96 protein-coding genes, 24 pseudogenes and 1 riboswitch are annotated in these 115,343 nt (G+C 59.0%); of the genes and pseudogenes, 57 read left to right on the forward strand and 63 right to left on the reverse strand.

What is annotated here, in order from left to right; all coding sequences use genetic code 11:
* Positions 1–656: 656 nt before the first annotated feature.
* Both A9K66_RS29190 and metE read left to right on the forward strand, forming a co-directional pair.
* Positions 657–852: pseudogene (locus A9K66_RS29190) on the forward strand (cytochrome); the annotation flags it as partial.
* Between the two features lie 270 nt (positions 853–1,122).
* Positions 1,123–1,323, forward strand: a riboswitch (cobalamin riboswitch).
* Between the two features lie 88 nt (positions 1,324–1,411).
* A pseudogene (gene metE / locus A9K66_RS08035) lies at positions 1,412–3,765 on the forward strand (5-methyltetrahydropteroyltriglutamate--homocysteine S-methyltransferase).
* Positions 3,766–4,494: 729 nt separating this feature from the next.
* Here metE and A9K66_RS08040 read toward each other — a convergent pair.
* Both A9K66_RS08040 and A9K66_RS08045 read right to left on the reverse strand, forming a co-directional pair.
* The gene (locus A9K66_RS08040; RefSeq protein ID WP_066995338.1) at positions 4,495–4,743 is read right to left on the reverse strand and encodes a DUF982 domain-containing protein; all 249 of its coding nucleotides are present in this window, start codon (positions 4,741–4,743) and stop codon (positions 4,495–4,497) included.
* A gap of 274 nt (positions 4,744–5,017) precedes the next feature.
* Positions 5,018–5,320 carry a DUF982 domain-containing protein gene (locus tag A9K66_RS08045; RefSeq protein WP_067322052.1) on the reverse strand — a complete coding sequence of 101 codons (303 nt, stop codon included), beginning with the start codon at positions 5,318–5,320 and terminating at the stop codon, positions 5,018–5,020.
* A gap of 246 nt (positions 5,321–5,566) precedes the next feature.
* Between A9K66_RS08045 and A9K66_RS08050 the strand changes: the two genes are divergently transcribed.
* Positions 5,567–6,031, forward strand: a complete 465-nt coding sequence (locus tag A9K66_RS08050; protein ID WP_067322055.1) for a MucR family transcriptional regulator — start codon at positions 5,567–5,569, stop codon at positions 6,029–6,031.
* A gap of 255 nt (positions 6,032–6,286) precedes the next feature.
* Here A9K66_RS08050 and A9K66_RS31030 read toward each other — a convergent pair whose 3' ends face one another.
* Positions 6,287–6,868, reverse strand: coding sequence for a cold-shock protein (locus tag A9K66_RS31030; protein WP_245307433.1), 582 nt, complete (start codon positions 6,866–6,868; stop codon positions 6,287–6,289).
* Here A9K66_RS31030 and A9K66_RS08060 point away from each other — a divergent pair.
* From A9K66_RS08060 to A9K66_RS08080, 6 genes and pseudogenes are all read left to right on the forward strand, one after another.
* Positions 6,824–7,336: a hypothetical protein gene (locus A9K66_RS08060; RefSeq protein WP_245307435.1), complete on the forward strand. Its 513-nt coding sequence runs from the start codon at positions 6,824–6,826 to the stop codon at positions 7,334–7,336. The two genes, A9K66_RS31030 and A9K66_RS08060, sit on opposite strands and share 45 nt — an antisense overlap.
* A 491-nt stretch (positions 7,337–7,827) precedes the next feature.
* Positions 7,828–8,418, forward strand: a complete 591-nt coding sequence (locus A9K66_RS08065; protein WP_067322062.1) for a NodA family N-acyltransferase — start codon at positions 7,828–7,830, stop codon at positions 8,416–8,418.
* A 230-nt stretch (positions 8,419–8,648) separates the two neighbouring features.
* Positions 8,649–8,927 (forward strand): acyl carrier protein, encoded by a 279-nt coding sequence (locus tag A9K66_RS08070; RefSeq protein ID WP_067322065.1) that lies wholly within the window; start codon positions 8,649–8,651, stop codon positions 8,925–8,927.
* Positions 8,928–10,136, forward strand: coding sequence for a beta-ketoacyl-[acyl-carrier-protein] synthase family protein (locus A9K66_RS08075; RefSeq protein WP_067322068.1), 1,209 nt, complete (start codon positions 8,928–8,930; stop codon positions 10,134–10,136).
* Between the two features lie 125 nt (positions 10,137–10,261).
* Positions 10,262–10,469: pseudogene (locus A9K66_RS30135) on the forward strand (transposase); the annotation flags it as partial.
* Between the two features lie 91 nt (positions 10,470–10,560).
* Positions 10,561–11,217 carry a glutathione S-transferase family protein gene (locus A9K66_RS08080; protein WP_082953764.1) on the forward strand — a complete coding sequence of 219 codons (657 nt, stop codon included), beginning with the start codon at positions 10,561–10,563 and terminating at the stop codon, positions 11,215–11,217.
* Positions 11,218–11,471: 254 nt separating this feature from the next.
* Here A9K66_RS08080 and A9K66_RS29195 read toward each other — a convergent pair.
* From A9K66_RS29195 to glyA, 4 genes and pseudogenes are all read right to left on the reverse strand, one after another.
* Positions 11,472–11,661 (reverse strand): annotated as a pseudogene (locus A9K66_RS29195) (IS110 family transposase); the annotation flags it as partial.
* Between the two features lie 213 nt (positions 11,662–11,874).
* The gene (locus A9K66_RS08090) at positions 11,875–12,918 is read right to left on the reverse strand and encodes an adenosine kinase (protein WP_067322075.1); all 1,044 of its coding nucleotides are present in this window, start codon (positions 12,916–12,918) and stop codon (positions 11,875–11,877) included.
* Positions 12,919–13,018: 100 nt separating this feature from the next.
* Positions 13,019–14,215, reverse strand: coding sequence for a methionine adenosyltransferase (metK, locus tag A9K66_RS08095; RefSeq protein WP_067322077.1), 1,197 nt, complete (start codon positions 14,213–14,215; stop codon positions 13,019–13,021).
* A gap of 58 nt (positions 14,216–14,273) precedes the next feature.
* Positions 14,274–15,611 carry a serine hydroxymethyltransferase gene (gene glyA, locus A9K66_RS08100; RefSeq protein WP_067322298.1) on the reverse strand — a complete coding sequence of 446 codons (1,338 nt, stop codon included), beginning with the start codon at positions 15,609–15,611 and terminating at the stop codon, positions 14,274–14,276.
* 199 nt (positions 15,612–15,810) lie between these two features.
* On the opposite strand from glyA, the gene A9K66_RS30140 reads away from it, so the two are divergent.
* Positions 15,811–15,975 carry a hypothetical protein gene (locus A9K66_RS30140; RefSeq protein WP_156315363.1) on the forward strand — a complete coding sequence of 55 codons (165 nt, stop codon included), beginning with the start codon at positions 15,811–15,813 and terminating at the stop codon, positions 15,973–15,975.
* A 1,325-nt stretch (positions 15,976–17,300) separates the two neighbouring features.
* Here the strand turns inward: A9K66_RS30140 and A9K66_RS08105 are convergent.
* Entirely contained in the window at positions 17,301–17,816 is a 516-nt protein-coding gene (locus A9K66_RS08105; RefSeq protein WP_245307437.1) for a DUF2285 domain-containing protein, read from the reverse strand.
* 1,299 nt (positions 17,817–19,115) lie between these two features.
* Positions 19,116–19,349 carry a helix-turn-helix transcriptional regulator gene (locus A9K66_RS08110; RefSeq protein WP_067322085.1) on the reverse strand — a complete coding sequence of 78 codons (234 nt, stop codon included), beginning with the start codon at positions 19,347–19,349 and terminating at the stop codon, positions 19,116–19,118.
* A 116-nt stretch (positions 19,350–19,465) separates the two neighbouring features.
* On the opposite strand from A9K66_RS08110, the gene A9K66_RS08115 reads away from it, so the two are divergent.
* Entirely contained in the window at positions 19,466–19,747 is a 282-nt protein-coding gene (locus tag A9K66_RS08115) for a DUF2285 domain-containing protein (RefSeq protein ID WP_067322088.1), read from the forward strand.
* A gap of 311 nt (positions 19,748–20,058) precedes the next feature.
* Here A9K66_RS08115 and A9K66_RS08120 read toward each other — a convergent pair whose 3' ends face one another.
* Complete coding sequence (locus A9K66_RS08120; RefSeq protein ID WP_067322091.1) at positions 20,059–20,781, reverse strand: LuxR family transcriptional regulator; 723 nt, start codon at positions 20,779–20,781, stop codon at positions 20,059–20,061.
* Positions 20,782–21,597: 816 nt separating this feature from the next.
* Here A9K66_RS08120 and A9K66_RS30145 point away from each other — a divergent pair.
* Positions 21,598–21,747, forward strand: coding sequence for a hypothetical protein (locus tag A9K66_RS30145; protein WP_156315362.1), 150 nt, complete (start codon positions 21,598–21,600; stop codon positions 21,745–21,747).
* A gap of 102 nt (positions 21,748–21,849) precedes the next feature.
* Here the strand turns inward: A9K66_RS30145 and A9K66_RS31570 are convergent, their stop codons facing one another.
* The 8 genes and pseudogenes from A9K66_RS31570 to A9K66_RS08135 all read right to left on the reverse strand — a co-directional run bounded on the left by A9K66_RS31570 (position 21,850) and on the right by A9K66_RS08135 (position 26,062).
* Positions 21,850–21,948 (reverse strand): transposase domain-containing protein, encoded by a 99-nt coding sequence (locus A9K66_RS31570; RefSeq protein WP_245307456.1) that lies wholly within the window; start codon positions 21,946–21,948, stop codon positions 21,850–21,852.
* Positions 21,941–22,480: pseudogene (locus tag A9K66_RS31575) on the reverse strand (transposase); the annotation flags it as partial. The pseudogene A9K66_RS31575 and the gene A9K66_RS31570, both read right to left, overlap by 8 nt.
* Positions 22,377–22,616: a hypothetical protein gene (locus A9K66_RS31580; protein WP_348626426.1), complete on the reverse strand. Its 240-nt coding sequence runs from the start codon at positions 22,614–22,616 to the stop codon at positions 22,377–22,379. The gene A9K66_RS31580 and the pseudogene A9K66_RS31575, both read right to left, overlap by 104 nt.
* Before the next feature lie 27 nt (positions 22,617–22,643).
* Positions 22,644–22,865: a transposase gene (locus A9K66_RS31585; protein WP_348626427.1), complete on the reverse strand. Its 222-nt coding sequence runs from the start codon at positions 22,863–22,865 to the stop codon at positions 22,644–22,646.
* 21 nt (positions 22,866–22,886) lie between these two features.
* Complete coding sequence (locus A9K66_RS31590) at positions 22,887–23,381, reverse strand: IS66 family transposase zinc-finger binding domain-containing protein (protein WP_348626428.1); 495 nt, start codon at positions 23,379–23,381, stop codon at positions 22,887–22,889.
* Positions 23,382–23,422: 41 nt separating this feature from the next.
* Positions 23,423–23,635 (reverse strand): annotated as a pseudogene (locus A9K66_RS29210) (ISNCY family transposase); the annotation flags it as partial.
* 104 nt (positions 23,636–23,739) lie between these two features.
* Complete coding sequence (gene menC, locus A9K66_RS08130) at positions 23,740–24,879, reverse strand: o-succinylbenzoate synthase (protein WP_067322095.1); 1,140 nt, start codon at positions 24,877–24,879, stop codon at positions 23,740–23,742.
* Positions 24,880–25,309: 430 nt separating this feature from the next.
* Positions 25,310–26,062, reverse strand: coding sequence for a reverse transcriptase domain-containing protein (locus tag A9K66_RS08135; RefSeq protein WP_067322098.1), 753 nt, complete (start codon positions 26,060–26,062; stop codon positions 25,310–25,312).
* Positions 26,063–26,176: 114 nt separating this feature from the next.
* On the opposite strand from A9K66_RS08135, the gene A9K66_RS29215 reads away from it, so the two are divergent.
* Positions 26,177–26,464: a DUF5372 family protein gene (locus A9K66_RS29215; protein ID WP_082953766.1), complete on the forward strand. Its 288-nt coding sequence runs from the start codon at positions 26,177–26,179 to the stop codon at positions 26,462–26,464.
* A gap of 229 nt (positions 26,465–26,693) precedes the next feature.
* On the opposite strand, the gene A9K66_RS30150 is transcribed toward A9K66_RS29215, so the two are convergent.
* Positions 26,694–26,987, reverse strand: a complete 294-nt coding sequence (locus tag A9K66_RS30150; protein ID WP_067322104.1) for a hypothetical protein — start codon at positions 26,985–26,987, stop codon at positions 26,694–26,696.
* On the opposite strand from A9K66_RS30150, the gene A9K66_RS30690 reads away from it, so the two are divergent.
* Entirely contained in the window at positions 26,971–27,327 is a 357-nt protein-coding gene (locus A9K66_RS30690; RefSeq protein ID WP_197093089.1) for a hypothetical protein, read from the forward strand. The two genes, A9K66_RS30150 and A9K66_RS30690, sit on opposite strands and share 17 nt — an antisense overlap.
* Before the next feature lie 235 nt (positions 27,328–27,562).
* Positions 27,563–28,291, forward strand: a complete 729-nt coding sequence (locus A9K66_RS30695) for a recombinase family protein (protein ID WP_197093088.1) — start codon at positions 27,563–27,565, stop codon at positions 28,289–28,291.
* 513 nt (positions 28,292–28,804) lie between these two features.
* On the opposite strand, the gene A9K66_RS31050 is transcribed toward A9K66_RS30695, so the two are convergent.
* Positions 28,805–29,080, reverse strand: a complete 276-nt coding sequence (locus A9K66_RS31050) for a tyrosine-type recombinase/integrase (RefSeq protein ID WP_245307459.1) — start codon at positions 29,078–29,080, stop codon at positions 28,805–28,807.
* Positions 29,081–30,319: 1,239 nt separating this feature from the next.
* Positions 30,320–31,018, reverse strand: coding sequence for a hypothetical protein (locus A9K66_RS08175; RefSeq protein WP_067322117.1), 699 nt, complete (start codon positions 31,016–31,018; stop codon positions 30,320–30,322).
* Between the two features lie 803 nt (positions 31,019–31,821).
* Between A9K66_RS08175 and A9K66_RS08180 the strand changes: the two genes are divergently transcribed.
* The 3 genes and pseudogenes from A9K66_RS08180 (at position 31,822) to A9K66_RS08195 (ending at position 35,419) form a co-directional block, all read left to right on the forward strand.
* Complete coding sequence (locus A9K66_RS08180; RefSeq protein ID WP_067322301.1) at positions 31,822–32,850, forward strand: IS110 family transposase; 1,029 nt, start codon at positions 31,822–31,824, stop codon at positions 32,848–32,850.
* 273 nt (positions 32,851–33,123) lie between these two features.
* Positions 33,124–33,626: pseudogene (locus A9K66_RS30155) on the forward strand (IS5/IS1182 family transposase); the annotation flags it as partial.
* 572 nt (positions 33,627–34,198) lie between these two features.
* Positions 34,199–35,419 carry an acetyl-CoA carboxylase biotin carboxylase subunit family protein gene (locus tag A9K66_RS08195; protein WP_067322124.1) on the forward strand — a complete coding sequence of 407 codons (1,221 nt, stop codon included), beginning with the start codon at positions 34,199–34,201 and terminating at the stop codon, positions 35,417–35,419.
* A 667-nt stretch (positions 35,420–36,086) separates the two neighbouring features.
* Here A9K66_RS08195 and A9K66_RS30160 read toward each other — a convergent pair.
* The 3 genes and pseudogenes from A9K66_RS30160 to istA form a co-directional block, all read right to left on the reverse strand.
* Positions 36,087–36,194, reverse strand: a pseudogene (locus A9K66_RS30160) (IS110 family transposase); the annotation flags it as partial.
* A 150-nt stretch (positions 36,195–36,344) separates the two neighbouring features.
* The gene (istB, locus tag A9K66_RS08205; protein ID WP_067322130.1) at positions 36,345–37,100 is read right to left on the reverse strand and encodes an IS21-like element helper ATPase IstB; all 756 of its coding nucleotides are present in this window, start codon (positions 37,098–37,100) and stop codon (positions 36,345–36,347) included.
* A 12-nt stretch (positions 37,101–37,112) separates the two neighbouring features.
* A pseudogene (gene istA, locus A9K66_RS08210) lies at positions 37,113–38,509 on the reverse strand (IS21 family transposase).
* On the opposite strand from istA, the gene A9K66_RS30700 reads away from it, so the two are divergent.
* Positions 38,484–38,645: a hypothetical protein gene (locus A9K66_RS30700; protein ID WP_197507459.1), complete on the forward strand. Its 162-nt coding sequence runs from the start codon at positions 38,484–38,486 to the stop codon at positions 38,643–38,645. The pseudogene istA and the gene A9K66_RS30700 sit on opposite strands and share 26 nt — an antisense overlap.
* Before the next feature lie 42 nt (positions 38,646–38,687).
* Here A9K66_RS30700 and A9K66_RS08215 read toward each other — a convergent pair.
* Both A9K66_RS08215 and A9K66_RS08220 read right to left on the reverse strand, forming a co-directional pair.
* Positions 38,688–39,711, reverse strand: a pseudogene (locus A9K66_RS08215) (IS110 family transposase); the annotation flags it as partial.
* 24 nt (positions 39,712–39,735) lie between these two features.
* Positions 39,736–40,143 (reverse strand): SDR family NAD(P)-dependent oxidoreductase, encoded by a 408-nt coding sequence (locus A9K66_RS08220; protein WP_197093087.1) that lies wholly within the window; start codon positions 40,141–40,143, stop codon positions 39,736–39,738.
* A 57-nt stretch (positions 40,144–40,200) separates the two neighbouring features.
* Between A9K66_RS08220 and A9K66_RS08225 the strand changes: the two genes are divergently transcribed.
* A complete protein-coding gene (locus tag A9K66_RS08225) occupies positions 40,201–40,869 on the forward strand; it encodes a transketolase C-terminal domain-containing protein (protein ID WP_343221251.1) in 669 nt (222 codons plus the stop codon).
* Between the two features lie 946 nt (positions 40,870–41,815).
* Here A9K66_RS08225 and A9K66_RS08230 read toward each other — a convergent pair.
* The 8 genes and pseudogenes from A9K66_RS08230 to A9K66_RS08250 all read right to left on the reverse strand — a co-directional run bounded on the left by A9K66_RS08230 (position 41,816) and on the right by A9K66_RS08250 (position 47,584).
* Positions 41,816–42,262 carry a hypothetical protein gene (locus A9K66_RS08230; protein WP_245307439.1) on the reverse strand — a complete coding sequence of 149 codons (447 nt, stop codon included), beginning with the start codon at positions 42,260–42,262 and terminating at the stop codon, positions 41,816–41,818.
* Between the two features lie 175 nt (positions 42,263–42,437).
* On the reverse strand, positions 42,438–42,863 hold the full coding sequence (locus tag A9K66_RS31060; RefSeq protein ID WP_245307440.1) for a thiamine pyrophosphate-dependent enzyme: 426 nt from the start codon (positions 42,861–42,863) through the stop codon (positions 42,438–42,440).
* Positions 42,864–42,916: 53 nt separating this feature from the next.
* Positions 42,917–42,985, reverse strand: a pseudogene (locus A9K66_RS31595) (hypothetical protein); the annotation flags it as partial.
* Between the two features lie 335 nt (positions 42,986–43,320).
* Positions 43,321–43,722 (reverse strand): SDR family oxidoreductase, encoded by a 402-nt coding sequence (locus A9K66_RS29230; RefSeq protein WP_082953767.1) that lies wholly within the window; start codon positions 43,720–43,722, stop codon positions 43,321–43,323.
* Between the two features lie 620 nt (positions 43,723–44,342).
* Complete coding sequence (locus A9K66_RS31075; RefSeq protein WP_245307442.1) at positions 44,343–44,750, reverse strand: hypothetical protein; 408 nt, start codon at positions 44,748–44,750, stop codon at positions 44,343–44,345.
* A gap of 99 nt (positions 44,751–44,849) precedes the next feature.
* Positions 44,850–45,437 (reverse strand): annotated as a pseudogene (locus A9K66_RS31455) (ABC transporter substrate-binding protein).
* Positions 45,434–45,853, reverse strand: coding sequence for an ABC transporter substrate-binding protein (locus A9K66_RS31460; protein WP_280944326.1), 420 nt, complete (start codon positions 45,851–45,853; stop codon positions 45,434–45,436). The pseudogene A9K66_RS31455 and the gene A9K66_RS31460 overlap by 4 nt, the downstream one beginning before the upstream one ends.
* 192 nt (positions 45,854–46,045) lie before the next feature.
* Complete coding sequence (locus A9K66_RS08250; protein WP_067322136.1) at positions 46,046–47,584, reverse strand: trimethylamine methyltransferase family protein; 1,539 nt, start codon at positions 47,582–47,584, stop codon at positions 46,046–46,048.
* A gap of 988 nt (positions 47,585–48,572) precedes the next feature.
* Here A9K66_RS08250 and A9K66_RS08255 point away from each other — a divergent pair.
* From A9K66_RS08255 to A9K66_RS08265, 3 genes and pseudogenes are all read left to right on the forward strand, one after another.
* A complete protein-coding gene (locus A9K66_RS08255) occupies positions 48,573–49,433 on the forward strand; it encodes a site-specific integrase (protein WP_067322139.1) in 861 nt (286 codons plus the stop codon).
* 10 nt (positions 49,434–49,443) lie between these two features.
* Positions 49,444–50,652 (forward strand): IS91 family transposase, encoded by a 1,209-nt coding sequence (locus A9K66_RS08260; protein ID WP_067322142.1) that lies wholly within the window; start codon positions 49,444–49,446, stop codon positions 50,650–50,652.
* A 379-nt stretch (positions 50,653–51,031) separates the two neighbouring features.
* Positions 51,032–51,548, forward strand: a pseudogene (locus A9K66_RS08265) (transposase); the annotation flags it as partial.
* 55 nt (positions 51,549–51,603) lie between these two features.
* On the opposite strand, the pseudogene A9K66_RS08270 reads toward A9K66_RS08265, so the two are convergent.
* Positions 51,604–52,341: pseudogene (locus A9K66_RS08270) on the reverse strand (IS1380 family transposase); the annotation flags it as partial.
* A 189-nt stretch (positions 52,342–52,530) separates the two neighbouring features.
* Between A9K66_RS08270 and A9K66_RS31085 the strand changes: the two are divergent.
* Both A9K66_RS31085 and A9K66_RS31090 read left to right on the forward strand, forming a co-directional pair.
* A pseudogene (locus tag A9K66_RS31085) lies at positions 52,531–52,786 on the forward strand (IS5/IS1182 family transposase); the annotation flags it as partial.
* Positions 52,787–52,806: 20 nt separating this feature from the next.
* The gene (locus A9K66_RS31090; protein WP_245307443.1) at positions 52,807–53,040 is read left to right on the forward strand and encodes an SDR family oxidoreductase; all 234 of its coding nucleotides are present in this window, start codon (positions 52,807–52,809) and stop codon (positions 53,038–53,040) included.
* 50 nt (positions 53,041–53,090) lie between these two features.
* Here A9K66_RS31090 and A9K66_RS30705 read toward each other — a convergent pair whose 3' ends face one another.
* The gene (locus A9K66_RS30705) at positions 53,091–53,243 is read right to left on the reverse strand and encodes a hypothetical protein (RefSeq protein ID WP_197507460.1); all 153 of its coding nucleotides are present in this window, start codon (positions 53,241–53,243) and stop codon (positions 53,091–53,093) included.
* On the opposite strand from A9K66_RS30705, the gene A9K66_RS08275 reads away from it, so the two are divergent.
* A complete protein-coding gene (locus A9K66_RS08275) occupies positions 53,194–53,463 on the forward strand; it encodes an SDR family NAD(P)-dependent oxidoreductase (RefSeq protein WP_082953769.1) in 270 nt (89 codons plus the stop codon). The genes A9K66_RS30705 and A9K66_RS08275 overlap by 50 nt on opposite strands.
* 18 nt (positions 53,464–53,481) lie before the next feature.
* Here the strand turns inward: A9K66_RS08275 and A9K66_RS08280 are convergent, their stop codons facing one another.
* From A9K66_RS08280 to A9K66_RS08325, 10 genes are all read right to left on the reverse strand, one after another.
* A complete protein-coding gene (locus tag A9K66_RS08280) occupies positions 53,482–54,501 on the reverse strand; it encodes an ABC transporter ATP-binding protein (protein WP_067322147.1) in 1,020 nt (339 codons plus the stop codon).
* Positions 54,498–55,514: an ABC transporter ATP-binding protein gene (locus A9K66_RS08285; protein ID WP_067322151.1), complete on the reverse strand. Its 1,017-nt coding sequence runs from the start codon at positions 55,512–55,514 to the stop codon at positions 54,498–54,500. Before A9K66_RS08285 ends, A9K66_RS08280 begins: the two co-directional genes overlap by 4 nt.
* Positions 55,511–56,404, reverse strand: a complete 894-nt coding sequence (locus A9K66_RS08290; protein WP_082953770.1) for an ABC transporter permease — start codon at positions 56,402–56,404, stop codon at positions 55,511–55,513. Before A9K66_RS08290 ends, A9K66_RS08285 begins: the two co-directional genes overlap by 4 nt.
* Before the next feature lies 1 nt (position 56,405).
* Complete coding sequence (locus tag A9K66_RS08295) at positions 56,406–57,344, reverse strand: ABC transporter permease (RefSeq protein WP_067322154.1); 939 nt, start codon at positions 57,342–57,344, stop codon at positions 56,406–56,408.
* A 20-nt stretch (positions 57,345–57,364) separates the two neighbouring features.
* On the reverse strand, positions 57,365–58,951 hold the full coding sequence (locus tag A9K66_RS08300; RefSeq protein ID WP_067322157.1) for an ABC transporter substrate-binding protein: 1,587 nt from the start codon (positions 58,949–58,951) through the stop codon (positions 57,365–57,367).
* 76 nt (positions 58,952–59,027) lie between these two features.
* On the reverse strand, positions 59,028–61,016 hold the full coding sequence (locus tag A9K66_RS08305) for a CocE/NonD family hydrolase (protein WP_067322159.1): 1,989 nt from the start codon (positions 61,014–61,016) through the stop codon (positions 59,028–59,030).
* Positions 61,017–61,200: 184 nt separating this feature from the next.
* A complete protein-coding gene (locus tag A9K66_RS08310; protein WP_067322162.1) occupies positions 61,201–63,648 on the reverse strand; it encodes an FAD-dependent oxidoreductase in 2,448 nt (815 codons plus the stop codon).
* 366 nt (positions 63,649–64,014) lie between these two features.
* On the reverse strand, positions 64,015–64,629 hold the full coding sequence (locus A9K66_RS08315; RefSeq protein WP_067322165.1) for a short chain dehydrogenase: 615 nt from the start codon (positions 64,627–64,629) through the stop codon (positions 64,015–64,017).
* A gap of 25 nt (positions 64,630–64,654) precedes the next feature.
* Positions 64,655–65,536, reverse strand: a complete 882-nt coding sequence (locus tag A9K66_RS08320) for a dihydrodipicolinate synthase family protein (protein WP_067322167.1) — start codon at positions 65,534–65,536, stop codon at positions 64,655–64,657.
* 17 nt (positions 65,537–65,553) lie between these two features.
* Entirely contained in the window at positions 65,554–67,041 is a 1,488-nt protein-coding gene (locus tag A9K66_RS08325; protein WP_082953771.1) for an FAD-binding oxidoreductase, read from the reverse strand.
* On the opposite strand from A9K66_RS08325, the gene A9K66_RS08330 reads away from it, so the two are divergent.
* The 10 genes and pseudogenes from A9K66_RS08330 (at position 67,040) to A9K66_RS08365 (ending at position 79,089) form a co-directional block, all read left to right on the forward strand.
* Positions 67,040–67,948, forward strand: a complete 909-nt coding sequence (locus A9K66_RS08330) for a LysR substrate-binding domain-containing protein (RefSeq protein ID WP_067322171.1) — start codon at positions 67,040–67,042, stop codon at positions 67,946–67,948. The two genes, A9K66_RS08325 and A9K66_RS08330, sit on opposite strands and share 2 nt — an antisense overlap.
* A gap of 400 nt (positions 67,949–68,348) precedes the next feature.
* Positions 68,349–69,041: a B12-binding domain-containing protein gene (locus tag A9K66_RS08335; protein WP_067322174.1), complete on the forward strand. Its 693-nt coding sequence runs from the start codon at positions 68,349–68,351 to the stop codon at positions 69,039–69,041.
* Positions 69,041–70,159, forward strand: a complete 1,119-nt coding sequence (locus tag A9K66_RS08340) for a GlxA family transcriptional regulator (RefSeq protein WP_082953772.1) — start codon at positions 69,041–69,043, stop codon at positions 70,157–70,159. Before A9K66_RS08335 ends, A9K66_RS08340 begins: the two co-directional genes overlap by 1 nt.
* 452 nt (positions 70,160–70,611) lie before the next feature.
* Positions 70,612–71,020, forward strand: a pseudogene (locus A9K66_RS29245) (MFS transporter); the annotation flags it as partial.
* Between the two features lie 145 nt (positions 71,021–71,165).
* A pseudogene (locus A9K66_RS29250) lies at positions 71,166–71,438 on the forward strand (IS630 family transposase); the annotation flags it as partial.
* A 437-nt stretch (positions 71,439–71,875) separates the two neighbouring features.
* Entirely contained in the window at positions 71,876–72,583 is a 708-nt protein-coding gene (locus tag A9K66_RS08345; protein WP_067322178.1) for a class I SAM-dependent methyltransferase, read from the forward strand.
* Positions 72,584–72,734: 151 nt separating this feature from the next.
* Complete coding sequence (locus A9K66_RS08350; protein WP_067322314.1) at positions 72,735–73,730, forward strand: 2-oxoglutarate and iron-dependent oxygenase domain-containing protein; 996 nt, start codon at positions 72,735–72,737, stop codon at positions 73,728–73,730.
* Between the two features lie 2,520 nt (positions 73,731–76,250).
* The gene (locus A9K66_RS08355) at positions 76,251–76,448 is read left to right on the forward strand and encodes a hypothetical protein (protein WP_067322317.1); all 198 of its coding nucleotides are present in this window, start codon (positions 76,251–76,253) and stop codon (positions 76,446–76,448) included.
* Positions 76,438–78,528, forward strand: a complete 2,091-nt coding sequence (locus tag A9K66_RS08360) for a recombinase family protein (RefSeq protein WP_245307445.1) — start codon at positions 76,438–76,440, stop codon at positions 78,526–78,528. Before A9K66_RS08355 ends, A9K66_RS08360 begins: the two co-directional genes overlap by 11 nt.
* Positions 78,529–78,891: 363 nt before the next feature.
* Positions 78,892–79,089 (forward strand): hypothetical protein, encoded by a 198-nt coding sequence (locus A9K66_RS08365; RefSeq protein WP_067322181.1) that lies wholly within the window; start codon positions 78,892–78,894, stop codon positions 79,087–79,089.
* Between the two features lie 302 nt (positions 79,090–79,391).
* On the opposite strand, the pseudogene A9K66_RS30165 reads toward A9K66_RS08365, so the two are convergent.
* Positions 79,392–79,513 (reverse strand): annotated as a pseudogene (locus tag A9K66_RS30165) (IS3 family transposase); the annotation flags it as partial.
* Positions 79,514–80,021: 508 nt separating this feature from the next.
* Here A9K66_RS30165 and A9K66_RS08370 point away from each other — a divergent pair.
* The 5 genes from A9K66_RS08370 to A9K66_RS31605 all read left to right on the forward strand — a co-directional run bounded on the left by A9K66_RS08370 (position 80,022) and on the right by A9K66_RS31605 (position 85,274).
* Complete coding sequence (locus tag A9K66_RS08370; RefSeq protein WP_067322184.1) at positions 80,022–80,657, forward strand: hypothetical protein; 636 nt, start codon at positions 80,022–80,024, stop codon at positions 80,655–80,657.
* A gap of 398 nt (positions 80,658–81,055) precedes the next feature.
* Positions 81,056–82,039 carry an SDR family oxidoreductase gene (locus A9K66_RS08375; RefSeq protein WP_245307464.1) on the forward strand — a complete coding sequence of 328 codons (984 nt, stop codon included), beginning with the start codon at positions 81,056–81,058 and terminating at the stop codon, positions 82,037–82,039.
* A gap of 243 nt (positions 82,040–82,282) precedes the next feature.
* Positions 82,283–83,398, forward strand: a complete 1,116-nt coding sequence (locus A9K66_RS08380) for a hypothetical protein (RefSeq protein WP_156751038.1) — start codon at positions 82,283–82,285, stop codon at positions 83,396–83,398.
* Between the two features lie 768 nt (positions 83,399–84,166).
* Entirely contained in the window at positions 84,167–84,991 is an 825-nt protein-coding gene (locus A9K66_RS31600) for an aminotransferase class III-fold pyridoxal phosphate-dependent enzyme (RefSeq protein ID WP_343221252.1), read from the forward strand.
* Positions 84,897–85,274 carry an aminotransferase class III-fold pyridoxal phosphate-dependent enzyme gene (locus A9K66_RS31605; RefSeq protein WP_343221238.1) on the forward strand — a complete coding sequence of 126 codons (378 nt, stop codon included), beginning with the start codon at positions 84,897–84,899 and terminating at the stop codon, positions 85,272–85,274. The genes A9K66_RS31600 and A9K66_RS31605 overlap by 95 nt, the downstream gene beginning before the upstream one ends.
* A gap of 344 nt (positions 85,275–85,618) precedes the next feature.
* Here the strand turns inward: A9K66_RS31605 and A9K66_RS29260 are convergent.
* Positions 85,619–85,794: pseudogene (locus A9K66_RS29260) on the reverse strand (aminocyclopropane-1-carboxylate deaminase/D-cysteine desulfhydrase family protein); the annotation flags it as partial.
* Positions 85,795–86,682: 888 nt separating this feature from the next.
* Here A9K66_RS29260 and A9K66_RS08400 point away from each other — a divergent pair.
* From A9K66_RS08400 to A9K66_RS08435, 9 genes and pseudogenes are all read left to right on the forward strand, one after another.
* Positions 86,683–87,003, forward strand: coding sequence for an iron-sulfur cluster assembly accessory protein (locus A9K66_RS08400; RefSeq protein WP_067322196.1), 321 nt, complete (start codon positions 86,683–86,685; stop codon positions 87,001–87,003).
* A 5-nt stretch (positions 87,004–87,008) separates the two neighbouring features.
* On the forward strand, positions 87,009–87,491 hold the full coding sequence (locus tag A9K66_RS08405; RefSeq protein ID WP_156315360.1) for an iron-sulfur cluster assembly scaffold protein: 483 nt from the start codon (positions 87,009–87,011) through the stop codon (positions 87,489–87,491).
* A 236-nt stretch (positions 87,492–87,727) separates the two neighbouring features.
* A pseudogene (gene queE, locus A9K66_RS08415) lies at positions 87,728–88,362 on the forward strand (7-carboxy-7-deazaguanine synthase).
* Positions 88,359–88,712, forward strand: a complete 354-nt coding sequence (queD, locus tag A9K66_RS08420) for a 6-carboxytetrahydropterin synthase QueD (protein ID WP_067322200.1) — start codon at positions 88,359–88,361, stop codon at positions 88,710–88,712. The pseudogene queE and the gene queD overlap by 4 nt, the downstream one beginning before the upstream one ends.
* A 4-nt stretch (positions 88,713–88,716) precedes the next feature.
* A pseudogene (locus A9K66_RS08425) lies at positions 88,717–89,317 on the forward strand (7-cyano-7-deazaguanine synthase).
* Positions 89,262–89,450 carry a 7-cyano-7-deazaguanine synthase gene (locus A9K66_RS31610; RefSeq protein WP_348626429.1) on the forward strand — a complete coding sequence of 63 codons (189 nt, stop codon included), beginning with the start codon at positions 89,262–89,264 and terminating at the stop codon, positions 89,448–89,450. The pseudogene A9K66_RS08425 and the gene A9K66_RS31610 overlap by 56 nt, the downstream one beginning before the upstream one ends.
* Positions 89,447–89,770 carry a hypothetical protein gene (locus A9K66_RS30170; protein WP_156315359.1) on the forward strand — a complete coding sequence of 108 codons (324 nt, stop codon included), beginning with the start codon at positions 89,447–89,449 and terminating at the stop codon, positions 89,768–89,770. The genes A9K66_RS31610 and A9K66_RS30170 overlap by 4 nt, the downstream gene beginning before the upstream one ends.
* A gap of 395 nt (positions 89,771–90,165) precedes the next feature.
* Positions 90,166–91,230 carry a tyrosine-type recombinase/integrase gene (locus A9K66_RS31465; protein ID WP_280944329.1) on the forward strand — a complete coding sequence of 355 codons (1,065 nt, stop codon included), beginning with the start codon at positions 90,166–90,168 and terminating at the stop codon, positions 91,228–91,230.
* A complete protein-coding gene (locus A9K66_RS08435; protein WP_280944330.1) occupies positions 91,227–92,141 on the forward strand; it encodes a tyrosine-type recombinase/integrase in 915 nt (304 codons plus the stop codon). Before A9K66_RS31465 ends, A9K66_RS08435 begins: the two co-directional genes overlap by 4 nt.
* 458 nt (positions 92,142–92,599) lie before the next feature.
* Here the strand turns inward: A9K66_RS08435 and A9K66_RS08440 are convergent, their stop codons facing one another.
* Positions 92,600–93,889, reverse strand: coding sequence for a CapA family protein (locus A9K66_RS08440; RefSeq protein WP_082953774.1), 1,290 nt, complete (start codon positions 93,887–93,889; stop codon positions 92,600–92,602).
* A 216-nt stretch (positions 93,890–94,105) separates the two neighbouring features.
* Complete coding sequence (locus A9K66_RS08445) at positions 94,106–95,464, reverse strand: M20/M25/M40 family metallo-hydrolase (protein ID WP_067322211.1); 1,359 nt, start codon at positions 95,462–95,464, stop codon at positions 94,106–94,108.
* Positions 95,465–95,753: 289 nt separating this feature from the next.
* On the opposite strand from A9K66_RS08445, the gene A9K66_RS29270 reads away from it, so the two are divergent.
* Positions 95,754–96,698 carry a LysR substrate-binding domain-containing protein gene (locus A9K66_RS29270; RefSeq protein WP_082953775.1) on the forward strand — a complete coding sequence of 315 codons (945 nt, stop codon included), beginning with the start codon at positions 95,754–95,756 and terminating at the stop codon, positions 96,696–96,698.
* A gap of 163 nt (positions 96,699–96,861) precedes the next feature.
* A pseudogene (locus tag A9K66_RS08455) lies at positions 96,862–97,277 on the forward strand (helix-turn-helix domain-containing protein); the annotation flags it as partial.
* Positions 97,278–97,287: 10 nt separating this feature from the next.
* Here A9K66_RS08455 and A9K66_RS08460 read toward each other — a convergent pair.
* Together A9K66_RS08460 and A9K66_RS08465 are read right to left on the reverse strand one after the other, a co-directional pair.
* A complete protein-coding gene (locus A9K66_RS08460; protein ID WP_067322217.1) occupies positions 97,288–97,632 on the reverse strand; it encodes a hypothetical protein in 345 nt (114 codons plus the stop codon).
* Positions 97,633–97,947: 315 nt separating this feature from the next.
* A complete protein-coding gene (locus A9K66_RS08465) occupies positions 97,948–99,405 on the reverse strand; it encodes a glutathionylspermidine synthase family protein (protein WP_197093084.1) in 1,458 nt (485 codons plus the stop codon).
* A gap of 1,185 nt (positions 99,406–100,590) precedes the next feature.
* Between A9K66_RS08465 and A9K66_RS29275 the strand changes: the two are divergent.
* Positions 100,591–100,838 (forward strand): annotated as a pseudogene (locus A9K66_RS29275) (IS110 family transposase); the annotation flags it as partial.
* A 169-nt stretch (positions 100,839–101,007) separates the two neighbouring features.
* On the opposite strand, the gene allB reads toward A9K66_RS29275, so the two are convergent.
* Genes allB through A9K66_RS08485 form a run of 3 tightly spaced genes read right to left on the reverse strand, consistent with a single transcriptional unit; the run spans position 101,008 to position 104,385 of the window.
* Positions 101,008–102,408: an allantoinase AllB gene (gene allB, locus A9K66_RS08475; protein ID WP_067322225.1), complete on the reverse strand. Its 1,401-nt coding sequence runs from the start codon at positions 102,406–102,408 to the stop codon at positions 101,008–101,010.
* 16 nt (positions 102,409–102,424) lie between these two features.
* Positions 102,425–103,726 carry a Zn-dependent hydrolase gene (locus A9K66_RS08480; protein WP_067322324.1) on the reverse strand — a complete coding sequence of 434 codons (1,302 nt, stop codon included), beginning with the start codon at positions 103,724–103,726 and terminating at the stop codon, positions 102,425–102,427.
* A 5-nt stretch (positions 103,727–103,731) separates the two neighbouring features.
* On the reverse strand, positions 103,732–104,385 hold the full coding sequence (locus A9K66_RS08485; RefSeq protein ID WP_156315357.1) for an aspartate/glutamate racemase family protein: 654 nt from the start codon (positions 104,383–104,385) through the stop codon (positions 103,732–103,734).
* Between the two features lie 154 nt (positions 104,386–104,539).
* Between A9K66_RS08485 and A9K66_RS08490 the strand changes: the two genes are divergently transcribed.
* From A9K66_RS08490 to A9K66_RS30710, 4 genes are all read left to right on the forward strand, one after another.
* A complete protein-coding gene (locus tag A9K66_RS08490) occupies positions 104,540–105,448 on the forward strand; it encodes a LysR family transcriptional regulator (protein WP_067322228.1) in 909 nt (302 codons plus the stop codon).
* 1,477 nt (positions 105,449–106,925) lie between these two features.
* On the forward strand, positions 106,926–107,768 hold the full coding sequence (locus A9K66_RS08500) for a LuxR family transcriptional regulator (protein ID WP_082953779.1): 843 nt from the start codon (positions 106,926–106,928) through the stop codon (positions 107,766–107,768).
* Positions 107,769–107,777: 9 nt separating this feature from the next.
* Positions 107,778–107,903: a hypothetical protein gene (locus A9K66_RS31470; protein WP_280944332.1), complete on the forward strand. Its 126-nt coding sequence runs from the start codon at positions 107,778–107,780 to the stop codon at positions 107,901–107,903.
* A 178-nt stretch (positions 107,904–108,081) separates the two neighbouring features.
* Positions 108,082–108,240, forward strand: a complete 159-nt coding sequence (locus A9K66_RS30710) for a hypothetical protein (protein WP_156315356.1) — start codon at positions 108,082–108,084, stop codon at positions 108,238–108,240.
* A 149-nt stretch (positions 108,241–108,389) separates the two neighbouring features.
* Here A9K66_RS30710 and A9K66_RS08505 read toward each other — a convergent pair whose 3' ends face one another.
* The 8 genes and pseudogenes from A9K66_RS08505 to A9K66_RS08545 all read right to left on the reverse strand — a co-directional run bounded on the left by A9K66_RS08505 (position 108,390) and on the right by A9K66_RS08545 (position 115,287).
* Positions 108,390–109,403: a 1-aminocyclopropane-1-carboxylate deaminase gene (locus A9K66_RS08505; protein ID WP_067322334.1), complete on the reverse strand. Its 1,014-nt coding sequence runs from the start codon at positions 109,401–109,403 to the stop codon at positions 108,390–108,392.
* Between the two features lie 402 nt (positions 109,404–109,805).
* Positions 109,806–110,765 (reverse strand): S8/S53 family peptidase, encoded by a 960-nt coding sequence (locus A9K66_RS30715; protein ID WP_082953780.1) that lies wholly within the window; start codon positions 110,763–110,765, stop codon positions 109,806–109,808.
* 221 nt (positions 110,766–110,986) lie between these two features.
* A complete protein-coding gene (locus tag A9K66_RS30180; RefSeq protein WP_245307449.1) occupies positions 110,987–112,012 on the reverse strand; it encodes a S8/S53 family peptidase in 1,026 nt (341 codons plus the stop codon).
* A complete protein-coding gene (locus tag A9K66_RS08520) occupies positions 112,002–112,526 on the reverse strand; it encodes a hypothetical protein (RefSeq protein ID WP_245307451.1) in 525 nt (174 codons plus the stop codon). The genes A9K66_RS30180 and A9K66_RS08520 overlap by 11 nt, the downstream gene beginning before the upstream one ends.
* Positions 112,527–114,061: 1,535 nt before the next feature.
* Positions 114,062–114,348: pseudogene (locus A9K66_RS31105) on the reverse strand (ATP-binding protein); the annotation flags it as partial.
* Between the two features lie 63 nt (positions 114,349–114,411).
* Entirely contained in the window at positions 114,412–114,732 is a 321-nt protein-coding gene (locus A9K66_RS08535; RefSeq protein ID WP_067322245.1) for an exopolysaccharide production repressor protein, read from the reverse strand.
* 37 nt (positions 114,733–114,769) lie between these two features.
* Positions 114,770–115,087 carry a ferredoxin III, nif-specific gene (gene fdxB, locus A9K66_RS08540; protein ID WP_067322248.1) on the reverse strand — a complete coding sequence of 106 codons (318 nt, stop codon included), beginning with the start codon at positions 115,085–115,087 and terminating at the stop codon, positions 114,770–114,772.
* On the reverse strand, positions 115,084–115,287 hold the full coding sequence (locus tag A9K66_RS08545) for a CCE_0567 family metalloprotein (RefSeq protein WP_067322251.1): 204 nt from the start codon (positions 115,285–115,287) through the stop codon (positions 115,084–115,086). Before A9K66_RS08545 ends, fdxB begins: the two co-directional genes overlap by 4 nt.
* Between the last annotated feature and the right edge of the window lie 56 nt (positions 115,288–115,343).

The raw sequence follows: 115,343 nt of genomic DNA on the forward strand, positions 1-115,343 counted from the left end.
TCCCCCATCCCCGTGCCCGTCTACGACACCAATCTAAGGGCCAAGCTCTGGGCAGTTCCGCCTGCGCGCCTCGGGGCCATATTCGGGCCACGTTAACACGGTGCCTATCCCGCTTACTTCTATGGGACCAGCGCAGGCGGGCACAGCTACGGCAAGCACATCCCGAGCTCGCCGTATTCATTACCTTGGGCGACGATTTCCTTGGCAGCGCAATCGGCTGGCACGCCCGATAGCGTTAATTAACGACCGACAGCTCCACAAGGGCGAACTTCGAAGAAGCGAGTACAGGTCGTTAATCCGCGAGAGTTCTGCAAACAACTCGTGCAACATTTGCGGATAATGCGCCAGTTCTCTGAAATACCATCAACACAGCAGAACTATTCTCAGTGGTTTCGAACGATGAAGGAAACAACATTATCGCAACAAGCGAATGAACCTATCGCGCGGAGTCACAGCGGCCATCGTCCTGTTGCTGGTAGGCCGGCAAGCCGTCGCGGCAGACCTTCCGGAAATCCTTGCGGCACGCAGGAGGGTGCCTCGATTGAATGGCCGCGCCCCTGGCAGCTCCGCCTGCGGGCATTGGGGGTGATCACTGAGGATTCGGGTTACGTCAACGCGGTGCCTAGCAGGTTCACCGGGGTGACTGGTCGCGCGCGGGTGGCGAGCATGACCGGTTACGCACGATCGTGGCGCGGGCCTTCAACAACCCGCGGGGTGAAGCTGCTCGCGCAGCGGGTCGAGGCCATCGGCACGCAGTTGTTCAAGACGCTGGCGGCCCAGCCCCAGCCCGCCTACCTGCGGCGCCACCTCGCCTTTCCGCTTCCGGTCATGGTCATCGGCGCGTCGGTGGGCGAATGCGCAACCACGCTCAGCGAAGCCGAGCGGGAACAACTACTGGAATTCCCGGCGGACCGTGACGAACTGGACCGACTTACACTTTGAGCCTGGGGACCTCGATCTGGTCCGGCGTCGCCGATGGGGGCAAGGACCTCTCCGAGCCTGCACTGATGAGAAGCCGCATCGTATGCGGCTTGGGCCAAAGAGACCGACCAGCGCAAGGCGCTATTCGCATAATCACATAAACATCTCGTTATGTGGCATTGACAGGGAGCGAAGCGGCTGTGATTGTGCGCATGTCATGGTTCTCCGCGCGGCACTGCCGTGGCGGAGCTAAGAGGGAAGCCGGTGCGATGCCGGCGCTGCCCCCGCAACTGTTAGCGGCGAGCCAAGCCCATTGATGTCACTGAGGCGAATGGCCTCGGGAAGACGGGCAGAGGCTTTGACCCGCGAGCCAGGAGACCTGCCACGACGAACAACGTCCACGGACGGGGTGTCTGGTGGTCGCGGTGACTCGGCTTCGTGCCGCCTAACCCGCGTTCCTTGTCCCCCGCCCCAACCATCGGGGTATGGCATGACTGTCTCTCAACGAATTCCTGTAGCAACGCTCGGCGTGCCGCGTATCGGTCGACGGCGGGAACTCAAATTCGCGCTTGAAAACTACTGGTCCGGAAAATCTCCTGCTGCCGACTTGCTCGCGACGGCGAAGACGCTGCGTGCCGCTAGCTGGAGGGAGCAGCACGATCGCGGCGTGTCGAAAATCCCGTCCAACGATTTCTCACTTTATGACCATGTGCTCGACACAGTCGCCATGGTCGGCGCCGTGCCGGCACGATACGCCTGGACTGGCGGCGAGGTCCCACTCGATATCTATTTCGCCATGGCGCGCGGCAATCAAGGTCAGGCCGCGGATTGTGGACATGCCGGTGACGAGCATGCGGCCAATGGGCATGGGCTTGCCGCGATGGAAATGACCAAATGGTTCGACACCAACTACCACTACATTGTGCCGGAACTCACGGACGATCAGAGCTTTGCCCTCTCGTCGGCGAAACCGGTGGATCATTTCCTCGAGGCCAAGGCGCTCGGCATCCACACCCGCCCGGTCCTGCTTGGACCGGTTACCTTTCTCAAGTTGGCGAAGTCACCTGGGGAAGGTTTCAACCCTATCGCGCTCCTGCCACGGCTGCTGCCTGTCTACGAGGAGCTCCTGCAGAGGCTAAAGCTCGCGGGAGCCGATTGGGTGCAGATCGATGAGCCGGCGCTCGTGCTCGATCTGATTCCCAACGAACGGGATGCGCTCCAATTCGCCTACTCCCGGCTGTCGAAAGCAGCACCCGAGTTGAAGATCATGGTCGCTACCTATTTCGGATCGCTGGGAGACAATCTCGAGACAGCAATTTCTCTTCCCGTGGCGGGACTGCACGTGGATCTCGTGCGCGCTCCAGAGCAGTTGGAGGCCATCGGCCGGCTCGCGCGGAAGGAACTTGTGCTCTCGCTCGGGCTGATCGACGGCCGCAACGTCTGGCGCGCGAACCTGCCTGCCATACTTGACCGTATCAAGTCGATCGTCGCCGGTTGGCCGCTGGAGCGGGTGGAGATTGCCCCGTCCTGCTCGATGCTGCATGTGCCGATCGACCTGGACATGGAGACGGCACTCGATGCGGATGTGAGGTCGTGGCTCGCCTTCGCAGCGCAAAAGACCGACGAGCTGGTCGTGCTCGCCCGTGCCCTGGCCGAAGGCCGGGACGCAGTTGCCGCCGAACTGGAGGCGTCGGCTGAGGCTGCCGCCGTTCGCGCGACATCCGCGAAGGTGAATGATCCGCTCGTCGAAGGCCGGATCGCCAGCATCAAGGTCGGCATGACGCGCCGGAAGAGCGCATTTGCCGTCCGCTCCAAGCTTCAGGCCGACGCGTTTGGCTTGCCCTCCTTCCCCACCACGACGATCGGCTCCTTCCCGCAAACAGCCGAGATTCGCAAGGCGCGGGCAGCTCATGCCAAAGGCCAGCTGAGTTACATCGACTATGAAGCGTTCCTGAAGAAAGAGATAAAAGCCCCGTTCGCTGGCAAGAAGAGATTGGACTCGACGTGCTGGTCCACGGCGAATTCGAGCGCAACGATATGGTACAGTATTTCGCCGAGCAGCTCTGCGGCTTCGCCTTCACGCAACACGGATGGGTGCAGAGCTATGGCTCGCGCTTTGTGCGACCCCCGATCATCATTGGAGATGTGTCGCGACAAAATCCGATGACACTAAATTGGTGGCGATATGCCCAGTCGCTAACGCATAAGCCAGTGAAGGGCATGCTTACCGGCCCGGTGACGATCCTCAACTGGTCCTTCGTCCGAGACGACCTTCCGCGCTCAGCCGTCTGCCGCCAGGTCGCGCTTGCCATTCGCGATGAAGTGAGCGACCTCGAAAAGGCCGGCGCCAAGATGATCCAGATCGACGAAGCCGCACTGCGGGAGGGCTTGCCGCTGCGCGCGGCCGACTGGGAGGCCTATCTCGACTGGGCCGTCGAATGCTTCCGGCTGGCTTCAACGGCCGTCGGCGATGCGACCCAGATCCACACCCATATGTGCTACTCCGAGTTCGGCGATATCGTGGACGCGATTGCCGTAATGGATGCCGATGTGATCTCCATTGAAACCTCGCGCTCGCAGATGGAACTGCTCGATACGCTTCGAACCTTCAAGTATCCGAACGACATCGGTCCTGGGGTCTACGACATTCACTCGCCGCGGGTCCCGGAAGTGGGCGAAATTTCCAACCTCCTCATGCTTGCGCGCGATCGATTGTTGGACCGCCAACTGTGGGTGAATCCCGACTGCGGCCTCAAAACGCGCAGATGGGAGGAGGTCCGCCCTGCCCTGGTGAACATGGTGGCTGCGGCGCGCGCAATTCGGGAAAAAGCGCAGACGGCGTAGGGCTCGGTGACACTCGCCGGCGGTGAGCGGCGACGCTGCACCGCCGGCGAAGTAGGTTTGAGTTTATCCGACTCACCCAAAGAAATCGAGCTGACGCTGACGAAGCGCCTTGGCAAGCTTGGTCTGGTCGCGGGCCTTGTTATGGCGCGTCCAAGCCACCTGTTCCAAAGGCGGCGTTGGTGGGCGATCGAAGGAGGCCGGCCCTCAAATGAGCCGGCCAGAAACGAGACGGCTGACCTCCAGCCAGTTTCGGACTACTCCGGATTGGGATAGTCCAATATCACTATCATCTTTCCGCTGCCGATCGCCGAAACCTCCGCTCCGACGATCGGCGACCATCGGGAGAGGCATCGGCGATCACGCGGCGCCGGTCCAAGGGTGTTCCGGGAAACAGGATGCAAGGCTAATCTGGGGGAAGGTTCAACCGGCACTTCTGGAGACTATCGAGGCGGTATCGACGCTCTGCCACCTGCAGTCGGCCAACTCTCGCTCAATGGCCCGTCTGCCTCTGTCTCCAATTACGATCGCCGCGAAGGCGAAGCCGAGCGGCCGCAGCTTGGCTGGCGGACCCCTTGTGTTTTGATGGTGGAAGATCCGACGGCGCGACCAGGAAAGCCATTGCGGAAAGTGCGGGGTTGGCTTGCTCCCGGCGGATGCCGGCAGCGGTGTTCGGACCGCGCCCAACAGCGACGTGCAGATGGCCGAAATTCATGAGCGGCGTCATAAATCTCAATCGTTGCGTAGAATGCGTGCTTCGAGCGCGGCTGCGACGAAAGCTCGTCGAGCGGCCGGCGCATGGGTCTTACCGCGTAACACCTGCAGGCAGGCGTCCATCGCTATTCTGCGTTTATCGGTCTCATGATGCAGATCCCGCAGCAAGATAGCGGCCGCGTCGTTGACGTCGAACACGATACGCTCTGAGCTGCGGCGGCTGACCTGAACAACGACTGGCCTCTCAAATCTGATCAACCCGGTCATCCCCCCTCCTCCACAGCCACTATGCGGCAAACCGCCCGGGTCGTATTTGTTTACTCAGTCGAACGCGACCGATGCACCTGCACCACTGAGGCTGGCCATTGGCGACCAAGCGATCGCCATGAGCTGCGTCTGGCCATAGTCAGGTTGCGTGCGATCTGCACTTTTGTAGTCGGCGGTGAGGAACTGCTTCTCATTCGCGTGGTCTAGCTGTGGAACCTGAACATACTGCACTCTTTGACGCGCCTCGCGCCAGTCTCAAACATGTCGTCGAAGTCTACACCTGCACTTTTCCACTGCCCGATCTGCAGCCGGCGATCCACTGCATGGCCGAGGTTGGATCTTCCAATATGGCGACCCGTTTCGCAAAGCCGAAAAAGGCATTGCGAGCCGTGCTTACCGGCTTGCGCCCATCGTATGCATCGTAGCATGCCCTCAGGGCGACCTCGTGGATCATGTCTCTGCGATCTTCAGGCCATTCATTGAGAAAATCGATGGCATCCGCAAGGCCGGCAATCTCTTGGATGATGTGCGTTGCGCGCTTCACGAAAAGGGGGTTGCTGAAAGCCTTAGCGTTCATTCGTTTCTCCAAACTATCCGTAACCAATTTGCGTGAAGAGGCGCCGCATCGACGCGGGCCCAACCATGGCACAGCGGTGTTGTCAGGACGATGACGGTTGAAGAGGAATATCCTGCGACTGCGGCCGGGAGTGTAGCGATCCGCCAACAGATCGTGCAATGGCTTGGTTGCCATCAAACGCGGTCGTCACTATTAAGCTATGAATTGATTCCCCACCGCCTAGTCTAAGCCCGCAGGAGCGTTTTCATGGCCGAAGAAACTGAGACGAAAGCTGACAACCTCATCGAACTCACCGCCCATGTCGTCTCAGCCTATGTTTCGAATAATCCGGTTCCCGTCGGTGAACTGCCTGGGCTTATCGACCAGATCCACATCGCATTGAAAGGCAGTGCCGGTGGTGCCGCACCAGAAAAGTCGGAACCCCTCAACCCTGCCGTACCGATCAGAAAATCGGTTACACCTGATTACATTGTCAGCCTTGAGGACGGTAAGAAGTTCAAGTCGCTCAAGCGTCACCTGGCTACCCACTATGGCCTTACCCCTGCCGAATATCGCGCGAAATGGGGGCTGCCGGCGGACTATCCCATGGTGGCGCCGAACTACGCTGCGGCGCGCTCGGCATTGGCCAAGACCATGGGACTGGGCCGCAAGCCGAAGGAACCGGGGACGCCGACCCCTGCCAAGCGTGCCCGCAAGAAAGCCGCAGCCTGACCGGACTGTTTCAGGATCGGCTAAGGGATCCGGCACGATTTCGCACTTGCGAGATGAAATTGTGCATTGCAATATCCGCGACGATCGGTATGATCATGGTGTCGGCCATCTACTCCTCCCAGATGTGGTGCCGACGCTGAACGGGGCGCACCTCCTCCCGCGTCTCATTCGATATAGAGCCCGCTGCCACCTCCTCCCGGCAGCGGGCTTTCTTTGTCTGAGGCGCGATTTCGGTCTTGGACCAACGGATTGGCTCTAAGCGAGGGGGACGCTCCGAACCTCCGGGCCCTTCTTGCCCTGCGCGTATTGGACAAACACCTTCTGCCCCTCCGTCGGCATGCTTGATAGCGCGGTAGCATGAACGAAGATGTCCTTCTCACCGTGTTCAGGAGCAATGAAGCCGAAGCGCTTTTGGGAATTGTACCACTTGACCGTGCCCTCGCTCTCCAATTGGGGACTCGTCCCGGCGGCGGGCTCTCCAGCGCTACGCGTATGTAGCTGAGTTTTCGCGGTCTGATTACCCGACCTCCAGCACTTGAGACCTGATGACCTCTTGGACTTTCTTCCGTTGTGACCTTGAGACACGTTCCCACGGAAACACCGCGGCTCCCGTCTGCCTCCAGCGCCCGGATGTGCAGATAGGCCTCGATGCACTCCGGCAATTTGACAAAGCCCAAACCCTTGCTGGTGTTGAATCAGTTCACGTCGGCGTCGACAGCGGGTGCGGTTACGGTCGACGAACGCTGACGGTAGCTTGACTCGGAAGACCGTTCCGCAAAAGAAACCGGGGCAATGGCGATGCTGGCGTGGCCAACGATGGTCCTTATAATTGCCCATGATCGTCCGACTGGCTTGAACAGCGCATTGCGCTCCCGGCAGGACAATCTCAATCGGGCGATGCGTTCATGGCTCATCGACAATCAAATAGATTCGGCCATGCGTGAACGCATACTGCGCGCGGTCAGTCAGGATGCTCAAGAGCGGGCTCTGCGGGATGAGCTGAAGCAGCACCCGGACGATGTCGATGCGGCGATCCGCCTTACGAATGCCTTGGTGGCGCAGCAGCGGCCGCATGACGCTCTTCAGGTCATCGACAGCATCTTAGTTGCTTCTCCATGGAACTTGCGTTCATTGAACGCGAAGGGCGTAATCTTGGACATGCAGGGGCTGCATGACGCGGCACAGGTGCAATATCGTCAAGCTCTCAAGGCGGAGCCAGGGAATGAGATAGTGCACCACAATTTCAATCTGTCGCGTGCTCTTGCTCGGAAGTCCGAGCCCAGGACGTTGACACGGTCGCGGTAACGTTCAAGTCCTCGTCGTCCTGCGAGCTCGACAGTGCGATTCGGTTCTCAAATCTTCTAATTCTAAATGTTTGGCGAAAGACGAATGGTGCTAGCATTCGCGGTCATACAGATACGAATTCTTCAGTTGCTTCCAAACAGGACGCGGTTGGTTCGCTAGCTATTCAGCCTGCTTCACCCCATGTCTGTCGTACCTGCTGCTCCACTCGCCTTCCCGTTCTATGGGATCCCTGCGTGCGGATGACGTTTGGAGGTCGGTACAGCCAGCGCCTTTTCTTCTTGTAAAGCGCAAGCCCTATTGAAGCCTCCGGTGAGACACAAGCCACGTCAATGGCATGCCTTCAGCTATCCATATTGTGGATGCCTCCCATCGAAACAAACAATTTTATCAGATTTTCAAAATCTTGCAGGGAAGGCACCTGACCAGCGGACAACAGCCGCCTCTATGGCGAGACGAACGCCCCAAGGATAGCCCAAAGGAGATATTGTTTCATGTGCTCTGCCGTGCAGTGGAGGATGCGCTGGGAAAACGACCTGCAACTGGCCGACCATGTCGAACTCTCCGACTTCTTCCGAAGGACATATGGGCAGACTGGGGCCTTCAACGCTAAGCCTTTCGAAGGTGGCCGCAGTTGGGGCGGCGCGAGGCCGGAAGTCCGCTTAATCGGCAGCGACGAGCAGGGTATAGCGGCCCACATAGGCATAATACGCCGTTTCATCAAGGTTGGCGATGTCGACCTTTTAGTGGCCGAGTTGGGACTGTACGCGGTTCGTCCGGATCTTGAGCGTCTCGGAATCAGCTTTTCCATGCGCATTGTGCATCCAGTGCTGCAGCAGATGGGAGTTCCATTCGCTTTCGGCACTGTTCGGCACGCAATGCGCACCCATGTTGAGAGGTTCTGCCGAGAGGGCATAGCGACCCTGATATCGGGTGTTCGCGTACGTTCCACTCGCGCAGATATGCGGCCCGACCTTCCGCCTACACGCCTGGAGGACGTCCTCGTCTTGGTTTCGCCGATTGGACGCTCGATGGACGAGTGGCCCTCCGGCACCCTGATCGAGCGAAACGGCCCGGAGCTATGAAGCGGGCCAAGCGGTGCGCTGACGCTGACTTTGACGACGGTCTCAATCCGCGGTTCCCGGCGATCTTCCTCGTCCTCGACGACGGCGCCACATACCGGCCGGAACTCATCCGGCTTTGATAAGCATCGGGCTTTGTCAGTTGCACAAGCCTTAGTGGCATTTCGCCACGCGGCCCGCTCAGAGAAGCAGGACCGCCCACGTCAAAATAGCTGAAATGGAAAGGAACGGAAATGGCTGATCAACTCGCAACGGAAATCATTGCCATAATAAAGAAACGCGTCGAGTCAGAGAATGGTGAGGGGACCAAGCTATCCGTCGGCGAAATAACGACTGCGACGGAACTGACTGGCCTCGGGATCGATTCCCTGGGGTTAGCGGACGTGCTCTGGGACCTGGAGCAGGCCTATGGCATCAAGATCGAAATGAACTCGGCCGAGGCCTGGTCGGATGTCCAGAATGTCGGCGGCATCGTGGAAGCTATCCGCGGCTTGATTGCCAAGGCCGCTTGAATGGACAGGCGCGTTGTCATCACCGGTATAGGCGGGCTGTGCGGACTAGGCACCGACGCCGCCTCGATTTGGACAGGCATGCGCGAAGGCCGCTCGGCCATCGGCCCGATTGTCAATTCAGAGCTTCATGGTCTGGAGGGCATGATCGGCGCCCAGATCAAAGCATTGCCTGAGCACGACATTGACCCCAGGCAACTCGTCTCCATGGCCCGCTGCAGCCTGCTTGCCGTGCTTGCGGCGCACGAAGCCATGCGCCAGGCCGGACTTTCCTGCGATGAAGGAAATGCCCATCGCTTCGGCGCTACAGTGGGCGTCGGCTTCGGTGGCTGGGAGGCGACCGAAAAGGCCTACCGCGCCCTCCTTCTGGACGGCGCGACGCGCGTGAATCTCTTGACTGGAGTAAAGGGGATGCCGAGCGCGGCTGCCTGCCATGTCAGCATGAGCCTCGGCCTGCGCGGGCCGGTCTTCGCCACCACCTCCGCCTGCGCCTCGGCCAACCATGCGATCGCCTCGGCCGTCGACCAGATCAGGTACGGGCGGGCCGACGTGATGCTTGCCGGAGGCAGCGACGCGCCCTTCGTATTTTTTGTGGTGAAGGCATGGGACGCCATGCGCGTACTCGCTCCGGATACTTGCCGGCCCTTCTCCGCCGACAGGAGGGGCCTGGTGCTGGGCGAGGGTGCGGGCATGGCCGTGCTGGAAAGCTATGAGCATGCCACGGCGCGCGGCGCCACGATCCTTGCCGAGATCGCAGGCATCGGCCTTTCTGCCGATGCCTTCCACATCGCCGCGCCGGCTGTCCATGGACCGGAAGCGGCGATGCGCGCCTGTCTTGCCGATGCCGGGCTGAATGCCGAGGATGTGGAGTACCCGAACGCGCATGGCACCGGCACCAAGGCCAACGACGAAATCGAAACGGCGGCGATCAGGCGCGTCTTCGGTGACCATGCTAGCTCGCTGTCCGTCTCCTCCACCAAGTCCACACACGGCCACTGCCTCGGGGGAGCGAGCGCGCTCGAAATGATCGCCTGTGTGATGGCGATCCAAGAGGGCGTCGTGCCGCCGACCGCCAATTATCGCGAGCGGGATCCCAAATGCGATCTCGATGTCACCCCCAATGTTGCCCGCGAGCGCAAGGTGCACGTGGCCATGAGCAACGCTTTCTCCATGGGTGGCTTGAACGCAGTGCTGGCATTCAAGCAGGTGTAGAACCCATGTCAGCTCTTTGGTCGCCTCCTCATCCAGATGCTTGGCCGTGCGAAGACCGACAGCAGCGACAGCTGTTGCCTGCGCGATTCATCGAACGCGGTCTTGGGCTACATATAGGATTCTATGTCGAAGCCGAGATCTCCTTCGGGAACGAGCATTGCGCCAAGTCAGATTCGATCAATCCGATCGAGCGGCTTTAACGGCGAGATCAAGCGGCGCAACGACGTCGTCGGCATCTTCCCCAACGACCTTGCCATTGTCAGCGACAACACAGGAAAAATCAGCCGGATGAGCGATGATCCGCTCGTTGGCCTGCCGGCAGTAGTACGCTGATCAGTCCGGACCGTGCCAGAGAGCACGGCGACCAAAGCCGCCAATTACACCATGCCAGTGGCCGCTATCAAAAAAGCCGGAGATACTTAGGATGATGACATTGTACGGATCAGGTCCGACGCGCGCGCTTCGCGCACTTTGGGCCCTTCAGGAGCTTGATGCGGAATTCGCGATTGTGCCCGTCAACATTCTGGCCGGCGACACCCGTCGCCCCGACTTCCTTCGCCTCAACCCTGCCGCCAAACTTCCGGTGCTGGTTGACGGTGACTTCGTGCTCACGGAATCCGTCGCAATCGTCATGTACTTGGCGGAAAAGTACGCCGCCAAAGGATTGATGCCCTCCGACCTAAAGGAGCGGGCGCAGGCATATCGATGGTCTCTGTTAGCGGTTACCGAACTCGAACAGCCGCTTTGGCGGATAGCCAAGCACACATTTTTGTATCCCGAAGGCAAGCGTCTGCCGGAAGACATTGCCCTCGCCAGGGAAGAATTCGTGGCGATGGCAGCCGTGCTTGAACAGCACATGGACGGGCGCGAGTTCATTGTTGGCGATAACATAACCATCGCCGATTGCGTCACCGCCTATGTCCTGGATTGGGGCAATGAAAATGGGCTGATTGATCGGTTTCCAAATCTCAAAGCATATCTCGAGCGGATGTATACTCGTCCCAAAGCCCCCCAGCGGATCGCCGTAACAGCCTCTAGAATTAGAAAAATCGCCGAAGCAATTGCAGCCTCCAGAATTTGAAATCTCCGCTGATGGCATCGGAGCGAACTCCAGCCCAGAGCGAGCCAACGACCATCGCCAGTGGCGTTTCTGGCCGGCTCCTGGTTTACGGCACGGCCGCCATTCGGGCTAATCGCAGCGGGCGACTGCTCATCACTTTGCGCCTTGCCGGTGCTCGCCAATCGGTGCACCACAGGCAACAGCGCGAGCGCACGATCGCTGGATCATGTCGTAGCCTTCCGCGATGAGAACCGCCAGAGAGCGGACATTGTTCGGCCCTGCGCCGCGATGATCCCGATTTCGGCCAGATGGCTGCGCAGTGCGTTGAGAAGCGGCGTGCGCTGCGCGGCGGGCAGTTCGCGCACCTCGTAATGCATGAGCCCTGCCTGGTTTTCGACCGATCGCACCGGCACAAATCGCCTGCCTCGTCGCCGCCTCGCAGATGGCCGCTGCATCCGCGGCATTGGCCCATTCTCAGGTCAGCGCAGGCTTTGCAAGCCGTTGGGCGTCGGCAAATCTTCCGATATATGACCTACCTGAACGCCTTGTGCCAAACGCCTGCCGAGGAAGATCGCGCGAAACTGCTATGCAGGTGCGACAACATTTCTCAGCCTCGGCAATTAGAAACTTGAGGAACGGGCGTGCGGCCTTTCTACTTACGCGGGATTGCCTGAATCGTCATCTGCACAAGGGTAAGGGTGGGCAGCACGTTGCGGAAATGGCCGGCCCCACAAACAGCCCGGCCTGCTCGGCTTCGCGGCGCAGGTTCTGGCGCGGGCGCGGGCCGATCTGCTGGATTACCAGCCCCGCGGCCAGCGAGCCGAGGTCGCCGCAATCCTTGAGACTGCGCCCGGCCGTGTAGCCGAAAAGGAAGCCGGCGGCATAGAGATCGCCGGCTCCAGTCGTATCGACCAGTTCCTTGATCTTCGTCGCCTCGATGGTGACGGTCTCGTCGCCGCGCACGATGACCGAGCCTTTTTCAGAACGGGTGACCGCAGCTATTCTGCAATCCTTGCGGATAGCGGCGAGCGCCTCCTCGAAGGAAGCGGTCTGGTAAAGCGATTTGGTCTCGTGGCTGTTAGCAAAGACGATGTCGACGGTGCCCGAGCGCATCAGCTCGAGGAACTCGTCGCGGTAGCGGTCGACGCAAAAGGAATCCGACAGCGTCATCGACACTTCGCGGCCCGCCGCATGGGCAAGCTTCGCGGTCTGGCGGATAGCCTCCTTGGCGCGCGGCGGATCCCACAGATAACCCTCGAAATAGGTCACCTTGGCGCCGGCCGCCTTGTCGGCCTCGACATCCTCGGGGCCAAGCTCGATGCAGGCGCCGAGATAGGTGTTCATCGAACGCTCGCCGTCGGGCGTCACGAAGATCATCGAGCGTGCCGTCGGCGGTTCGCCCGCGAGCGGCCTGGTATCGAAGGCCACGCCCTGGGCCTTGATGTCGTGCGTGTAGATTTGGCCCAGCGCGTCGTTCGACAATTTGCCGAAGAAAGCGGCCCGTCCGCCGAAGGAGGCGACGCCGGCCGCGGTGTTGCCGGCGCTGCCGCCGGAAGCCTCGATCGCCGGTCCCATGCGGCTGTAGAGCAGCTCGGCGCGCTTGGCGTCGATGAGGTTCATCGCGCCCTTGATGATGCCGTTGGTTTCGAGAAAAGCCTCGTCGCACTGCGCGATGATGTCGACAATGGCATTGCCGATGCAAAGCACGTCATATTCCGGCATCAATGTCTCCGCCAACGAGCCACCGGCTTTCTGCCATGCCGGCCGGGCGTGGGTCTAGCGAGGTGAAATGGGTTGCCGCATTCGCTTGATCCAACGGCCCTCACGCAGCTGCCGGTCCTGCTTCACGCAGCAAGTCGTCGGCTCTGTCCGTCTTTTCCCAGGTGAACTCCGGTTCTTCACGGCCGAAGTGTCCGTATGTCGCGGTCTTGCGATATATTGGGCGTAAGAGATCAAGCATCTTGATGATGCCTTTCGGTCGGAGGTCGAAAAGCTCAAAAATAAGGCGCTCGATCTTTTTTTCCTCAATCCTTGCGGTTCCGAAGGTGTTGACCATGACAGAAACCGGACTGGCCACGCCGATCGCGTAAGCAAGCTGAACCTCGCAGACCTCTGCAAGGCCGCTGGCAACGATATTCTTTGCGACGTACCGCGCCGCATATGCGGCCGAGCGGTCGACCTTGGATGGGTCCTTGCCCGAAAAGGCGCCGCCGCCGTGACGCCCCGTTCCACCGTAGGAATCGACGATGATCTTGCGTCCAGTGAGGCCGCAGTCGCCGGCAGGCCCACCGACCACGAATCGCCCTGTTGGATTGACGAGAAATCTGATCCCCCTCGTATCCAAGTCGGGCGGCAAGAGCGGCTTAATGATCTCCTCAATGACGCCTTCGCGGACTGTTTCTTGGGAGACTGCCTCGTCATGCTGCGTCGACAGGACTATGGTATCCAGCGCTACCGGGCGGAGACCCTCGTAGCGTACGGACACTTGAGATTTCACGTCCGGACGCAGCCAGCCAAGCTGTCCAGTTTTCCGGATCTCTGCCTGTCTTTTCGTCAAATGGTGGGCGAGCTGGATCGGCAAGGGCATCAATGTATCCGTCTCGTTGCATGCGTATCCAAACATGAGGCCCTGATCCCCCGCCCCCTGCTCGAGATCCTGACCTCGTCCTTCGTCAACGCCCTGGCTGATGTCGGGCGACTGCTCGGTGAGAGCGAGAACGACGGCGCAACGTCGACCATCAAAGCCGATGGCATCGTCGTCGTAGCCAATATCGAGGACCGTATCGCGGGCGACTTGGCTGTAATCGATCTTCGCATGGGTGGTGATCTCGCCAGCCAGAACGACCATCCCTGTCTTCACCAACGTTTCACACGTCTTCACCAATGCTTCACAAGCGACGCGGGCCTTAGGATCCTCGCGAAGGACCGCATCGAGGACGGCATCCGATATGTTGTCTGCCAACTTATCCGGGTGTCCCGCACCGACGGATTCGGAAGAGAACACGAACTGTCTGGTCATGGAATGCCCTCGCTTCAAGTGTTGGAGTTAGCTGGGAGGTTTCTGGATTAGGGCGGCTCTATCGGTCGCTGATACCGGGGACGTCGAACGCAGTGCAGAAGTCGGCAACGTGTCTTCGTACGCTCGCATGAACTTCCTCGTCATCGGGCTGGCGGCAGACGGAGTCGATGAAAGCGGCGATCTGCACCATTTCCCCTTCACGCATGCCCATGGACGTCACTGCCGGCGACCCCAAGCGGATTCCGCTTGTGACCGCCGGGTCGCGCGGGTCGCCCGGCACCATATTAAAGTTCGTAATGATGCCTGCCCTTGCCAGGCGATCGGCATAGGCTTTGCCTGATAGCGGCCGGTTCCGAAGGTCAAGGATCAGCATGTGATTGTCAGTCCCGCCGGTGACCAGGTCATAACCCCGGTCCAGAAGCGCCTCGGCCAGAGCCTTGGCGTTCTTGACGATCTGGTGACCGTAGGTGCGGAAAGAGGGGGTCGCGGCTTCCTGCAAAGCGACAGCTAGCGCGGCGATGATATTCATGTGCGGCCCACCTTGCAGTTGAGGGAACACCGCGCGATCAATCCTCCTAGCGAGGTTGTATTTACTCGTGGGATGATAGAGCGCCTGATAGCGATCTTCATTCTTCGACCAAATAAAGCCTCCACGGGATCCGCGGATCGACTTGTGGGACGTGCTGGTGACGACGTCGCAATAGGGCACGGGGTTCGGATGCACTCCTGCGACAACTAGGCCGCTGATGTGGGCGATGTCGGCCACGAGATAGGCGTTCGCCTCCAGACCGATTTCTGCCATGGCCGCGTAGTCAAAGACACGCGGATAGGCAGTTCCGCCGACCCAGATGAGTTTCGGGCGTTCCTGCCTGGCTCTCTCACGCAAGCGGTCGTAGTCAATTTGCTGTGTCTTTTGGTGCAGCCCATAGGGGACGCGTTGATAATCAGTGCCGGAAAAGTTGACGGACCAACCGTGAGTCAAATGGCCGCCTTCGGGTAAAGGCAAACCCATGACTTTGTCTCCGGGAATCAAAAGCGCGCGATAGACAGCATGATTGGCCGGCGAGCCGGAATAGGGCTGAACGTTGGCGTGCTCACTGCCAAATAGCGTCTTCAGGCGCTCGATGGCGAGGGTCTCAAGCTCATCGACAATCTCGTTTCCCGCGTAGTAGCGCGCACCCGGGTAGCCCTCGGCATACTGGTTGGTGAAAATCGACCCGGTCGCTTCCAACACCGCCGAGGAGGCAAAGTTCTCGGAGGCGATAAGTTTGAGAGTTGTCCGCTCCTGGCGCTCCTGTCTTAGAAGCAGTTCGTGAACGCGGTAATCGACGCGGACCAAGGAAGACCGTCCGAAAGTTCCGGGCTCTGCGATGGCTGCGTCAGCGGAGTTCTTCATGGTCATTTCGCCCTCCCAGCTAGGCGGATGTTTTTCACGATCAAGCAGCAGTTCCCTTCGACCACGCGTCTTGCACCGCCTCGAGCCGCTCCAGGTCCCGCTTATGATACCCATCGTCGTGAGGCAGGAGATCGACCAAGAATTGAACCAACCCTCCGTCCTTCCCCCCTGCATTGAGATGATATGAGGACCAAGGACGTTGTCCGCTGCCGCAAAGAAAGTCGGCTCTGGCGAGCATCCGGACGTGTCGTGCAACACGCTCCCGCCGAAGATCGAGAATCTCCGCAAGCTCGAAGACGGTCAGGTCGGCATGCGCGCAAAGGCCCAGGATCCGAAGGCGATCAAGGTGTGCTGCTATCATTAGGCGATCGACGAGCATCAACATTGGTAAGCACGACGCCTAAAACAATCGAACCCTGGTCCTGCTGGTTTTGTCATTTCGCGCTCTTCGCAAATGCTGTTCGGCGGCGGACAATAAAAGGACACTAGATTTCTGCCGTCACTGAACTCGAAATTTCCGACGACACTACCATTGACAGCGAATTGCGGTCGCAAAGATATATGAATTTCCTTGAAGGATCTGTTGCAATGCCTAAACAAAAACGCAATGAATTGGGAGGTGCTGGTAGGCGGCAACATGGCGAACTGCTTGGCCAAGCGGGTTGCGATCGGCGCCGCCTTTCCTCAGGCGGCAGAGCTAAGCTGCATGGGTGCACGAGACTCGCCTCGAGATACTCGACGCTGTAGCGCATTCACCGCGCTGACCATTCCCCGGACCTGAGCCGCTGCGGCACTGTTTGCGTCGGCATCGGGGGCCAATGCCGAAACAGGCCTGAAAGGCGCGTGAGAAATGGCTGCGGCTTGCCTGGCAGGCGCCACTCCGAGGAGCGGAAGGTTTGACTGTTGCAGGATCTCATCGGACCTCTCCAACCGCAGAGATCCATAGAACTGCGTCCCCGCTAAGTCCCGACTGTTCCGTTGCCAGCCGGATACGCATTCGATGTGTTGCCGGTGAATTTGAACCGGCGTGCCGCCATCACACCGGCGGCAGCCAAGATTGCCGCTTCGCCTAAGATCCCGCCAAGGGCACTCCCGACCGGGTTACCTCGATATGAAATACCCCTGCATGGCTGGTATCTGAAGACCTGTTTGCGGGGCTAGCAGATCGGGCACTCACGCGACCTCACAATATAGGTTCTCGATTGCAAGCCGATGGGCGGCTCCGCACAGGAACTCTAGTTTGCCGCGGCCAAGTGCCTTCGGAGAGCCCTCGATCCGATTCGACGCCCGACATTGCGCATCTGATTTGGAGTTCTGAACGCGAGTACGTTTGACAGGTTTGCCCGGCAGGAGACTGAGCTCGCTGCCGGGCGCGGGTACGCCTTGGGAGGTGGCGTAAGTCAACGACCTTCGTGGCGTTGGCCACTCAGTCCGGGAGTTCTGCGCAACAGCTCGCACGTACCGTGCCAAGCCAAAAGCATTTAAAAACGCCCGAGAGTCAGCTTCCTCCATGTTGTGCATTCGACACTGTCGGCTATCGGAAAAAGCCGGTGGTCTCTCGGTATCGACCGACGACTGCGCCAGAGCGCAACCGCAAAACCGTTCACCGCCTTTTCCACCGGGCAAACTGGTGGCGATAGAGTTTTGGCTCTGAACTCTTCGGCAGCTGACGCACAGGGCGCACTGCTTTCAAGTGAGGAACTCTTTGTAGCCTCCATTCATGAGGGCGCGGCCACGAGAGACAGCGCGGCGAATGCGGTCGCGCAGATGATCGCGAGGATCCCTCCAGTCGGCAGTGACGCGCCCTTGACCAATCAGCGCTTCGGCGAGCTCGCGATGTGACGCCCCGGCAAGTGAGCCGTCGAGCGCACGAAGAACGAAGGTTAGGCGGGGACCGCGCTTTTCCGGCGGAAACAAGCGGGCAGGCAGGTTTTGACCCAAAGCTAGAGTATTGAGGCACTCGAGCGCCCTCAGGCGGGGCTTCGAAAACATTGCCGGCCAGATCGCCTCGGTATGGAGGCATACAGGGTCTAAGACATCCGCGCCGGAGACGGCCAGCTGAAGCGTATGCTCTGTATCGCGAAAAATAACATGCTGGCCCTTGTCGGGCGCCAGCAGGACCGTCGCACGACATCGCAATGCCGAGAGCTCGAACGGCAATGTCGCCCACGATGCAGATAGGTGTTCTGCAATGACTGGCAGCACATGGGCGCACCAAAGCGGAGACCAGAATACGAGCGAATTGCGCCCACAAGACTCGGCGAAACAGGACACCCCAGCGGGACAAGTCACCGGCCGGCGTGACCACGTCGAGAGACGGTTGGTGAGGCAAGGCATTGGCCTGCCGAGGCGTTGCGATCACATCACGCTGGAACGCTGGATTGCGGCGCAAGAACTCCCAGGCCCATCCGCGCGGCGTCAGACCCGTGGTGTAATCGTATGATCTTTCCTCCAACCAGTCGGCCCGATCAGCGTCAGTCAAAGAAAATGGCATGACTGCCGCTCCCCTCCCCGCCCGGAAACGTTGAAGCATCATGCGATCTGGCAGAGCAGCAGCGGCGAAAGCACCAGACATCGGTGGCGCCGTTTCGTCGAACCGGTCCCGATTGACGGTGCCGAGGACAGAAGACGCCCGCAATCAGCAAAATGACCATGGACGCGCAGCAACAATCAGCACGGTGTGAACGGGTCAACAGAATCGTCTTCATAGCTGTTTGTCGGCTGCAGCAGCCCGCACCGGGCATCGCGTGAAGGCGCAGTAAAAGCGGGCGATGGATTGAACACGATTTTGCCGGCAGGTTGGTGGAGCGTCGTGCGCAATTAGCGGGGTCATAGAAGGCCTCCTCCGAAACTTCCACGCCATTGGAGCCCAAATCTTGAGGTCTTGGCATCCTGTGCAGTTGTACAGGTTAAGTCACCGCCAAAAGCGGAGCAGGATAGGGATTGCAGCTGCTTCCAGGAATCTCGTAGAGTCCGGGCGAAAGTACAGCGACGATTGCCCTTCTGAAGAGATATCGGCCGTCTCTAATTACCACGTTGTGACTGGACAGCCGGACGTTGGTGTTTCCTCGGCACGCAAAGTTTCCTTTGCCCTACCATGGGCCGGTACCGCGCCGGGCTTCAGCTCGGTAATGATGCGGTTTGATAGAGGCTAGCGCCCGAGTGCCTGGCCCTCGCCTGTTTCTCCGTTAGCGGTACGCTGTCTCTGCAGGCATGCATTTGTGCTCCCGCCCGAAATCGATTTCCTGGAAACCGGGGACGGCGAATTGCGACTGCAAGGCCGCCATCCAGGCGGCCCGCAGGACCAAAACGAAAAGAAGAACCCAAAGAGAGAGCGAATGGTTGCGGGGCGCCGCGGCGGACCTACGACGGGACGCCGCCCCCCGACTTATATGGAAAGGCCCAACAGAACGACCGCGCCAGGAGCTAAGCCAAATGGGCGAGACGTGCGTACCGGGAACGCGTTCGGTGCACTGGCCGGTGAGCGCCGTTAGACGAGGCGGCTCAGGTCCGGAGGCTCGATAAAATCTCGCACGGATCAGCGTCAAGCACCGCAGTCACGTCGAGAAACTCGATGATGTCGAGACGCCGCTCTCCACCCTCGTACTTCGCCACGAAGGATTGCGGTCGACCAAGTCTCTCAGCCACCTGCGCCTGGGTCAGACCTTTGGCCTTGCGCAGCGCTATGAGCTGGGCCAGAAACCGCTGGTGGCGGGGAGATCGAAGCGATTTGGGCATATAGGTGAACCGGTCAGGTAAAGACCGGCTCAGCGACTAATCCCGGTTTCGGATTATCCCATTTTGGGATATGTTTCCTTGAATCCAGCAATCAACATGCGAGGTTCGCGGCAAGCATGAATCGATCAACGGGAACTGACGGGACTAAAAGCTCAACACTGCGCGACGAAGTCCCTTGGTCGGAGAGCCTCACGAGCTATGACAGGCAGCATTTCAAGATCTATCTGAGGATCCTCGACGCCTGCGCCGACAATGCCAGCCTAGAGGAGATGGCAGATCTCATTCTCGGCATCGACCCCGATCTTGAACCGGTTCGCGCTCGACAGGCTGTTCGCAGCCATATCGATCGGGCGAACTGGATAGTGACAACCGGCTACAAGGAACTGTTCGCCGGCTGACCCGCGGCGTGGACTGTCACCTTTTCAAGCAAGGAACTCATGACAGCCCCATTCGTGAGCGCACGCTGCGAAAAACGGCGTGGCGGATGCGCTCGCTGGGGGTGACCGAGAGGATCCGTCCAGTCGGCGTGAACGCGGCCGTCCCGCATCAACAGCTCAGCGAATTCGCGGTAAACATGGGGCATTGAGACACTCGAGCGCCCACAGGAATGCTTCCGTGCGCGGCCTCCTCGCTGGGAAATTCCCGGCCATTTGAGGCGAACATTCGCGCCAGGGCAGCCTGTGCAGTTGCACAAGGTGAAGCGAATTCGTCAGTGAACCGAAGAATCCGAACGCGCGAGGCGCCCAATTGCCTGCCTAGTGGTCGTCACCCCAAGCTTGCGGCGAACGTTGGCCAGATGAAAGGCGGCCGTGCGCTGCGTGATCCCCAGGATGCAGCCGATCTCCCAATCGGATTTGCCTTTTGCTGCCCAATGCAGACACTCGTATTCCCGCGGCGTCAGTAGGACGCCGTCGATCATTCGATTGGCGGTCAATTTGCGGCGAACGAATACATGAAAACAAGTCGCGATATACGACAGACCTTCTTCATAGCGCTCTGCCGCGCGGAAAAATGCAGGAACAGGCTCTTCACCGGCAAACGTCATCGCCGCGAAATTGCCTCGGCCGTCGATAATCGGAAATGTCACGCCGCTGCGGATGCCAAACTGCGCGGCTTCTTCGAATACCTGAGCCCCTGAGGCCCTTTCCGTACCGATCATATCGGATCCCCATTGAAATGTGCTTCCGCCACAGCGCGCACGCACAATGACAGGGTCGACACTCTGATACCGGTTCGTGAGATAGCGTGCTGTCCAAGCCGCCGGATAATTTGAGATCAGCGTGGGCTTGCCATTAGGACGCGGTGGCAACGAGAGGTAGGCAAAAGCGAGCAGATCGAATCCAGAGGCGACCTCGGCCATAGCACCGCGGAGATCAGTCTCATCGACGCTTTCTGAAAGCCGTTCCAAAAATCTTTCGAAGAGACTCTGCATGTCAGTCTATGTCAATGCCTTCCATTGACTCGTTCATCCTAATCCAAATCGCTCCTTCAATCATCATTTAGAGCTGACGGCTCAGAAAAAAGGGCGCTAATCGCGGGGACGTTGCTGCGGAAGGTCGCTGTCGGTCGGAAAATCGGACAGCAGCGATATTTATGATGTCTTTCGGAACTGATGATCTCCGTTCGGTAGGCCGCGATTTCTCCGGGGTAGAAGATACGGACACGATTTAGGCTCGGATTTGCGATCTGCTGAAGGTGGAAAAAATATCGTCTGCTATAAGATCAATTCATCTAAGCGGCTAAGCCAATTAGGCTATAAGTTGGGATCACCACGGCGGCGGTGAAGGCAAAGGGCGCGATGGGCGACTCCGGGGTTGTCGTCTGATGGCATGCCGAGAAACTGAACCATCTTCCTCGTGTCAATACCCACAATAGCGAAAGCAAGCTGGGGCGCTGCAGCCAAGCGGTTCATGCAGGAGACAGTCGACCATTGCGCCCATGGTCGCGACGCCCGTTCGATGAAAGGAGTCGGGCGCTCCGGCAAGCGGACAACCAACACCACGGCGAGACCACGGATCTGGTTCTCCGAGCGGCTTCGGAGCACTCTTGCGGGCGATGATTACCACACACACGACATGTGCCGGGTAGGGGTCTGAAGAAGCCAATACCGGGCCAGATGCATACCAGAGAGCGATCGTCGGTCTTATGAATCGTACGCATCCGGTGAAGAGCGCAGTCGTGCGTATCCGGCGGCCATGAGGACCTGAGCACTGCGGTGCTGGAGTCAAGCTTTCGATGGGGAGACGCGATGACATTCTTCGAGGAGGAGTTTGACCTCCTCGATGCCTTCATCGGTGAAGGCCAAGATCCCGTCGTCATCGTTGGCCCCGTACACTCAGATGACGCCATCCTCGGGCTCGAGACCGAGGGTCAGGTCCTCGATCAGGCGCTTCGCTGACGCCGAGTTCGCTGGCGACACGTTCGACGGTGTAGACGTGATGCACCTTATTGCGCTGCATGATCAGGCCGCAGCTGGTTGGGTCCGCAGTTTTGCGGACCTTCAATTCCATGGCAGCAGATCATCGACTTGATGGGCCGGATAGGCGGCCAGTCGGGCGAGGACGTCGGCGAGCCAGGCCTGCGGGTCGATGTCATTCATCTTGGCGCTGACGATCAGGCTGTAGAGAACGGCAGCGCGCTGTCCGCCGCGATCGGAACCGCAGAACAGCCAGGACTTTCTGCCGAGAGCGATGCCGCGCAGGGCTCGCTCGGCTGCATTGTTCGATAGGCAGATCCGCCCATCAGCGAGGAAGCGGGTGAAGGATGACCAGCGGCGCAGCATGTAGTTGAAGGCCTTGCTCAGATCGTGTCCGCGCGAGAGCTTGTCGCGCGTCTCGATCATCCAGCGCTCAAGCTCGGTGACTAAGCGCGCGCTCCGCTCCTGGCGCACGGCGTGGCGTTGGGCCGGCGACAGGCCGTTGATCGCGCTCGATATCGAACAGGGCATCGATGCGCTTCACGGCTTCAACCGCCAGCGGATAGACTAGGTTGGGCTTCTCGCTGCGCGCCTTCTTGCGCGCCGCCGCTTCAATATCGGCCAGCTCGAACACTTTGCGCCGGCTGTGAGCCCAGCAGCTGGCTTCCAGAACACGCACCGGCTGACGACCCGTCGCATAGAGATCGCCATAACCGCCAAAGGCATCGGCCTGCAGAATGCCGCTCCAGCCGGCGAAGATGTGCCGCGGGATGTTCGCCTCGGCGATCGCGGGAATAATAGAACACAGCCGCCGGCGGATCGGCGCCGCCGAACGGTCGGTCATCGCGCACATAGGTCCATAATCGGCCGGTATCGGTCTAGCCCTTGGCCAGGACCGGCACCGTCGTGTCGTCGCCGTGCAGACGTGAAGCGGCCAGCACATGGGCTTCGAGCCGCTTGAACAGCGGCATCAGCGCCGCGGCGCCGGCGCCGACCTGATCGGCGAGCGTCGACAGGCTGAGCGGCACGCCTTCGCGCGCATAGCGTTCAGCCTGGCGGTTGAGCGGCTGATGCTGGCCGAACTTCTCGAACAGGATCATCGCCAGCAGGCCGGGACCGGCTCAGCCGCGCGGGGTGGCGTGGAACGGCGCCGGAGCCTGGCTGATCGCCTCGCAGTCGCGGCAGGTGAACTTCTCCCGCACGTGCTGGATCACCTTCCATTGCCGCGGCACCACCTCCAGCGTCTCGGTGATATCCTCACCCAGCTTGCGCAGCCGATGACCGCCGCAGCAGTGGCAAGCGGTCGGCGCCGGCTCGACCATGCGTTCACGCGGCAGATGCTCGGGAAATGGCTGCCGCGTAGGTCGCTTGGGCGCATAAGGCGCCACCTCGGTGGTCCGGGCCGCGGCCTGTTCGGCGGCGATCTCGTCTTCCGTCGCGGTGCTCTCGAGTTCCTCGAAGGTGAGCTCCATCTGGTCGTGCAGGCGGGCTGAGCGTTCAGAACTCTGACCATGCAGCGCCCGCTGCAGCTTCCGGATCGTCAGATGCTGATGTGCGATCAGCGCCGCATCCTCCGATGCCTTGGCCCTGGCGACCGCCAGTTCGGCCTCGACCAGCGCAGCGCGCGGCCTGGCTGAGCTGTTCCGTCAGGGCGCGTTGCCGGTGGAGTATCGGCAAGCGCAGCGAGTTGCTCCTGCACGGCGCGGATATCGCGCAATAGCAGGACAGGATCGAGCCCGGCGTAGATTTCCTGCAGACGGGAGCGGACTGCATCTGAGGTGCTAGGGTCGGCAACCAGACGCTGATGCGGCGTAGCCGGCGGACTATACGTCTTGCGCACACGCGCGCCCTCGCGCTGCTTCGCGATCAGCAGGCTCATCTGGCGATCCTCGATGCACGCCGTGCCGCTCAGCCTGCGCGGATGCAGCGCAGTTTCGTGACGAGGCTTGTTCCCTCGCCCGTCGCGGGCGTAACTCATGCCTTGATCGTCTCGACCGAAGACGAAATGGCGTCCAGAAAATCCCAGTCCATCGTCACGCCAATCCCAGCGCCATTCACCGGGATGGGCATCAGACCATCGCACGTTTCCAGTCGCTCGACGACAATATCGCGTTCGAAATAGCGAGACGATGACGAGGTGTCTCCCGGACGAGAGTACTGTTCCAGCGTGGAGAGATGGATGTTGTGGGCACGGCCAATCCCGGTTTCCATCATGCCGCCACACCAGACCGGCACGTCGTACGCGAGACAGAGGTCATGCACCTGCTTCGCCACCGTATGGCCGCCCAGGCGGCCGACCTTGATGTTGATAACCCGCCCGGCATCGGACTGCAGCGCCTTTCGGCAATCGGCCAGCGTGCGAATAGATTCATCCAGGCAGATCGACGTGCGCAGTATGGATTGCAAGCGCGCATGGTCATGCAGGTCGTTCCAGGCCAGCGGCTGCTCGATATAATCCAGCCTATAATCGTCCATGTTTCGCAGCAGGGGCAGATCGGCCATTGTGTAGCAGCAGTTCGCATCCACGGTCAGATGGATGTCAGGGAACTCGGCGCGCACTGCATCGAGAAGCTTCAAATCATGGCCGGCGTTCACCTTCAACTTGATCCGACGATAGCGTTGCTGAACGTAGTGGGCCACTTCCAGCAAGGTCCTCGGGATCTCTTTGATCCCTAGTGAAACTCCGACCTCGATCTTGGAGCGAGTGCCACCAAGCACCTGCCAGAGCGGCAGACCCTGCGCTTTGGCCCAGAGATCCCAAAAGGCCATCTCGACCGCGGCCTTCGCCATCTGGTGATCGCGCCACGGCCGGAACAACCGCTCGATTTCCTGCGGATTGGCAAATTTCTTGCCGATAAGCGCAGGCAGCAGTACATCGCGCATCATCATCATCGAGGAGACGATGGTTTCGGGCAGATAATCGGGCAGCACATCCGCTACGCCTTCGGCATAGCCCTCGCAGCCGCCCCCCCGCAGCACGACAATTGGCGCCACCCTCGTCACCACGGTCCCCGAGGAGATGGTGAACGGGTTCAGCAACGGCAGCTCGATCAGTCGTAGGTCGGCGGATTCGACAACCAGAGGCTCTCTCAGGGGCGGCGGATTCGATATCATATCCCTTCTATTCCTTCTCACAGAAAAATTCGGACAGGTCATCGCAAGCCTATAACCATTGGATTGTGACAGTATTATTTTAATATGAGCCAGCACTCCGCAATGAGGTCGGACCTTTGTGCCTGATCGCCCCATGCGGGCGCATCGGGCCAACAGCATCTCCTCTGCATCCGCCTTCTTCTCAAAGCCCATGACGAGGTGAGTGGCGCGGAGGACTTGCACCTCCGCGCTCTCGTAGAACCGTACGTGACACTCTCGCGTCATACGGCTCCCATTGTTCAGCCCCGCCCGAATAGCAGGCTCCAGTGGGCAAACAGCCATGTCTGACGGCGCGCGATGCGCTCCAGCCATTGGACGGCCCGCCTTCTGTGCCTGCGCAAGGACATGAACTTCCGATTGGCGCAACGCGCCAGATAGACGTCGATGTGCCTCAGGGTCGGGTAGAGTGCCAACGGGTAGAACCGCCCGAAGCCACGGTGTGGACATTGAACATCCGCGCCAGATCGTCCAAGGCCTTGTCACTCCGTTCATGGAGGGAACAGCCGCGATCCGTCCGGCGGATCGCCTTGAGAGCTTTGTCACTGGCCGCGGGGCTAAACGAGACGCCCACCTTTCCGCCCCTTCGGCGCGCCAGCCTCGGCCTGAAGGTATAGCCGAGGAAGTCGAACTTGTGGTTGGAATGGTTTCCGCGTCGATCGTCATCCTTACAGTAGACGATGTTCGTCTTTTCGGGATGTAGCGTAAGCCCGCAGTCTGCGAACCGCTTTTCAAGAGCGTCGCGCGGCGCCACTGCCTGTTCTTCGGTTCGGCAATGGCAAATGGCATCATCGGCATAACGTTCGAACGGGATGTCCGGATGGTTCCGATGCATCAACATGTCAAGCGCGTAGTGGAGAAAGAGATTGGCCAGGACAGGGCTAATCACCCCACCCTGCGGCGTCCCTCTATCCCCGCCGATGAGGCTCCCGTCCGCCATCTGCACCGGTGCTTTCAGCCATCTCTCGATGTACATCAGCACCCACGGGCAATCCGTGTGCTTGCGCACCGCCCGCATGAGCAGATTCGTGTCGATGCCGTCGAAAAAGGCACTGATATCAAGATCAAGAACCCAGGCATGGCGCCAGCATCGCTGCCGCGCCATACCGACCGCATCGAGCGCCGATTTTCCGGGGCCGGTATCCATCGGAATCCTTGTGGAACAAAAGGGGTTCCAGGAACCGTTTGACCACCATTTGGGCGACTCGATCAGCAACTGTGGGCACGGTCACATCGAACTGCACTTCTTGCCAACGAGCCTTTGGGTTCAGCGGAAGTCACCCGTCCCTTTCATCCCCTGCGCGGTCAGCGTTTTGACCTCCTCAAGGTCCGTCGCGTCTCGGGCGTCGAGACGCTGAGCCTGCGGCATGGCGAGCTCGGTAGCTTCGCCATGCCGCAGGAGTGGACGGACTGGGGGCCGCCGGAGATGCCGGCGGTGGGCGCCGGCCCGGCGCTGATCGTCGACGCCTTCGGCTGTGCGGCGTTGGCCGCACTGCTGTTTTCCTTGAACCAGGACCCATCAGGGGACTCATCAGGGGTTGAATCATGACTCGACTTTTGCGAGAATCGTCGGACCAGTCTGATTGGAGGTCCGACTATTGCCGTGAAGGACACTTCCGCCGCCGCCCTGCGCCAACGCCGCCGCCGGCTCCTGCGCCGGCTGCCACCGCTCGAACAGCTCCTGCGCGGCTCGCTCATCGAGCGCTACAAGCGCTGCGGCCGGCCCGGCTGCCATTGCGCCAACGGACCCGGACACGGGCCCAAGTTCTATCTTTCCGTCAGCACCCCGGGCGAGCGGCCGCGCAATGGACTATGTGCCCAACGCCGCTGTCGCCCAATCCCACCAGTATCTGGCCAATTTCCACAAGCTGCGGGAGCTCCTCAACGAGATCTGCGCGATCAACGCGGAGTTGCTCCGCCGTCGCGAGCCGTTCGAGCAAATGGACCCGCCCGTCGCCGCCCTCGATCTTGCCAAGGCGGGCTCCATCCTCGCCAACATGATCGAAAGCTGTCTCGCCGTCGATGCGCCGCAGTCCCAACCGGAGGAAAGCCCCGATGATGACGACCAGCAAGATTTCCGAACACCACCTGTCGCGGGAAGCCTGTGTCTACATCCGCCAGTCGACGGTGGGCCAGGTCCGCTTCCATCAGGAGAGCACCGAACGGCAGTACGATCTGGCGAGCAAAGCCCGATCGCTGGGCTGGCGGCCGGAGCAGATTCGTGTCGTCGACCGGGACCTCAGCCAGTCCGGCTCGCAGGCCACCCACCGCGAGGACTTCAAGACCCTGGTCGGCAATGTGGCGATGGAAAAGCTCGGCGCATCTTCTCGTTGGAAGCCTCGCGCCTGGCGCGCTCGAACCAGGATTGGCATCGCCTCCTGGAATCGTGTGCCATCACTGGGACCCTGGTGATCGACGAGGACGGCTGCTACGATCCGGCCCGAATTCAACGACGGTCTCGTCCTCGGCTTGAAGGGAACCTTCGCGCAAGCCGAACTCCACATCATCCGCGCCCGCCTCCACGGCGGTAAGCTCAACAAGGCGCGAAAGGGCGAATTGCGCTTCCCCCTACCGGTTGGCCTCGTCTTCGACGGCGAGCGCATCGTGCTCGATCCCGACGAAGAGGGTGCAAGGCGCGGTGCGCGCCGTGTTCGAGCTCTTCGCGCGCGAGGGCACCGCCTACGCGGTCGTGCAGCGTTTCCACGAACTCGGCCTGCGCTTCCCCCGCCGCGCCTACGGCGGCGTCTGGAACGGCAAGCTCATCTGGGGCCGCATTGCCGGCACTTATGTGTTCGGACGGTATCAATCGTCCAAGGCGATCGGGCCGGCCGGTGCGATCGAGACCCGCACACGCCGCATGCCCGAGGAGGAATGGCGGGGCGTCATTCACGACCATCATCCAGGCTATATCAGCCGGGATCAGTTCCTCGCCAACCGCCAACGCTTGGCCCAGAACCGGACCAATGCCGAGGTGCTCACCGGCCCTGCTCGTGAAAGCCTCTGCCTCTTGCAGGGCCTGCTTGTCTGCGGCCTATGCGGGCGCCGTCTCACCGTGCGCTACACCGGCAATGGCGGGCTCTATCCCGTCTATCAATGCAATGGGCGCAAGCACGAAGGCCTGGCCCGATGCGCCTGCATGTCGGTGTCGGCGACGCCGCTCGACAACGCCGTCAGCGCTCGCGTGGTCGACCAGCGTCCCCACCGGGGGCGACGGAGCGGGGATGTGGTGTTTGTGACCGACCCAGCTGATCATGCTGGCGGTGAAAGGCTGCCGGTGGCGCTTGTCTTGCCGTTGCGGGCAAGGAGCGCCGCGATCTCGCGGTCATCATGGGATTGCGCCAGCGTGCGGACTTCGTCGATGAAGGCCGGCGGATAGCGCAGCGCGTCAGCCCGGTTGGGCGGCAGGTGCACGTCGATCGTCACGGTCGCACCACCCTGCCAGCGGATGTGCAGTTGGAGCTGCTTGGGCTCCGGCCCCTTGGCAAGGGTGATATCCTTGATCAGCAAGCGCAGTATGCGCTTGCTGGGGCTGGTGGTCGGAGCAGCCCATAACCGCGGAAAGTCGCGCCCGAGCTCGATGATTTGCTGCTTCTGCTCGGCGGTCACGGCCCGCAGGCTTTGCCGCTCGAAGGCGGCCATCTGCGCCTCCAGATCGAGTACTCGTTGCTCCGCGTTCCAGCGCTTCTCCAACGTAGCGGCGATCAGGCGGTTAGCTGGGTCGACGGCCTCGTAGCGCCGTTCGGCCAGGTCGACCTCGTAACGGGCGCGCTCAATGCGCCGACGCCATTGCCCGGCGGTAAACGTCAAGCTGACCGCAACTGGCGCGGTTCGAGGTGATGAGCGAGAGATAGTGACACTGAAGGAGCTGAGGAGCTTGCAGTGTCAATTTCTATGTCTGCGCCGGTGACGCCCGAGTCCATTGCGCATCATCTGCGGCATACCGGTGGGTCGTGGCGACCTGTGCGTGCCCGAGCCAGGCTTGGATGGTCAAAAGGTCCACGCCGGACTGAAGGAGCTTCATGGCGAAGGAGTGCCGGAAGATGTGCGGCGATATGGGCTTGTCGGCCAAGGCTGGCCTGGTAGGCACGGCCTCGGTGGCCGCACGTCGCACGATATGGGTCGCTCCGAAACGAGTCAGGCGCTCGTTGCGGGCGCCGACGAATATCGGTCGCGGCTCGTGATGGGTATCCCGCGCTCGCCCAACAAGGTCGTGAGCGCTCGCGCCAGGTCCTTAGGAATGGGTACGACGCGGTCTCTGCGTCCTTTGCCGCGCAGTAGCACTTGCGGGTGAGACGTTCCAACTCAAGGTCGTTTGCGTTGACGCCGGTGGCTTCCGAGACGCGGGCACCGGTCCGTGCCAGGAAGAGCAGAAAGGCTCGGTCGCGCCGACCACGGGGCGTCTTTGGATCGGGCGCCGCGATGAGGGTATCCACTTCGGCCTTGGTGAGATGGTGCGTTACCTCGATGTGCGCCCGTTTAATGGGAATCGACAGCACGCGTTGGGCCACACCGAAGGACGCCGGGTCGGCGGCAGCGACGTGGTGGAAAAAAGATCGGATCGCGGCCAAGCGGGCGTTGCGCGTGGCGACGCAATTGTTCCGCTTCTCCTCGGGTTCGTCGAGAAAAGCGAGGTCTCGATCGAGATCTTCGAGCGCCAACGCCGCCGGCTTCTTACGCAACCGGTCGGCGGCAAAGAGGATCAGCACGCGCAAGGCGTCGCGATAGCTGGCCACGGTCGCGGGAGTCGCATTGCGCTAGTTCGTCAGGCGCCGGCGGAAATACGACTCCAGGAGCGGCGCCAGGAGCAGGTGTTCGCTCATGCTGCGCCTCCATCGAGGGCGGCACGCTCAGCCGCGATAGCGAGGAGCTCCGCCGAGCCCGTGAGGTAGTAGGCCGTGTCGCTGTAACTAACGTGGCCGAGATATGTGGCGAGCAAAGGCAATAGCGCCTGAACGTCTGCGCGCTGTTGGTGCCAGAGGCTGAGGCGGGTCACGGCAAACCGGTGCCTGAGATCGTGCGGCCTTAACGGCTTGCCGCCATCAAAGTCGGCGAGTTTACGGGCCTCGGCAAAGCCATTTTGCAGGCCGGTCGCCGAGAGGCGGTTGCAAACTGAGGAAGAAGGCCTGGTCCTTGGATATGGGGAAAGCGGCGTCGCGCTCACGGGCATAGCAACCAAGGGCACCCTGGGTTGTCGCGAGAGACGCATTGTCTTTGCGGTCTCGTTGGGGAATTCCTCTTGCCACAGATGTGCGTCCAGCGCCAAGGTCCGGGCGTCGATCAAGTCGCTCTGTGCTTTCTTTGGCAATGGACATGGTGTCTCTGTGGAAGCTTCCACGGCGCCAGTAACTAAAAACGTTGCGACATTGCTTCGCGCGTAGCGTTTACGGGGTTGCCACCGGTCTGTTCACATCGTGACTGCGGCATTCGAATCGCTGGAAAACATTCTCACTAGGTCCTCCCGGGTCAACCAGACGAGCCAGTCGTCATCGTCTATTCCGCGCGCCGGCAATCGTGCGACTACTCCACGCTCTTTGTGCAGATAGCCGTTGCGATCTGTTACATGTTTTTCGATATTCCAGGCAGCAACCAGGGCGTAAACGAAATCCGGGGACCATTTAGCCCAAGCCAGTCCAAACGCGATCCGACTAAGAAAGGGTAGGAGACCAAGTCCCCGAAAATCCTCCCTCAGCCAGAGGTCGCCCCGATATGCTACCAGCCCAGCAATTTTGCTGGCGGATGGTGCGTAGCAGATACACGAAGAGCCAGGCCCTGCGTTGAGATCAGGGTCCGCGAAGTAGTCTGCGAGCGTCTCAAGGTGTTCACGAAGGCTTTTAGTCGATAGGTCATACAGCCGCATTGCTTGGACATGCGCTATCCTGTCTTCTTGATCTCTTCCAATAATCCAGAAAGCTTTACCGCAAAGAAGCTCTGAGCAACCGGGCCTAAAGTGCGGATACGTCGGGTACTTTCCAGGAATTTCATCAGTTATACCTGTATAATATTCGAAATCTTCTCCTATAGTGACATTCATGTCGAATTTGCGTATCGATTCTACATAAGTCGAAATAACGTCGTATGCGTCCGATGCAGTATCGTTGATCATTACTTGCTCCAGGCCAGGAGTTAAACTAATGTTGTTATGCTGCTGTTATGTTACTGCAAGTTTGTCTCTCATTCGCCGTGCCTATCCTAAACCGATGCGAAATCAGCTCATGACAGTTCTCAGTTAGGGACGGCGCCGCGCCCCACGCAACCTACTGCGCAAGAATCGCGCCAATTGTCCAAACGAGGCGAAGAAGGCACCTTTTGGGGCTTGTCTGGTTTGGGGCAAACTAAGGAATTTGGCTACAGCCTATGTCGCAGACTCGACAAAGTCGGATAAAGTCATCAAAGTGTTGTGGACGTCACGGAGAAGCCAGAACCGCAGCGTCCGCGCTCGGCAGGCTGTCAGGGTGCCTCGCAATAGAATGCATCGAGCGTATGCCCTATACGACCGCAGGTCGTGCCTCGAGATCTTGAAAACCAGCATTGCTCGCGCCCGATGCTTGATGCGTCTCGTTCGTTTGCTCACCTCGTCGCGGCAGATCGGCGGCGACCCGGCTGGGGGCGGCCAAGCCGGCCGACTTCCGCGCGGTGATCGTCGACACCACCGTGCAGGAGAAGGCCATCACCTTTGCGACCGACGCCAAGCTAATGCATCGCGCCCGCGAGCGGCTGGTCAAGCTGGTCAAGAAGCATGGTGTTGTGCTGCGCGCCAGTCCTATGCTCGGGTCGGCAAGTCGCGCTGATCAAGCATCAGCGTTATGCCCACGCCAAGCAGATGGGGCGGATGCCAGCCTTCTCCGACGGCCTCGCAATGTGCCAAGTTCGTGGTGCTACAGCCACGCAAAGGAGAGGAAAGCATCCATGGAAGAAGTTACCATCATTGGAGTCGACCTGGCAAAGAACGTCTTCCAACTGCACGGGGCGGCAGCCGATGGATCTGTTGTGTTTCGCAAGAAACTGATGCGCGCGCAGTTCGGTACGTTTATGACGGATCATCCAGCCTGTATTGTGGCGATGGAGGCTTGTGGCAGCGACCACCACTGGGCTCGCGAAATGGCTAGGCTTGGCCCTCAGCCGAAACTGCTCGCCCCAGGCTATGTCAAACCGTTCATCAAGCGCCATAAGAACGACGCAGCGGACGCGGAGGCGATCGTCGAGGCAGCACAACGGCCGACGATGCGCTCTGTCGAACCTAAGAGCGAGGAGCAGCAGTGCCGCGCCATCGTGTTCCGCACCCGGGAACAATTGGTCAATCAGCGCACCGAACTGGTCAACGCATTGCGCGCGCACCTTTATGAGTTTGGATATGTTGCTCCGCAAGGCATCGGCCACCTACGACGCCTGGCAGAGATCATCCAGGACCAGAACGCGAAATTGCCAGATCTGGTACGTGAAATATGCGACGATTTGCTGGACCGGATCGCCCACCTGACTGGCCGGATCGAGGCACTGAAGAAGACGATCAACGCGCTGTCCAAGGAAGCGCAAAGGCCGCGACGTTTGCAGACCATGCCCGGTGTCGGGCCGATCGCCGCCCTTGCTGTCGAAACCTTTGCGCCGCCAATGGAGACCTTCAAGTGTGGCCGCGACTTCTCCGCCTGGCTCGGGCTGGTCCCGCTGCAGAAGTCCACCGGGGGCAAGCAACGATTGGGGAAGAGCTCGAAGATGGGCCAACGTGATATTCGGCGGTTGCTCATCCTTGGTGCCATGGCTGTGGTGCAATGGGCCTCCCGGAAGGGTGTGCCCAACGGCTCTTGGCTTGCCCGCATGATGGCAAAGAAGCCACGCATACTGGTGGCTATCGCGCTGGCCAACAAGATGGCGCGAGGAATCTGGGCGATGCTAACGAAACAAGAGGATTACCGGAATCCGGCGATGGTACCTGCATGAACACTCATCTGCGCACCTGAAGCCGGTACGTCGGAGATGTGAGGAAGGCAAGAACCGCGTGGGCAAATGATCGATCAGATCGGGAAAACCAGTGTTTGAACGGGAGCTGTACAAGCTCGCCAAGCAGATTTGGACCTGATCCGCGCATCACCATACCGGCCCCGCGGCATGTGAACGGCCGCACCTGAGACAGGCCTGATCCGCACTCGATCACACGCCCAAAAGTTCAATGCTCTCCTTGCAAAACGGCTGGCATCCACACAAGTTCAAACCAAGGCGCTGCGCAGGCTCAAGACCTATCTCGGCCGGACCATTCGCGACATCTCCCGCCAGATCGCCGGCGACGCGGGGCTGGACGCGCTCTTCAAATAGCCGCTCTACCAGGCCGCCACCGTTCTCGAGCAACGTCCTGCACGCGCACGAGGTGGAATGCATCGGCAAGGGCAACGCGCATATGCCCTATGAGTTTGGGGTCAAGGTCCCGGTTGCCACCACGCTGAAGCGCTCCAAGGGCGGCCAGTTCGCCCTGCATGCAAAAGCGCTGCCCGGCAATCCCTATGATGGCCACACGCTGGCCACCGTTCTTCCCGCGATCGAGAACGCGATCGGCGCCAACCTCTACATGATCGTCGCCGATGCCGGCTATCGCGGCCCGCCGTGCTCGCCGCCGTAAGCTATAACTTCAGCCTACGCCGCTCCGCCTTCCCGTCATCGCCTATCTCAAGAGCGACCACTGCATTGACCGCAACTTCCTGGCCTTCTCCGAGGGCGGCGCCCAACGCGTCGCAACGCTCGTTTGACGGCCTTGGTGAGGCCGCGCTTGTAGCCGGCGACATTGACCTTGGAGGTTTTGTCCTTCGGGGCGTTGTGATGGCCATTTCAAATTGGGGAGAATCCCGGGAGATGGCGGGAGCATTACTCGAACGGCGGGGCCCTGTTTGGAGCGATCGCGGTCGGTCAGGTATGCCTGTGGTCTTTCGATTTGAGGGCCATGCTAAACGATCGATGGAGGCTCCCGCGGTGCTCGGAGGGCTGTACATCGCGGTAGACGCGGGTTTGCCGTGGCCTTTCGGCCATCGCCTCGCCGAGATCGAGCCCATCGGAACCCGAGACTTTCCAGTTCCGGGTCGACTATGGCTGTTCCGTAGCAGCACCAGAATTGGAATGATTGCTCGATGCTTGGCATCGCCAATTGATCAAAAGAGCTGTAACAGATAGATCATAAAAACTTCACAGAATCTTTGCGAATATCAATCTTAGAACATGCTACTTCTTAAAAAATCTGATGTCATCATCTGTGTCGATCTACGCTTGGATCGACCCACAGTGCACAGTTGGGGTACTTTAAATGGCAAAAAGAGCGTTGATATTGATCGAGGGCGCAACTAATATGCTTCTATACGTCCAGACAATCAAGCGTCTTGGTCTTCATCCAGTTGCCCTGTCGGCTAATCCAAGTCGACATGACTTCCTTGCGTCGGAAGGAATTGAGGCAATCCGTGTCGATACTGGCAATATCGATGCGCTCATCCAAGAATGTTACCGGTTAGGTGCGACCTACAACATTGCTGGCATTACCAGCCCCCAAGAGTCGGCCTATGCAACAGTTGGCAAGCTCTGCCAGTATTTCGATCTCCCGGGACCGAACCCCAAGTCGATTGAACGGTGCTGCGACAAATTCGCTCAACGGCAGGCCCTCGCGGATGCCGGCGTTCTGGTACCTGCTTATCGCCTGGCAGCGAATGCGGCGGACATAGAAAGCGCTGCCATGCAAATCGGCCTGCCGGTGATTCTTAAGCCAGCCGTAGGCGCCGGCAGCATGGGCGTCCGATTGTGCCGCGACGCCGACGAGTTAGGCGAACATACGACCTACCTGTTGGGTGGGGAGCACAGATGGGCGTCGTCGCCGAGGATCCTGGTCGAAGAATTCGCGCAAGGCCCTTACTATAGCGTCGACATCATGGGAGATGAAGTCATTTCGATTTGCTCTGGCGAGTTCGGGCCCCACCCGCATTTCGTCGCGCGTGAATTGACCTATCCGGCCGTACTAACTGTTGAGGAGCATAATCATATCGCCGATGTTGCCCTGAGCTGTCTGCGAGCTCTCGGCCTTGGCTGGGGGCCAGCGAACTTTGAGCTCCGGTGGACAAAGCGTGGCCCGGTCGTCATCGAAGTCAATCCGCGTATGCCGGGTTCGCCTGTTCCTCAACTGGTTCAGCTGGCTTACGGTATTGATCTGGTCGCCGAGCACATCAAGCTTGTCATCGGCGACGAATGGGATTTGCGCGGAAGTCATTCGCAGATTGCGGCTTTGCGAATACTGGTTCCTGATCGCGATGGTATCCTCGATTGGATCGATACTAGTCGCGCGGGCGCTGTATTAGGTGTCGCCGAGGTAAAGTTTTATATTGGGGCAAAGACGCCGATCGTCCGGAAAGGCGATTACCGGGACTGGATCGGGCATGTCATCGCCGCTTCACCCAACCGCGCTCAGACCATGGCCATCCTTCAGCGGGCCGTCGACTTAGTTGGTTGGTCAATATCACCATTTCCAGCCGAAAAGGAATAATCACTGCTCAAAGGATGTGCACAATATAGCAAACCAGCGCATAGCAAGGGCCCCTTGGGTGTGCGAGCGGCTTTTTAACCGCCGGTCGGACTGGTTCATAGCCGTGTCGGAGTGGTTCATAGCCGTGAAGCCTTCGAAAGGAAACGACGCGAGTGGAGGGAAGAGACCAACCTGAGGAGCGCCTTCCCGAAGAAGCCAAGGTCCGGACACAGAGCCGGGATTTCTTCCCGCCGAACGTCGATCGGGTGAACGCGGCGGCCAGCAGGCCCCTACCCGGTTTTATGGCCATGCGGCATAAGGTCGACGAGGCCACCCTGCATCGGGCGTTCCGACACAAAGGCGCGCGGCGCTAGATGTTTGATCCCGGGCTCACATGACGATGCGGGGTCAAGAGGGTCGTTAGAGCGGCATCGTGTTCCTCCAATTGGTCGCGGAATCCAGAACTGAGCCCGATTGCGTGACACGGCTCGGTCAATCGAGCCTGGTCAACTCACATACGGTCGCCGCTTGAAGACGGCTGCACGAATATCTCGCTTGCGGCGGCAAGCGCCCAGAAGGCGAGACCCGTCTTTGATACGGCATTCCAGCCAGCTGGGATCTCGGTTCGCCTCCTGGATCCGCCGAGGCTGATCAGGCCTCGAGGGATGATTGTGTCGGTGTGGTCTCGTCAGGCAGCCTTCATGAGGGCACCTTCGATGACGTCGCCCGCGGTCACGTATTTCCAAAGCGCCAGGAGCAGCTTCCTTGCAAGGGCGACGACGGTTGTCTTTTTGAGGTGCGTATTCCGATGAAGCCGGCCACCGATTCCGATTTGAAGGCGGCCAGTCATTCCGATTTCATTCCGGCCGGCGTTCCGATTTGAAGGCGGCCATTTCTCGGACTGATCCTGGGTCTGGTTGATGTTTGGATCGAGTTAGATTTCAGGTCAAGCTTGCGGTATTTCGGTTGCGACAGGCGAGCGCTGTTTTCGCATGCTCTCGCCGGTCAGATCGATGCGATAGGCGTTGTGAACAAGGCGATCCAGGATGGCATCGGCCAGAGTTGGGTTTGCAATTATTTCGTACCAGCGATCCACGGGGACCTGACTTGTGAGGATGGTTGAGCGTCGTTCGTAGCGGTCCTCAATGATCTCCAGGAGATCGCGGCGTTGGTCGTCATTGAGTTTTTCCGGTCCCCAGTCATCGAGGATCAGCAGGTCGGTCCTGGCAAGAGATTTGAGGATCCTGCCGTATCGCCCGTCACCTCTTGCAAGTGCGAGCGTGGCGAACAGCCGGGGAACTCGGTGGTATGTTACGGAGAAATCCTCGCGGCAGGCCTTGTGGCCGAGAGCGCAGGCAAGCCAGCTCTTGCCGACGCCGGCTGGTCCGGTGATGAGAAGGCTGTGATGCTTTCTGATCCAGTCGCAGCCGGCAAGCGCCATGAACAGATTGCGGTCGAGACCGCGTGCAGCACGAAAGTCGGCATTCTCGATCTGCGCATCGTGACGCAGCTTGGCAGCTCTGGCGCGGGCCTCGAAACGCTTCTGGCGGCGCATGGTCGCCTCGCGTTCGAGCAGCATGGCAAGCCATTCGCCGTGCTCGAGGCCGCGCGCTTCGGACTGTGCGTCGAGTTCCTGGAAAGCGGTTGCCATGCCGTAAAGGCCGAGCTCTCGCAGCATGTCTATGGTGGGATTGATCAGCATGGGTGTGTCTCCTCAATGAAAGTAATCAGGGCCACGCAGATTGGCGTGATCGACGATGGCGGTTGGTTCGGTGGAATGGCGTGCGGCTTTGTGGTTGGCGATGAGCGAAGCAATGCTCTTGCAGTTCAGGCCACCGATCTCGACGGCGCGGGCTGATACGGCTTCAGCCCGATTGCGCTCGATGTCGCGAAACAGGCGCAGGATGCCAAGGCATGTTCGGAAGCCCGGTTCGGGGTGCGGACGGCTGGCGAGAATTGCGATGACCAGGCCTTCCGTCTGCGGTCCGATTGATGCGCCCCAGCGACGGAAGCGATCCGGGGTCCACTCGGCATAGCGCCGGTGGGAACTGGGCATGTGATCCGGATCAGTTCCATGGCGAGGACCTCCATAGCGGCGCTGATGCACCGCGACGCGCTTGCCGCGGTGGAAGATCTCGATGGTGCGTGCCGTGGCCCTCAGATCCACCTGCTGACGAATGAGGCTGTGCGGCACGGAATAAAAGAAGGTCTTGAACTCGACGTGGTAATCCGTCGAGACGCGGGCTAAACGCCATTCGGCAAACTCGTAGTCTTCGCCCGGAAGGCTTGCGAGTGCGGCACGCTCGACACTCTCAAACAGTTGCCGGCGACTGACGCCCAGCCGGCGCATGAGGTGGTCGTTGATGCGATCGAGTGCCTGACGAATGGCGGCATTGGCTTCTGCCAGCGAGAAGAAGGTCTGATTGCGCAGACGCCCCAAAATGCAGGACTGGGCGAAGCGGACGCCGTTCTCGACTTTGGATTTGTCCTTCGGTCGCCGCGGCCGTGCCGGCAGGACACCGACACCATAGTGGATGCCATCATGCCGTAGCTTCGGTTGATCTCGGGATCGTAGAAACTGGCGCGGCTGACGCCAGACTTCAGATTGTCGGGAACGATCAGCCGGGGAACGCCTCCGAAGAAACGAAACATCCGGACATGCGAGCCGATCCAGTCGGGGAGCGTTTGCGTCCAAGTCGCCTCAGCATAGGTGAAGCTGGAGGCGCCGAGCACCGCCACGAAGATCTCCGCCTCACGGATCTCACCGGTCTTGCGATCAACAATCGGGATCTTCTTGCCGGAATAGTCGACGAAGACCTTGTCGCCGGCCGCATGCTCCTGGCGCATCGTCGGCGAAAGCCGCTGCTCGAAACCGCGAAAGAGTTCGCAGAAGCGACTGTAGCCATATCCTTCGGGATGCGACCCACGATACTCCTCCCAGAGGATGAGCAAGGTGACGCCGGGCTTCTTGAGTTCGACCGCAAGATCGGCCCAGTTCGGTTCTGTGCGTCTTCTCGTGCCCTGTTTGACGCCGTTGCGAGTGAAGAGTTTGTTCTCGAGCCGCAGCATTTGTCGTAACTGTCTCATGGTCAGCCTTCTCTTTGCCGGCATCAAAATCTCCCCGTTCATCGCGGGGCATTTGATGCCAAAGTTGCTGACCCAGGAGGTAATGTTCAGTGCCGAAAACTGGCCGACTTTTGATTGGAATGGTGGCCGGCTTCAAATCGGAATGGTGGTCGGTCTTTGATCGGAATGGCGGCCGGCTTCACGTCGGAATCCGCATTTTGAGGAACCAGCGGGTAAGCGCTGAACTCGGTTGATTGCGCAGCCATAGCCAGGCCAACTCGATCATGGTCGTTCGCAGCCGGGGGTTGCCGGCCTTCGAGACGCCTTGCTCGTGCTGGACCGATCCGCTCTGCCAAGGCGTCGGCGCGAGCCCGGCATAGGCGGCGACCTGCCGGCGATTATCGAAGTGCCGGAACAGCCCTTCCGCGTAGAGGATGGCGGCACACTCGGGGCCGATACCCTTGAGATCGAGCAATGTCGCTGCTGGAGTTTCGGCGGCTTCGATTGCCAGCAGAGCGTCACGCTCGGCCTGCACCTCTTTGATCTGGGCTATCACGAGTTCGAGTCGGTCGAGCTCGCGACGGATTTGCCCCTTCAGATGTTCAGGCAGCGCGCGGTCGTCGCCGGTCCTCAATTCCTCAAGTGGATGTCGCCGGTCACGTCGTAGCGGCTCGTAGCCGGTGATGCCCTGAGCAAACAGCAGACCCTTGATCCGGTTGACATGGCAGGTCCGCTCACCAACCAGAACCTTGCGCTCACGGCAGATGCGGCGGCGGTCCCTCCTCCTTGATGCCCGGCACCCTGACCATCGCGCACACGCGCGGCTCGCCGCGCTTGTAGGCGAGCAGCGCGCGCACCAGCGCCTCACCATCGATCTTGTCTGTCTCGGCACGACGCCGCCGGCGCGACGTAGCAATCGAGGCGGCGTCGACGACTTGGCTTTCGATCCCCTCGGCCTCCAGGATTCGACAGATCCAGAAGCCGTCGAGACCCGCCTCCTGAATGACCACAAGCGCAAAGTGCCGGCCGGTGCGCGCCTGTGCCTTGTCTTGGAGTTGGGCAAAGCGTGCCAGCAGTCCCGTGATATCGCCGCCGCGTACCGCATGTTTCGACATCTTCTCCCCACTGCCCGGCGACAGCGAAGTGATCAACCAGGTCGATCTACTGAGTTCCAAAGAAACGAAGATCGCGCCAAGATCGGTGCGGATAGCGGCAGGCGCCGCAGATCGATCGGCTACAACACGCATGATTGGCCTCCAAAGAGTTGTTGGTCAGGCCATTGCAGAGCCGAATGTGCGGCTGCAAAAGAAAACGCCGTCCAAATTAACAGAGAGCACCGCCCGCCAATCCTCATCGGTGGTCTGATTTGTCGGCGCGGCACGAGACACTCCGGCATTGTTGACAAGAATATCGGGGCAAAGGCCGATTTTACCGGCGAGATCGCGCACCGCCTTTGAATCCGTGACATCAAGTTGATATACCTGCGGTTGGACGGGGAACTGATGTGCGGCTTCGGCCACGCGGATCCCGTCAGTGCCAGTAAGAACTATATCTGCACCGGCTTGTTGCAAGGTAAGGGCGATCTGCAAACCGATTCCGCGCCCTCCGCCGGTGATCAAAGCAGTTTTCCCGGTTAAATCGAACGTGCTGTTAGATGACCGTTCCATATACGACGGCATGGCTGATCTCGCTACAGTTAACGAACTGATGCATACATCCGCCATCGAAGAGCGTTCTTGTACGCTTCACGGTCCCAATGCCCTCATGCCAAAAATCGGTGCTCTATGTATTCAACGGGGTCCAAGGCGGCGCAACATGCTGACAGACCTTATCCGTTTTTCATGAATGTGCCTGGTCTCAAGATTATCTGTCCGTCGACCCCCGCCGACATGAAGGGGTTGATGAAAGCGGCCATTCGCGACGGCGATCCTGTACTTGTCTTCGAGGACGCTCGCCTTTGGGGCGTCAAAGGTGACGTCCTCACAGATCCTGATTACCTAATCCCGATTGGCAAGGCAGATGTGAAGCGCGAAGGAACAGATGTGACCCTGGTCACCATCGCAAGCGCCATCCGACCGACCATGGAAGCTGCCGACGCGCTGGCGAAGGAAGGCATTTCGGTAGCAGTGATCGATCCACGAACGTTGAAGCCCCTTGACTATCAAACGATCAAGATGTCAGTGGCAGAAACTGGACGCCTTGTGATTGTCGAGAATGCGCACCGTGTCTGCAACGTGGGAAGCGAGATCGCAGCTGTAATGGCCGAAGAGGCGTTTGACCTGTTGAAGCGGCCGATCCTTCGTGTGTGCGCTCCAGACATTCATGTTCCCTTCAGCCCTGCGCTTGAGAAAGGCTTTTTCCCCACGAAGGATCACATTACCGCTGCCGTACGGCGGCTTCTCTGACATCCTCAAAGCCTCTAAATTGAATGGAAGCATCGATGACAACCGAAATCATCCTCGAGCCGCATTGCGCACAGTTGAAAACAGTCCGGGTCTCGAGACTACTGGCGAACGCTGCGAAGAAGGAGTGTGACAAAGCTTCAATAACGGGACCGGCTGGCGTACTGCGTGCCCTATTGACGCTGACAATCCTCGATACAGCGCAGGGCAGGTTATTCCAAAATCCGTAACTCTGAAGGACGAAGCGTCGACGGGCGTACGGTAACCAATCCGCGAATAGGTGGTTGGTCAATCGTCTCAGGCAACAGGTGCGCAGCCCACGTTTGCAAAGCTTTCCGACGAAGAGATGGTCATTTTCGTAGATGTCGATTTCATTGTGGTGGTGTAGGATTGAAGTTTGAGCAATCCTGCCACTTCCTGGGAACTGCCACTTCGTGGGAAAGTGCAGGGGCCGGCACTAACTGTCGGTGTCGGGTTTATGACACGGTTGGGCGGTCGGTTTCGCTGCTGATGCACTCTCATTAAGCGCTTTGAAAATCTTTTCTGGCACTCCTCTACTCAGTTGGCCCGACTTTTGCAGTGTGCAAGAAGAGATTTTAGGCCTAACGGGGGAGAGGATGCCTTCAGCGGCAGTTGACGAAACTCAGACCCGCGGGCGCAGCTTCGGGAGAATTCACTGCGCAATGCGCTTTCGGTTGGAATGCTGCCTGTTCGGGGAGGGTCCTCCAGAAGAGATCAATTATTGTGGCCGTTCGATGGCCAGCAAGCCTGACTCTCCGATTGGGCATAAGACAGCGCATCGCTGACGCTGTGAACTACGACCCCCGCGGGAGCTGGAGAAGGCGTCCGGGGCCACTACGGTTTGCAGCAACGAATGACACCTCGATGCTGCGCACCGGCTTCGCCGTGCGGGCTGGACCCGAACACGGCGGGCATCAACCCGGACGACTCAAGGCCGCTTGGTCGCGTCGCGGCCGGAAGACATTGCTGATGTCTTCCTGTTCCTAGGGCGGCCAGACCGTCTTATCACGATCGGGATGTCGATCTGACCTCCAGTCATATACTGCAATTTCGCAGCCTGGTTGATGATCTGATCCGAAGCGAGATAGACGAAGCTGGCAATTGTGAGATCGACGATCGGCCTCAACCCGTTGATAGCGGCCCCGATTCCGAGGCCTGTAAAACTGCCTTCCGAGATAGGGCTATTCCAGACGCGGTTCTTGCCGAACTTTTCAATAATCTTCAGGCCGCCATAGATCGGAACGTCCTCCCCTAGGAGGACAACGCGGTCATCCCGGTCCATTTCCTCGAACTGCGCCTGCACGAGCGCCTCGATATAGGTCATCTGCATCTGGGTGGCTGGTGCCGCGGCAATTTTTTGGGCGTCGGTATGCATATCGGTCAATTCCTCTCGAGCCCGGCAACGAAGCTGTTGTGGCCAATGAGTGGCGAGTTAAACATGTAATTGGACAGCGTCTCTATTCGGGGTAGCGGGCTCTCCAGGCCGAATTGCACAGCATCCTTGAGCGCTTTTACAACTTCGTCTTGGATTGCACTTAGGATCTGCTCACTTACCCCTCGTTCAGAAGCACACAGCGATAGAGCGCAATCGGATCACGCTCACGTTTGTAAGCTTCGATCTCTTCCACCGAGCGATAAGGTTTCCCTGGAATCGCCAAACCAAAATTGTGCTTATCGAACCGATATGTGTTAGCCACTATGAGAGTTGGTCCATCGCCAGCGCGCGCTCGCTTGACAGCCTTAGCAGTGGCTTCATAGACAGCGCGAATGTCCTGCCCGTCGACGTCGACTCCGGGCATGCCAAAGCCCGTCGCACGCAAAGCGATATCTGGCTGCCCGTGGGTTTGCGCTACCGAGACGGTGACCGCATAGCCGTTGTTCTCGCAAAGATAGATGACCGGAAGCTTCCACAGCGACGCCATGTTGAGGCTCTCGTGGAAGGTGCCTTGATTGACTGCTCCATCGCCAAAAAACAAAGCGTAACCTGATCGACGCCCCGGACCTTAGCGCTGAACGCACATCCTGTAGCAAGAGGAATACCTCCTCCGACGATCCCCGATTCGCTCATAATCCCGACCGAACGGTCCGCAAGGTGCATCGAACCGCCGCGCCCTTTGCAAATGCCATCCTCCCATTAACTCGGCCATGAGGACGTCGAGACGCCCACCTTTGCCGATTGGGTGGCCGTGCGAACGATGCGTTCCGGTCATCGCATCATCCTGCCGAAGGGAGAGGCAGGCCCCAACTATAGCGGCTTCCTGACCTATGCTCGCGTGGAAGGCACCAGGAATCCTGCCGGCTTTGAACAGGCGCATACCCTCTTCTTCAAAACGACGGATGCGAAGCATTCGCCGATATGCCTCTAGTCTTTGTTCACCGTTCAACTTCATAGCTGAAACATTTCTCCATATCCGAAAATGCGCAATTTAGCCTCTAGCCGCCCATGTACGCTCCGCCATTGACGTGAATGGCTTGGCCCATGATGTAGCTAGAAGCCGTGCTGCAAAGGAACGCCACAGCATTGCCAACTTCTTCACCGGTGCCAAAGCGACCTGCGGGCGTGGTGGCCAGAAACTTACCCCCTTTCTGGCGCAGGAGTTCCGCCACCATCGGAGTGTCTATAGTCCCTGGAGACACCGTGTTGACCCGTATGTTGGGTGAAAGCTCCCTCGCAAGAGACTTAGTGAAAGCCAGGACTCCGCCTTTTGAAGCCCCGTAGTGCACGTGCTCGGGTGAGCAACCTTCATGCGCAGCAGACGAAGCGATGGTAACGATTGTTCCCCCCGGCCTGATGTGAGGAATAGAACGCCTGCAGATATAAAAAGCTCCGTCCAGGGTTTATTGACATCGTTCGCCGCCACTGCTCATCCGTCATTGTAGCGAACGATTGACTTTCGAAGATTGCGGCTGCCGGGACAACGTGATCGATATGGTCGAAACGGGCCAGCCATGCCGATACTACGGCATCAGCATTGGCTGGTTTGCTCGCATCGTAGGCGATCGGTATCGCCCGCTCGCCACTGAAGTCCAGAGACGACGCCAATCTCGATACGACTGCTCGTCAGAGTCAGCTAGCACCAGACGCGCGCCTAGCCGAAAAGTGCGAGCGATAGCGCTGCCAATGCCGCCGGCAGCGCCCGTCAGAACAACCACCTGATCAACTAGGCTGTCGTAAACCAATTACATTCTCCTGCAGCAACTTAGTTACCAATGCAGCGAAAGTAGCTCGCCTCAGCGATGATTCATGGCTGAGCGCGGGCGGTTTCGAGCCCGCCACGGCCCGGCCGCTATCAGGGGCTGCTTGTCAGTTCGAATTTGGCCATATAGTCCATTGCTACCATGGCCTCCATCTTACTGTCGTCCTCTTGTGCCTGAGGCAATCAACGTTCCGTTCTTGATCGTGGTCAGAGTAATAACCGATCAATCTATAGGCATCTGGCGCAGTATCGATTAAATCAGCCCTCAACCCAGACGCTTTGGAGATCCATCTCAAACATCGGGTGGACGTTATAGTTCTTTACCTTCTTGCTGGTATGACTAAACACCTTTTGCCAAAAAGGCTGGATGATGACGCCAGAATCCTGCAGGATCTGCTCAATATCCTTCCTGACCTCTTTCCGCTTGTGGACGTCGATTAGCGAGAGCGCCTGTTTCAGCTTGGCATCGAAGTCGGGATTTGAATATGAGGACTCGTTCCAAGCCTCGCCGCTACGATAACCCAGGGCTAGCACTTGGACAGCTAGCGGTCGCATATACCAAAGAGTCATCGAATAGGGATACTTTGCCCAGGTCGTTCCAGTACGTCGAACTCGGAATAACAGTTCGCTTGACTTTGAACCCGGCCTCCCGAAGCTGAGCTGCAATCGCGTCGCCTGTGTTCTTCTGCCAGTCGTCGTCAATTGTAATGAGCTCATGCTCGAAATCGGCGTGGCCGGCTTCTTCCATCAGCTTCTTGGCACTTGCTATATCACGCTCTTTTTTGGCAATGGGTGATATTCGGGATGAATAGGACTAACATGATGGTTTTCGCCGACCGTGCCGCGCCCGTTGTAGCCGAGTTCGAGCACGGCGTTGTTGTCGACGGCCATCTGCAGGGCATTGCGCACCCGCTTGTCGTCATAGGGCTTGTTCATGGGTTCGGGCGACCAGTGTAGTCGCGGTGGGAATCTCTGATGTTACTAGCCCCATTTTCTCAAGAATTGGGATGAAATCTGGACGTGTCTTGTGGTTCATGTCGACTCACGGTAGTCGAACGCAGCCACTGTGGCCGAGAAGTCGCTTCCGTAGTCGACAAATTCGAAGCCATCGAGGGCCGCCTCCCCTCCCCACCATTTGCCGCTCTCGCGCCGCTTAACCACTGCTTTCACGCCTGTAGCATGCGATACAAGTTCGAAAGCGCCGGTGCCGATGGGCTTGGCGACGGGGTTGGCGCCGTCCGCGTCGAAGTTGCGATGAACCACTAGTGCTGGATAGTCGGTGAAATTTGCGATGAGGGAAATATCGGGCTCGTTGAGCTTCAGCCTGACCGTGTGGTCATCAACCTTTGTTATCGCACCGTTCCGGCCTTTCCACTCTTGGCATCGATCAGCGTTCCGACCCGCGTAGCCATGGAATTTCCTGGCGCGTTCTTATCGCACCAACGCGTCAAGTTATAAATGACATCATCGGAATTGAAGATATCGCCGTTGTTCCAGGTGACGCCCTTCCGCACATGCAGCACATACTCAGTACCGTCATCGTTTACCTCCCAGCTTTCGAGTAGCACCGGCTCGACTGTGAACTGGCGTGTATAGCGGGCCAGCGGCTCTAGCCAGCATCGGGAGAGATTGGCGGCGTCGACGATATCATAACTGCGCGGGTCTTTTTGCGGTTGCACAGGCATGGACACGCGTAAGCTTCCACCCCTCTGCGGTTCGGCGGCGTATGCCTGCTCAGGCAGCGCTACGCCGATCAGGCTGTAGGCCATCGCGGCCCACGCCCCGAGGGTGCTTGCAAGCGCGAGGAATTCGCGGCGGTCCAACTGGCCCGATTTAACGTCTCTCGCCATCTTCTCGATGGAAGCCGGAACGCTGTCCGTATTGCCTTTTGAAAAGTGTCATTTTTCCCTCCCTTGCTAGTGTTCCCGATTCATTACTGCATTGGTTTCGGGGCCAGAGGTCTAGGCAATGCTTGGCGAAATTTCCTCCTGCCGTTTCGTTACAAACGCATCGAGTTCCTCGCGCACGCTGGGATCCATCGGTGGCTGCTCGTAACTCTGAATAATCGCCTTGGCCTTCTCGCGGCAGCGCTGGGCCATGTCCTTGGAGCCTTTGACCTTCCACTGCTCGTAGCTGAGGTAATCGAGAATTTCCGGCGCGATGAATGCGTCCTTGAAGCGCTTGAGAGTAAAGGAATCGCCGAGATAGTGACCGCCTGGCCCGATGCGCCGCACTGCTTCAAGAGCATCATCGAAGTGCTCGAATGAAATGCCCCGAGCGTATTTCTCAATCAATAGGTTCTGTTCCGCATCGGCGACGAACTTCGCCATGCAGCACACGAGGCCGGCCTCATCCCAGCCGCCGGCATGCATCATCAGATTAGCGCAGGCGCTGGCCCCGGACATGTAAGCGATTGCCGACTCATATCCAGACTGAGCATCAAAAGTCTTGGCGGACGACTGGGACGCTGTGGTTCTCCAAGGCACGCCATACCGCCTTGCGAGTTGACCGATAACAGCGTTGATCAAAGTGACCTCAGGCATCCCGGACATCGGGGCTCCACTGCGCATCGACACCGAAACCGAATACTGCCCGTAGATCACCCTCGCGCCGGGCGCGACTAACTGGGTATAAGCTAGGGCGGCGAGTGCCTCTGCATTCAACTGAGCAATGGTAGCCGGAATGTCAGCGGGAGTGTTGGCCGCACCGAGGACGAAGGGGGAGAGCAGAACAACCTGGTTCGCCTCGACGAAAGCCCGTAGTCCTTCGAGCATCGTCGCGTCCCAGACCAGAGGCGAATTGCCCGACACGTGCCCCATCATCACCGCATTTTGGTCCATGAATGCCTTGCCATGGACGATTTGCCCCATGGCAATCGAATCCTCGGCGCGTTGCTTCCCGGTCGTCAGACCGAAGAAGGGCATATTCGTTTCCACCAAGCTCGAATGGTTAATGTGCAGATGGCGCCAAGGAACAGCGATGTCGGTTGGTTCGCAGGTGAACCCGCCGGCGATATGGAATCCGGGTTGCATCTGGGTCAGACGGTTCATGTTCCGCAGATCTTCGATCGTCGATGCGCGTCTCACTCCCTGAAGATCGCGGATGTTTGGCGCGCCTTGCATAGCGGCGAAGGTCATCGTGTTGGGCGCGATCTCAAAGCGCTGTAACGGATCCCGCGACGTCATCTCAAAGCAGGAAGGGGCCTTGGAGAGGAGATCCATTACCATCTCGCCCTCGAGACGCACCCGATACTCCTTGACTTCGGCTCCAGCCTCTTTCCACTGCGTGATTGCTGTTTCGTCCCTGAATTCGATGCCAATTTCGCGTAGGATAGCCAGGGAGGCTTGGTGAATCCGCTCCAACAGCTCATTAGTGACGGCCTCCACAGGACGAATGCCGTACTTGATGGTCGAGACGCGCGGCTTTCTCTCGGCCTCGCGCGCTGCAACCACCGAAGATCGGCCTCCTCGGCGGCGAACTGGGGGAGCGTCAGTATCCATTATAGCCTCATCCTGTCGCGGCAGAACCCATGCGTCCCCGCCACAAAAAGCAAACCTAGGACTCTACCAAGCAAGCCTTGCTTTCTGCTTAGTGTGACGCTGATGATAGAGAGCAACGCCCCCCCTGAGAACCCGCAAAAGTTTTCGCTGGCCTTAAGCTCAGTTTATGACAGGGTCTCGACGCAAGCCTCAGCGATCCAAGGCGTCAGCAATAGCCGAAGAAGTGTCGACGCCGCAGAGGTGATGTACTTCGTTCCGCGGCCGGAAATTTTTTTAAGCTTTTCTCGATGAGGCGACAGTTAGGTACGCGCCTCCTGTTAGATTTACGGTCGTGCTGACCTCTGTCAGTTGCGTTCCGAGGATATCTCGCGTGAAGAGACCGACATTCGGGCCGCGTCAGATTGGGGTCGCTCGCTGCACTCAAGGTTCTTTCAGCGGCTCGATGACAAAGAGCGAGTCCGTCGGCAGTATCGGGTTGCTAAGCTAGACATGAAGCAATCCTATATCAAATGGTCTCTTCCGTATACGACCTGCAGGCATCGTCTATTGCAGAAGTTGAGCTCATGGCGAGCCGTGCGGACGGCTAAGTCGCCGACCGCCTTCACCTAGCGACTTGACAGTAAATTCCTTGAATCGGTGCAAAAAGCGATCATCGTATGCGACCGACTGTTTGTTAGCGGCTGGACGATGTTCACGCGGTTGCGAGTCGTCGAACGCACCCTGTAGAGTTAGGATCAGCTCGGACAATGCCTGGTCGACCGTGAACTATCCGCAAGGTTGATTGACACGGATGGTGGTTTTTTGAATTGCAGGATTAGCGGTTTATGGGCGCTGTTTTCCTGCAATTCGTTTTTGCGATTCCCTTGTGCTGCGGAGCGTGATTGAACTAAACCGCTGCCGCGGTAGCTGATGCGCGGGTCTGGCCTGAGGAGGCCCCTGTCTGAGAAGATTTGGTGTCGAGCCAACCTTCCAGACAGGAGAACCCCAGATGGCCCAGATAAGCCCTCTGCGTCAGCGGATGATTGAAGATCTGACGATCCGCAATTTGTCACCGGAGACGCAGCGATCCTACGTGCATCACGTGGCGAAGTTCAGTCGATTTTTTGGACGATCACCCGATCAACTGGGATACGAAGAGGTGCGCGCCTATCAGGCCCACTTGGTGGGCCGAAGGGTCTCGTGGGGCGCGTTGAACCAGACCGTTTGCGCCTTGCGTTTCTTCTACGGCGTGACGCTGGGTCGATCTGATCTGCCTGAGCGGATCGCTTACGCCCGGACGCCGCGCAAGTTGCCGGTCGTGCTGAGCACCGATGAGGTGGTCGGCTTTCTGCAGGCCGTGAAGGGGACGAGGAACCGGGTCGCTCTGATGACCACCTATGCGGTGGGCTTACGCGCTACGGAGGCGGCGCGCCTGCAGGTGACGGACATCGATAGCAGCCGGATGGTCATTCGCATCGAGCAGGGCAAGGGCGGCAAGGACCGCTATGTGATGCTGTCGCCGCAGCTGCTGGAGATTTTGCGCGTCTATTGGCGGTTGACCAAGCCGGGGCGATGGCTGTTTCCCCGGCGCGATGGCCGCGGCCCGATCCACCCGCAGACCTTGGGAATCGCCTGTCGAGCAGCCTGCGAGTTCCTGGGCGTTGAGAAGCGGGTGACGGTGCACACCCTTCGCCACAGCTTCGCTACCCACCTTTTGGAAGCCGGCACGGACATAAAGATCATTCAGGTGCTGCTGGGCCATCGCAGCCTGGCGACGACGACACTATACGCCCAGGTCTCAACGGCTGTGATCGGCCGGACCGCCAGTCCTTTTGACCAACTCCACCTGGAGATCACGCCGTCCGGCTGAGCCGCGCGTCATGCGCCCGGATCTGGAAGTGGCGGATGTATTCCACCGTCACGGGGCTGATTATCGCCGCGACCATGCCGGCCACCTCGGGCGTGTCGAGCGCCGGGTCATGGCCGCGGTGGAGGCGTGCCGGACCGCGGCCCTGGGCGGTCACGCCGAACAGTGCACCGACTGCGGCCTCGTGCGGCAAGCCTATAATTCCTGCCGCAACCGCCACTGCCCTAAATGCCAAGGCCTAGCCCGCGCCCAGTGGCTGGCCGAGCGGCAGGCTGAGCTGCTGCCGGTCCCATACTTCCACGTGGTCTTCACCGTCCCGGCCCAGATCGCTGAGATCGCCTTCCAGAACAAGGCGGCGGTCTATGCGATCCTGTTCAAGGCCGCATCCGAAGCCTTGAGGGTGGCGGCGGCCGATCCCAGGCATCTGGGCGCCGAGATCGGCGTGGTCGCCGTGCTTCATACTTGGGGTCAAAATCTCCACCATCATCCGCATGTCCACTGCGTCGTGCCGGGCGGCGGTCTGTCGCTCGAGCCTGCCACGGCGAAGGCTGGGGACCGGCGATGGATCGCCTGCCAGCCGGGATTTTTCCTGCCCGTGCGGATTCTGTCGCGCCTGTTCAGGCGGCTATTCCTGGAGCGCCTGCAGGACGCCTTCGACGCCGGCCAGCTTCGCTTCTTCAGTGATCTCGCCAGCCTGGCCGACCCTGCCACTTTCTGCGCCAAACTGGCTGGACTGAAGCGGATCGAATGGGTCGTCTACGCCAAGCCTCCGTTCGGCGGTCCCGAACAGGTCCTCGCCTATCTGGGCCGCTACACCCATCGCGTCGCCATCGCCAACAGCCGCCTCGTGAGCCTGGACCAGGGAAAGGTCAGCTTCCGCTGGAAGGACTATCGCCACCACGACAAGTCCAAGCACAAGCTCATGACCTTAAGCGCCGACGAGTTCATCCGGCGCTTCCTGCTGCACGCTCTTCCAGACGGATTCCATCGCATCCGCCATTACGGCCTTTTCGCCAACGGCCACCGCATCGCCAAGCTGGCCCAGTGCCGTCTTCTTCTGGCGGCGCCCACGCCGCCGACGCCGGACCCGACCGCCGACTATCGCCAGCGTTACCGCTGTCTCACAGGACGCTCCCTGGACATCTGTCCGGGCTGCGGCGGCGCCATGGCCTCGCTCGGCCCGATCCCGCGCAAGGCCCCGACCCGGCCAGACACCTCATGACACGCCACGCACCGACACGCTCGCCCCGTCTATCCCGGCGTCTGCTACAGTCGCCGCCGGGCCTTTGCGCGCCGCTAGTCAAAGTCGCAGCCCGGCTGTCGCCAGCAACGCTGCACCTCAGCGTCAACGACCCAATGGCGCCGTCTCCCGCGTCGCAGATGGTCCTGCATCGCGACGAGGGCCGACCACTCTTGAGCGGTCGGCGAGCCCGCTCCGGCGCCTCGGACACACTGTGAGCCCTAAATCCCCATAGCCCCGCCCGCCATCCCGCGGTTCAGTTCAATCAGGCTTCAATGTAGTCGCGACCCGTGCGTGCCCGCCCAATCGCGCCCGCGACTACACAGAACCCTCCAGATTCACTCGGTTCGGCGGCGGCGCTGAGCTGGTGCGACTGGCACGGGCGATCGACTGGCCGGTGCTGGAGGAGCGTTTCGGCGCCGTCTATTCGGACGGCCCCGGCATGCCGCCGCTGCCGACCCGGCTGATGGCGGGGCTGGTGATCCTCAAGCACACCTTCAACCTGTCGGACGAGGTGCTATGCGAGCGCTGGGTGGAGAACCCTAACTTCCAGTACCTCACCGCGAGGAGTTCTTCCGCCATGAGACGTCCTTCGACCGCTCATCGAAGACGCGCTGGCGCGGCCGCATGGGCGAGGAGCGGATCGTGGCCCTGTTGCAGGAGAGCCTCAGCTTTGCGGTCAAGACCGGGGCGATGAAGCCGGCCGACACGCTTCAGGTGATCGTCGACACCACCGCGCAGCCGAAGAACGTCATGTTCCCGCCCGACGCCAAGCTCATCCACCGGGCGCGCGAACGGCTGGTGCGGCTGGCCAGGAGGAAGGGCTCCATTTGCGCCACAGCTATGTGCGGGTCTCCAAGCTGGCGCTGATCAGCCACTAGCCCGGATATCTCAAACTGTCTTCGGGTGTAGGTCTGTGAGCGGCATTTTTGCGGAATCGGCGCGCAGCACGATACGCACCTTGGGCCAGCGCTGGCGCAGCTGGCGCACGATGCCCGCGATCGCCTCAACCGAGCCGGCGGCGGCGTCGATGTTGGCGGGCCGCAGCTTGGCGCACAGCAAGTGATCTCCGCAGAAGACGTAGAGCGGCAGGTAGCAGTAGTGGCCGTAATAGCCATGGAAGAAGCGCCCCTCCTGATTGCCGTGCAGGGGATCGTCGGTGGCATCCAGATCGAGCACGACCTCTTCGGGCGGGGCCGCGTGCGCGCCAAGGAACAAGTCGACGAACAGCGCCTCGATCGCCACAGGATCGTGGCTGATCTTGTGATAGCGCGAAGGCTGCGGCCGGCTCAATTCCAGCCGGTTGAGCGTCGACTTGCCGGCGACGGCGGCGCATTTCTTGTGACGCTGTGCCTTGAGCTTGCCGGCCAGCAGAGCCAGCACCGGATCATGGCGCAATTCGTCATGGTCGTTCAGGTCTTCATAGCCCAGCGCAAGCGCGAAGATCCGCTGCCCGACCAGAGTCTTCACCGCATGCTCGATCAAGCCCGGATTGCGGGCATCCACGAAGCAGCGGGCAAAGCGGTCGACCAGTCCGATCGCCCGCTCCGTCAGCCCCAGCAAAAGCGCACCGGCATCCGAGATGATCGTCCCGCCGTCAAAACCGGCCACAACGGCGCGCTTTTCAACAGGTGCAAAATCAAACCGTTCCGCGCTGCACTCTGTTTGCATCGGGGACCACCTCTGCCTCTGGTACGTCTTTGTAGCAGAAGCATTTTCCCTGATTCGGAGCCCCGATGCACCTCAACTCTGTGAGATATCAGGGCTAGCGCTATGGGCCATTCGCGACATTTCCCGCCAAGTCGCCGGCGATGCGACGCGCTCTTCAAATGGCCGCTCTACCAGGCAGCGCCAGCGCGCCTGCACACGCACGATGTGGAATGCATCGGCAAGGGCAAGGCGCATGCGCCTTACGAGTTCGGGGTGAAGGTGTCGGTGGCCACCACGCTGAAGTGCTCCAAGGGCGGCCAGTTAGCCCCGCATGCAAATGCGCTGCCCGGCAATCCCTATGATGGCCACACGCTTGCAAGCGTCATCCCCGACATGGAAAAGACCGTCGGCAACGAGATCCGGCCGCATCCTCGCCGACGCCGGCTATCGCGGCCACAACGCACCGCGAGCAAAGCCGGAGTGAATATGCTGACTAAGACACTTGCATGCGAGTGGGCAAAAGCCGGCGTTCGCGTAAACGCAGTTGCGCCTGGATTCGTACAGTCTGACATGACTGCAAGGTATCCCAAAGAAACGCTGGCCGAATGGTGTGACCAAACACCAATGGGCCGCCTAGGCCTTCCCCAAGAGATAGCATCCGCGGTCCATTTTCTCGCGAGCGATGTGTCTAGCTATATATTACGGGAGCGGTATTGCTAGTGGATGGGGGCTATACCTGCTGGTAGCAGGGCTGCAGGCTAATCCGGGCTCTAAGCGGCGACCGCCTTCGGCCGGAGTTGGAGCAGGGCGATCAAAATCGAAAAAACCTTCAGCCACCTGAGCAGGAGGGAGAAGTTACAGGCGGCGACCAGGATGGCGTTGACGGCGTTGCCCTGCTGGTCCGGGAAAACTGCTTTGATCACCGGCGGAAGGCGTGGTATCGGTTTGCAGATCGCCCTTACTTTGCAACAAGCCGGTGCAGATATAATCCTAACGGACGCCGACGGGATCCGCGTGGCCGAAGCCGCACATCAGTTCCCCGTCCAATCGCAGGTATATCAACTTGATGTCACGGATTCAGAGGCGGTGCGCGATCTTGCGAGGGCAGTGGATTGTCAGACACACAAGCGTGATCATGGCTGACTCTGTCGGAGCTGCGTTCTATTTGAGTGGCCGCCCCGATGTCGGCATGGCTTCAGGCTTGAGCGAGAAATGGCAGCTGAAGCTGTGCTCCGTATCATCCGAGCTTATTGCAGGTTCGGGGAACACGTGGTTGCAGACGTTCTGCGAGTAACGACAACGGGGATGGAACTCGCAGCCGGATGGCCGCGTCATCAAGCTGGGCGCCTCACCCATAAGCTCGATTCTATTGAGCATTGCATCCGGGTAAGGCTCGGGATTGGCGGCGAGCAGCGCCTCGGTGTAGGGATGGCGCGGTTGGTCGAAGATACGCTCGGTCGAGCCGACCTCAATAAAGCGGCCGAGATACATGATCGCCATGCGATCGGTCATGTGGCGCACCACGTTAAGATTGTGCGTGATAATGAGGATAGCCATGCCGAGTTCGTCCTGAAGCCGCGCGAGAAGATTGAGCACCTCGCCCTGCACCGAGACGTCGAGGCCTGCGGTCGGCTCGTCGGCGATAATCAAGTCCGGATTCAGTGCAAGAGCACGCGCGATACCCACGCGCCTGGCCTGACCTCCGGAAAGCTGATGGGGATAGCGGCGAGCAAAATCCGCCGGCAAGCCGACCATTCGAAGTAGACGTTCCGCTTCGCCTCCGGAATCGCTACGCTTCAATCCATGAATGCGAAAAGGCTCAGTCAGGAGCGATTGAACAGTCAGCCTCGGCGAAAGTGAGCCGACGGGATCCTGGAACATCATCGCCATCCGCCGCAAATAAGGCTTGCGTTCGGCCCCGGTGAGCTGCTCAATTTCCTGTCCGTCGAAACTGATGCTGCCGCTCACGGCCCGCTGCAAGCCGATTATCGTGCGCGCGATGGTGGATTTGCCCGATCCGCTCTCACCGACAAGGGCGAGCGTCTCGCCCTTGCGGATCTCGAAGGACACACCGCATACCGCATCGATGAAAGGAGCTTTCGTCCCGGTGGCGAGCGCCTTCACGGTGCCCATGGTGCGGAAGCTGACCCGCAGGTCCTTTACCCGAAGCAGCGCGCTCATGCCGAAACCAGCCGCTCTTTGTCAAGGAGATGGCATCGGGTGACTTGGTCTATGCCGATGCGATACTCTACCGGGCTCTCTTGGGCACAGCGGTTGGACGCATGTCGGCAACGTGTGCAAAAGATGCATCCCTTCCTGCTGCCGAGGAGACTCGGCACCTCGCCCGGAATGGTCGGCAAAGTGCGCGTGCTTTTCTTGACACGCCCGGGATCGCACTCAAGTAGCGCGCGCGTGTAGGGGTGAGCAGGATTGTGGAAGATGTCCCGAACGGCGCCCTGCTCCACCACTTCGCCCGCATACATGACAGCGACCCGATCGCACAATTCAGCCACCGCACCGAGGTGGTGGGAGACGAACAGAATCGAGCAGCCAATCTCCTTTTGCAGATCCTTGAGCAAATGAATGATCTGCACTTCCAAGGTCGCATCAAGCGCGGTGGTTGGCTCGTCGGCGACGAGGAGCGCTGGTTTCACCAGCAGCGCCATGGCAATGCAAACACGCTGACGCATGCCACCAGAGAAGTGATGCGGATAGGCGCTGATACGGCTTTGGGGATCGGGAATTCCGACCCGGTGCAGCATCTCGAGGGCACGAGCGCGCTTTTCGCTCCGGCTTCCTTGTTCCTTGTGCTGGATATCGATCATCTGGCTCTCGATAGTCCGCACCGGATTGAGTGCGGTCATTGGATCCTGAAAGATCATGGAGAGACGATCGCCAAGCAGGCTCCGACGAGCTGGAACAGGCATTTTGAGCAGGTCTTTACCTTCGAACAGGATGCTTCCGGCTGTCACATCCGCGTTTTCAGAAAGCAAGCCCATCACTGCATACGCGAGTGTCGACTTCCCGGATCCGCTTTCTCCAACCAAGCCAATAACCCTTGCGGCCGGGACGTCGAGAGAAACGTTGCGCAGGGCATGGACGCGCCCACGCGGTGTGCCGAAATCGAGACTTAGGTCACGGATCTCAAGCAGTGGTTGGGCGGACGTACGCTGTATCAGATCGTCACGTGTCATAGGTCTTTTCGCAATTTGGGGTCGAATATGTCGCGAAGCGTCTCGCCCAGGAACGTGAAGCCAAGCGTTGCGATGACGATGGGAATACCGCCGGCGAGCACCAGCCAAGGTGTCCTGTCGATAAAGTTGTAGCCATCGTTGAGGATAGCTCCCCAGTCGGGCGTTGGTGGTCGGACGCCCAACCCGAGAAAACTGAGGCCTGCCTCTACGGCGATGACGGCCGGCACGTCCATACTCACGAGGATGAGAAGCGGGCCGATGACGTTCGGAAGCACATGTACGGCAAGGATGCGCGTTGTGCCGGCGCCCATGCTGCGCTCTGCGGCGATATATTCACTATTGCGAAGCGCTTCTGTCTGGGTACGCACGACACGCGCATAAATGGGCATGGACGTTATTGAGATGACCAGAATGACACTCGCCAAGCTCGGTCCGAGAAGCGCGATCATGGCCAGCGCGAAAATGATACTTGGAAACGACCGTATCGTATCGAACACAAGCATGAGCAAATTGTCGAGCCAGCGAGGACCGAAGCCCGCGATCAAGCCAAGGACAAGGCCGACTGCCAGCGAACTGCCCAGAGAGGCGAAAGCAACAAGGAGCGGGATACGGCCACCCATGATGGTGCGGGAAAACGTGTCGCGGCCGAGTTGGTCCGTACCCAGTAGAAAATCCAGTGAAGGTGCAGTCAGACGCGGCCCGACCATGATCCGGGCCGGATCATGGGTGACAATCAGCGGAGCGAAGATTGCGCTCGCGAACACGAGCACGACGAGCACGGCTCCAAGCACGCCCATACGGTTCTTGCGCAATTGCCGCAGGAAATTCCGAAAGGCGCCGGTATCAATGGCATCGTTGGCTTCTGAAGGGATGGCTTCAACGCTTACCATTTCAGAGCTTTTCCCGTGTTCGCGGATCGAGGAATGCGTTGACCACATCCGCGAGCATCGTAGCGGCAACGATTAGGAACGTGGTAATGAGCACGACGCCCATCACAATCGGATAGTTTCGCGCGTTGACTGCATTCACGATCAACGCGCCGATGCCAGGTCTCGCGAAGACCACTTCGATAAAGACCGCTGACGAAAGCAGCCATGCTATACCTACTCCGAGTATCGTCACGGTCGGCAGGATCGCGAGCGGCAGCGCATAGCGCGCAACGATGCGCCATTCCGAGATCCCGAAGGAACGGGCCATGCGGATGTGATTTTCTCCCAGGACCTCGAGCATTGAGGCGCGCACCAGTCGGGAGATGTAGCCGACCCAGCCAATCCCTATGGCGAAAGCTGGGAGGATGAGATAGGCGACCCCACCCCAGAATCCACTGCCGACACCGATCGCTGGCAGCCAGCGCAGAGTCACGGCAAAAACCAGCAGTGCATAGACCGCTATGACGAACGCCGGAATGGCGATCGTGGCGACCGCCATGACCCCGACGACCTGGTCGATCACGGAGTTGCGCCTCACGGCCGAATAACAACCGAGTGGCACTGCGATCACGACCGCCCATAAGATCGAGACGAAGATCAGTTCGATCGTATAGGGCAATTGCTCGAAGACGATCTCCCTAACAGGCCTCTGGCTGAACGCGTCGAAGCCAAGATCGCCTTGGAACACTCTGCCAAAAAAGATAGCGAGCTGCTCGGCAAGCGGTTTGTCCAGTCCCATTTGCTGATGGATTTGCGCCTTCATCTCTGGAGTCGCCCTAGGGCCGAGCAAAGTTACTGCTGGATCGCCCGGCACGGCATGGATCATAAGGAACAGAAGTGTCACCGCGATCGCAATGATTGCGACCGCGAGTACAATGCGTTTCAGGAGATAGAGCCACATGACTTTCCGGCCCTGTGGATCTAAACCGACTGAAATTCAATATAGAGGGGTTTACCGTCCGGACGTGTTGAGGCCACCGTTTTCGTGGTGCGATACATGATAGGATTGGCCCCGTTGGTTAGGAACCGATAGGCGCCGGAATCTTCCATGAGGTCCTGCATCTCCTGATACAGCTTCCCCCGCGCCTCCGGGTCGTCAACCGTGTTTGCCTTGACGGCCAACTCATCAAAGCGCGCGCTACGGAAGCGCTCCCAGTTCCAGACGCCAACTTGATCTTGCTTAAAGCAAAAAACATTGTAGTGCGGATCCGGCAGGCCGATGAAGCTATTTAGAATGAGCTGCACGTCCTTCCAGCGCTCGCCTTCCGATTCCATGCCTAGCGTCCAGAATGTGCTGTCATCTCGGACATTCACCTCGACCGAAATGCCAATCTGGGACAATTGCGCTTGCACCATCTGGGCTACAGCGGAGTTTTCGCTATCGCTTAAGCAATCGATGCTCAAGGTCAGATTGTTTACGCCGGCCTTTTCCAAAAACTCTTTCGCCTTTGCGAGGTCCCCCTCCGGCGGAATGAGAGCCTTTGCACGATACCCGACGACGCCGGGAGCAATCGTGCCTGTCGCCACGTTGACTTGGCCAGAATAGGCAGCATCAAGGATTTGTGGTACGTTGATCGCCCATTGGACCGCTTTGCGGACGTTAATGTCCTTCAGCTTCGGGTGATCGACGTTCATCCCAATCCAAGTATAACCGAGCGAGGGCTTGTTCTCGATCTTGGTGTTAGCAGGCGGATTGCTCTTGAGAGATCCAAGCGAATCCAGACTGATTTCAGTAAAATCGACATCGCCCGCCTGATAGGCGCGTTCCCGGGCCTTGGGGTCGTTGACCGGCTGGATGCGGATTTCGTCGAAGCCCGGCTTCGGGCCCGACCATTCCGGATTCCGGGTCAAGAGTATATATTGGTTCGGCTTCCAGTCAGCGAGTACATAAGGACCCGAAAATGCCGTCAGCTTCACGCCGAACTTGCCGCCATCCTTGGTTACTTTCATTACGGAATCTTCGGAAAGGATATGACCGGTAGCATCGGTGAGCGAAAGGAGCCAAACAGGTACAAAAGGTTCCTTGAACACAATCACACCAGTGTGGTCGTCCTCTAGCTCGACACGATCGAGCGGACCCCACTCGGGCATCAGAAAGGATTTAAATTTGAAAATGCGCTCGAACGAGAATTTGACGTCCTTGGCCGTCATTTCACCGTAACCGCCTGTGAACTTGATACCCTTCTTGAGGTGGAAGCGGATATGCGTCGGATCGACCTGCTCCATTTTTTCCGCAGCCTCCAGTTCCCAGCCCCATTCGGAGCCCGGCTTGTAGCGAATTAGTTTCGAATAGATGCAACTCATCACATCCACCTCAACTTGTCTCGCGTAGAAAGCGGGGTCGAGTATGGAAATATCGCCAGCGCCACAGGCCCTGAGCACCTTCCCTTCGGCTGCCCAGATGGCTTGCGACAACGGTAGGCCGCCTGCGACGACACCCCCGCCAAGCACAGCGCCGGTCTTGAGAAAGTCGCGGCGGCTTAAAACACTAGTGATGTCAATATCCATCTCAGTTCCCCTTTTAGTGAGCTTTCCCATTCAAGACGGCGCCGGTCTCGTAGCTCTACATCAGCGCTACTGATATCTAGAGCAGCTCGCGCGGAATTGTTTCGGACCATTCCCTCCCGAACACCTCGATTTCTTTGGAACCCTCGGTTGCGCGCACCTTGCGGCGCAGATGGAAGTATTTGGAGTCGCAGCTCATGCTTTGTTTGGTCTCGATTGCAACCTGCCATCCGTCACGTTGGAACGTGAAATGCCACTCGCTTAGGTACCGGGCCGAGGTTGGGTCGCCAGGATGGATGCTGCACTGCATTCGAACATCGCTGCCTATGTTCATTCCGTGATGCGAATTGATTTTCTGGCCGAAATCATCGAAGGTGTCCTGTACTACCGTGCCGTCCTCCAACAAATGCCGCTTGGAGTTGCTAATGGCTGGGCGCAGCTGCTGGAATTTTAGCTCTGGATACGCCCGCGGTGGACCGGGGTTCAAGGGCGGAATTTCCTCAGTAACTGTTCGAATGGGCAGGTGCAGCGCGCAGTTTTCAAGGTGGAGTGTGATCACCGCATTCTCGGGCGCTGGCCAGACAAGCGGCCAGTAGGAAGTCGACAGCGCCAGCCGAAGGACATGTCCGGTTCTTAGTCGATGGGCACACTCGTTCAGCTCTATCTCGGCTTCGTAGATCTGCCCCGGCACGAGCGCTTGCGGGCTCTCATGGCTGGCAAAATGGGTCAGGTTCAACGGACGATAGGTGATCCGCTGCGAAACGCCCTCGGGCGAGACGTCGCACAGACGCGCAACGATCTGAGCAACTGGTTTGTCAACCGAAAAAGCAAACTTCACCTTGGGACGACCAAGCAGTTCCATGTGCTCAGTCAGGGCTACTGTGTCAAAGCAGGTGGACAGAGCGTCATCGGCTGACTGGTCCTCGGCCAGGTCGTTGTCAATGCGCATGCCAGGGCAATAAAACCCTCCTGCCTGGCCGACATGCATTGGGCTTGAGACAGTTACGGTCCCAACGGTAGCATTGTCATTCAAGCCACTAGGCCCTAGGAAAAGAACGCGGTTGTTGACATAAGGGGAGGGCCAGTTCTGCTCTGCCACCCAGCGCCCAACCCGGGGGCAACGCTCCTTGGTCGGGTTGAAATGCTCCTGCATGTACACGCGATAGGCAGGAAGCTCCTCAGCACCGTTCCGCTTGCCCTTGAGCCAGCGGTCGAACCAGCGAAACGCTTCCGAATGGAAATCGGCAGGATCGAGCGGGGAAAGGTGGGGATAATTATGGTCCCACGGACCAATAATCGCTTTGCACGGAACCTGGAGGTTGGCCACCAGCACAGGCGGCGCATTGACATACGGGTCCGCCCAACCTGTGATTGCCAGCACCGGCGCCTCTATGCGGGACCAGTCCTCGCAAACCGAGCCGTGCCTCCAGAAATCATCCCGAGTCGGATGACGCAGCCACTCAGCAGCAGACAGCGGTACGTTTTCCAGCCGCCGGATCCAGTCCTCACGCCAATCCTGACGCAGTTGGGGATCGGCCGGACGGGTGAGGTAGGCACAGAGCTGAGTTGCCCAATCGATATTCCCAGTGAGTAGGCAGCCGCCCATAAAGTGACAATCGTCCGTATAGCGATCAACCGTCGAGCCCATGCTGATCACCGCTTTTAGCGCGGGTGGGCGCCGATAGGCCAACTGCAAACCGTTGAAACCGCCCCACGAGATACCGGTCATTCCAACGTTGCCATCGCACCATTGCTGCGCTGCGATCCAGGCCAGAACTGTCTCGCCGTCACTCAGTTCCTGCTCGGAATATTCATCATCGAACTGCCCCTCGCTGTCGCCTGTTCCGGCGATGTCGACGCGCACGCTCGCGTAACCCGCTTCAGCAAAAACACGGTGTGTCGTCTCATCACGCGCCACCGTCCCGTCGCGCTTACGATAAGGCAGGTATTCAAAAATAGCAGGCGCCGGCCGTCCGTAGGCGGGAAGCCAAATCTTGGCCGCCAATTTGCGTCCGTCAGGCATTGTGATCCATTCGTTTTCGATAACGTTAGCCGAAATAAGCCGCATGATTTCTCTTGCTCAGGCGTTGTTGTTTCCTGTTCGAATAGACCATGTGTTGTCGGTCGCGTAGTCGGAAAAGATAGCGTCCGAGATAGAACTGCTTCATGTCAAAGCTGCCTACCCTGCTACGCACGACGCATTCGCTTTGGTCGTTCTGTCGGGCCGGCATCGAGAATGTTCCCGCATCGGCTCACGCCCTTACCCGCTCCGCCTTTGGATCATACATCGGCTTCAACGATGCCTCCGCCGCGAAACGCTCGCCGGCGATCTCCACCTCATAGGAAGAACCCAGCACATCCGCCTCGTTCTCCCCCTGGCATGGCACATAGCCGAGCCCGATCGCGCCGCCGAGGTGATGGCCGTAATTGCCCGAGGTGATCGGGCCGACGATCTTGCCGTCGCGCAGAATTGCCTCGTTGTGGAAGAGCAGGGGCTGCGGGTCCTTCAGGCGGAACTGCAGCAGCCGGCGTGACAGGCCGGTTTCCTTTTTCCTGAGCACCGCATCGCGGCCGATGAAGCCTCCTTTGCTGGTCTTCACCGCGAAGCCCAGGCCGGCCTCCAGCACATTGTCCTCGTCGGTGATGTCGTGGCCGAAATGGCGGAAGGCCTTTTCGATGCGGCAGGAATCGAGCGTGTGCAGGCCGCAGAGCTTCAGGCCGACATCGGCGCCGGCTTCAGCGATGGCCTCGAAGACATGGGCCGCCTGCTCGGTCGAGACATAAAGCTCCCAGCCGAGCTCGCCGACATAGGTGACGCGGTGGGCCCGGGCCAGCCCCATGCCGATCTCGATCTCCTGAAACGTGCCGAACGGATTGGCTTCGTTGGAAAAATCGTTCGGACTGACCTTCTGGATCAGTTTTCGCGCTTCCGGTCCCATCAGACAGATGACGGCTTCCGCGGCGGTGACGTCGGTGATGACGACAAACTCGTCGGCGACATGCCTGCGCAGCCAGGCGAGGTCGCGCTGCAGCGTGGCGCCTGGCACGACGAGGAAATAGGCGGTCTCCGAAAGCCGCGTCACGGTGAGGTCGCTCTCGATGCCGCCCTTGGCGTTGAGCATCTGCGTGTAGACGATCCTGCCCGGTGCGACGTCCATGTCGTTGGCGCAAAGCCTTTGCAGGAAGGCACAGGCGTCGCGGCCCTCGACGCGGACCTTGCCGAAGGAGGTCATGTCGAAAAGGCCGACGCCGTTGCGCACGGCGAGATGCTCCTCGCGCTGGTTATCGAACCAGTTCTGCCGCTTCCAGGAATAGCGGTACTCGCGCTCCTGGCCTTCGCGGGCGAACCAGTTGGCGCGCTCCCAGCCGGCGACTTCGCCGAAGACCGCGCCGCGTGCCTTGAGATGCTCGTGCAAGGGCGAGCGACGCACGCCGCGCGAGGTCGCCATCTGGCGGTAGGGGAAATGGTCAGCGTAGAGCAGGCCGAGCGTTTCGGAGACCCGCTCCTTGAGGTAGCTGCGGTTCTTCTGGAACGGCTGGGCGCGGCGGATGTCGACCTCCCAGAGATCGAAGGGCGCCTCGCCGTCGTTGATCCATTGCGCCAGCGCCATGCCGGCGCCGCCGGACGACACGATGCCGATCGAATTATAGCCGGTCGCCATCCAATAGCCGGCGAGTTCCGGCGCTTCGCCGAGATAGTAGCGGTCGTCGGGGGTAAAGCTTTCAGGACCGTTGAAGAAGGTGTGGATGCCGGCGGTACCGAGCATCGGCATGCGGTTGACGCCCATTTCGAGGATCGGCTCGAGATGATCCATGTCCTCGGGCAATTGGTCGAAGCAGAAATCCTCGCGGATGCCGTCCATGCCCCAGGGTTTCGCCACCGGCTCGAAGGCCCCCAGCATCATCTTGCCGGCGTCCTCCTTGTAGTAGGCGCACTCGTCGGGCACGCGCAGCACCGGAAGACGGGAGAGGCCGGGGATCGGCTCGGTCACGAGATAGAAATGCTCGCAGGCATGCAGCGGGATGGTGACGCCGTTCTGTCTGCCTAGCTCGCGCGCCCACATGCCGGCGCAGTTGACGACGATGTCGGTCTCGATCGTGCCCAGGTCCTCGCCGTGCGCCCAGGAGACGCCGGAGACGCGACCGTTCCTGGTGTGAACCTTGGTGACCCTCACATTTTCGATGATTGTCGCGCCGCGCTGGCGCGCGCCCTTGGCCAGCGCCATGGCGATGTTGGCCGGATCGCACTGGCCGTCGAGCGGCAGGTACACGGCGCCGACCACATCGGAGACATTGAGATGCGGATACATCTGTTTGACTTCGCTGGGCGAAATCTCGCGCACGTCGACGTCGAAGGCGCGGGCGAGCGAGGCCTGCCGGTAGATCTCGTGCTTGCGCTCCTCGGTCAGCGCAACGGTGATCGAGCCGACCTGGCGCATGCCGGTGCCGACATCGGTTTCGGCCTCGAGCTTGACGTAGAGGTCGGCCGAATATTTCGCCAGCCGTGTCATGTTCTGTGAGGCGCGCAGCTGGCCGATCAGGCCGGCCGCATGCCAGGTGGTGCCTGAGGTGAGCTGCTTGCGTTCGAGCAGCACGATGTCGGTCCAGCCGAGCTTGGCCAGATGATAGGCGACCGAGCAGCCGGAGACGCCGCCGCCGATGATGACGGCGCGGGCTTTGCTGGGGATGGTCTTGGTCATGCGGCCTCGCGGCGATAGTTGGAGGCGAAACGGCGCAGGCGAAGCGCTGCTTCCTTGAGGATGGGCTCGGGCTGGCAGAGGCTGATGCGAATGTGGCCTTTTGGCATGCGGGTGAAGCGGCGCCCTGCGTCACATTCACTTGTCGTCTGCGACGACGATAGTGCGACTTGATGGGCAGTTTGCAGGGCGACCCGCCGCCTATTCATCGAGCGACAGCCTCAAGTTGATATCCCCTCCGCAGAACGATGCGGCAGGGTTTATCACATCGAAATTGGGGCGCTTTAACAGCGAGTTCCCACCTACGTTCGATGTAGATTTGGCTGTGCATGCCTGTCCTCCGTTAGCGCGACGTCATTGTTGGTCAGATTAGGCGTCTCTGACCCAACCCATGCGATAAACTCGACCCGTTTGACCGCCCTCTACGCTCTTGACGTAACCGAGCGCCACCGCGCTCGCTGGCACCGTGGCGGTGCCGGGAAAGAAGTCGCCGTAGCGGTGAACCGATTCCTGGACGAGAGTCGGACTGACCAGGTTGATCCGCAGCCCCCGCCCAAGCTCGATCGCCGCGCTCCGTACAAAACCGTCTAACGCGCCATTGACCAAGGCCGACGAGCTTCCCTGCCGGATCGGCTCTTCGTTGGTCAGACCGGACGTCAAGGTAAATGATCCGTTGTCGCGGATACGCTTGAGCCCGCTCGCTACGAGATTGACCTGCCCCATCAACTTACTGCGCAGCCCGATTTCGAACTGTTCATTCGTGAACTGGTTTAGCGGGGCGTAGTGCACTGCCCCTGCTGTGCAGATCAAAGCGTCAAATGCACCGACCTTGTCGAACAATCGGTCGATAGAGTTCGGCTCGGCGATGTCCACTTTGAACAAGCCGCTGGTTCGCTCGACGCCTATAATGTCGTGCCGCTTGCCAAGTTCGGCCGCTACGGCCGACCCGACAATCCCGGTCGCACCAACCAGGACAATTCGCATAGGGAATCCCCGAATATTCTGACGACTAGGAGGCGACCTCAAACAGCGGGGCAAGTGCGGCGCGAAGCGCCATGTCCTGCTCCGCCGAGAGTTTTGCCAGTGGTTTGCGGACATTCCCGGTTCCGAAGCCGCGCAGCTGCGCGGCTCTCAGAACAGAAGGCGTGTAGGGTGCGCGCCATATAAAAAGCAACGAGGGCAGCATACGTTGCCAAAGTGCCAGCGCCCTCTCCAAATCCTTGGCTGCCACAAGGTTGTACAATTCGACAGCCTCACGCGGCATGTAATTTGCTGCGCCCCAGATGACACCGCGCGCGCCAGCCATCAGCGCATAGAGGGTTGTTGTATCGCAGCCATTTAGCACCTTGCCGCCCGTCTGCAGATACTCCTGATGCACGGTAAAGTCGCCGGCACTATCTTTGATGTAATTGAAATGCCTGAGACCGCTCAGTCGATCAAAAAGGCGGAGCGAGACCGCGATCCCGGTCGCCTGCGGGATGTTGTAGCCGACAATATCCACACCAACCGCCGCGTCGATTTCCTTGTAGAAATTGAAAATTCCATCCTCGTCTGACGGACCTTCCAGATACGGCGGCAAAATCATCAGCGCGTCCGCGCCGATCGATTCAGCTTGCTGTGAGCGCCGTATGACTTCGTCCATGTTCAGGGCCGAGGTCTGGCAGACAACATTGCAGCGGCCTGCGATGCGCTTCGCCCCGAGCTCGTAGAGCCGATTGCATTCGGATTCGGTCAGGTAAGGGTGCTGGCCTGTACCTGCCCCAAGAACCAAGCCGTGAACTCCCGCCGATAAGTATTTTTCGATCAACTCCTCGAAGAGGCCGTAATCGATCGCACCGTTAGGTTCGAACGGTGTTTGCATTGCAAGATTGATGCCCTTCAGGTCCGCCATTGCCGTTCCTCTTATTGCTACACTTCCCCGCCCGCCTGCCTGAAACGAAGAGCCGTGACAAACCGGACGCCCATTGATGTGACAAGTTTTGGGTAAGTCCTGCTCGGAACGGCCCGCGTGTTCAGGATATCGATGACAGCCGAAGATTGCCCCGTGGCCAGTTCGGCGACAGCCTTGCCAAAGGCGGCGCCTCGCGCGACGCCGGTTCCATTACAGAAGGCGGCACCATAGACGTCCTGCGCCAACTCGCCGAAGACCATGCCGCCATTTTGCGCGAGCGTAAGCAGACCACCCCAGCTGGCCTCAAAGCCGATTGACGAAAGCCCGGGCCATCGACGGTCAAATGCTAGCTGCTGCTGGTTCCGCGCCCGCAGGACATCTTGTTTCGTTGTCTTGAAATTGGTCGCATACGAGTAAACGTTTCTAAGGAAAAGACGATTGTCGATAGTGCGTCGCACCGTCGTCCCAAAGCTATCGGCCGGAATAAGCCCATAGGTTCGCTTGTTGCCCACGCTGGACAGCTCGCTTTCCGTGAGTTGTCTGGTCATGCTCGCGAATGTGTAGAGCGGTATGGCTCGGTTTTCGAAGAAGCCAAATCTCGTCAGATAACCCGATGCGCAGATGATGACTTTCGAAGCCCTGATTGTTCCAGCAGGCGTCTCGCAGATGTGCTTCGGCGCACCGAACTGGACCGCCACAATCGGGGTGTTCTCATGGATAGTAACGTTCTCGGGGAGACGTTTTACGGCGTTCTTGAGATACTTCGCAGGCTGGACCAGAATCGTGCCAGGGTGATGCAAAGCTTTGACGTAGTGGTTGCTGCCGGTGATCGCCTGAATTTCAGGGGTTTCAACCCAACTGTAGTTTTGTCCAAGCTTATCGAGCGCCTCCGAAAACCGGTGTAGGTCGGCAACGCCGTGAGAGGTGGCGGCGCTGTGGTATTTCCCCTGCGGGTCCCAATCACAGTCTACCCCATGCTCCTCGACGGCGCTTCGGATGTAGGCGATGCCCTCAAGGTTGACGTATAGCTCTTCTTTGTTCCCCCTAATGTCTTCAACGAAGTCGCGTTTTCGGGGATTGTGCGCGAGATCGATGACGAAGCCCATGCATCGTCCCGATGCATTGTCCCCAATGCGGCCGGCGTCGACCAGAATTACCGAAGACTGGGGGTTGAGTTCGGCAAATCGGCGGGCCGCGTGAAGCCCCATCCAGCCACCGCCAATGACCAGGCAATCGCATGTGACATCGCCTTGCCGCGGCACCAAGGGTAGCTCCGGTCCTGACGTGCGGTACCACCCTGAGACTGTTGGCTCCGGATGCGGTGCCTGGACGACAATACGCTCTCTTGTCTTGGTTTGATTCAAAGAGTCCACTGCCAACTCGCTCGGTGAAGGCGGCCGGTGGGGTAGTGCACCGCTCGCTCTGGCTTGTTCCTGCTTCGAATAAATGATGTGTCGTTGGTGTCGTAGACGGAAAATATGCTGTCTGATATAGACCTGCTTCATGTCCAAGCTTCGCAATCTTGTCCCCTCGACGCATTCGCTTTTCGTCTTCGAAGCGGCGGCCCGAACGCTGAGTTTCAAGAACGCGGCCAGCGAACTCAACGTGACGCAGCCCAGTATCTCGCATTCGATCAAGATGTTCGAAAAGCATTGCGGGACGGCACTCTTTATTCGAGACAATCGGGGAGTGCAGCTGACCGAGCCCGGCAGGCAGCTCTATGATGAAGTGCGAGCCAGCTTCCGCCGCCTGGAACAGCGGCTTGAGACCATCTCGGATCGCGGAACGAAGTACATAACCTTCGCGGCTTCGACATCTCTAGCGGCACATTGGCTCGCGCCGCAACTGTATCATTTCCAGGAAGAACATCCGGACGTCAGGATCAAGGTGGTCGCAACCGATCGGGATGTGGAGCCCGATCATGAGATCGACGTCACGGTGTGGGTCCGGCCCCGGGATTTTGAAAGGGTCAACAGTTGGTTCGTCTGCGACGAGATCATCTTCCCCGTCTGCTCACCCGCCTATCTCCTGGCGCACCCCGCTCCGCAAGGCGTCGAAGATCTGATCCATCATCAGCTGATTCACTCGTCCGATGCTTTTCGCAGGCGCCTGGACTGGCCAGAATGGGTCGAGTTGGCAGGCGGCGATGCCAGCGACATCAAACCCAATATTGTGTTCAATGATTACCAGCTGACGCTTCAAGCGGCGCTGGCTGGTGAAGGAATAGCACTGGGATGGTCCCTGACCGCCCAGCAGTTGCTTAACAACCGGCTTCTGGTCAGGCCATTTCCAACCCAAATCCAGACTAACAGGGCCTTCTTTCTTTTGGCCAGCGAGGATGCCAGCAAGAACAAGAGGTGCAAGGTTTTGGTTGACTGGTTTCTCGCCCAGTCTGAAGAACTCCGCCCTTGACCAGATTGTCCCTCACTTAGGCCTATCGCGTCGCGAGCTTGCCCCAGCGACCTGGACATAAACTGGGTTTAAGACTAGCAAAACCTTTTGCGCCTTCTCAGGGCAATTGCCGGCGCCTATCATCAGCGTGATTAAGTCAGGTTCGCCTTCTCAGACGGCGGAGCACGGGTGTTTTACGCGGGATGCCGGTTCGTTCCGCTGCAGGGTGACGCGATGATGGACACTGACACTCCCGCAATCCGGCGCCGCGGAGGCCGGTCTTCGGGCATCGAGATTGATCTGCGGGAATTCTGGCTGGCAGTCTGAAATCAACTCCCAAGGCTTCAACCGGAAGCCTGGTCGGTGCCCCATCGAAGATGGGGCACCGACTTCCTTTGAATTGAGCACCAGGTGAATCGACATGGCTGACGAAGAGATCATCCTTTCCGAGTTGTCCGACGAGGAACTTGTGCAGCAGATGCATGACGACCTCTATGACGGGCTGAAGGAGGAGATTGAGGAAGGAACGCAGATCCTGCTCGAACGCGGCTGGGCGCCCTACAAGGTGCTGACCGAGGCGCTAGTCGAAGGTATGCGCATCGTCGGCGAGGATTTCCGCGACGGCATCCTGTTCGTTCCCGAAGTGCTGTTGTCCGCCAATGCCATGAAAGCGGGAATGTCTATCCTGCGACCCCTGCTTATTGCTACAGGCGCGCCGAAGCAGGGCAAAATGGTGATCGGCACCGTCAAGGGCGACATCCACGACATCGGCAAGAACCTCGTCGGCATGATGATGGAAGGCGCCGGGTTCGACGTCATCGACCTCGGGATTAACAATGCGGTCGAGAAGTATATGGCTGCGATTGAAGAGCACAAGCCGGACATTGTCGGCATGTCAGCGCTGCTCACCACGACCATGCCCTACATGAAGGTCGTCATCGACACGATGAAGGAAAAGGGCATCCGCGACGACTATATCGTGCTGGTCGGCGGTGCACCGCTCAACGAGGAATTCGGCAGAGCCGTCGGGGCTGACGCCTATTGCCGCGATGCGGCGGTGGCTGTCGAGACCGCCAAGGACTTCATGAAGCGCAAGCACAACACCCGCAGTTGATGGCTGCGGTGCCGACGATCCCTGAAGACCCGAGCGTCAAAAGCGCCCGCTCGATGTTGATACCATCAATCAGGATGTATGACCTTATGAATGCGCCATTTTCAACAGGAGACCCTTCGCGGATCGTGGGATGGAATGCGAGCCGGCAGGTGATCGACACCTTGGGGGTGTATCGACTGGTCATCCTTGCCCTCCCCGGCTTTTCGCAACTCAGCCTTTCATCTTTCGTGGATCCGCTTCGCCTAGCCAATTCCGTCTCCGGCCGATCCTTCTTCCAGTGGACCATCGCAAGCCTTGACGGCAAGCCGGTTGAATGCGCCAGCGGTTTCATCCTGTCGGTCGGCAGCGATTTTGCCGACACTGGAGAATGCGTTCAGGCCGGCAAAGGGCCAAGCATGGTCATTGTCTGCGCCGGCGAACGGGTGGAAAAGCACACCTCGACCGCCCTCAGTAAGATTCTTCGGCTTTGCAAGCGGCATGGGGTTCCAATCGCGGCCTTGGGTACAGCCACATGGCTGTTGGCTGACAGTGGTTTACTCGACAATTCCGCATGCACAATCCATTGGGACAAAAGGGCCGCCCTCTCTGAAAAATTTGACCGCCTGCAAGTGACCGACCGACTGTTCGTTCGTGATACCCACATCGTTACTTGCGCAGGAGAATTCGCGTCTTTCGACCTCGTTATGGAGCTGATTAGCGAACGCCTTGGCAGAGAGACTGCATTAGCTGTGTGCCGACATACGACTGCCGGGCACTGGCGCTCAGCCTCTGACAGGCAATGGACGATCAATGCTAGCGAAGCCGGCGTGAGCAAGCCGCTCGCCGAAGTCATTCGAATCATGGAAGAACATATCGAAGACCCGCTGCCCCTCCGCGACATTGCAAAATGCGTCGGCCGCTCACAACGTCAGATCGAAAGGCTCTTCCAGCGATCAGTTTCGTCGTCTCCCATGCGCTTCTACCTGCATTTGAGACTTAGCCGCGCCAAGCGTCTCATCAGGCAAACAGAATTGCCGATTGTTGAGATCGCGATCGCCTGCGGTTTCGCATCAGCATCGCATTTTTCGAAATGTTTCCGCGAAGCCTTCGGCGCCAATCCCAGCACCTGTCGGCGCTGACTATGCGGCGACTATGAGGCGACATATCGCACCAAGATTCAGATCATCGATATGGAAACGGCTGGCCAGAGGCGTTCTTTCTCTCAACCTGGCGGTGCAGCTCGTGGAGCGAAACGCTGGTCGAGGATAAAGCTGAACGCGCAATCCGGCCTTGGTTTCGCCAGTAGATCCTCGGATTTGTCGTGAACCGCCGCAGCGCTGCGGAGGATCCATGGCAAGATGGCTGCAACAACGCCGTCTGGCTCAAGCTTCGTGGGACCGAGTTGCAGGCTAATGCCTGAAGCGTTCCGGTGCAGCTTGTTGTTCTGGGTCACTTATTGAACGTCCCGCAGTCCTCTGGAATCACGGCGGCCCCTAAGGAGAAGGTTCGAAGTATATGAGCAGGGCGCGCAGCTGTAGATCGAGTTCCGCCCACGACGTTTGCGCCGCTCAGAAATCCCACCTTTCGTTCGATCTGGGTCGCCACGCAGGTCTCCAGCCTTGGCTGGCTGATGCAGACTGTCGCCATCAGCTGGCTGATGGCGACGATCTAGACATCCGATCTGATGGTGGCGCTGGTGAGGCGTCATGATACCTGCCCGGCATTCATCTTGTCTGTCTTTGCCGGCGCGATGGCCGACAGTTCAGCCGGGGCCGGGTCATGTTCGCCGGCCGCTGCCTGATGGTGATCGGATCGGCGATGCTGATCGCTTGTATGGCGTTCGGCTTTGTCGATCCGTGGATGATCCTGGCTTCAGCTTCCTGATCGCGTGCGGCGCTCTCAACGATCCGGCCTGGGAGGCCTCGGTGGGCGTCGTCCAGAGGCACGATGTTCCGGCTGCCGTTACCCTGCTCTCAGTCGGCTTCAACACCGTCCGCACGCCGACCGGCGTGTTCATGATCTGCTCTGCCATTCTAGAATCACGGGGCACGGGTAATGTTCGTAGTCGCTACCTAGGGGGCGCGACATCCGTCGTCACGCGTCGGAGGGTCGTCGAATCGAAGGCCGTCCGCGTCATTCTCGATCCGCGCTTGGCTGGCAAGGCATCCACGGTGGACCTTCCACTTCGTCCCGACATCCTGCTCATGGCTCAACGCCGTCGAGAGCTTCTTCGCAAAACTCACACGACGACGTTTGAAGCACGGCGTCTTTCATTCCGTCGTCGACCTTCAAGCCGCCATCAATCGCTTCATCAAAGAGCACAATCAAGAGCCGCGGCCATTCGTGTGGAAAGCTGACCCACACGACATCATTGCCGCAGTGAAGCGTGGGCACCAAACGTTGGAATCAATCCACTAGAATGCGGTGGAGAGCATGTGACCCTTCGGCAAGGCTCGCTATCTCGAATTTGCTTCGGGACCGCGCGCCATATCCATGACGCGCGGACGATGTGGCCCCGGAGCCTCGAAACCGCTCATAGCATTGGGGCGCGGGATTTGCCCGAGTTTTCGCGCGCGGCGGCGCTGTAGGCGAGGCGCCGTCGCCCTCGCCGACGTCAAGGTACATCGGTCGCAAGTTCGCAACCCGACATTTTGTCAGCTGTGTCGTCTGGGTAAAGGCTTTGTTGGAACCACGTTGCGTTGCATGGCTACGCCCAAATACCTGAAACCGTTCATCAAAATTGTTTTCTTCGCGCCTTTTGGCCAACTGGCACGAGCTTTGATGCTCTCATTTTGGCAGTTGACTCAGGTGCCGGACAACCGGTGCCGATCACGACCTAGAGGAAGGGAGCTAACATGAATACCGTCGATCAACAGACGGCACTGGAGCAAGTCGCACGACAGCGCATCAAGGAGGCCCTTGCCCTCGAGGGCGACGCCGATCGCCTGACCCACTTCTATCGCGGATGGGCTGGTGCCTACGATGTGGACGTTGGCTGCGAGGGGTACTGCGGGCCGATGATCGTGGCGGAACTAGCGGGCGCCGTGCAGGCAGCCTATTTGAGCAGCGAGCGCACCGCCATCGCAATGCTCGACGCCGGCTGCGGAACAGGCCTTGTCGGCGTGCAACTGGAACGCCTCGGTTTCCGGCTGATCGATGGGTTCGATCTTTCCAAGGAGATGGCCGAAAAGGCGCGGCAAACCCGAGTCTATCGTCATGTCCGAGACGGTGTCGACCTTAACGGGGTGCTCTCCGGGTACGCGGACGCGGGCTACGATATCACGGTTTGCTGCGGAGTCTTCACGCTTGGGCACGTTAGACCAGACGGACTGCGCGAGCTGGCTCGCGTGACGCGCCCGAAAGGATTCATCGTCACAAGCATCCGCAATAGCTATGCGGAAGCCGCATTCTTCGACGACCATGTGCGGCGTTTGCAGGAGGAGGGCGTTCTTTTACTGGCGCAGCGTCTAAGCAACGGTAGATACGTCGCCCAGGAGCGCGCTGACTATTGGGTGTTTCAGGTGCTCGAGAAGGTCGGCGCGGCAGAGCGACAGGGGTTGTGATCAATGCTCCGCCTGCGGGGCGAAACTCGGTTCTAGATCACCTAAAAAGGGCACGATTTTTCCCAGCACGGTGGCGCGTCTTTGCGTCACGATAGTCACAAATGGCCGATGACAAATGGGCCGGCTCCAATTGGCAAACAAAGGTGTATTAATGTCCAAAGATTTAGCAGCCCGCCTAGACGAACAATTGCGCGCAAAACGCGAAAGCTTTGACAAAATACCGTTGGTTGATATAGCCCCGCTCCTCAATAATACAAACAAGCATTCGGTCGCCAAGGAGATACGCTGGGCCCTGTCCAACACTGGATTTATGTATGTGAAGAACCACGGGATCGCGCAGGATTTCATACACTCGGTGTTTGATGTAAGCCGGAGGTTTTTTGAATTGCCGTTGTCGCAGAAGTTGTCACTGCATATTAGCAAATCCGGTGTGGCCTTCCGCGGATACATTGAGCCGTTCGGAGAGAACACCGATCCCGGCAAGACCAGAGACCTCAAGGAGTGCTTCGACTTCGGGCCTGAAGGTTCGACGTTGGAAGGTCCGTTTTTTGGTCCCAACCAGTGGCCCTCAGGTTGGCCGGAGTTTCGGGAGCTGACCTACAGATACCATCAAGGGATGCTGGGCCTCGCGAAAAAACTTTTGCAGGGAATTGCGCTCAGTCTAGGCCTAGCGGAAAGCTATTTCGAGAACCTCATGCGGAACCCGATCAGCATTCAGCGGCTCCTTCACTACCCGCCGCAGAGTGGTGATATTAACGAAGACATGATCGGAATTGGCGCCCACACTGACTACGGCAATTTGACCATCCTTGCACAGGACGACGTGGGCGGTCTTCAGGTCATGAACCGAGATGGCGATTGGGTACAAGGCACGCCGATCCACGGTACTTTCATAGTCAACGTCGGAGACCTGCTTCAGCGGCTCACCAACGGTGTCTATCTGGCGAACCTACATCGCGTGGTGAATAGCTCAGGGCGTGAGCGATACTCAATCCCCTTCTTTATCGACGCTGATTTCGATGCGATCATTGAGCCATTGGCCTCATGTGTCACTGACAGCAACCCACTGCGTTACCGGCCGGTGACTTGCGGCGAACACAAACTCGGGCGTTTCGCAGCAAGTTATGCTCATTTGGCCAAAGGCTGAGAGAACGGGCATCCACCTACTCGCGTGACACTACACTACGGGGATTGAAGCGGCCCAGTCGAACTTCGGAAAACGCCATGGGTGAGACAATACTGTCACGCACAGTTCTGGCGCACCTTTGAAACTCAATGTGCGGCAGCCGCTTCACAGACAAAAAGGCGAGTGCGTCGATCGCACCAGGTTGTGTGCTTCGAAGACGCAGGTCTATATTACGTGCGCGCTTTTCCGTCTAGCAAGCCTGCCAACCAACTGACTGTTTGCGTCGATTACAGGCGGCGCCGCTACCGCTCATGTGATCGTCTCAGGTCTCGCAAGGCACAGTTCGAGACGGCGCAAGGTTTGCGCAACGCGGTACAGAGCTGCCTGCCAGCCTCTGTTAGCTGCGCTCGCCGATTATCTCGGGGAAAGAGTCGGGGCCCGCGATGGTCGTAAATGCATCGATCGAATGCGACATGATTGGTGGACGCCGGCGGCGACTTATGCAGGGGTTTCGCAGAAACTTCCGACGGTATGCTAACCACTTTCGATACCTGGGCCCTCGGCTAGGTGCCCACGCCCACCATCCGCAGCAGAATGAACTGCTCTCTTGCAGACGCGTTGCCACGCTCCTCCGCCTCCTGCCAGATCGACCCACAGGACATCAAGCAGCGCCATTCGAGATGCATGTGTCAGGTCTGTCGGGTCCGCTACACACGCGTTGGTAGGCAATCTCTTCTTTTGCCTCAGTCAAATAGCCGAGGCAATCGGAATTCCTTGGTTGCCGCGATTCGGGTGAATCGGCACGATTTTTGAGTGTTCCTAGGAGGAGGCAGTAGGCGCCGCCGAGCGGCACCCTGTTCTCCCAACTTCGTAAATACTTCGGAACCGTTGGGATTGGAGGAAGACGCTCAAGGCCAAGTTATCTCTGGTGAGAAGTAGTCATCGTGCAACAACACCTCGTGTAGATGAAAGAAATCGGCCATGTCTAATACTAACATACACCAAAGTCTGTCTATTTTGACGGATGACGTCGCGTGCGCAAGGCAGCTCAATGCCCGCAACGTCAAAATCCTCAGCACGGGCAGTGATAGGGGGCGCGGGGTATTCGCTGCTCGCGACTTCCTGCCGGGGGAAATTGTTGTCATAGGGCTAATTGACCGCATGGAACCGGTTCGAACTACAAACTCGTTTCAATTGGACTGGAATGTCCATGCTCTCTTTCATAAGCCGGCTGTTATTGTGAATCATTGTTGTGACCCAAACTTAGCCATTGTGCCTAATCGGTTCGGGGCTTACGACTTCGTCGCTATTCAGCATATCTCCTCTGGCGCCGAAGTGACGTGGAACTACGCTACAACGGAATTCGAGTGCATGGGGGTCTCGGTATGTCTTTGTTCGTCGAGGAACTGCCAGGGCTCAGCCGGAGGCTTCTCCACATTGCCTCGCGATCATCCTATGCTCGTGTCCGGATTCTACGCACCATACCTCAAGAAAACCCGGGGCACCTTCCAAGAGAGACAGGGTTGATTAAAAATTCGCGGATTCATAGCGCCTCCAAGTGAGCAACACCCGATACGACGATGTCCGTCGTTTGCTTGTGGTGTTGACCGAAGATGCAATCTATCGATTGGACGGTTCAGTGTTTGACTGAATCGATCCCTTCATGGGGGGCGGTGGAGTATACCAAAACGTCAAGCTGTGCGAACCTCGCGCCGCGCCTGGCGCGCCGACGCCCGGAAGATTTGAAAAAATGCGGGATGGGTGCCGGCAATATTTGTCGGCCGCAGGCGACACAAGCGGTCGATGGGGGTGGGCGGCTCTTGAGGGTCAACCTTACTGCCGCTGACATCTCCGACAGTCCCGGGGGATTCTAGACCGCGAGTTGGCACTTTCTCCATCCGGGGTGGCGCTGATGCTGGATCGCGATCGGGCGGACGCCAGGCCCGTCCCACGGTAGGCATGATCGACAGCCAGAGGGTCAAGGCTCCGCACGCTGAAACAGTGGCGACAACGCGTGTCTATTTAGTTTGAGTTGTTTCCAGCGGGTTGTTCCGCTGCTGGCGGGTGAAGCGGCGGGCGCTGGCGCGCGGAGCCTTTGGCATAGCGCAGCGCGAGCGACCGTCGCGGGTCGAAGGTGATGGCGAACTCGGCCGCTGTCTGCCAGGCGGTTTGGGAGTGCGGCCGCGTGGAGTTGAACAACTCAGCGACGCAACACCCACGGGACCGGCCCGGAGCGCGAGCTTCTCTATCCATGGCATCCTTGGGCGGGTCGCCAAGTCCATATTCACGAAGTGATCGATCGGAATGACGCAGCAGTCTTCCGCTGTAGCGTTTTCGGCCAGGCCTCGGATCGGTGGTTGGAGGTCCCGGCTTGGATGTTCGATCGGATCCTCAGTAAGAGTTGGCGCATCACGACTGCTCCGCACGTCGACCTTGCCGCGCTGGGTACCCTGGCGAAGCTGCTCCTTGACACGGGCGCCCCATCGCAATCGCCGGAGATGGGCGCAGCATTGGGCTCTCACGCGAATCGGGGAGATGTCCATGCCGCGCCAGCCCACGACATACCAGTTCGATCTGTTCTCGAAGCCGAACGACGCCAACACGGTGCAGACGCCGCAATGGCAGGCGCTGCCGGCCGCGACGCGCCGATCAGTGACGAAGCTGATGGTCAGCCTGATCCTCGGGCACGTCGATGGCGAGCGCGCCGTTCAACGGGAGGGCGTGGATCATGATGCATGAGAAGATTGGGCCGCACCATCTGGAGCGTAAAGCGATCCTGTATGTGCGGCAGTCGTCAGCCCATCAGGTCCTGCACAATCGTGAGAGCAGCATGCTTCAATATGCGATGCGCGATCGCCTGACGGCGCTTGGCTGGTCTCGCGTAGAGACGATCGACGACGATCTCGGCCGTTCTGCCGCCGGCGGCGTCGCGCGTGCCGGCTTCGACCGGATGGTCGCGGAGGTCTGCCTCGGCAAGGTCGGTGCGGTTGCGGCGCGAGAAGTGTCTCGGTTTGCCCGCAATAGCCGCGACTGGCAGCAGCTCATCGAGATGTGCCGCGTCGTCGACACCGTGCTGGTCGACCAGGAGACGGTTTATGCGCCGCGGCAAGGCAACGATCGGCTGCTATTGGGGCTGAAGGGGAGCCTCAACGAGTATGAGCTCGATCTTCTGCGCCAGCGTTCCCTTTCCGCACGCTACGAGAAGGCCCGGCGCGGCGAACTCGTCGTGGCAGCTCCTGTCGGCTTCGCGAAGGTCGGCGATCGTCTTGAGAAGGATCCTGATCGGCGTGTGCAGGAATCCATTACCCTGGTGTTCGACAAGGTTGCTGAGCTCGGCAGCGCCCGTCAGGCCTTGATGTGGTTCCTCGAGCATGGGTTGGATTTGCCCGCCAAGCGCAACAACGGCGATGTGGTCTGGCGCAGGCCGAACTATGCGACCATCCACCGGATGATCGAGAACCCGATCTACGGCGGCGCCTACGCCTATGGTAAGACTCGTGTCGCGCCGGGATTTGGCCGATCCGCCGTTCGAGCAGGTATCCGACGTAGGACGCGCGAGGAATGGCTGGCGCTGATCCCGGACAGCCATGAAGGCTATGTCAGTTGGGAAAGGGCAGAGGCGATCCGCAAGATGGTGAGCGACAACGTGCCCACGAGCCGGCATCACGGGGCGCCCAAGCATGGCGACGCTCTGCTCGCCGGGCTTGTCCGCTGCCGGCGCTGCGGCCGCAAGCTCACGGTGCGGTACACGGGCACCAAGCACAACATTCCGCGCTATTCCTGCTGGCGGGGTCTGCTCGACAATGGTGAGCCGCGATGCATCGCCTTTGGCGGACTGCGCGTCGATGATGCGATTGAGGAAGCGCTCCTGCGTGTCGTGGAGCCGGGAGCGATTGCTGCCGCTGCCGAAGCTGAGGCGCAAGCTGCCGATCGTCGTGACCAGGTCCGGGACGCCCTCAGTCGGGATCTTGAGGCTGCCCGCTACGCCGCCGACCGGGCCTTCCGGCAATATGACGCGGCCGATCCCGATAACCGGCTGGTCGCGGCGGAACTGGAAGCGCGTTGGAACCAGGCACTCATCCGTGTCGGTGAGATCGAGAGCAAGATCGCCGCGCATGATGCCGCGACGCCAAGGCCATCACCTGTGTTGGCAACGGGCATCACGGCGCTGGCCACAGACCTTCAGGCTGTCTGGTCGGCGCCAACGACGGACGCCAGGCTCAAGAAGCGCATCGTGCGCACCGTCATTCAGGAGGTGGTCGCCAATATCGACGATAAAGCCTCCGAGATCGTGCTGCTGATCCATTGGATTGGCGGCGCCCATACCGAGCTGCGCCTGCCGAAGCGCCGGCGCGGACAGCGCAACAGCACCTCCACCGATATCATCGCAGCCATCCGGCAACTGGTGCTAATCGCCAGCGATGATCTGATCGCCGGCATTCTCAACCGCAACGGCCTGGTGACCGGGCATGGCAATCGCTGGACACGGGGAGCGGGTCACCGCACACAGATCGCATCACAAGATCCCGGTCTTCCGGCCGGCACCGGATGGGAACGAGCCATGGCTCAACCTGAACAAGGCGGCGCGCCTACTTGGCGTTGCACCCAAGACCCTCAGACTCGCCGCCGAAGCCAGCGAGATCGAGAGTCTTCATCCTTTGCCGGATGGTCCGTGGATCTTCAGCCGATCAGAACTTGGAACGCCGCGAGCCCAGCAGATTGTTCATCGCGCGCGACAGAACCCGAAATACCCCGCGGGATCGTACCCCGATCAGCCAAACCTATTCCCTTCAAGGGCATAGACAGATGGGTGTTATGAAACAGGATTCTACAACGCGAGAGAACGCCACGGGACCGAGGAACGCACGTTTCTTTATCGATGGCATCCCTGGGCCGGGGGTTGTGTTCACGTTCACGAGGTGATCGAGAAGGCAGACCGGGAGGTTTTCCGCTGCACTCTCTCCGGCCACGGCTCCGATCGGTCACTGGAGGTGCCGTCCTGGATGCTTGATCGCGCGGTCTGCACCGCGTGGCGCATAGCCGCTGCCCACATGTCGATCCCAGAACGCTTGGCGTCTTGGTGACACTGCTGCAAGACGCGACGGCCAATTCCCACACCCCCGCAATTGGAGGATTTCGGGCGCAGCGTCGGGTCCTCACGACTCGAATCGGGGAGAGGTCCATGCCGCGCCAGCCTACGACATATCAGTTCGATCTGTTCTCCAAGCCGCACGACGCGCAGACCGCGCAGATGCCACCATGGCAGGGGCTGCCGGAAGAGACGCGCCTGACGCTGACAACGCTGACGGTGCGCCCGATCCTCAACCACGTCGACGGCCAGCGCGCCGTTCCACCGGAGGGAGCGCGCCATGATGCATGAGAAGATCCGGCCCCACCATCTGGATTCCGCCGCGACCAGCCGGTTCTGCGGATCGATGGCGTCGCATTGCCGGAATGCCTAGTCGGCGCTGTAGCGTGCCGCCTCGAAATCGCACACCCGCGCATCGCGGACCTGATCGCGGCGACCGGCCGCTTACGCTTCGGCCTCAACGGCCGCGGCTATGGCTCCCGGCTCGACAACCCGCAGAGCGGACAACGGGCGCGGTGCGAAGACCGTCTCTTGGTGCCGGTAGCCGAACCGGCGACACTCGTGCGCGATCGGGAGGGCAAGCTCAGGACGGGTAGCGACGCTCTGGTCCCGACCGCCCGCTTGCGGCCCACACGGCGGCGAACGACAAGATGCTCCTCCCGATAGAGCCGGAACAGCTTCTGTGGTTCACGACCAGGTCCTCCCGCCTCAGCATGCTGGGTGTTCTTGGCGATCTGGGCCAATCCGCCCGCAGCTCTGCTTGGTCCGCGTTCAGAGCTTGAATACAAATCGCCTCTCCGCAAACCCACTCCTCGATTCTCCAAACGGGCTCAGGTGCCGCTGGGCCAGCGCAGTCTGAGGCGACGACTCTCAGCGCCCGACAGCGGCTGACAAAATGTCGGGTCCAAAACAAACACTGGCAAAAATGTCCGCTTCATCACATCCGCCCTTTTAGGGCAGTTGGACGCTTTCAAAAGGTAATTATGCGGTCAGCGGGGCGTTCAGCACACTGGCACGGCGCGTGCTGGTTGAAATGCGCAACTGATTGACAGCTGAACGCGAGGACGAGCGATGCCATCCTTTCTGTCGCCCCGCTGCACCCGGCTCACAGGACTCGATGAGATATTGCCGAGAGTGGTCAGCGGCATCCGGCGCACCGGCGGCGCCGCGAAAGCCGCCAACGCGAAACGGGTCGCGGATAGAGACTCACAGCGAGCGAAGCGTTGAACAAGTCAATCAACAAGAGATTTTGGGCGGCAGTAAGGAACCAGGATTGGAATACGGCGCTCTCGGCAGTCCAGGAGGGCACCGCCTTGATGCCCGGCGACATCAATTTCCGTCTGGCTCATGCGCATTTATTGCTTCACAGAATGAAAGATTTGCGGACCGGGTTGCCTGTCCTGCGCCAATTGGTTTGTGACGCTATCGAAAGGAACTCCGAGCATTGGATGCTTGCAACACTAGACCAGCTCTTCGGTGCGGCGCATGACCACTCGCACTTTCCGTCTCATGAGCGCTTCGCGCTCGGCAAAAAGCTGGCTGAACATATCCTGGCACTCAATCCACCACACAGCGGCGGCCAAAAATTCCGGACGTATCCGGCGGTCGCTCGATACTATTACGAGAGCGGCAATCAAGATCGCGCGATCGAGTTGATCGAGTTCGCACTGAAGTCGCTGGACAGTCCGCAACCTGTTCCGGACGAGCTGAAACAGCACCTTCTGCCGAATTTGCTGCAGGCCTTATCCAACTACAAGGGTGAGGAGGTTTGTTATGGCGCCCTTTGTGCAGCCCCGCAAAGCAATTTGCTTAAGGCGCGATCGCTCGGCGGGCCGAGGAGAAAGCATAAAAAGGATTGATAGCCAGAGTGGTTTGCGGGCGAATTCGTTCATGCAAATGGATCTGTCGCAATGCTGACGAATTGGCGTCAAATACAATATGTTTTTCTAAGGATGCTTTTGCGGACGCTTTTGGAACCCGTAGTCGTACTGGTATGGGAGGGGAGCTCGGGCGCCCAACGAGGAAAGAAGTTTTAGCGCAGATGCTCGCATTTCAGCTCGAATTGACCGAGGCCAAGCAATGGCGGCGCCAGACCGGCCTCGCGCGATGTGGGTATGGCGATCAGATCAGGCCGTCGGCGCTGATTGAGAATCTAGACATTAGGACTGCACATCCCACGCTACAGGCCGTCAGCCATATGGTGTCCGCCCATTCGAAGGCAGAAATGCCTCGATTCATCTGGCGGTCGCTCAGGGCGATGCCGAAGCCGGTGGTCGCATCGCGACCGGGGTGGAGGGGTCGTCCCGACTATGCACCAGAAGGTGTTCTGGTCAAACCGGACTGCGTGTTCACATGTACGGCGCGCTTGTCGAGGCGAACAGGGAAAGGGCAGTCGCATGAAGCCTTTTGTTGGGAGAGTCGCCTTGGTGACCGGGGCCAGCAGCGGCTTGGGGCCGCAATCGCTGGCAAGCTTGTCAGCGGGGGAGCCAGAGTCTTTGGGGTTCAGCTTGAAGACACCGGCCATATAGAAGCGATAGTCGCGGACCTTTGCGATCCCGGCGTTCCGGACATGGTGATTGACTACGTCGTTCAACAGGCCGGCCGCCTAGATATCCTCGTCAACAACGCTGGGCGGATGGTCGAGGCAAAGGTAGATGAGACGGGGCTGGACGAGTGGCAACGCACAATGGCCCTCAATCTTGATGCTCCTTTTTTGCTGATCCGTCGCGCCATCCCTCATCTTCGGAGAAGCCGCGGCTCAATCGTCAATATCGGCTCGATAGAGGGATTGGCCTCCAACCCAGGGCACGCCGCCTATTGCGCGTCGAAGGCTGGGCTGCATGGCTTGACGCGTGCCGTGGCGGTCGACGGCGGTCAAGATGGGGTCCGCTGCAATGGCGTGGCTCCTGGCTGGATCGTACCGAGCTTAACGCCAATTTTCGTCGCCGCTTTACCGGAGCAGGCACGAGGAAGGCTGGGTACCATTCATCCGTTGGGTCGCACTGGCCGTGTTGAAGAGGTCGCCGCTATGGTCGCATGGATTGCCTCCGACGAGGCTGCATTTAGTCACTGGCCAGATCTTTGTCGTGGATGGTGGCCGCACTGCAAAACTAAGTCTTCCATGAAGGAAGTCGTGGTCCGAATTGGGGCCGGCCGCGTGGAACCCATTTTCTGGCCGGATGATGAGCAGCGTCCGGTCTTTGAGGACAATCCCATCTGCGGTTGCGCACATTCGTGCTGACTTCAGCGGCTTCGGCTGCGACTAAAGAGGATGAGACTATCATTGGCTGACGAGCGCTCGCCGTACCGGCGTGATCGAGCAAAGGCGGCGAGTGCTCGCGTGCTTGATAAGTTTAGTTTCTGCAGCGCCGGCGCGTCGTCGGCATCGAGCCTGCCGCCATGCCTTCCCGGCCAGGTCTGAGATCGGCGTGGTGCTTGCCACGCTCCTGGCTGCCGCACAGAATCAACATCGGAGTCCAAGGCCGTGAGAAGAAAAGCGCTCATTCTGGTAGAGGGTAATAGGGGCAATGGTCCGCTCTACATGAAAGCGGCTAAGCGTCTCGGCCTTCACGTAATTACCTTGGCGGTCGATCCGGGGCGGTACGAATATGTTGCGGCGGAAGAGACTGAAGCTATTCGGGTAGATACAGGCAATATCGATGCGCTGATCCGAGAATGTTACGGGCTGCGGATAAGGTATGACATTGTTGGAATTACTGGCGCTGCGAGCGACGAGGTTTCAGTTACCGCAACAGTCGGTAAGCTTTGCCGGCACTTCGGTCTGCCGGGACCGAACCCCGTGTCGATTGAACAATGCTCCGACAAATTCTCTCAACGTCAGCTTCTCTCACAGGCCGGCGTTTCAGTACCTGCGTATCACCTGGCAGCGAATGGGAAGCAGGCGGAATGCTTCGCGGACGATATCGGGCTGCCCGTAGTCGTCAAACCGGCTTTTGGCAACGGGAGGACCCGTGCTAGATTGTGCAGAAATGCCCAAGAGTTAGCGGAACATACGGACGATCTTTTTGGCGCGACGCACATAGCGCGTTCTTCTCCACGGGTGCTCGTCGAAGAATACCTACAAGGTACACAATATATAATTAACATGTTTGAAAAGGAGATAATCGGGATTGCTGCAATTAAGTTAGACCCGATGCCCGGCCTCATCTGGAGCGAGTGCACATATCCGGCTGTACTGACTGATGACGAGTACGTCAACATTTACAATGTTTCGCTGATTTGTTTGCGGACACTCGGTCTTAACTGGGGTCCGACTAACATTGAACTCCGATCGAAGAATCATGGTCCGGTTGTGATTGGAGTCAGCCCGCATCTTCCAGGTTCGCCCGCCCCAGAATTGGTTCAGCTGGCTTACGGCGTGGATCTTATCAGCGAGCACATCAAACTTGTGACCGGTGTCCGAAGAAGTTTGCGCAGAAGTCCAACCGATATAGCGAGCGCGCGGTTCCTGATTGGCGACCGCGATGGCGCGCTCGATTGCATGGATGGTCGGCAATCGGGCGGCTGCTGTCTCAGGCTTGATCAGGTCGAGCGGTATATCGAACCTAAGGCGACGACCGCCAGGAAAGGCGGTTGCTAATACCGCATTGGACATGTCATCGCCGTTTATCATTCATGCTCAGCCCCGGATGGTACTCGGGAGCCGCCGAATCGATTGGTCGATCCCCATCTCCGCATCTTGGCGAATAGGAAGGACATGCTGGTCTGTACTCCTAAGAACCTCGAATTCCAGGGCGGACAAGATCGCGAGAGGATCGGCGAGGCCGTGGCAGTGGCGTGAGTGTTCGCCTTTCCCCCCGCCTGCCATCGTGCAAATCGGGTGGCGTGCATGTACTGAGATAAACGGCGAAGTGGCAATCCCCATGAGCCGTCGGAATTGTCGCCCTGGTGAACGGTCAACCGTGCATTTTTTGGTCGGCGTTCCGACATTCTTGCCCAGGTTCTTACAGAAGAAAGGTGCGCGTTTTGGCAGGGGCAACGCCGCCTATGAAAAAAGTGATGTGATTAAACGACTTAATGTAAATGGCGCAGCGCTTGCATTCAGTCTCTCTATGGGCCGGAAGGCGCGAACCAAGCAATCTCGTGACTCGAAGAGCTGAGGAACGACTTTGTCGCTAAAAGTGCTCTCGGGTGTTTCGGTCGGCAATAGGAGTGTACTCGGATGGTATCTAATCTTGCTCTGGATGAGCGTCGCAAGGCCGCGGTTTCCGCAGGCGCGTCCATGTCTTTCCCGATATATGTTGATCGGGCGCAAAATGCGAGCTCTGGGACGTAGAGGGAAGGTGGAACGGGCGCTCTCGCGGTCGGACACTCGCATCCTGAGGTCGTCGATGCGGTACAGGCTCAGCTGAACCGGTTCAGCCACACGTTCTTCGGGTCCGCTCCTTATGAAAGTTATATCCAACTTGCCGAGCGGCTGAACGAGCGATGCAAGGTTGGCGGACCAGCCAAGACCTTGCTCCTCACGACCGGTGCTGAGGCGGTTGAAAATGCGGTCAAGATTTCGCGTGCTTACACAAAGCGCCGCGGGATCATTGTGTTTGGCGGCGCGTTTCACGGTCGCACACTCCTGACCATGGCGATGACGGGTAAGGTCAATCCTTACAAACAGTCATTCGGACCTTTTCCAGGCAGCATCTATCGCGCACCCTACCCGGATCTTTATCGGGGGGTCGGCGTCGAGCACTGCCTGTCGGCCTTGGAGACGCTATTCGAAACCGAAATTGAGCCCAGCGCGGTCGCGGCGATGGTCATCGAACCGCTTATCGGCGAAGGCGGGTACATCCCCGCGCCCGTTGCGTTCATGGTTGGTATCCGGCGTCTCTGCGACCGCCATGGGATTGTCCTTGTAGCCGACGAGGTTCAGTGCGGGATGGGCAGGAGCGGGCGCCTTTTTGCAATCGAACACACTGGCGTCGAACCTGACTTGATCCTGATGGCTAAGAGTCTGGCGGCAGGCCTACCGATTGCGGCAGTGGTCGGCAAAGCCGAGATCATGGATTGCGTTGGCGTCGGCGGCTTGGGCGGAACATACGCGGGCAATCCGCTGGCATGTGCGGCAGCATTGGCGGTGCTGGATGTCATCGACAAGGAAAACCTCCTCAAGGTCGGTGAGCGCCTTAAGGGGCTTTCAGCGAATTCAGAAGAAGAGAAACCGCTCGGTGATTGGTGACACCCGCGGGCTAGGCGCAATGATCGGTGTCGAACTGGTTGAGGACGAAGAGACGCGCAAGCCTGCGCGATCCCTTACCGTCAAGGTGATCAAGGAAGCTGCTGACCGCGGTTTGCTGCTTGCTTCAGCCGGCCGGCACTTCAACGTCCTCCGCTTCCTCGTCCCGTTGACGATATCAGACGAGATCATCGACGAGTCGCTGAATATCATCGAAGTTTCCATCGATGCTGTAGTCGGCAATGACGTCGCCGCCGGCTCCTCTGGCGTCACTCAGGCTTCGTGACAAAGTCATGAAGCGCGAGAACGGCCTTGTGCAGCATTGCCAATGATTGCCTGCGCCACAGTAGCGGACCATCTCCGTTCAAAGTTGGCACTCAAATCGGGCTATCCGGTCTCGCGCATTCAGGTGTTCACCAGCAGGCGAGGCTGCAGGTCGCCCACCAGTTCTAGCTGCCCACGCGATGCCGAAGCGCTCGAGCTTTGCCATAGCCGCCTCATCGCCACGCAGGCCGTCAAGATGAAGAGCACATCCGTCTGCAGTTTGATGCTGGGGCTCATTCGCAAATCGGCGGAATGCTTTGTGGACATCGGCACGGTAGGACTGGCGCAACCGAAATCTGTTGAGCGTCAGCCGTCGCGAAAGGTATAGCCGTAACCGTTGATCGCCGGCGCGCCGCCGAGATGAGCACAGAGGACGCGCGATCCCCCTGGAAAGAAACCTCTCTGGATGAGGTCAATCATCCCTTGCATCGATTTGCCCTCATAGACCGGATCATACCCTCGAGCCGAGCGCACAGGCGGATCGTCCCTTGGTTCCTTGGAGCAATACCATAACGCGGGGCTGGTCTCGCAGTGTGGAACCCAGCCCTCCTGTACCAGAAGACATTGACGCCATAGCGACGCCGCTTCGGATAGCGTGACAGTCAGTACCCGCCTTTGGGGCAACGCTATCGGCGGCATGTTGGCGGGCGACTGACACAACCGCACCGGTTTTTCCAGCATGATGGCAACCCGCGACGCTTTGGTATTTGTCTACGTCGCCCGTGACGGATCATTGCCGACGAGTAGCTGTAGCATATGGCAATTTCTCTCCCTAGATGTCTCGGCGAGACTGGTGACTCGCTTGAGCTTTATTTCGGAACGGAGCGCGCCAGACCCTGAACTGACGCCAGAACTGGAAATGACCGCGGCCTCTAGTCATGGCCGTGGTCGCCGTGGCCGTGATTTCGCTGTTCCCTGGGCGGCGTTGGCCCACCTGGCTTGACGGCATTTACAATGCCTCAGTCGGCCGTCGCGAGGGGACGGCCGCACTGCGGCCACGGGCCGAGCACGCGAGTGGTGTTCGCCATCACGAGGTGACGCGGAAGGCGCCTGCTTCGAGAAGGCACGATCGAAGCGTCATCGACAAACACGGTGTTCGCCACCGACCGGTGGTGACGACGGCGGGGCTTTTGGAGCGCAGCACGGTCCACATTCATATGATCGAAAACGCAGGCTGGCTCAGGCGACGACGTTGGCGATTTGTCCGATGCCGCTTTTTGTACGCAAGGTTTCACTCAGTCGGACATCCGACAAATTGTTGGATGTGAGACAGGGCGCAAAATCAGCCAACCGGTTGTTTTAATACAATTTCCTCTCTGGCACGTTCTGTGCAGCGTGGCTTGCGAACGCATCAGCGAGAAAATAGTCCCATGATCACACTCACTGAAAACGCTGTCACCGCCGTCAAGGCCGCGCTTTCCCGCGCCGACGAACCGGCAGAAGGCTTTCGCATCATGGTCGAGCCGGGCGGCTGCGCCGGCCTCAAATACCAGATGGGTCTGGAAAGCGTCTCGCGCGAGGGGGATGCCATCATGGAGGCGAACGGGGTCAAGGTGTTCATCGACTCAAGCTCCCAGCCGCATCTCGCCGGCATGACCGTTGACTTCGTGACGAACCTGGAGTCCTCGGGCTTTGTCTTTGACAATCCCAATGCTGGGGACAAATGCGCCTGCGGCAAGTCCTTCGGCTAGGCGCCATGACGACAAGGATCGGCGCCGTGCGGGATGATACCGAGAACGTCTACCTCATCAGCGACAAGGTCTATTTCATCAACCCCAATAACGTCGGCGCTTTGGACATCCCCAAAGCGGCCGGCAAGGTCGGCGCCATCGCCTACGGCGATGGGCTCAAATTGACGATGGCTTTCGACCGTAAGACGCAAACGATCTCCGCCGCAGCGGTCCAGACCTTCGGCCGCGGCTCGGACATAACCGCTTCCTCGTCGCTTGCCGAATTCATCGTCGGCAAGACCATCGATGAAGCCCTTCAGATCACCGATGAGGACATGGCGGATTTTCTCGCCGCTATGCCGCCGCACACGACATACTCATCGCTCGACCGCCTCATTCTGGAGCGCGGCTTGCGGCTGATGAGCGAGTTCTTCCGTGCTGTGAGGCAGGCTTCCGACGAGACGCCAGGATTCTCACGTGTGGTCCTCGTCAAGGCATCATCGCCATGAGCGACGTGATCGAACCCTTTCTCATGATGATAGGCTTCGAGGAGCCAGAGACCCTTCCCCACCGCTTCCACCCGCTGAAACCTGATTCCGCGCGGAGTTCGGGCGTGTAGGTTTTCCGCATCGGGCCCCGACGGTGGAACGAGCTGGAAAGCGTGCGGTGGGTCATCTCCCACCTTTTGCCGCGTCTCAGAAGCCGGCAGAGATGTTCCGTTACTCACTCGCAGGCCGCTTAAGCAATGTCATATGCGGTCAAGGAAATTTTCTACACTCTTCAAGGTGAAGGACGAAATGCCGGGCGGGCTGCCGTATTTTGTCGTTTCGCCGGTTGTAACCTTTGGTCGGGACGTGAAGGCGACCGGCAAAGAGCATTCTGCGGATTCTGCGACACTGATTTTGTTGGGGTAGATGGCCCCGGTGGCGGACATTTTGCCACCGCGCGGGAGCTTGCGTTGGCGGTCGAGCAAGCCTGGCGCGGGTCGAGACCTGGGCAGCGTCTTGTCGTGCTCACCGGAGGAGAACCCCTCCTCCAGATCGATAAACAACTCCTGGAAGCGCTGCATTCCTTGGCGTTTGAGATTGCCGTGGAGACCAACGGTACCATTCCCACGCTCGCCGGCGTCGACTGGCTGTGCGTCAGTCCGAAATGCAATGCACGCCTCGTGGTCACGGCAGGGGACGAGCTAAGCTTGTATACCCTCAGATCGGCGCGGAGCCCGAACATTTCCAAGTTCTCTCGTTTGGGCACCTTTTGCTTCAGCCAATGGATGGGCTCGGGCGCGATGCGAATACGGCTGCCGCAGCGGCCTATTGTCTTGCCAACCCACGTTGGCGCTTGAGCCTGCAAACCCACAAGTTCCTCGGGATCCCATGAAAATTACGCAAGTGTTCACCTTCGAGGCAGCGCACCGTCTTCCGCGCGTGCCAGAGACCCACCGCTGTCACCGCTTGCATGGCCATTCATACCGTGTGGAACTGCGTCTGGACGGGCCTGTCGATCCAGACACGGGCTTTGTCATCGATTTCTTCGATGTTGAGGCTGTGTTCGGACCGCTTCTGCAACGTCTCGACCATCAGTATCTGAATGAGATTGAGGGTCTCGAAAATCCGACCGCGGAAAACATTGCAGTCTGGATCTGGAACCAAACCAAGCCGCTTGTTGGCCAGATGTGCTCGGTAACGGTCTATGAGACGCCGCTGCGCTGGGCTGAATACGAGGGTTGACCTGATGCAACGAGATTCGGGAACCGCACTCGTCCTTTTCTCCGGCGGGCAGGATTCGACAACCTGCCTGACTTGGGCGCTGGAGAACTTCGAGCGCGTCGAGACAATCGGCTTCGACTATGGGCAGCAGCACCGGATCGAGCTCGATGTGCGGCCATACCTGCTCGGGCGCATTCGAAAAGACTTTCCGGCCTGGGGTGGACGACTAGGCGAGGACCACATGATTGACATGACCGTGCTCGGCCAAATCAGTGATACCGCGCTCACACGATGTCGAGTTCGCAGTGAACGCGAACGGTCTAGCAAATACCTTCGTGCCTGGGCGCAACCTTCTGTTCCTCGGCTTTGCGGCCGCGATAGCTTACCGGATCGGTGCAAAACACCTCGTGATCGGCGTGTCCGAGATGGATCGTTTCGGCTACCCGGATTGTCGAGATGACGCAGTTAAAGCGATGCAACTTGCCCTAAACCTTGGAATGGAGACGCGTTTCGTCATTCACACACCCCTTATGCGGCTGGACGGCGCAGACCTGGGCGCTGGCGGATTCGCTGGCCGGCGAGGCGCTGGTGAAGCTCATCTGCGAAGAAAGTCACGCCTGCTATAGCGGAGACCGAGAGCATCGACATAGCTGGGGTTTCGGTTGCGGGACCTGCTTCGAGTGTAATCTTCGCGCAGCAGGATGGGAGCAATTCCGATCCTGCAAAGAGGCACCCTTGGCCTCCCATGAATTGACGTGAGCGCCCGGATCCAGGCCGACGGTGGCAATCTGTTCCATAGATCGTTTCCTTCTCTTTGTGGTGTTCAGCACGACCAGGCACGCGCCTTCGATGCCGTTTCGAAGGGCTGTTCCATACCATCGACCTTGATGATCTTCGCCGTTCGCGTGGTGCTGTTTTGGCAGCACCATGGCGAGCAGGCTGCGGTTGTTATCCTTGATCCCGGTCGCATTGAGCGTGGAGCGTACTGCCGAGAAAAAGGAGAGGTTGTGTGGTTTCGACGAGAGGCGGTTGATGCCCCAGCCTGCCCTTATGTGGAGATCGTCCATGCACGTCCATAACCAGCATGGCCGCACCATTCATTGAAGCGACGAATGACGACCTCATCAGCAATCGATGCCGGCGCCTGTGTAAGCCGGGCGGGCAGGCGCCTGCGGCGAAGCGATGTTGCGGATATCGCTGTCTGGCCTACGTCGGCCCACTCAAAGGATTTGTCAATCGCGCCCAGCAAATGCGCCCAGTAGAGCACCTTGGCGGTGCTACACCGATAATAAGCCAGTTTTGCTTTGAGAAGGTATCTTGCTTGGCCGCAGCGAATATCCCCGACTAAAATTGGCTGCAGCGCGTCGCGCTTAGCGCTCGCTGGGCGGAGCTGGTCCGGGTTGCGAAGCCCGGCGAGCGCGGATCGTCTTGGACGATGTGGTGATCAGCCGCGGTTCTTGAAGCGCCAGGCTTCATGTCCGATTTCGATAATCTCGCAATAATGTTTGAGATGATCGAGCAGTGCGGTCGTTGTCGCGTTGAAGAAGCGGCCGCGCCCGCCGTCGCGCTTCTTGCCCAGTTCCTCACCTACCTCGAGGAGCAGGGCGAAGACCACCTGACCACCAAGACGGCTCTCACTTGGGGGATGCTGCCGGCAGGCGCCGATCGAAGCTGGATGTCGGCGCGACTTTCCGTCGTTCGCCGCTTTGCGACTCATCGGCGCGGAATCGAGTCGGCAACCGAGGTGCCGCCATGTGATCCGTTGCAGGGGCGATCTTGCCGAGCGACGCCCTACCTCTATTCGCAGGAGGACGTCATCGCCTTGATGACGGCAACCGCGGCCTTGCGCACGCCGCATCGGGAAGCAACCTACCGGACCCTGAGCGGCTTGCTGGCCGTGACCGGAATGCGGGTTGGAGAAGCGATCGGCCTGGACCGCGACGACTTCGATGCGGTCGGCGGCGGCCTCACCATTCGGCGCGCAAAGTCCGCAAAATCCCGCGAGTTGGCGTACATCCGAGCACTGTTGCGGCCCCTCGGCAATTATCTGCGCCGGCGAGATCGACCCCGCCGGCCGCCGAACACGCCTGCCCTGTTCGTCTCACCGGCCGGCACCAGGCTGGTGAACGTTCAAAACACGTTCCAGAAGCTCGTCTGTCGCGTCGGCATCGCCCCGCGCTCGGCAGGTTGTCGACCACAGCTCCACGACCTGCGGCACGCGTTTGCCGTTCGCACGCTTCTTGATGCTTATCGCGACGGCGGCGACCCGGGGCGCCGACTTGCCCTGCTGTCGACCTTTCTCGGTCACGTCGATCCGGCAAGACGTACTGGTATCTCTCGGCGGCACCGGAATTGCTGCAACTGGCCGGTGATCGTCTGGAACGACGGATCGGAGGCGGCGCATGACCGCCCTCAGCGCGACTTTGCAGGCGTTCTTCACCGACCGCCTGATCCGGCAGCGGCAAGCCAACCCGCATACGCTCGCCGCCTATCGGGACACCCTGCGGCTGATGCTGGTCTTCGCCGCCGCGCGGCATGACACCTTCCAAGCTGGAGTTCTACGACCTCCATGCCCGGTGTGTCGGCGGCTTCCTCGATCACCTCGAGCGTCATCGAGGCAACAGCGCGCGGAGCCGGAATGCGCGGCTTGCCGCAATCCGGTCGTTGTTCCGGTTCGCCGCCCTTCGTTACCTCGAGTACGCCGCGACAATCGAACGGGTGCTCGCGATTCCGCCTAAGCGTTTTGAGCGACGGCTTGTGACGATCCTGACGGAGGAGGAACTCGATGTATTGCTGTCCGCCCCCGCGCGGTCGACCTGGACCGGGCGGCGCGACCACGCGTTGCTTCGGCTCGCTGCCCAAACCCGCCTGCTGGCGTCCGAACTGATCGGCCCTCACTGCGCCGATATCCATCTCGGTTCCGGCGCTCATGTCAGCTGTATCGGAAAGGGGCGAAAGCAGGGGATCACACCCCTTACCTCCAACATGGCCGCCGTGCTGCGCGTCTGGCTGGCCGAACGTGCCGGGCAGCCGGCCGATCCCCTCTTCCCTACACAGACTGGTAGGATGATCAGCCGCGACGCTCTCGAGCACCGGCTCGCGAGGTGTGTCGAAATCGCTGCCAGAAACTGTCCGTCGCTGCAGCGGAAAATGCTCACACTGCACACCTTGCATACCGCGGCAATGCGACTGCTGCGTGCCGGCGTCGACACCTCGGTGATCGCGCTGTGGCTTGGCCACGGACAGGTCGAGACCACCCACATCTACTTGCACGCCGATCTGGAGTTTAAAGAACGCACCCTGGCGAAAACCACGCCGGCCAACACGGCGCCAGGACGCGACAGACCGCCCGACAAGCTTCTCGCTTTCCTTCGTCGCGCCATTCCACTATACGGCGCTCCTCTGGTCCGTCCTGCTCGCCTTGATCGTCTTCGGCGGTGCCCGACATGACGATGATCGCCGGCGCTACCGTCGTCATCGGCTCGGGTCGTTTATGCGCTCCATAGGCGAGCGGGGTCGGCCAGCGAAGAATCATTTCCGAAAGCACCGGGCCGGCCATGGCGCATGGCAGCGGATATTTCATCCGAAATCTATCGATCAACAGATACTCCAGGCCACCGGTGCACAGAGAATCATTCCCGCAGTATTCCGCTGACCCTCAACTCCTGCACGCCCAGCGCCAGTGCAGCGCCGCATGCTGCCATGTTCCATTGCAGTCACGAGTCAGGTTATTTGTCGGTCAGTGGTTCAGGATCAATTGCTTGATCCGAGCCGTCTTAGCCGAACGCCAAACCGCCGCGATGGGCACCTCCGTTGCGCAACAGAGGCGCTGAAGCGCGATGTGCCATTTGGATGCCTGCCGCTATCTCGACCGCGAACGTGCGGCATTTGCCCCGAGCCGGACCAGATTACTGTGGCGAGATAGACTGCAATCTGATCACTCCAACGCCGTTGTCGATGGTGATTTCGGTCCCAAATGGCTTCGAGAGCTTTTGTAGCCGCTCCAGAATGGCACTTGCTTGTGGCAGTAAAGCGAGCCGCGGCAATCCCCGGTTAGCAAACCTCTTCGAAAAACCGAGTTCGATTGGATAGAGCCGCAATTCTGCAAGATGGTTCTCCTCATACCGGCTAACCGTCACGATGCTCTCGTAGATGACCGGATCGTTAAATCCTCTTGCCTCTTCCGCGACCGTCACTTCTGCATCCGTGTCGATCCGTGGGTCTTTGCCATAAGCGGCGAACATGTCAGCCCCCACGGGGGTTCGGAGGTCGTCATAGATGAAATTCCCCAAGCTATAAAAGATCGGCCTGCCCTTGTAGATCTCGATGCCTCGCAACTGATGCGGCCCATGCCCCACATATGCGTCCGCTCCCGCATCAATTAGCCGATGCGCAAACGATTGTTCGTAGTTGGGCGGCTCCTGGCTCCAGTTCCCGGGCTGATGACAGTGGCTAGTTACGATGCAGAAGTCGGAGAACTGCTTGCCCCGGCGAATGCTTCGTAGAATATCAGTGACATCGCGCGGGTCGGGCTCGTAGCTGTAACCGGGCTTGTCGCCCGTTTCATATGTCACACCTCCATGGTAGGGATCTGGAGTGAATACGACCCTTTTTGGATCTTCGCGGGCCGGATCTGGAGCGGGCAAAGTATCGCGTAGCCGCTTCAAGCTCTCGAGCATCGCCGGCGGGACCAAGATACTAACCGCTAGACGAAGGGCGTTGACTCCTGGTCTGCCTGGCGCTTCTCCAGCGGGATCGCACGCGCGAGACATAGGTGTGTACCTTGCGGCAAATGAGACCAACGCCACGCGACCGCGTGCGGTCTCCAGAAAGCGGGCAGCGCCTGCTTGCGCGAGATTCTCGCCCGCACCTGCATGAACGATACCGTTCTGATCAAGCAGTTGACCCGTCTCGCGCATGCCTTCAACGCCCCAATCCAGCGCATGATTATTTGCACGACTGACAATGTTGAATCCCATCGCCTTCAGATCTGGTCCGATCTCCGGTGGGCTAACAAGGTATGCACCGCCATACTCAGCTTGCGGACTTCCCTTGAACGATCGGATATCGAAGATGTTGGTTTCCAAATTGCCAAACGTGACATCGGCGCCATGGAGGATCTTGACGATGTCGCTGAAGCCGGGATGCTGGCCTTTGGTGAGCGACCGCGACACAATGACGTCGCCGACTGCAATCATCGTGAAGCCGTCCGCAACGTTCGTCGCAATCGAACCGACTGTATCATAGCTACCCTGCTGGACTGGGTTATACCGGTTACGCGTGAATTACTCTGCATAGCATTCTCCATACAGTGGTTGTTAGTACAGACGATCCTAGACGGCTAAGTTGAACTATCCGACAACCTCATCATCACAGGCTGGACGACATGCTTGTCTTTGGCATGCTGTATTGATTCAGGTTTCAAGCTCATGGAGCAATGCAGCACCAGTACGAATTCCGCTATAGAAACAGCTGAGTTCCAAATTTTCGTTTGGTGCGTGGTTTGCTTCGTCGTGGTTTGCATAGGGCGTGACGAAGGCGGGAATTCCGAGAATTTTGGTGAAAACATAGCCCGGCAGGCTGCCGAAGCCGGCTGGAATAAGCAAAGGTTCTTCGCCTTGCGCAGCGACAAATGCTCGACGCAGCAGCGCGGTGAAAGGCGAGGCAATGGACGTTTTCGAAGGGTACATATCCCCTAAAGGTATAAGCTGAACATCGGGCGCGTACTTTTCTACATGGGCAGCAATCTTGGCAAAGACGTCCTTGGGATCCTGCTCTTCCACGAGTCGGATGTCGCACTTGACAGCAGCTTCGCTGGGCAGAACGGTCTTGGCTCCGGGGCCGCCGTAACCGCCGTGGAAGCCATTGATCGTCAATGTCGGATGGAAGCAGAGACGGTTGTAGAAAGGCCTTTCCTCCGGCGCGTCCAGCCGGGAAATATCGAGCTTTCGCTTCAACGCCTCGATATCGATCGGTAGGCGCTCGACCGCGATCAAATCTTCCTGTGAAGGCGACGCGATGTCGTCATGGAAACCGTCGATGGTGATTTCACCGTCAGCATTCTTCATGGTGCCGAGCAGATGCACCAGCGTCCAGATTGGATTGGGCACTACGCCGCCGTAGTTGCCCGAATGCAGATCGCTGTTGGCGTGGCGGCAGCGCAGTTCAAAGGCCACCTCACCTCGCGAACCAAATTTGATCACGGGAGAATCGCTGGCATGGCGCGGGCCATCGGCGGTAACCGCAAGATCCGCTTTCAGCATGGCTTTGTTGGCCCGCACGAAGTCGGCAATGTGCGGGCTGCCAATCTCCTCTTCGCCTTCGAGCAGCAGAATGACGTTGCAGGGCAACGCGCCATGCACCTTGAGGTGGGATTCGATTGCCAGGATTTGCGCAAAATGCTGGCCTTTATTGTCGCCCACACCGCGGGCGTAAAGGCGCCCGTCACGGATAGTCGGCTCGAAGGGCGGTGAAAGCCATTTGTCGATAGGGTCAGCCGGCTGCACGTCGTAATGACCGTAAAGCAGCACCGTCGGTTTGCCCGGAGCCTTTTCCCAGCGTGCGACCACCATCGGGTGCCCCGCTGTCGGTATCAGATTAGTCTCGAGACCAATATCCGTCAGCATTTCCACCAGCAGAGCTGCAACTTCGGCGATGCCAACATTCTCTGCGCTAACGCTTGGATGCCGAAGGTAATCGATCAGACGATCGAGGAAGCGGGTTCGGTTCGCCTCAATATGCTCGAAGACAGCGTTTAACGAATTAGAAGACATCCTGTACCTGTAGAAAATGAGATTCAGAGGATGGAGGGCGTATTTTGGTGGCCTGCCACTGTTGTGCGGGCGTGCCACTTGTCATTCAGATGGCACGCACTCAGTCCTCGGGTGCAACTTCCCGCAGCGCCGGGCGTTCCGCCTCTCGGGTCTCCACTTAACTCGGCAATACGCCGAAACACGTCCTCGGGTAGGTGTTCACCAAACAGCTATTCAGGGATAGAGCACTTGAACGCTACGTCGCAAACCAATATCCCTCTCAGTCAGCATCAATCAGATTGAGCCTAAGATGGCCCAGATTCTTCCCCCGTTACCGGCACTTCGGGCCTTCGAAGCGGCTGCGCGGCATCTCAGCTTCGCCAGAGCAGGAGGCGAATTGAGGGTAACTCCAGGCGCGATTAGTCACCAGATCAAACAACTGGAGGAGTGGGTGGGCGGCCCTCTGTTCAAACGAGAAGCCAATAGAGTTGTTCTTACGGAAACGGGTCGAATACTCTCCAATCGAGTTAATGCCATTTTTTGTCATATCATCTCTGCGGGCGCTGCCGCCCGATCGACGGAGAGTAGAAACGGTGTTCATATTAGGTGTCAGCATTCGATTGCGGCTAAATGGCTTGCCCCTAGAATAAGCCGTTTCCTTGATAGTAATCCCGATATTCCGGTTACTGTGCAGGCTAGGCCGCAGCGTTGGACTGCCGCCGAGAAAGTGCCCGACCTTTCTATTTATAATACCCGGGGCTCGGTTCCCGGATATCGAGAGGCTTTACTCCTTTCCGGCCACCTGGTAGCAGTCGCTGCCGCCCCACTCGTTTCGAAATTACCGCCCACGGCAACACCTGCCGACCTCTTGAGCGGCCCATTAATCGAAGTGAGTTTCAACGAACCAGGCTGGCATGACCAAGGTTGGGAGTCCTGGTTTGCTGCAGCCGGTTTGGGGCATGTCGTGCTCTCCAAATCCCTCTCATTCAGTTTGATGCATCTGGCGATCGAAGCCTGCGTTACTGGAGCTGGCTTCGCTTTGGTTCCCGATTTTCTGGTAGAACGTGAGCTTGCGTGCGGAGATTTGGTTGATGTCTGCGGCTTTGCGCTGCCTAATACCCAACCATACTACCTCATTGAGCCCGATCCGAAGCCTGGTCGCCATGAGGTTGAGTTGCTAAAGAATTGGATTTTAGAGGAAGCCAAAGCGTTTAGAGATCCCCCCCCGTCAAATCGGCACATGGAAAGTTGGTAGCTTTATCTATCTTGGGCCGATATCACAGATTCGTCGTATTATCTTGGGATGGCGGGGCGAGGACGTTCCAAAGGGATAATAAATGGGTCTTCAGCACATCCTGTGATCGATGAATCAATTGTGATGTGACGGCTGCGTTTTGTGCTGATTCAACATCCCCTCGATGGAGTTGGACGATGGGAGAGCATTGAGCGTGGAGCTTCGGTTGCGGATTTTGAAGGCTTCGGACGGGGGAATCTCGGCACGGCAAGCGGCGGTGCGGTTCGGCGTCGGATTGTCCAGCGCGATCCGCTGGATTGCGCGGACGAAAATCGGTGAACATTGGCCACGCCCGCAGGGCCGCCGCCGCGCCTCCCGCCGCGATGCGCATGAAGCCTTCATAGTAGGGCCGATCGGGGAGCGAAAGGCCATCACGCTGGACGAGATGGTGGAGCGGCTCGTCGCCGAGCAGTAGGTGCGGATCAGCCGCCGCGCCTTGAGCGCCTGGCTTCGCCCACGGCTCGACATTCAAAAAAGTCCGCGCACGCAATGGAGCAGGATCGCCCCGACGTCCTGAACCGGCGCCGGAAGTGGTTCGAGGCATGCTCGATCACCAGTTCCAGACTCGGGTCGAGCTCCACCCGGATGTACCGGTAGCGTCGCCGGGAAGCGGGCAATCAAACGCGCATCGATGCGATCGTTCTTGGCGTTGATGCCGGCTGCCCCGCGCGAACTGGTGCAGCCTGTACGGATTGATACGGCGCTCCGGCAGGCCTTCCTGCCATAGCGCCTTGAGCACAGCCCGCTCATAGCCACCGCTCGCCTCAAGACCGATGGCGGCGATCACCTGGCCCGATAGACGCTCGACCAATGCCGCATAACCGGCTTCGGTGTTCTCGGCTCCGAACAACTCCCCTGTTTCCGAAATGGCTACGTCCAGTCGATCCTTGGCCACGTCAATGCCGACAACTGATCCCTTCCTTGCTGGTGCGGGGTCGTACCCTTGCAACCGTTCGGGCTATGGAAGATGCGACGGAGCTCCTTGCTCAACCACGGGCTCATACCAAGGGGTGCACGGGCTTCCGGCGCAAACGGGTGACACGGTCATGACTCGGGTCACCCGCCAGCCCGATTCTGCATGATTCGAAAGACACAAGGGGTCGCTCCGCAACATCAGCTCGCGCGCTGACCCCAATTCCTGGTAAAAGTAAAGTGAAAACGGCGTAGGTGCGCCTACCCGACGTTTCGCGACAACTCCTTAGGACAGTTCTCACTCGAAACCCGAGCTCTTCACTGGAGTGACATCTTGGCAAGCCCAGGTGGAAATTAAGTCGGTAGCGACCGGCAATAGAATCCCGCTCCGCCCAACGTTCATCACAGCATCGAAGCTTGCGCGCGACTGAAAACCTGCTAGGCGGCCGCCGAATACATAACAGTCAATTCCACACAGCATTTTCTTGATAGACCGGCTTGGCGGGTGCAGAGCGGTAACCTCTCCGGGCCTGACATACTCTTGAACGACGTACGGGTTGCGCGCGGCTCGGTCGATGTGTTCCTCCCATACCGTTGAGGAAGTGACGCGCCCAACCAGGACATGCTCGCCACGCGTCGCATTCGAAGGCTTCAGAACAAGATTGGCCTTGTTCTCCCGGATATATCGGATGAGCTCGATCCGATGCCCTTCTGGGTCAGTTGTTACCCCCGCTCTAACAAGACGGGTCCATGGGATATGGTGTTCAATGAACTCGATCTGCTCGGCGTTGAAGTTCGAGCTGAATCGATCATCGCTAAGTACAGCAAGAATCGCCTTGTCGGATAGTATCCATTCGGCGATCCAGGGGTTTATCGAAACAACTTCTTGCGTCGCGCAGGCATCTAGGTAGTCTTTACATTCCACCGCTTCAATCACATCTCTTACATCGAGCTTATTGTATACAAGTTCGATGAGTTCTCCGTCCGAACCAACTAGGCCACGAGACGTTCGCTTCATCGCACTGATGTCTAGCAACGTTGCTTTAACTCCTATGTCTCGTAGGCCTTTGACAATCCAATCTACTTCGTTTTTATAACGACCTCGAAAATTGACTACGGCGGCGGTTTTGAGTTCTCTGGCAGTCGCAGCCCGATAAGCAGACACAAGCTCCCGAACAAAGCAGTTCGGATCTTTCGCGAAAGGCTGCTTGTCCACGTCGAGTGAAAGGCCATGCGTCAATGGGTTGGGTACACGGCTCCAGACTTTCGCAGCGATACCGTTCTGAACAACGCCGCCAGGCCCGCCGGCGTTCGTTTCAATTATTTTATAATAGCCGTCGTCACCTATAAGACCATCCAGTCGGCATATTCTTGTAATCGGCCGATGTTGTGGGAGACTTGCAATCCAATGGCGCAACTCTTTATAGGCCGGAAATAAATCCTGTACGTCTTCATTGCAGCAATACAGCTCTGCGGCGACATCAAGGAGTGTAATCATCCCCTCAGCGGTATCGCTGAGGTGATTTGCGAGCCCGCAGCTTATCGCAAGGGGTCGGAGACATACGGGATACGCCCGCTCCTCAAAGTGCATGCCCGCCTCTGCAATCGCGCTGGAAAGTTCGTCTTGAGCCTCCCAGATCGAGGCCGAATCGCAAGTTGCGAGCTCGCAGAGTCGGCGCTCGATTTGAGCATCTGCCTCGCTGTTTGCAGGCATTGTCGCAAGTGCCCCTGGTCCCGATCCCATCTGAGTTGTCATGGGCATCTCCTATCTAGTGGCCGTATTGGCTTTGGAGTTTGCGCGTCCCGAAAGATTCCTGGGTAGAGCGCGAGTTTGTGAGCCGTTAGTCGCTAACAGCACTCGAAAAATAGTGTGTTGACGTGTTTTCAGGAACTGCCAGATCTGGTGGGTTGACGCTGCCACGATACCGCAGCTTCGGACCGGCAGCTCATCTGCGGGGGGCTACGATACTAGACGTCATGTTCCGAGGCGGAGATCGGTGGCCCGCCCTTTCGTGCGATTAAAAGACGAGGGTTGCTCGGATGGGCCGAGCCGATCCACATGTCGCGCGTCATGGAAAATTGCCCCCTCGGCGCCACGAGGAATTGCCCCCTCAGTGGATAGCTGAGGAGAGAGCAAATGAACGAACAACGAATCACGGAAAGCCCGTCGTGGAGTGATCCACGTGGGCAGGTGATGAAGACGCCGGACGATGTGGCGGAGATGTTGCGCCTGAAGGCGTGCGGGTGGGGACTGAAGCGGATCGCGCGGGAATTGGGCTGCAGCCATTACACAGTGAAGGTCTACGTGGCGGCGGACGGCGTGAAGCCGTTCAAGTCGCCGGAGCGGCCGAAACGGCTCGACGGCCTTGAGGGTTGGCCGCGCGAGCGGTTCATTCGGCATCGCGGCAATGCGGATGTGGTGCGCCAGGATCTGCTGGCCGAGAAAGGCTTGGCGGTCAGCCGGCGAACACTGCAACGCGCCGTGCAGCCCTATCGTCAGGCGCTGAGGGCCGAGGCGCTGGCAACAACGCGGTTCGAGACGCCGCTGGGGCGACAGCTGCAGATCGCCTTCGGCGAGCTGGTCGAGATCGGCGGGGCGAAGATCAAGGCATTCGTGTTCGTGGCGACGCTCGGGCATTCGCGACGGCTGCATGTGCGTGCCTTCCTGGCCGAGAAGCAGGAGCACTGGTTCGTCGATAGCTACCGGCTCCGCGCCAAGCGAAACAGCGGCCTCACCAGGCCGCCCGTCGGTGACAGGCCGGCTCCGCCTCCCTCCGACCCGTCACCGACGGAACTAACCTTCAACCGACATCATGAACCCGAAGGGGGGCAGTTCTTCATGACGCAAAGGGGGCAGTTCCGGATGGCGTTTGACATCCACACGCACGGAGGACGAGCCATGGGAGAGTATAGCGAAGCATTTGTCACGTGTGATGTAACCCGCCGCGCCCTGATGGAAGCGGCATGGACTTACCGCTATCCTGCCAGGGTCAGTGAGACCCTCAGGGCCCGGCTCGAGGGGTTGCCCAGGGCTGTCCGGGATATGCCTGGAAGGGGCAGGTCCGACTCTGCACCCGCTGTCGCCGCCTCAGCGCCGCCGACAAGAAGCCGCCGGTGGTCGTGGCTGCGATCGAACGCGAGATGGCCGCCTTCTTGTGGGCCATCGGCCGAGAGGTCGCGCCGTCATAACTCGGCTTTAGCCGCATCTCGTCTGGAGCGACTGATCAAACCGAGGAATTCTTGCTGAGCGACTTTGTCCCGAGATCCAAATCTGCATCCATTGTTTGACCTGATGGATTGGACCTTCATTGTTGCGCCGGGTTTCCTGGGATTGTCTCTGCCGCTAAAAACGCGATGCTCAAGCGACAGCTGCGTTGCCGCTTGGGATACTAAACATAGCATTCCCCGTCTGACCCGGAATGAACTGGCCGAATCCGGGCTCCACGACAATGCTTCCTATGGGCGCTGCGTCTTCGTAAACGACCGTCCCGCGAACCCAGGTCCGCTTCACACGTCCGCTCACTTTCATGCCTTCGAACGGCGTCCACTTCTGCTTGTAGAATGTATGCTTGGGATCGACGACCCACTCCTCGGAGGGATCGAAAAGGAACATGTCGGCGTCGCCGCCGATCGTGATCGCGCCCTTCTTCGGGTAGATGTTGAAGAGTTGTGCCGGTGCTGTCGCATATACCCTCGCCAGCCTGGTGAGGGGGATTCTGCGCTTGATACCTTCGCCTAAAAACAGCGGAATGGCGCTTTGAATGTTGTTCATCCCGGCTGGCGTATCCCAGACCGAGCCTTTGCCGCGCAGCTTCTCCTCGATCGTATAGGGCGCGTGGTCGGTGCCGACGCAGTCGATCTGGCCGTTGCGGATCGCTTCCCAAAGCTTGTCGGCATTGCCTCGAGCACGCAGCGGCGGATTGCATTGGGCGAATGGGCCAACGCGCTCGAAATCATCCGCGTCGAGAAAGAGGAAATGCTGTGCGGTCTCGACGCTGATCGGGTGACCTGCCTGGCGAGCTTCCGCCACGAATTTCGCGCCTTCCGGCGTGCTGGAATGGACGACATGGAGATGCACGCCTGCGATGATCGCCATCGTCACGGCGCGCTGCACGGCCTCCCATTCCGAGTAGTCGGGACGGCTCTCCACATAGGCGCGAGGGTCGTTGCGGCCGGTTTTCTTCAACTGGGCCGTCAGAAACGTGATAATGTCATTGTTCTCGCAATGCACGGCTATCCGGCTGTTGGCCGCGCGGATCGCCCGCATGCCGGCAAGGAGTTCCCCGTCCTTCACCATCGGGATCTCCGGCGAATAGGACATGAAGGCTTTAAACGCGATGGGCTCAAGCGCCATCAACTCGCCCACGTGCTTGCAACTATCCGGCGTTAGCGCCAGATAGAGCCCGAAATCGGCGACCGACTTTTTGGCGGCTTCTCCCTTCTTGAGCAGGAAAGAGGGTTTGTCGACGGTCAGCGGATTGGTGAGCGGCATTTCGAAGACGGTGGTTATGCCGCCCGCGACCGCCGCCATCGATCCGGTCTGGAAATCCTCGCCGGCCGTAAAGCCCGGATCGTTGAAATGGACATGCGGGTCGACGCCTCCGGGAAAGACAATCCGGCCACTGGCATCGACGGAGTCGCGCGCCGAAAGCTCTTCCGAACTGATCGCGGCGAACTTGCCGTCCGTGACGTAGAGATTGCCGAAATCGACGCGGCTTTCGCCAACGATATGCGCGCGCTTTATACCCAGATCGAACATGGACGTACCTTTGAAATCAGGAAGAAACGGTTTCGGAAAGAAGCTTTGCAAGAAATCGCGAAAGCGCTTGTGCGGCGATCGCGCAATCGTCGAGCGACGAGAATTCGCGCGGATTGTGGCTTATGCCGTCCTTGCTACGTACGAAGAACATCGCAATCGGCACGCGAGCTCCCAAAATCATGGCGTCGTGGCCTGCCCCGCTTGGCAGTTCAAAAGCCGTTAGATTGATTTCGCGCATCGCCACGGCCTGCTGCGCGCGCAACCGGCCGTCCACGGGTATGGGGGGCAGGGACAAGGTCTTCGTCCAGGATAACTCGACATTGATTGCGCCGGCAATTTCGCTTGCCACTTCGACGATGCGAGCTACCAACCTATCCAGGGGCTCCGCCAGGACGTCGCGGATATCGATGCTGAAGCGGACTTCGCCGGGGATCACGTTGGCGCCATTAGGGAATACGTTGAGCTGGCCTACAGTTGCGACGGCGGTATCGCTGAACTGGGCCGGCAACTCGCTGACCGCCGATACGATGCGGCTTGCCGTCACAAGAGCATCGCGGCGATAGCGCATGGGCATCGCCCCCGCATGGCCGGCCAGCCCTTTCACGGTTATTTCCAACGCGACAAGGCCACAAATTCCACTGACGATGCCGACAGGAAGTCCTTCTCTTTCCAGCACCAGTCCCTGTTCGATATGCAACTCGACAAAGGCGGCTATTTCGGTAGGTTCGCGCCGCGCTTCGATAAAACGCGCAAGCGAGAGGCCTGCTTCCTCCACGACCGAAGAAAAGGACCTCCCTTCCTGGTCGCGCAGGGACCGGAAGCCATCCTCGGGAAGCGCGCCCATCACTGCGGTGCTCCCAACGAACCCAACATTGAAGCTGCTACCTTCCTCTTCGGAGAAGATGGCGATCTCATAGGGGCGCTCCGGTTCATAACCGGTCGTCTTCCACATCTCCACCACTTCCAGGGCAAGCAGGACCCCCAGAACGCCGTCGAAATGCCCGCCGTTCGGCACAGTGTCGATATGTGACCCGCAAATGACGACAGGCAGGCGATCGTTCTTGCCGGAAAGACTACCGAAGCAATTGCCCGCGGCATCGGAACGGACGTCGAGCCCCAGCAAACGCATCCACTCGCACACTAAATCCTTCGCCTGCTTTTCTTCTTTCGAATATCCGAGCCGGCAGGAACCGCCATCCGCCGTGAGGCCGATATCGGCAATAGCAGAAAGGCGGCTTGCGACCCGCTCGCCGGAGAACCCGTTGAGATCCAGCGCGCTGTCGTAACCGGCAAGAAATCGCTCGCCGAACGCTTGCATCGCGCTCATCCGGATGCCAATGCGACGATACCAATCGCCATGGCCACAGCGCTGACGCTCGGGTCGACCACAGGGACTTTGAAGGTTTCTCGCAGAAGCGATTTGTAAGGCGCCATGCCGGCACAACCGAGTACGAGCACATCGGCGCCAACATTCTTGAGCCGCGTTGCCGCGGCCAGCACACGCTCTTTCGCGGCAGCGCTGGTCGGTATCTCCGCCACCGGTATGTCCACTGGCTCGAATCCCACGCAGCGTTGCAAGAGGCCGTAGGAGCGTACCAGTCTCAATTCGGCATTGCGTGTTTCCGACGAGGTCGAGACTACGCCGAAGCGCTCGCCTAAATTGAGTGCCGTCGACAATCCGGATTCGCAGATTCCGAGTACCGGCTTGGCCGTAACCTCGCGAGCGGAATAGAGGCCCGTATCGGCGAAACAGCCAATGACGAAGGCATCGGTGCGCGCCGCTTCCGCCACGACCAGGCGGCAAAGTGGTTCGATCACGCTGTCTATGTCCCTTTGGGTTTCAATGCCAAGGGGCGCGCCTTCGAGTGTCACACACTCGATCTGGCAAGCGCCGTCGGCGCGCAACGAGTCCATATTTTCATCCATCAAGTCGGTGAAAACACGGTTGCTGTTTGGATTTATCAGCAGAACACGCACTGACACTTTCTCCAACCGATCATGAAACTTGATGCCGATAAGACGCTACGCCGTACCTGCGTGAGCTATCGAATTTAGTCCGAGCAAATTAATGGTCTCGACAAGGGAAGCGGCACAAGCGAAAATTTCGCATGGTCAAACCTGAGAAAAACTAATGCTTAGAAACCACCGCCGTCTTCCACCGCTGAATTCGCTACGCGCGTTCGAGGCGACGGCCAGGCAAGGCTCAATCACGCGGGCGGCGGAGGAGTTGGGTGTTACTCAAAGTGCTGTGAGCCACCAGATAAAGGCACTCGAGGCTTATGCGGGGGTGAAGCTGCTCGACCGGCGCGGCAACAGTTTTACGCTAACGCCTGCCGGGCTGCGCACTATGGGCTCGCTGCGGGAGGGCTTTGATTTGATCGCCGATGCGGTCGCAGACCTTGATACGCCTGAGATCCGTGGCGAAGTTGTTGTCAGTTGCCCGCCCGCCATGACGGCTCTTTGGCTGGTCAAGAATATAGGCCCATTTCTCTTGAAACATCCTGGCATCCGGCTGGGGTTGCGTTCGTCGACGTCGTGGAAAGCCGTCATCGGCTCAGACGTAGATTTATGCATCCGATATGGCACCGGCATATCGGAGAACCGACGCACAACCCTGCTCAGCGACGTCGATCTGTTTCCGGTCTGCAGTCCTTCCGTTGCCGCGGGGCTGCGGTCGCCAGCCGACCTCAGGACCGTGCCGCTGCTCTATGGGATCGACGACAACGAATGGGATTCATGGCTCTCTTCCATCAACATGAACGAGTTGCCGCGCACCCGGCACTACATGGGCAACGATTTCGCTATGATAGAGACGGCCGTCAATGGATTTGGAGTGGCGATCGGCGACAGCGTGACCTGTCGTCATTATCTGGAATCCGGTATCTTGGTCGCGCCTTTTTCGGAGCGGAAAAAGTCAAATTACTCATTTTATTTGATCGAGAGGTCCGACTCGGAAAAGAAACTTGCTACCGTATGGACGCGCAATTGGATTACTTGTAATTTTGTCGGAGACACTAAAGGTCAAATTTCGAATGTTTAGGTTGGCCGTGTGGAAGGCCTCAAGGCTCGATTGCCGCCACGGCCCGGTATGCGGCATAGCACTGGGCGATGGCGGAGCAGAGGAATAGCTGGAACCGGTCATGAGCATGAGCGGCAGGATTATCAGGCCGGTTCCGTGGCCGGCCAAGAGGGTGTCGGCAATCGGAAGGCCGCTGGCGAGCCGTATTGGCGCGCCAGCCCGATCAGCCGGTCGGCCCGCCGGACGGTGGTTACCACCAGAATTCTTGAGATCAGCACCTGGGCAATTGTCGCCTCGGTCGGAAGTCCACCTTCGATCGGCCGCGCCGGCGCCGGAGACTGACCGTCCACATCCGCACAGGCGATAGGCAGATTGGGGCCGGCAAACGACGATCCCGTCGCGGCCTGAACCGGATGCGGGTCCGGCAGGAGCAGGGCGACCGTTGCAAAACCATCAACTTCATCACGCCATCCTGCACGTTGGCCACGAGACCGGCGACAGCGCTATACTGCGGGAGATCAAATGGCACTTCTGGGGAGTATTGAGCCGGCATCGACACAGGGGCTTGCCCGCTGGATGAATCTCGGCCTCCGACCTGCGCTATACCCATTTCCGCGACTAATTGAGCCGAACGATCTCTCATGCCCTATTGGGCCGCGACGAGCATCGCTGAAGAAAGGCGAGCAGCCGCCGTCGTTCTCGCCTTTCGCCAGACGGGGCTCTTGATGGACCGCCTGTTAGTCCGACATTGAAGGCCGGCAGGATGCTACATAAATCGTCACCCCGGTGCACGCGCTGAATATTCGCCGGTCCATGACACCATTTTCCGCTCTTGAGAGGGGGCACCGGAACTTTGACGCGCAGCGCTAGTCCAACCCGGACGAGGGACAACATAGATGCAAACGGGCTGCGGGCCTTGACCGCTTGACCGGCGGGCTATTTGCGGCCCATCCACGCCACGGACGGTCTGAGCGCTCGCTTCTGAGCCGATTTCGTCAACCAATCGCTGCAGCAGCTTCAACAGCGCTGGTCGAGCGGCATGTCTTCTCAGCGAGTGGCGCTCAAACCTGACGCTGCACGCAGTCACGATGATCGTGACGAGAGCCCTTCCCGGCGCGAGAGCATTTCTAGCGGATTGCCTCTGCAAGCTTGGTCTACTGACGAGTAGGCCGGGCTTATCACGCAGCCATGCGTCGAATGCGGCAATGATTGAAGCGCTCATTTCCTACCGCGCGAGGTGCTCGTTCGCCGATTTCCCCAACGAATATCGCCATTTAACTAAACAATATTGTAATCGAAAATATTATTTACAAATCCGCAATCTCACCAACCACTGCGCAACTGACACTTCAACAAAAATAACCTTCTGCTTTTCAACCGTCTGATAGAGCTGGTCGGCTTGCGATCATGCACACGGGCGGCAAGCTAGCAGCCGGCAACTTTGTGCACCTATGCACCAATGAGGACACTCGGTTGCAATTGGCTGCGGAGGAGAAAAATGGAACGCACGCCAAAGACTGCGGTCTATAAACGTCAAGAGCCGGCAACCAAGTCGTCAGCCCGGTTTGCTATGGTCTCATCGGCCCATTCCCCGAATGCAGCCGGGGAGACGCTTGCAATCAATTTCAACCGATTTGTCGAGCAGACTGATGGTGTCGCTCAATGCAAGCGATTGTTCGAACTGCTATCTGCCTTTGCCCTAACTTTTGGTTGCCCGTGGATCGCCTATGGCTCTCTAAAACTCCAACGAAAATCTTCGAAGCCGTCCCGGCGCGGTCCAATCATGCTGAATTTTCCTGATGAATGGCAGAAGCGTTATTTCGAAATGGGCTACGACAGGATAGATCCGATAATAAAAACGAGTCGCGGGCAAGCAGGCGCCTTTCGCTGGAGTGATGTCTACGAGCACGCAAGCACGACCGAAGAAGAACGCCGTTTTTTCGATGAGGCTGCAACGTTCGGAATAAGGTCCGGCATTAGCGTTCCACTGCATGGTCCCAACGGGAGATTTGCGTTCATTAGCTTTGCTCAATACCACGATAGGGCGATCCATAGTATAGAAACGAACTACTTGCAGCTTGCCGCAGTTCATTTTCATAGGATGTGTGAGAAGTTTGCAAGTTTGGATGAATTCAAGGCAGAACCAGTTCTTTCGTTAAGGGAAAGGGATTGTATCTTGTGGACAGCGAGAGGAAAGTCGTCATGGGAGATAGGGCAAATTCTTGGAATATCTTACAATACAGTTAATTTCCACCTGAAGAACGTGAAACGCAAATTGGATGCTGCTAGCAGGACGCTCGCGGCGATAAAAGCCGTAAACCTTGGAATTATTGAGTCGTGAAGGCTCTTGATGATCAATCTCACCACCGCCGATATCTCCAATAGTGCCGGTGCTCAGGCGATCCTGGACGGTAGTCGGTTCGCCGAAACGCAGGTCTGGCCGGCATTGGGAGTGCCAAAACGCGAGTACATCTGAAAAGGCATGCCCGGCAGAGAGTGAGCTCGCTGCCGGGCCGTCGCCTTTGGAGGTGGCGCTTCCTTTAACTTGCGAACCCGACATTGTCGGCTATCGGAATAATGCCGAACGTGCCTGCCTGAACCAGAGCTGCCGCGCTGGGACCGGGTGGATTGTCAGCCCCCCTAGGTGGTATTCGATGCTCATCGAGAACAACTGCCGCGCCTCGCATGCGCTGCGGGTCGATAGTCTGATCGCGCAAGCCGATCGTATCGAGACTGAGATCGCGGCGCTGGAGGCCCGCATAAAGTTAAACGGCCATGTCTGCTGTCTCTTATGCGGCTCCAGGACACATTGAGTACAGGCAAAGACTGGTAAGCATGCCAGCGCCACGACCCCACGTCGTGGCGGCAGTTATCAGCCCACTGCGGTTCCCCAACGGCCATCGGACAAACTTGGCGCAGCGCTGTCACGGCAGACACGGCACGTCGAGACCTGTCGAGCGCGTCAGCCGTTGCGAAAGGTGTAGCCGTAACCGTTGATCGCCGGCGCGCCGCCGAGGTGGGCATAGAGGACGCGCGATCCCCCTGGAAAGAAATCTCTCTGGACGAGGTCAATCATCCCTTGCATCGATTTGCCCTCATAAACCGGATCGGTAATCATACCCTCGAGCCGAGCGCACAGGCGGATTGCCTCCTTGGTTTCCTCGGACGGAATGCCATAACACGGATAGGCATAGTCTTCGAGCAACACCACGTCGGCCTCGACGAGGTCCGTTCCCAGCTCAACGAGCATCGCTGTCTGTTGGGCAATACGAAGCACCTGCGCCTTTGTCTTTGTAGGCGTGGCGGAGGCATCGATACCAATCACGTTGCGCCGTCGACCGTCCTCGGCGAACCCGACGATCATGCCGGCATGTGTTGAACCGGTGACAGTGCAAACGACGATGTAGTCGAAGGCAAACCCAAGCTGTTTCTCCTGGGCGCGCACCTCCTCGGCGAACCCGACATAGCCGAGTCCGCCATTCGGGTGAACAGATGCGCCCGCTGGTATCGCATAAGGTCTGCCGCCCCTCGCCTTGACCTCATAGAGCGCTTTTTCCCAACTATGGCGAATGCCGATGTCAAAGCCCTCGTCGACCAGGCGCACCTCTGCTCCCAAGATGCGGCTTAAGAGAATGTTGCCGACCCGGTCGTAGACGACATCCTCATGCGGAACCCAGCTCTCCTGAACCAGAAGACATTTCATGCCGATCTTGGCGGCAACGGCGGCGACCATGCGCGTGTGGTTGGACTGCACGCCACCGATGGTGACAAGGGTATCAGCATCCGATGCGATCGCGTCGGGGATGATGTATTCGAGCTTGCGGAGCTTGTTTCCGCCGAACGCCAGACCGGAGTTGCAGTCCTCGCGTTTGGCATAGATCTCCACGTTACCGCCCAGATGCTCGCCGAGCCGGTCGAGCTTCTCGATGGGTGTGGGTCCAAAGGTGAGCGGGTAACGCTCGAATTTTTCCAGCATATTCTCTCCGGCGATGATCATTTAGCTGAACTAGCCACGCAAAACTCCTCTCACAAGCGCTGCTTGGATTGGTCGGCCGCGCTCTCCGACCACCTGTCAGAGCCTTGGGGATTTCCAGCGCTTTCCTTGCGACTGAGACGAAGCGATCCACATGTCGGCATGCTGCGGGTGAGGCGACCATCGCCTCGGAAACCAAAGGCGACACGCGGCCGGCATCGCGCTTTTGCTAGCTTTGCGAGCGCAGCCAGACCGCCAAACCAACAGACTTCGATAAAAACGCAGTGGCTCTTGTTTGCGATTAGACTGGCAGTAACCAGCCAGTCGCCGAGCCGAATTCTGCGACGCGATTTCGTGGCGCTCAACGCCTCACAGAAGTTTCAGCTGCTCGATCGAAGTGCTCGTCTACCTGATCGAGACGGGTGCCAATGCCCTCGAAAGGCTGGCCTCCCCGCGTCCGTAAGTCGCCGCGTCACAGTTGACGAGCGTGTCGGTCCTGGCTGTATCCAGCAGCTGATTGGTGATCTGTGTCGGTGTTGCGGACGTGAATTTGCTGCCAAGGATGGCGGCATAGCCTGCAACGACAGATGCCGCGACAGACGTTCCGGTTAGGCTAGTCTTGTCGCTCTCGACACCCACCGTCAGGAAGTGGTTCTGCACCTCCGAATCTGAACCGGCGTAATTCGAATAGGAGGCGAGCTTTGCCTTGTTTTCGGGACTGCCATTGCGCTCTATCGCACCCACAAAGATTGCCGATTGCTTCCCAATCAGGTCGAGAGCAAGGAAATCAATATCCCCATCGGCAAGGGTATCTACCGCTACGGACCCGTTGCCGGCTGCCTTTGTGAAGACCGCAGCACCCGCCCGAGCCGCATCGACAATCGACTGCTCAAGCCGGTACCCGCTCACTGGTTCCTCAAGGCCATAGCTCAGATTAATGACATTGAGGCCCGGCTTCAGCGTGAGCGGAACTTGTTCCGAATAGTCAAGCCCGGTTATGTTTGCGCCAGGCGCGACCATGCCGGCTGCTTGAGCGACCCACTGCCCATGTCGCCGCCGTTGGGAGCCATGGCCGAGATCCCCCACCTGTCCCATGTTACCTGTGAAGTCATCTATGATAGTTACCGACACGCCAGACCCATTATAGCCCGAGGCCCATGCTGCGCCGACGTCCGGGCTCATCCAGCAAAAGGTGCCGTCGGCATTTTGTGGGCAACGCGAGCTGCTGCCGTCCATGGCTGGCCTCGCAGCCCCGCCATCGCCGGCGAGCCTGGATTGGAGGTCATCGGCGAAACCGGCTGGTGCCGACGTCCATAGGACAAGACTGGCAAGGTACGCCACCGGCAACAATCGCTTTATCTGCATTCAACTCTCCTGTTTGAACTGTTCTTCATCAACAAGACGAAGCATTTCACCATGGGTAGAACGACCTCGGAACCAGAGACCGATGTTCAGCAGGTTCAAATGAGCGTTCGCCACGTATTTCAATGTGTCCGCCGGCCGGAGCACCGACGCCACGGACGGCAATTCACCGCCTGGGCGCCGCGATCCACCCACGTTCGGACGCATGAGGGTAGGGCGGCAGTCTAGTGAATCGAAACGGGTGCCAGCGCCCTCGAAAGGCTGGCTTCGCCGCGGCCGTAAGTCGCCGGATTGTAGTTGACGAGCGTATCGGTCCTGGCTGTATCCAGCAGCTGATTTGTAATCTGTGGCGGAGTTGCGGACGTGAACTTGCTGCCAAGGATGGCGGCATAGCCTGCAACCACAGGTGCCGCATAAGACGTGCCGTATAGGCCAGTTTTGTCACCCTCGACACCCACGGTCAGGAACTGGTTCCGCACCACGGGGTTTGAGCCGGGATAATTCGAGTATCGGGCCAGCCGCGTCTTGTTCCCGGGAGTGCCATTATGGTCGAGCGCACCCACGAAGATTGCCGATGGCGCCCCGATCAGCCCGAGGGTTAGTCCATCGAAATCCCCTTCGTGGGGCCTACCTACCTCGTTGCTGCGGTTGTCGGCACTCTTTGTGACGATGGCAGTGCCTGCCCAGGCGGCATCGACAATCGCGTGCTCGCGCGGGTGCTGGCTCAGTGGCTCTATGATGCGGTAGCTCGCATTGATGATATTGAGGCCGAGCTGCAGCCCGATCGAAGACCCCTCGAGATAGCCATACTTGAATATGTTTGCGCCAGGGGCGACCATGCCGGCAATTTCAGCGACCCAATCTCCATGTCGCTGCGTCTGCCGACCGCGACCGAGATCTGCATCAAATGGCTGCCCCGTGAAGTCATCTATGACATTTATCGATACGCCGGAACCGATAAAGCCTGATGTCCATGCTTCACCAATATCCGGGCTCATCCAGCAAAATGTGCCGTCGGCATTTTGTGGACAGCCCGAGCTACTGCTTTCCGCGGCTGGAGTACCGGTCATTCCTTTGCCGCTGACACCGGCATCGAGATCACCAGAAAAACCGGGTGCCGTCAGCAGGCCCATGAAAAGACTGGCAACGAGACCTACCGGGGACAATTGTGTTTTGTGCATAATCAACTTCCTATCTGATTGTTCTTCATCAACGAAATTTACGGCCTTGCCGCCATCGCTAAAATTCACCCCTGAACCGAAGGTCTAGTTTCCATCGGCTTGGCTCCAGGTTTGTCATGTATTTCAACGTGTCCGAGGGCCGCAGTTGCGAGGCGGCCAGACGGCAATTCACTGTATGGAAGCCGCCGACGGCGCCAAAGTCAGCCGTGCAAGGTCTTTCCGTCAGATTCCCGCCCAAAATCGAACTGACGGTGAGAGAAAGCGTCGTGGACGGCGTCGGGCGCTTTTGCAGAATAAAGCCGAGTTTCACACCTGGGTCGATTCGGACCTTTTCGGCACGTTGGCCGGTGCTCGCGCCCCACAGGAGACCGAAATCATCCGACAGTTGTGTCAACATTTCAAATCGCATGTCGATCCATTTGCTGTGGTACCACTTGTCGAAAGACACTTTGGTACCGCCCGACAGCTCGTATCCGCCTTGTCCCAGACGGTTGGCCGCCGCGGTTAGCTCCGAACCCTGGTAAATGCCGACAAGGCTGGTCTCCTGTCCGTTCGCTGTCATAGCGCTGACGAAGAATGCCATCACGAACAGGACGTAACCGGCCCCGAACCGTACGCACACCTGCAACGCCCATTGTTGGGCCCGCCAGCAATTCATATGCGATCGGCACGCGTACTGCAGTCCCTCGCCGCATCTTCAAACCATCCGGATGCTCTAGCCCCAGACGCATGGCCGCCAGCGGGCAACGTATTCATTCGCAACAACTGTGATCTCCCGTCCTTCAATTTTGCCGAGCCATCTCTTCGCTCTTCCCTGGCAAGCAGCTCCCGTCCTCTCAACGTAATTAAGCGCAATTCATGCCAATCGGGATGGCGGCTGAAGGGACGAAATTGGATGTTTGTTCTCAGCGACTTAGACAAAAACGTCCAAGATGCCGGCCGACCATGGCTGTGTCGTCAAACCGACAAAGCCGACCCAATTGTCGGATGTCGACGAACACGCTGAGCGTGAACCCACCCGCATCGGCAAACACTCCCTTCTCGCTCCGGCCTTTCGTCGGAGGGCCCTCGAAAGGGCCTTCCATTTTTCGACGGAATCCTCTTCAGCCCGGACATTGCGCCGCCGAATTTGAAGTTCTGAACGCGAGTCGTCCATGCCCGGCAGAGACGGAGCTCTCTGCCGGGCCGGGTTCGCCTTGGGAGGTGGCGTAAGCTAGCGACTTTCGTGGCGGTGGGATCACTCAATCCGTGCGTTTTGCGCAATAGCGAGCATGTACCGTGCCAAGCCAAAAACTTAAAAAACACCCAAGAGCCAGCTTCCTCTACGTTGCGTACCCGACATTGTCGGGTCTCGGACAATGCCGAACGTGCCTCTCGGCATCAACCTACGCCTGAACCAGAGCGCACCCGCAAGGCCGTTCGCTGCCATTTCGACCTGGCGAACTGGTGGTGACCAGGTTTTAGCCCCGAACTGTTCGCCGGCTGACGGACAGGGCGGATGTCGCTTTTTAAAGAGGGACTGTCTGTACCTTCAACTCAAGAGGGAGGGTGCGGCCACGAGGGAGGGTGCGGCCACGAGAGATGGCGCGGCGAATGCGGTCGGGCAGTTGATCGCGATCGCCACAATCGGCATGGACGCGCCGTGGGCCAATCAGTACTCCGGCGATCTCGCGATGTGACGCCCAGCAAGTAAGCCGCGAGCGCACGAAGAACGAAGGTTACACGCGTTTTCCGGCTTGGCCCAGACTTAGAGGATTGAGGCACTCGAGCGCACCTCAGGCGGTGCTTCGGAAACATCGCGGGTCAGGTCGCCTCGGCAAGGAGGTAAATAGGGTGAAAGATATCCTCGCCTGAGATGGCGAGCGGGCGACAGCAGGGCCGTCGCACGACATGGCAATGCCGAGAGCTCGAACGGCGGTACGGCGATGTCGCCGAGGATGCGGACAGCTGTTTCGGGACGCACCGTAGCAGAGACCTGCCAATCGGCGCCGAACTTTGACCCTGATCGGCGTCGACTTATAGCCCCCGCTTGCATAAGCGCGACGAGGAGCGCTCGCCGGGCGGAGCTGGTCGGGTTGCGCAGCCCGGCGAGCGCGGATTGTTTGGGCGGTGGGCGCGTCAGGCGCGGTTTGTCAGGCGACCAGGGTTCGTTTCCGGCTCTATGATCTCGCAGGATGGGTGAGGCGGTCGAGCAGCGCCGTGTCATCTTTGCGTCGCTGGCAAAGAACTCGGTCATTCGCTGAATGCCAGGTCGGTGGTGACGATGATGGATGTGCGTTCGTACCGATGAAATGGAAGAGAAACTGCCCGCCGCTGCGGGCGAAGGTGACATAGTCGAATCGTCGAGGACGACGACGGTGGGCGAGGTAGTCAGCGATGCGTGCCTACTTGCCGTTTCGGTGCTCCTGACCTCGATAATCAACTTGAAACAAAGTGACGAATCGGAGCTCTGATCTTGTTACGGTGCCTCAAGGGAGGAGCAGCGATATGCCGAGCGTTTGATTGCGCTGTGGAGCATCTTGGGTTTCATTCATATGCTCATCGTCGCGCGACTGGTACCGAACCTCCTGGGACCTATCGAAAAGCTCAGCCCCTTGCCGGGCTTTGCCAGCGCAGCTGGATCGCCAAATCAGAAAGAGCACACTTGCGAAATAGCCCAGCTGAAGAAGTAGCGAACAGCCCAGCGTCGTGATCACTGCTAGACGGATCGAATGCGAGGCGAAGTAAACCGTCACAGCGTTGCCGCACAGGACCAGCCCAGCGAGCCGACAAAAGGTGATGAAGCGCAATGCCGTTCTCCTGATTTCGTCTCGTCAATCATGCAGCTCATGCTGCGATCTGGTCGGCCGCGACATGGGTCTGGCAGTTCTTTGGGCAGACGCGGCCGCAGGCTCCGCAGCCAATGCAGCGGCCGGCATGGTCGACAACCATGACCATGCGATTGAGCTCACCATCGAAATCGTCGTCACTGCCGTCGCAGGCGCCGAGGATTTCACCCGCGTCATCGACGCCGTAAAGATGCATGACCTCTCGCGAGCAGACCTTGAAACAGCGGCCGCAGCCAATACAGATCTTGCCATCTGTAGCTGTCAGGTATTGCGGCACCCAGAAGGAGCCGTCGCGGCTGATGAATGTGCTCCTCATCGCAAAGTCTTCATTTTGGCGAGCTCTCTCCTGGCACCATCCAGCTTGGCGTAAACGGCGTGCTTTTTCTCGGCGACATCCTCTATCTCAATCCATTTGACCGGGAGATCCTCGGCAAGGTCGCGCAAATTCGTCTTGGCGATTGTCGCGCGCAGTTGAAGCTTTCGGACTTTTTTCGCCATCTCATCCAGGTTTGACATGATCCTTCCTCGAAAACCGGTTTCTTCGCGCCCGCGCCACGTCCCGTTAGGCAATA

The organism is Mesorhizobium sp. AA23, from assembly GCF_001672435.1.
Lineage (GTDB): Bacteria > Pseudomonadota > Alphaproteobacteria > Rhizobiales > Rhizobiaceae > Mesorhizobium.

Excerpts from the sequence above, each read along its gene's own strand:
- A9K66_RS08090 (WP_067322075.1), bottom strand. The coding sequence starts at position 12,918 with ATGCCGGAATATGACGTGCTTTGCATCGGCAATGCCATTGTCGACATC.
- A9K66_RS31030 (WP_245307433.1), bottom strand. The coding sequence starts at position 6,868 with ATGGGCAATTATAAGGACCATCGTTGGCCACGCCAGCATCGCCATTGC.
- A9K66_RS08505 (WP_067322334.1), bottom strand. The coding sequence starts at position 109,403 with ATGCTGGAAAAATTCGAGCGTTACCCGCTCACCTTTGGACCCACACCC.
- menC (WP_067322095.1), bottom strand. The coding sequence starts at position 24,879 with ATGATATCGAATCCGCCGCCCCTGAGAGAGCCTCTGGTTGTCGAATCC.
- A9K66_RS30715 (WP_082953780.1), bottom strand. The coding sequence starts at position 110,765 with ATGCAGATAAAGCGATTGTTGCCGGTGGCGTACCTTGCCAGTCTTGTC.
- A9K66_RS30710 (WP_156315356.1), top strand. The coding sequence starts at position 108,082 with ATGCTCATCGAGAACAACTGCCGCGCCTCGCATGCGCTGCGGGTCGAT.
- A9K66_RS08260 (WP_067322142.1), top strand. The coding sequence starts at position 49,444 with ATGCGCCCGGATCTGGAAGTGGCGGATGTATTCCACCGTCACGGGGCT.
- A9K66_RS08075 (WP_067322068.1), top strand. The coding sequence starts at position 8,928 with ATGGACAGGCGCGTTGTCATCACCGGTATAGGCGGGCTGTGCGGACTA.
- queD (WP_067322200.1), top strand. The coding sequence starts at position 88,359 with ATGAAAATTACGCAAGTGTTCACCTTCGAGGCAGCGCACCGTCTTCCG.
- allB (WP_067322225.1), bottom strand. The coding sequence starts at position 102,408 with ATGTTCGATCTGGGTATAAAGCGCGCGCATATCGTTGGCGAAAGCCGC.
- A9K66_RS31470 (WP_280944332.1), top strand. The coding sequence starts at position 107,778 with ATGATCAATCTCACCACCGCCGATATCTCCAATAGTGCCGGTGCTCAG.
- A9K66_RS08465 (WP_197093084.1), bottom strand. The coding sequence starts at position 99,405 with ATGACAACTCAGATGGGATCGGGACCAGGGGCACTTGCGACAATGCCT.
- A9K66_RS08115 (WP_067322088.1), top strand. The coding sequence starts at position 19,466 with ATGAATCGATCAACGGGAACTGACGGGACTAAAAGCTCAACACTGCGC.
- A9K66_RS08120 (WP_067322091.1), bottom strand. The coding sequence starts at position 20,781 with ATGCAGAGTCTCTTCGAAAGATTTTTGGAACGGCTTTCAGAAAGCGTC.
- A9K66_RS08365 (WP_067322181.1), top strand. The coding sequence starts at position 78,892 with ATGCCGCGCCAGCCTACGACATATCAGTTCGATCTGTTCTCCAAGCCG.
- A9K66_RS08315 (WP_067322165.1), bottom strand. The coding sequence starts at position 64,629 with ATGCGAATTGTCCTGGTTGGTGCGACCGGGATTGTCGGGTCGGCCGTA.
- A9K66_RS08050 (WP_067322055.1), top strand. The coding sequence starts at position 5,567 with ATGGCCGAAGAAACTGAGACGAAAGCTGACAACCTCATCGAACTCACC.
- A9K66_RS31585 (WP_348626427.1), bottom strand. The coding sequence starts at position 22,865 with ATGATCCTGTTCGAGAAGTTCGGCCAGCATCAGCCGCTCAACCGCCAG.
- A9K66_RS31460 (WP_280944326.1), bottom strand. The coding sequence starts at position 45,853 with ATGGCCTACAGCCTGATCGGCGTAGCGCTGCCTGAGCAGGCATACGCC.
- A9K66_RS31570 (WP_245307456.1), bottom strand. The coding sequence starts at position 21,948 with ATGAATGACATCGACCCGCAGGCCTGGCTCGCCGACGTCCTCGCCCGA.
- metK (WP_067322077.1), bottom strand. The coding sequence starts at position 14,215 with ATGACCAGACAGTTCGTGTTCTCTTCCGAATCCGTCGGTGCGGGACAC.
- A9K66_RS08405 (WP_156315360.1), top strand. The coding sequence starts at position 87,009 with ATGACGACAAGGATCGGCGCCGTGCGGGATGATACCGAGAACGTCTAC.
- A9K66_RS08340 (WP_082953772.1), top strand. The coding sequence starts at position 69,041 with ATGGCTGCGGTGCCGACGATCCCTGAAGACCCGAGCGTCAAAAGCGCC.
- A9K66_RS08435 (WP_280944330.1), top strand. The coding sequence starts at position 91,227 with ATGACACCTTCCAAGCTGGAGTTCTACGACCTCCATGCCCGGTGTGTC.
- A9K66_RS08360 (WP_245307445.1), top strand. The coding sequence starts at position 76,438 with ATGATGCATGAGAAGATTGGGCCGCACCATCTGGAGCGTAAAGCGATC.
- A9K66_RS08490 (WP_067322228.1), top strand. The coding sequence starts at position 104,540 with ATGCTTAGAAACCACCGCCGTCTTCCACCGCTGAATTCGCTACGCGCG.
- A9K66_RS08445 (WP_067322211.1), bottom strand. The coding sequence starts at position 95,464 with ATGTCTTCTAATTCGTTAAACGCTGTCTTCGAGCATATTGAGGCGAAC.
- A9K66_RS30145 (WP_156315362.1), top strand. The coding sequence starts at position 21,598 with ATGACATTCTTCGAGGAGGAGTTTGACCTCCTCGATGCCTTCATCGGT.
- A9K66_RS08440 (WP_082953774.1), bottom strand. The coding sequence starts at position 93,889 with ATGATTGCAGTCGGCGACGTCATTGTGTCGCGGTCGCTCACCAAAGGC.
- A9K66_RS08175 (WP_067322117.1), bottom strand. The coding sequence starts at position 31,018 with ATGATCAACGATACTGCATCGGACGCATACGACGTTATTTCGACTTAT.
- A9K66_RS08350 (WP_067322314.1), top strand. The coding sequence starts at position 72,735 with ATGTCCAAAGATTTAGCAGCCCGCCTAGACGAACAATTGCGCGCAAAA.
- A9K66_RS31605 (WP_343221238.1), top strand. The coding sequence starts at position 84,897 with ATGTCATCGACAAGGAAAACCTCCTCAAGGTCGGTGAGCGCCTTAAGG.
- fdxB (WP_067322248.1), bottom strand. The coding sequence starts at position 115,087 with ATGAGGAGCACATTCATCAGCCGCGACGGCTCCTTCTGGGTGCCGCAA.
- A9K66_RS29270 (WP_082953775.1), top strand. The coding sequence starts at position 95,754 with ATGGCCCAGATTCTTCCCCCGTTACCGGCACTTCGGGCCTTCGAAGCG.
- A9K66_RS08290 (WP_082953770.1), bottom strand. The coding sequence starts at position 56,404 with ATGGTAAGCGTTGAAGCCATCCCTTCAGAAGCCAACGATGCCATTGAT.
- A9K66_RS08060 (WP_245307435.1), top strand. The coding sequence starts at position 6,824 with ATGGCGATGCTGGCGTGGCCAACGATGGTCCTTATAATTGCCCATGAT.
- A9K66_RS08230 (WP_245307439.1), bottom strand. The coding sequence starts at position 42,262 with ATGCATACCGACGCCCAAAAAATTGCCGCGGCACCAGCCACCCAGATG.
- A9K66_RS08330 (WP_067322171.1), top strand. The coding sequence starts at position 67,040 with ATGTCCAAGCTTCGCAATCTTGTCCCCTCGACGCATTCGCTTTTCGTC.
- A9K66_RS08500 (WP_082953779.1), top strand. The coding sequence starts at position 106,926 with ATGGAACGCACGCCAAAGACTGCGGTCTATAAACGTCAAGAGCCGGCA.
- A9K66_RS08045 (WP_067322052.1), bottom strand. The coding sequence starts at position 5,320 with ATGAACGCTAAGGCTTTCAGCAACCCCCTTTTCGTGAAGCGCGCAACG.
- A9K66_RS08480 (WP_067322324.1), bottom strand. The coding sequence starts at position 103,726 with ATGCAAGCGTTCGGCGAGCGATTTCTTGCCGGTTACGACAGCGCGCTG.
- A9K66_RS08250 (WP_067322136.1), bottom strand. The coding sequence starts at position 47,584 with ATGGATACTGACGCTCCCCCAGTTCGCCGCCGAGGAGGCCGATCTTCG.
- A9K66_RS30690 (WP_197093089.1), top strand. The coding sequence starts at position 26,971 with ATGATGACGACCAGCAAGATTTCCGAACACCACCTGTCGCGGGAAGCC.
- A9K66_RS08285 (WP_067322151.1), bottom strand. The coding sequence starts at position 55,514 with ATGACACGTGACGATCTGATACAGCGTACGTCCGCCCAACCACTGCTT.
- A9K66_RS08310 (WP_067322162.1), bottom strand. The coding sequence starts at position 63,648 with ATGACCAAGACCATCCCCAGCAAAGCCCGCGCCGTCATCATCGGCGGC.
- A9K66_RS08065 (WP_067322062.1), top strand. The coding sequence starts at position 7,828 with ATGTGCTCTGCCGTGCAGTGGAGGATGCGCTGGGAAAACGACCTGCAA.
- A9K66_RS08110 (WP_067322085.1), bottom strand. The coding sequence starts at position 19,349 with ATGCCCAAATCGCTTCGATCTCCCCGCCACCAGCGGTTTCTGGCCCAG.
- A9K66_RS08180 (WP_067322301.1), top strand. The coding sequence starts at position 31,822 with ATGGAAGAAGTTACCATCATTGGAGTCGACCTGGCAAAGAACGTCTTC.
- A9K66_RS08300 (WP_067322157.1), bottom strand. The coding sequence starts at position 58,951 with ATGGATATTGACATCACTAGTGTTTTAAGCCGCCGCGACTTTCTCAAG.
- A9K66_RS08305 (WP_067322159.1), bottom strand. The coding sequence starts at position 61,016 with ATGCGGCTTATTTCGGCTAACGTTATCGAAAACGAATGGATCACAATG.
- A9K66_RS08295 (WP_067322154.1), bottom strand. The coding sequence starts at position 57,344 with ATGTGGCTCTATCTCCTGAAACGCATTGTACTCGCGGTCGCAATCATT.
- A9K66_RS31090 (WP_245307443.1), top strand. The coding sequence starts at position 52,807 with ATGCTGACTAAGACACTTGCATGCGAGTGGGCAAAAGCCGGCGTTCGC.
- A9K66_RS08070 (WP_067322065.1), top strand. The coding sequence starts at position 8,649 with ATGGCTGATCAACTCGCAACGGAAATCATTGCCATAATAAAGAAACGC.
- A9K66_RS08255 (WP_067322139.1), top strand. The coding sequence starts at position 48,573 with ATGGCCCAGATAAGCCCTCTGCGTCAGCGGATGATTGAAGATCTGACG.
- A9K66_RS08320 (WP_067322167.1), bottom strand. The coding sequence starts at position 65,536 with ATGGCGGACCTGAAGGGCATCAATCTTGCAATGCAAACACCGTTCGAA.
- A9K66_RS08345 (WP_067322178.1), top strand. The coding sequence starts at position 71,876 with ATGAATACCGTCGATCAACAGACGGCACTGGAGCAAGTCGCACGACAG.
- A9K66_RS08080 (WP_082953764.1), top strand. The coding sequence starts at position 10,561 with ATGATGACATTGTACGGATCAGGTCCGACGCGCGCGCTTCGCGCACTT.
- A9K66_RS08040 (WP_066995338.1), bottom strand. The coding sequence starts at position 4,743 with ATGACCGGGTTGATCAGATTTGAGAGGCCAGTCGTTGTTCAGGTCAGC.
- glyA (WP_067322298.1), bottom strand. The coding sequence starts at position 15,611 with ATGAAGAACTCCGCTGACGCAGCCATCGCAGAGCCCGGAACTTTCGGA.
- A9K66_RS08135 (WP_067322098.1), bottom strand. The coding sequence starts at position 26,062 with ATGGATACCGGCCCCGGAAAATCGGCGCTCGATGCGGTCGGTATGGCG.
- A9K66_RS08325 (WP_082953771.1), bottom strand. The coding sequence starts at position 67,041 with ATGAAGCAGGTCTATATCAGACAGCATATTTTCCGTCTACGACACCAA.
- A9K66_RS08335 (WP_067322174.1), top strand. The coding sequence starts at position 68,349 with ATGGCTGACGAAGAGATCATCCTTTCCGAGTTGTCCGACGAGGAACTT.
- A9K66_RS08545 (WP_067322251.1), bottom strand. The coding sequence starts at position 115,287 with ATGTCAAACCTGGATGAGATGGCGAAAAAAGTCCGAAAGCTTCAACTG.
- istB (WP_067322130.1), bottom strand. The coding sequence starts at position 37,100 with ATGCTGATCAATCCCACCATAGACATGCTGCGAGAGCTCGGCCTTTAC.
- A9K66_RS08355 (WP_067322317.1), top strand. The coding sequence starts at position 76,251 with ATGCCGCGCCAGCCCACGACATACCAGTTCGATCTGTTCTCGAAGCCG.
- A9K66_RS08375 (WP_245307464.1), top strand. The coding sequence starts at position 81,056 with ATGCCGAAGCCGGTGGTCGCATCGCGACCGGGGTGGAGGGGTCGTCCC.
- A9K66_RS08220 (WP_197093087.1), bottom strand. The coding sequence starts at position 40,143 with ATGCCGTCGTATATGGAACGGTCATCTAACAGCACGTTCGATTTAACC.
- A9K66_RS31465 (WP_280944329.1), top strand. The coding sequence starts at position 90,166 with ATGTCCGATTTCGATAATCTCGCAATAATGTTTGAGATGATCGAGCAG.
- A9K66_RS08275 (WP_082953769.1), top strand. The coding sequence starts at position 53,194 with ATGGCGTTGACGGCGTTGCCCTGCTGGTCCGGGAAAACTGCTTTGATC.
- A9K66_RS08520 (WP_245307451.1), bottom strand. The coding sequence starts at position 112,526 with ATGGCATTCTTCGTCAGCGCTATGACAGCGAACGGACAGGAGACCAGC.
- A9K66_RS30700 (WP_197507459.1), top strand. The coding sequence starts at position 38,484 with ATGGTCAGCCTTCTCTTTGCCGGCATCAAAATCTCCCCGTTCATCGCG.
- A9K66_RS08280 (WP_067322147.1), bottom strand. The coding sequence starts at position 54,501 with ATGAGCGCGCTGCTTCGGGTAAAGGACCTGCGGGTCAGCTTCCGCACC.
- A9K66_RS08400 (WP_067322196.1), top strand. The coding sequence starts at position 86,683 with ATGATCACACTCACTGAAAACGCTGTCACCGCCGTCAAGGCCGCGCTT.
- A9K66_RS08195 (WP_067322124.1), top strand. The coding sequence starts at position 34,199 with ATGGCAAAAAGAGCGTTGATATTGATCGAGGGCGCAACTAATATGCTT.